Below are 114305 nucleotides of genomic sequence, written 5' to 3'. Positions count from 1 at the left end.
CACTGTCAGCTCGACCTTGCCGTCCCATGGATATTCGGTGCGCATCGCGACATGCACCGGATGGCCGTCCACAGTGGTACGTAGCTCTCCCTGCCCATACAGATGGATCTGCAGTGCACCGGGACTGGCGGTGGCTGCGTAGCCGGAGAGCGAAGCGAGCAACCGGGCGAGGTTCGGCGGGCAGCACGCGCACGAGTACCACGGAAGGCGCTGCGAGGGTGCGTCTTCGTGAGAGCCGTCATGGCCGGTGCGGAGGTGCAACGTGTTGGAGTAGAAGAAGTGCGTGCCGTCGATGGCGGTGGAACCCGCGATTACGTTGTACAGCGCCCGTTCCATTTCGTCGGCGTACTTCGCCGAGCCGGTCGCCAGCAACATGCGCCAGTTCCACTGGAAGCTCGCGATCCCCGCGCACGTTTCACCGTAAGCCCGGTCGGACGGCAGTTCGTACGGGGCACCGAACGCCTCGTCACGATGCCGTGAGCCCTGGGCCCCGGTGACGTACGTCTTGGCACCGAACGCGTCCTCCCACAACCGGTGGGCGGCATCCAGCAGTTCATCGTCGTGCGTCTCCACAGCGACATCGACCACGCCTGCGAGCAGGTACAGCTGACGGACGACGTGCCCGGCCACGGCATCGGCCTGCCGGACGGGAACATGGTCCTGCAGGTACGCCGAACCGAACCGGTCGCCGTTGAGCAGCCCATGCCCGCGCAGGTCGATGAACCGCCTGGCCTGGTCGAGATACGGCCGGTGCCCGGTCACCCGGTACAGCTCCACCAATGCCGTCTCGATCTCCGGATGCCCGTCGACGTCGTCGACACTGCCGAAGCGCGAGACAATCAGATCGGCGAACCGCCGCGCCACCGTGACAAGCTCGGCACCCACCCCGGCGCGCGCGGCGGCGACCGCGGCCTGGATGAGGTGGCCCGCGCAGTACAGTTCATGGCTCCAGTGCAGGTCCTGCCACTTCTTCTCCGGTTCGACGACCATGCGGTGCGAGTTGAGGTATCCGTCCTCGTCCTGGGCCTTGGCCAGCAACGCTCCCGCACTGTCGACGAAGGCTCGCAGTTCGGCGTTCTCCGGAGCCCGGCCGAGCTGCCAGGCCGCGGCCTCCAGGGTCTTGTAGACGTCACTGTCGGCGAACCACATGTTCTGGTAGTCCCCGTCCGCCTCCCCGGTGACGCGGCGCAGGTTGTCCAGCGCGCCCGAGGCGTCGAGCTGGCTGATGCAGTACGGCAGGGACCGGTCGGCGTTGCGCTGCTGCCAGCCGCCGAGGAAGCCGCCGGGCGCGAACGTCATGTCGGTCATGGGAAGTGGCCGCAGCGCCGCAGTCGCGTGGGACGTGGGGTGGACGGGACCGGGAGTCTGGTCGGTCATCGAGGATGTCCCTTTCGCCTTCAGCCCTTGAGGGCTCCTGAGGTGAAACCGCGTACGTAGTACCGCTGCAGTACCAGGAAAACCGCGACACACGGCAGGGCGGAAACGACCACGCCCGCCTGCAGCGCGCCGAAGTCGACCGAACCGAGGCTGCCGGACTGCAGGTTGAACAGCGCGACCGGCAGCGTGAACTTCTCGCCGTCGGTGAGGAAGATCAGCGGCGCGACGAACTCGTTCCACGCCGCCAAAAACGAGAACAACGCGACAGTGACGATCCCGGGGAGCACGCCTCGCAGCAGCACGCGGCGCAACGCTCCGCCGACCGTGCAGCCGTCGATCAACGCTGCCTCTTCCAGTTCGACTGGGAGCGCCTCGAACGAGTTGCGCATCATGAACAGGCCGAACGGCAGTTGGAGCACCGCGAGCACGAGCCCGAGGCCGACCAGCGAGTTCTGCAGGCCCAGCCAGCCGAGCAGGATGTAGAGCGGCACCAGGATCGTGCTGTACGGAACCATCAGGATGGCCAGCGTCACCAAGAAGAGCAGGTTGCGCCCCGGAAACGCCAGCCGGGCCATGGCGTACCCGCCCAGCGTGGTCGTCACCACGGTCACCGAGACCGCAACAAGGGAGACCACTGCTGTGTTGATCAGGTATGTGTCCAATCCGCTGCCGTAGTCAGCGAGTCGCTGGTAGTTGGCGAAACCCCAGCCTTCAGCGCCGTCGGACGCCTGCCGTCCGCTGACCGAGGACGAAAGCGTCCACAGTAGAGGGAGCAGGAACAGTACGGCCAAGGCGCCGCCCGTGACGTAGAAACCCGTCCGCCGCAGCAACGTCGTCACCGCCCTTCCCGGCGGATCAGCCGCATCTGCGCGACGTTCACGACGATCAGCACGACCAGGATCGCCACGGAAACGGCGGCCGCCCGGCCCAGATCCTGCGAGAGGAAGGCCTCGCGGTAGATGCCGATGACCACGGTGGCGGTGTCGTGCCTGCCGCCGGTGAGGATGAAGAACTGGTCGAACGCCAGCAGCGAACCGGTCAGCGACAGCACCATGGTCAGCGCGAGCGTCGGCCGCAGCAACGGCAGTGTCACCCGCCACAGGATCTGCCACCGGTTCGCGCCGTCGATCCGCGCGGCCTCGTACAGCACCGGGTCGATGCTGTGCAGACCGGTCATCAGGATGAGCATGTAGAACCCGGCGAACCGCCACGTGATCATGCCGACGGTGGAGCCGAGCGCGTTGTCGTGGGAGCCCAGCCAGTCCACCCGGCCCAGACCCAGGAACTCCACGAGCCCGTTGAGGGCGGACGCGTCGGTGGTGAACAGCCCGTAGAACAGCAGGCTGGTCGAGGCGAGCCCGACGGCACTGGGCAGGAAGAAGATCGTCCGGAACGCGCCGACACGCGGCCGGTCCCGCTGCATCAGCATCGCCAGTCCAAAGGCGACGAGGCCGAGCACGACCGTGGTGACCGCGGTGTACTTCAGCGTGAACCAGACCGCTCGCAGGAACAGCGGGTCCCGCAGGGCCTGGTAGTTCTGCACCCCGTTGGGCGCGGACGCTCCGATCAACGGCCAGTGGTTGACCGACATCCAGAGCATCAGCCCGAGCGGGATGACGAACAGTACCGCGACCAGCACGGCCATCGGGGTGACGTACAGCAAGCCCAGTCGGCGCCGGTGCCGGGCGATCGACCTGCGGCCGCGCGGTGACGGCGGCGAAGGCGCCGGCGCTGACAGCTTGGGCGGTGACAGCGACACCATCGTCAGCCGCCGCTGGACAAGGACGTGGTGATGGCGGCATTGCGGTTGCTCAGCACCGACGCCACGTCCGCCGAGCCGAACACCGCTTCGATCACGGTGGCCGTCCACGGGCCGTTGGCGTCGTTGAACGTCTTGCCGAAGTTGACCGAGATCGGTGTCTGGCCCTGGCCCACCAGCTGGTTGAACACGCCCAGCCTCGGGTCCTGTTTGGCGTAGGTGTTGTCCGCCAGGTCGGATCGGACCGTGATGTTCTTGCTCTTGGCCACGACCTCCACCTGAGCCTGGTCGGACAGCGTCCAGGAGATGAAGTCCCACGCCGCGGCCGCGTTCTTGCTGTTGGCGCTGATGCCCAGCACGTCACCGCCGACGAAGGTCGAACTGCCGCCGGTCAGCCCCGGGATCGGCGCGACGCCGATCCGGAGGTCCGGGCCTTCCTTCATGCCCTGCAACGCGGTGGCGCCCATCGGCTGGATGCCGACCTTGCCTTCGCCGAACAACTGGGTCCACGTCGGACCGGACTCGTTCTTGGCCGACGCGGGCACGACGCCGTCGGCGTACATCTGGCGTAACAGCGAGTACACCTTGGCCGCTGTCGGATTGTCGATCGTGGAGGCGGTGCCCTGTTCGTTGAGCACCGTGCCGCCTGAGGCCCAGATCATCGGCCAGCTGGTGAACAGCTGACAGCCGGGGCACGCGCCGCCGAAGAAGTAGCCGCTGACGTCACCGCCCAACGCCTGGATCTTCTTGGCCGCGGCCGCCATCTCGTCCAGAGTGGCCGGTGGTTTCTCCGGGTCGAGGCCGGCGCGCTCGAACAGCACCTTGTTGTAGAAGACCGCGGACAGGTCGATGTCGTGCGGGACGCCGTAGGTCTTTCCGTTGCCGGTGGCCGCCTTCATGTGCGCCGGTGCGAGAGATTCCTTGAACGGCAACTGGTTCACCCGCGAGGTGATGTCGAGGTACACGCCCTTCGAGGCGTAGTTGGGGGCGTAGACGACGTCCGCGGCGAGCACGTCCGGAAGTTGCCCGGCCCCCGCGGCCGTGCCGACCTTCTGCTGGTACGAGTCGGCCGGGAAGACCGTGAGCTGCACCTTGTTCTTGTGCGAGGCGTTGTAGGCGTCGATCAGCGTCTGGCTGAAGGTGGCCGTCGGCGACCTGGTCCACATGGTGATCGTCGTCCCGTCGTCCACCGCGCCGGTGTCCCCGGCCGACGACTCCGACGGGCCGCTCTGACAGGCGGCGATGACCAGCAAACCGGTTAGCAGGACCGCGGTCCGGTACGTGCTCATGGTGTCTCCCGGTGCAGAGCCGCGGGCGGCTGCGGGGCTTCGAAAGGCGACATCCAGGAAAATTAGGAAAACGGTTTCCGTCCTCACCTTGGCCTGCCGGCAGGGCACTGTCAAGACCGTGTTTCATCCGGATGACCCGGTCGGGCGGTACGCTGGGCGGCATGCCCGGAAGGAAAACCGCGGAAACCGCCGGAAACAGGCCGGCCACGATCAGCGACGTGGCCCGGCTCGCCGGTGTCTCGGTCGGCACGGTGTCCAAAGCACTCAACGGCCGCGGATCACTGCGGGCGGAAACGCGGCACCGGGTGTTGTCGGCGGCCGAGCAACTCGGTTTCCAGCCCAACAAGGCCGCCGTCGCGCTGAACTCCGGCCGGACCTACACGGTCGGCATGATCACCACCGACACCATCGGCCGGTTCAGCATCCCGCTGATGATGGGCGCGGAGGACGCGCTGGGCGCGGGCGAGATGTCGGTGTTCCTGTGCGACGCCCGCGACGATCCGATCCGCGAGCAGTACTACCTGCGAACCCTGCTCAGCCGCCGGGTCGACGGCATCATCGTCACCGGCCGCCGGACGCAGGCGCGTCCACCGATCGGCACCGGCCTGCCCATCCCGGTCGTCTACGCGTTCATCAGTTCCACGGACAAGGGGGACTGCTCGGTCGTGCCGGACGAAGCGGGCGGTGCGGCCAAGGCGATCGATCACCTGCTCGCGGTGGGGCGCCGCAGAATCGCCCACATCACCGGACCGGAACACCACCACTCGGCGACCGTGCGGGCGGCGGCGGCCGCCGACCGGCTCGCCGAGGCGGGCCTGGGTCTCGCCGGACCGCCGTTGTTCGGGGAGTGGAGCGAGAACTGGGGCCGTCAGGCGGCGAAGATCGTGCTGAGCGGGGACAACGAGATCGACGCGATCTTCTGCGGCAGTGACCAGATCGCCAGGGGAGTGGCCGACGCGGTGCGCGCGTCCGGCCGCCGGATACCCGAGGACGTGGCGCTGGTCGGCTTCGACAACTGGGACGTGATGGCCCTGGGCAGCCAGCCGCCGTTGACCAGTGTCGACATGGATCTGGAAAAGCTCGGCCGGACCGCGGCGGAACTGCTGCTCGCCGCGATCGGCGGCCGCCCGTCCCCGGGCAGGCACACCAACCCGTGCCGGCTGGTGATCCGCGGCTCCACGGCAAGCTGAGGCCCCAACCCCCTCGTGAGTGTTTATCGGGGTTAGAACACCGATAAACACTCACGAGGAGTGGGTGTTGTTGCTTCCCGTGACTGGCGGCGGGTTCTAGGGTGTGCCGATGCGTGTCACGCTGAATGCCACGAAGACCAGGACCGCGCTGCGCACGTCGGCGCGGATCAGCCTGGACGTGTTGCTGGTCCTGCTGCTGACCTGGGTCGCGCTGTGGATCCTCGGCTGGATGTGGCCGGTGGTCTGGCCGCTGGTGATCGGCCTGCTGCTGACCACCCTCACGTGGCCGATGACCCGTTTCCTGCGCAGGCGCGGATGGCGGCCCGCGCTGGCCGCCACGACCGTGACCGTGCTGTTCCTGCTCGGCGCCGCCGGGACGGTCGCGTTGATCGCGGTGCCGGTGGCGTCCCAGGCGGACGAGTTGACCACAGGCGTGATCAACGGCATCGAGGAACTGCGGGACTGGGCGTCCGGGCCACCGTTGAACATCGGTGACGACCAGGTCAGCCAGGCGCTCGACGAGGCAGTCGCCCGCATCCAGGGCAGCATCGGGAGCATCATCAGCGCGACCGTGACCGGCGTGGGTGCGGTGGCGAACGGCGTGATCACCGCTGTCCTGGCGTTGTTCCTGATGTTCTTCTTCCTCAAGGACGGCCCGCGGTTCCTGCCGTGGCTGACCCGGCAGTTGCCGGGCCGCCTGGCCACCGACGTCCCCACCGTGGCGACGCGTTGCTGGGACACCCTCGGCTCGTTCGTCCGGTCGCAGGCAGCGGTCGGTCTGCTGGATGCCGTGTTCATCGGCCTGGGGCTGTGGATCGTGGGCGTACCACTGGTACTTCCGTTGGCGGTCCTGACATTCATCGCGGCGTTCGTGCCCATCGTCGGTGCGTTGTTCGCCGGTTTCGTGGCCGTGCTGATCGCGCTGGTGTCCAACGGCCCGACCGACGCGCTGATCGTGCTCGGCATCATCATCGTGGTGCAGCAGCTCGAAGGGAACATCTTCCAGCCGATGCTGCAGAGCCGCAGCCTCGGCCTGCACGCGGCGGTGGTGCTGCTGGCCGTCACCTTGGGCGGCAGCCTGGCGGGCATCACGGGCAGTCTGCTCGCCGTGCCGCTCGCCGCCATGATCGCCGTGATCTGGCACTACATCCGAGACCAGCTCAGTGAGCCGGACCCAGAGCCGGAGCCGGAACCCGTACCAGAAGCCGGCCGCCCGCACTGATCCCACCCCGGCCGCACGCCTTCAGCAGGTGGAGTTCGTCTGCGTGAGCAGGCCCAGCCGCCATGGCAGTCGGTCGTACTCGCCTCCCGCGTTCGGATCCAGGCCCTGGTACAGGTAGCGGAGATTGCACGGGCTGACCCGCATGGTCTGGTCGACGCTGGTGCGGATCATCTCGCCGTGGCTGATGTCGCGTGTCCACTGTCCAATGGGGAAGGTGACGTTGTTGGCGCGGGCGAACGGGTTCGACTCCGTGTCGGCCAACGCGGTCCACGGGCCGGTGATGGCGGGCGCGGTCCATGAACGGAACCACCGGTGACCGTCCGACCCGATCGCCTCGTGGATCAACAGGTACTGGTTGCTCGTCGCATCGAAGTTCGCCAACGTGACGTGGACAGGTGAGCGACGGCGAAGACCAATGTAACGGCGTGGCAGAACAGCGTCGACGAAAATATGTAAGCGCTAACATCCTCCGCTCGCGTCTGAGCTGCTGAAACACCACGGTATTCTGGTGACGAATGCGCCGTTCGGCTCAATACCTGTGGCCGGGTTGTGAACGCGAACAGTGGACCTTTCTTGACCGCCTCTGTGGCCGGTGTCATAGTCAGTCGAAGCGCTTCGACGTTCTCGAGCCCTGCACCCGTCCGCGCAAAGACGCTCGGAAGGAACCCGTCCATGCGTACTTCACTACGTTCGTTGGTGTGCGGTGCCGCCGCAGCCCTGGCCGTCACGCTGGTGCCAGGAGGGACCGCGCAGGCGGCGGCCTGGTCCTCGTCGGACCAATGGGGGACCTGGTCGAACGGCGGCTACACGGTCCGCAACAACATCTGGGGCAGTGGCGCCGGCCCGCAGACGATCTGGGCGAACTCGTACGGCAACTACGGAGTCTGGGCCAACCACCCCAACACCGGCGGTGTGAAGTCCTATCCGCACTCAGCCAGGCACATCGGCCGGTCGCTCAGCGGCCTGCGCAGCCTTTCCAGCGACTTCACGGTCACGCGACCGGGCAGCGGCGCCTACGTGACCGCGTACGACATCTGGGCCAACAACAACGCCTACGAAGTCATGCTGTGGATGAACAAGCAAGGCGCGGTCGGGCCGATCGGATCGAGGCAGACCACGGCGACGGTCGGCGGTCACACGTGGGACGTCCATCGCGGCAGCAACGGCCACAACGAGGTGTTCTCCTTCGTGCGGACGTCCAACACGAACTCCGGCACGGTGGACGTGCTCGCGGTGCTGAACTGGATCAGGAACCGCGGCTGGTACGGCGACGTGACACTCGGCGAAGTGCAGTTCGGCTTCGAGATCACCTCGTCGAGCGGCGGACTGGAGTTCACCACCACGCGCTACTCCGTCAGCTCGTCCTGACGTCCGCCGGATCGACAAAACACTGGAGGGATCTGGATGTCCAAGCGGTTACTCGCGGCCGCGATGGTGGCCGTGCTCGCGGTCAGCGGCTGCGGGCCGGGTGACGACGACGGCCCGAGGACGTTGAAACTCTGGCACTACGAAGGACCGGACAGTGCGATGGGGGTGGCGTGGGCCGAGGCGATCAGGCAGTTCGAAGCCACCCATCCCGGGGTGAAGGTCGCCTTCGAGGAGAAGGGTTTCGAACAGATCCAGAAGACCGCGCCGATGGTGCTCAACTCCAGTGACGCGCCGGATGTCATGGAGTACAACAAGGGCAACGCCACCGCGGGGCTGCTTTCCAAGCAGGGCTTGCTGACCGACATCAGCGACGAGGTCACCAAGCGCGGCTGGGACAAGCAGATGAGCGCGGGCATCCAGACCACGGCCCGGTATGACGAGAAAGGCGTGATGGGGTCCGGCAAGTGGTACGGCGTCCCCAACTACGCCGAGTACGTCATGGTCTTCTACAACAAGGACATGTTCGCCCAGCAGGGCATCTCGGTGCCCGGCACGGTCGAGGAGTTGACGGCGGCGATGGACAAGTTCGTCGCCGCCGGTGTCACGCCGCTGGCCGTCGGCGGCGCCGAATACCCGGCGCACCAGATCATGTACCAGCTTGCCCTGTCCAAGGCGAACAAGCAGTGGGTGGACCGGTTCCAGCGCTACACCGGACCGGTGGACTTCCACGACGCGGCCTGGATGCACGGTGCCAGCACGTTCGCCGACTGGGTGGACAAGGGGTACATCAGCAAGGACTCGGCCGGGATGAAGGCCGAGGACATGGGCGTGGCGTTCATGCAGGGCAAGCACCCGATCATGATCAGCGGCAGCTGGTGGTACGGCAGGCTGGCGGCCGGGATCAAGGGCTTCCAGTGGGGCTCGTTCCTGTGGCCGGGGCTGACCGCCGGATCCGCGGGCAACATGTGGGTCGTGCCCGCCGGGTCGAAGAACAAGGACCTGGCGTACGACTTCATCGCCATCACGATGTCCCCGCAGATCCAGGACAAGCTGCGGGATGCCGGCGGCGTGCCGTTGATCGACACCGGGACGCCGTCGACGGCCGCGCCCCAGATCAAGGAAGTCACCGACAACTTCAAGACGCTGTCCACACAGGACAGATTGGCGTTCTACCCGGACTGGCCCGCGCCCGGGTACTACGACGTGCAGGTCTCCGCGGTGCAGAAGCTGATCACCGGCACGGCCAACCCGCACCAGGTGATGGACGAGCTGGCCAGGCCGTACCAGGAGAACCTGGCGAACGTCGGCAGATGAACCGCTTGGACACGCTCGCCGCCCACGCCACGGCGCGACCACCTGACGCCCCCGCGGCGCCACCCAGGCCGCGCCGCGAGGCGTCCTACCTGCTGTTCCTGATTCCCGGCGCGGTGCTGCTGCTCGCGGTGATCGTGGTGCCGTTCGTGATGAACATCGGCATCAGCTTCACCCAGTGGCAGGGCGTCGGTGATCCGAAGTGGACCGGGCTGGACAACTACACGCGGCTGTTCGCCGACGAGACGTTCTGGGCCTCGTTCCGGCACAACCTCGGGCTCGTCGTGGCGATGGCGATCCTGCCGACGATCGTGGGCCTGGTCGTCGCGGCCGCCTTGTTCGACGTGATCGGCAAGCGGTTCGGGCCGAGGGCGGCCAGCGTGCTGCGGGCGTGTATCTACCTGCCGCAGGTGTTGCCGATCGCGGTCGCGGGCATCGTGTGGAGCTGGATTCTGGCCCCGGAGGGCGCGCTCAACGAGTTCCTCGGCATGGTGGGCCTCGGTTCGCTGGGCCACAACTGGCTCGGTGATCCGGATGTCGCGCTGTGGAGCGTGATGGGCGTGCTGCTGTGGATTCAGATCGGGTACCCGGTCGTGATCTTCATGGCCGGGATGCAGCGGGCCGACCCGTCGCTGTACGAGGCGGCCGAACTGGACGGCGCGTCGTGGTGGGGCCGGTTCTGGCACGTGACCGTGCCACAGATCCGGCCGGAGATCTTCGTGGTCCTGCTGACGTGCACGATCGCCGCGCTCAAGGTCTTCGGGCCGATCTACGTGCTGACCCGCGGCGGACCCGGCGGGGCGACGAACGTGCCCTCGTACTTCTCGTTCCAGAACTTCTTCGAGAAGACCCAGGTCGGCTACGGCGCGGCGATCGCGACCGTGCTCACCGTGCTGATCCTGATCCTGACCGCGGTGTTCCTGCGCGTGCAGAACCGGGGTGAACGCGGATGAGAAGGCACGCCGTGCTCTGGTCGGTGATCGTGCTCGCGGTGGTGATGCTGGCGCCGTTCGTGATCGTGGCGATGAACGCGCTGAAATCGCCCACCCAGTACGCGGCCGAAGGACCGCTGGCCCTGCCGGACGGGATCAGCCTGCAGGGCCTGGCCGACTTCTGGGACCGGGTCGACTTCGGCCAGAAACTGCTGAACAGCTTCGTCATCAGCGGATCGGTCGCGGTGCTCGCGGTCGTCGTGTCGGTGCTGAACGCGTACGCGCTGGGCATCGGCCGGATCCGCGGCCGCCTGTGGATTCTGATCGCCTTCCTGGTGGCGAACACGCTGCCGCAGGAAGCGCTGGTCTACCCGTTGTACTTCCTGGCCAAGGAATCCGGGCTGTACGACACGCAGCTCAGCGTGATCATCATCTTCACCATCGTCCAGGCCGCGTTCGGCACCTACCTGCTGTCCTCGACGTTCACCGGGTTCCCGGGCGAACTGCTCGAGGCGGCGCGGATCGACGGCGCGAACAAGTGGCAGGCCCTGGTGCGGATCGTGGTGCCGATCTCCCGGCCGACGCTGGGCGTGCTGTTCGTGTTCTTCTTCATCTGGACCTGGAACGAGTTCTTCCTGCCGCTGGTCCTACTGATCTCCAACGACACCCAGACCGTGCCGGTCGCACTGGGTGTGCTGCAGGGCCAACGGTTGATGGACGCGACGATGACCAGCGCGTCGGCGCTGCTCGGGGTGATCCCGGCGATCGCGTTCTTCCTGATCTTCCAGCACACGTTGACACGGGGCATCACGGCAGGGGCGGTCAAATGAAGTTCAGCAACGGATACTGGCTGCTGCGCGACGGCGTCCAGGCGGCACATCCGGTCGAGGTGTACGACATCACGCCCGCGGACGGGCAGATCGTCGTGCACGCCCCGACCCATCCCATCCGGCACCGCGGTGACCTGCTGAAAGGCCCGGTGGCCACGGTCCGCTTCTCGTCGCCGATGCCGGACGTGATCGGCGTGAGCCTGACGCACTTCGAAGGTGAACGGCCGAAAGAGCCGCGGTTCGGGCTGGCCGGCGCGGACCACGACGTGCGGCTCACCGAGGACACGCTGACCGCGGGCTCGCTGTCGGTCCGGGTCAGCCGGGACTGGCGGATCGACTTCCTGGCCGGCGACCAGGTGCTGACCACCAGCGCTGCCAAGGGGATGGGCTTCATGAGCCTCGACGGCAGGCACTACGTCCGGGAACAGTTGAACCTCGGTGTCGGACAGGTGGTCTACGGACTGGGCGAGCGGTTCGGGCCGTTGGTGCGCAACGGCCAGGTGGTGGACATCTGGAACGCCGACGCGGGCACGAGCAGTGAACAGGCCTACAAGAACGTCCCGTTCTACCTGACGAACGCGGGGTACGGGATCTTCGTCGACCACCCGGGCCGTGTCTCGTTCGAAGTGGCGTCGGAAGCCGTGTCCCGTGTGCAGTTCAGCGTCGAGGGCCAGTCGCTGGCGTACTACATCATCTACGGCCCGAGCCCCAAGGAGATCCTGCACAAGTACACGCTGCTGACCGGCAGGCCGCCCGTGCCGCCGATGTGGTCGTTCGGGTTGTGGTTGTCGACGTCCTTCACCACGTCGTACGACGAGAAGACGGTGTCGGGGTTCATCGACGGCATGATCGAGCGTGACCTGCCGCTGAGCGTGTTCCATTTCGACTGCTTCTGGATGCGCGAGTACAACTGGTGTGACTTCGAGTGGGATCCGCGGACGTTCCCGGACCCGGTCGGCATGCTGGACCGGTTGAAGGCACGTGATCTGCGCATCTCGGTATGGATCAATCCCTATGTGGGGCAACGCTCTCCGCTGTTCGCCGAAGGCGTCGACGGCGGTTACCTGCTGCGCAGGCCGAACGGTGACGTCTGGCAGTGGGATCTGTGGCAACCGGGAATGGCACTGGTGGACTTCACCAATCCGTCCGCGCGTGAATGGTACGCGTCCAAACTGGAGGCTCTGCTGGATCAGGGCGTGGACTGCTTCAAGACCGACTTCGGCGAGCGCATTCCCACCGACGTGGTCTACTTCGACGGCTCCGACCCGGAACGGATGCACAACTACTACACGTACCTCTACAACCAGACCGTCTTCGAGGTGCTGCGCAAACGACGTGGCGACGGGGAGGCGGTGGTGTTCGCCCGTTCGGCGACCGTGGGGTCGCAGCAGTTCCCGGTGCACTGGGGCGGGGACTGTGAATCGACCTACGAATCCATGGCGGAAAGCCTGCGCGGCGGGCTTTCGCTGGGCATGTCCGGCTTCGGGTACTGGAGCCACGACATCGGCGGCTTCGAGGGCACCCCGGACGCGGCGTTGTTCAAACGGTGGATCGCCTTCGGCCTGTTGTCCTCGCACAGCCGGTTGCACGGCAGTTCCTCCTACCGCGTGCCGTGGCTGTTCGACGAGGAAGCGGTCGACGTACTGCGGATCTTCGCGAAGCTCAAGGCGCGGTTGATGCCGTACCTGCACCACGCGGCCTTGCAGGCCAGCACCGAGGGAACGCCGATGATGCGCGCGATGGCGCTGGAGTTCCCGGACGATCCGGCGTGCACGTACCTGGAACGGCAGTACATGCTCGGCGACAGTCTTCTGGTCGCGCCGGTGTTCTCCGACGACGGCAAGGTCTCGTTCTACGTGCCGGACGGTGTCTGGACCGACTTCTTCACCGGCACGGAGATCCACGGCGGCCGCTGGGTGACGATGACCTGCGACTTCCGCACGGTCCCGTTGCTGGTGCGTCCCAACACAGTCCTGCCCCTCGGAGCGGTCGACGCCCGGCCGGACTACGACTATGCCGAGGGCGTGACCCTGCAGGTCTATCAGCTCGCGGACGGGGCCCGGGTGACCACCACGGTCGGTGGTTCCACGTTCCACACGCACCGGAACGGAAACCGGCTGCAGGTCGACGTGGACTCGCCGCCTTCGGAGTGGCAGGTCGCGTTCCCCGACGGCGAGGACCCGATCCCGGGAACCGGCGACGCGTGCACGATCGAGGACGTCCAATGAGGATCGTGATGGCGGTGCTGATGCTGGTGGGATTGATCGCCGCGCCCGTCGCCGCCGCCGGCCAGGCGCGCGGCCACACCGTGGCGTACGACAATTACTCGCTCACTGTGGACGGTCGCCGGGTGGTGTTGTGGTCCGGTGAGTTCCACTACTTCCGGCTGCCCAGCCCGGGGCTCTGGCGGGACGTGCTGGAGAAGATCCGGGCAGCCGGGTTCAACGGTGTCTCGCTGTACTTCCACTGGGGATACCATTCGCCCGCACCCGGCGTGTACGACTTCACCGGAATCCGTGACGTGGAACGGCTGCTGCGGCTGACCGAGGAACTCGGACTGTACGTGGTCGCGCGGCCCGGGCCCTACATCAACGCGGAGACCACGGGCGGCGGGTTTCCCGCGTGGCTCAAGACGGTCGACGGGCGGGCCCGGTCCAGCGATCCCGGATACACCGCGGCCTACCGGGAATGGCTCAGCCGGATCAATCCCATCCTGGCGCGCCATCAGGTCACCAGGGGCGGGTCGGTGATCGCCTACAACGTGGAGAACGAATACGCGGTCAACGTCGACCCGCTCTACATGCAGCAGTTACAGGAGAACGCCCGCGCGGACGGGATCGACGTGCCCATCGTGCACAACAACTGCTGCGGCGGGAACCTGGCGAACTGGTCGTCCGGTCAAGGCGCCGTGCAGATCCCCGGTGTCGACGACTACCCGCAGGCCTTCAACTGCCAGGACCCGGGCACGTGGGGAACCTGGGGTGACGGCGTGACACGGCGGCTGCGCGACGACGCCCCGGTGTACGCGGCGGAGTACCAGGCAGGCGCGATCGATCTGAACAACGCCGGGTACGAGAAGTGCCGGGAGTTGACCGGTCCGGACTACATGAAGGTGTACTACAAGTCCAACATCATCGCCAGCGGTGCCACCATGTACGGCTACTACATGCTGCACGGTGGAACCTCATGGGGATGGCTGCCGCAGCCCAACGACGTCTACACCTCGTACGACTACGGCGCGGCGATCACCGAATCTCGTGGGCTGACCGCGAAGTACGACGAGTTCAAGCGCCAGGGTTACCTGATGACCACGATCAAACCCCTGGCCAAGACCGACACCATCGCGCCGCCCGCACCCGCCGATCCGGCCGTGTTCACCCAGGCACGGGCGAACCCGGACACGGCAACGCAGTTCGTGCTCGTCCGGCATGCCGACCGGCGGACGTCGGCCGACGTGTCGACGACGCTGGACTGGTCGACACCAGACGGCTCCTACACAGTTCCGGTACGGGTCAACGGACGCGACGCCAAGATCCTGGTGGCCGGGTACGACCTCGGCGGGCAACGTCTCGTGTGGTCGAACTCCGAGATCCTGACGCACGTGACAGTGCGGGGCCGTGATGTCGCCGTGCTGTACGGACGTGACGGTGAACAAGGTTCCACGGTCCTGCGGTACAGCTCAGCTCCGGACGTGCGAGTCCTCGAAGGCACGGTGCGGAGTTCCTTCGGCGGCAAGGATCTGCGGCTGGACTACACCCATTCCGGTCTGGCCAGGGTCCTGGTCTCCGGCGGCGGCCGGCCGCCGATGCTGCTGATGCTCGGCACCGACCAGACCGCGGCGCAGTTCTGGCGGATGGACACCGCGGCCGGGCCGGTGCTGGTTCGTGGGCCGTCCTTGGTGCGGTCGGCGGCCGTCGCCGGTGACTGGTTGGTGCTGCGAGCCGACATGGACCAGGCCGGGGAGATCGAGACATTCGCCCCCGCCGGCAGGGTGGTCGTGGACGGCAGGCTTGTCACGACGCGGCGAACGCCGAGCGGTTCGTTGAGCGGCAGGCTTTCCGGGCCACGGCCGGTCACGCTGCCCGCGTTGTCCTCATGGCAGTACCGGGCCGAGCCGCCCGCGTTCGGCGACTCGGGGTGGACGGTCGCGGACAAGACCACGACAGCCAGCCCGATCAAACCGAAGACGCTGCCGGTGCTGTACGCGGACGAGTACGGCTACCACTACGGGAACGTGTGGTATCGCGGCACCTTCACCGCGAGCGGGGACGAGAAGACGGTGTCGGTCAACGCGATCACCGGCAGACGCGGGAACTACCTCGTGTGGCTCAACGGTCGTTACCTCGGCTCGGCGGCGGGCGGTACGCAGGCCGACTCCGAACCACCGGTCAACCAGGACCCTGGCCGCGGCGATTTCGCCATCCCGCCGGACCTGTTGGCGACGGGGAGCACGGCCACCTTGTCCGTGCTGGTCACGAACATGGGCCACAACGACGACTGGACGGCTGACGACACCAGGTTCAAGCAGCCGCGAGGTCTTTTCGGTGTCACGGTGGACGACGCGAAGATCTCATGGCAGATCCGGGGCGCGAACGACAACGACGCCGAACGCGGCCCGCTGAACACAGGCGGCCTGTACGGCGAGCGCGCGGGATGGCACCTGCCGGATCGTCACAGCCGTTGGCAGCCCGCACCGGCTACGATGCCGACTGGTGTTTCGTGGTACCGCACCACGTTCCGGCTCGACCTGCCCGCGGACCAGGACGTCCCGATCGCGGTGCGGTTCGGCGACCAGCCGGACCGGAAGTATCGGGCGTTCGTGTTCGTCAACGGCTGGAACATGGGCCAGTACATGCCGGACGCGCCCCAGCGCGACTTCGTGCTCCCCGCAGGGGTGCTGGGCAGGTCCAACACGCTGGTGCTGGCCGTGATCGCCACCGAGCCCGGTGCGCTGGCGCCGGCCGGCCTGGTGGCGCTAGGCAATCACTGGACCGGTGCTGCCGCGGTCGATCAACGTGGGTGACAACAGCCGGACCTCGGGCTGGACGGTCCCGCCGCCGAGCCGGCGCATCGCCATCTCCACGGCGAGGCTGCCCAGTTCCGCCGTCGGCAGAGCGATGGAGGTCAGCGGTATCGCGTGCGCCTCGGCCATGTCCTCCGGGCACACCGCGAGCACCGAGATGTCCCGCGGCACCTGCTTGCCCCGGCGGCCCAGCTCCGAGAGCAGAGGTCCCAGTATCGCCTCGTTGTGCACGACCAGGCCGGTGACGCCGGGATGACGCGTGAACACTTCGTCGAGACGCTCGCGCAGCCCGTCGTACGACGGCGGGCACGGGAAGGACGCGGCGCGCACCTTCCGTTCGCCGGCGGTTCGCTGGAATCCGTGCAGGAAACGGCCCGAGTAGCTGGTGCCGCGTTTGTAGACCTCGGGGGACGGGCCGATCAACGCGATCTCCCGGTGCCCGAGGTCGGCCAGGTGGGTCACGCAGGCCGAACCGGCCGCCGTGAAATCGAGGTCGACGCACGTCAGGTCACCTGGCTGGTCCGGCACGCCGATCAGCACGACCGGCCGGTCCAGCGCCCGCAGCACGGGCAGCCGCGGCTCGGCGGCCTCCACGTCCATCACGATCAACGCGTCGGCGATGGACGACGCGGCCACTCTGCGCAGGCCTTCCGGCCCTTCGTCCTTGGTCAGCAACAGGACGTCGTGGTCATGGGTCCGCGCCTCGGTCACGGCGGCCGCGACGAACTGCATGACCACCGGCACGTTCAGGTCGGTCCGCAACGGGATCACCACGGCCAGGACGTTGCTGCGGCTGCTGGCCAACGCCCGCGCACCGGCATTCGGGTGATAGCCCAGTTGCCGGATGCTGCGCTGGACCCGGCGGCGGGTCTCTTCGGAGATCGACCGCTTGCCCGAGAGCACATAGGACACCGTGCTCGGCGAAACCCCGGCCGCGCGGGCGACATCTGCGATGGTGACCACTTGGTGATGATAGTCGCGACGACGCGGCGATGTCATGTCCGTCCTCATCGGACAGAAAGGCGAGACCATGCGGAACTTCCGGGTTCTCGTGATCGTTCTGGCTCTGCTGGCGGGTCTGGCCGGACCGGCGATCGCCCAGCCCGCCGGCCATCCGTTCCGCGATCCGGCGCTGCCGCTCGACGCCCGGGTCGCGGATCTGCTCAACCGGTTGACACTGGCCGAGAAGATCTCGCTGTTACACCAGTTCCAGCCGGCCATCCCGCGGCTGGGCATCGGCGAGTTCAAGACCGGCACGGAGGCGCTGCACGGATTGGCGTGGACCACCGAACGGACCAACGGTAACGTCGTCACCGCCAACGCCACCGTGTTCCCGCAGGCGATCGGGCTGGCGTCGACGTGGAATCCGGCACTGATTCGCCAGGTCGGCTCGGTGGTCGGCGACGAGGCACGCGGCTACCACTCGCAGGACCCGGGGTTCTGGGGACTGCAACTGTGGGCCCCGGTGGTGAACCTGCTGCGTGACCCGCGATGGGGGCGTAACGAGGAGGGCTACTCCGAGGACCCGATGCTGACGGGTGCCATTTCGACGGCCTACGGCAAAGGGCTGACCGGCGACCACCCGACACACCTGAAAACCGCGCCCGTGCTCAAGCACTATCTCGCCAACAACAACGAGATCCGGCGGGACACCGCCTCGTCCAACCTGCGGCCCCGGGTACTGCGCGAGTACGACGAAATGGCGTTCAAGCCGGCCATCTCGGCGGACGCGGCGACCGGTGTGATGTCCTCGTACAACCTCGTCAACGGGCGACCGGCCACCGTCAACCCGGACGTCGACGACGTCGTGCGGACATGGACGGACAAAACGCTGTACAACGTCAGCGACGCTTCGGCACCGTACAACCTGACGGGCTCGCAGAAGTACTTCGCCACCAACGAGGAGGGCTTCGCCGCCACCCTCAAGGCGGGGATGGACAGCTTCACCGTCGACAACCAGCGGTCCGGCCCGACCGTCGAGATCGTCACCTCCGCGCTGGCCAAAGGCCTGCTGACGGAGAAGGACATCGACACCGCGGTGCGGCACGTGCTGAGCATCCGGTTCCGGCTCGGCGAGTTCGACCCGGACGGCGGCCCGTACGCCAGGATCGGCAAGGACGTGGTGAACAGTCCCGCTCACCGGGAACTGGCCCGCAGGACCGCGGCCGAGGCGATGGTGTTGTTGAAGAACGACAACAACGCCCTGCCGCTGGATCCGAAGCGCAGTGTCGCGGTGATCGGGCCGCTCGAGCGGACCCTCTACACGGATTGGTATTCCGGTGGCCTGCCCTACCGGGTGACCCCACTGGACGGCATCAAAGCCAGGCAGGCCAACGCGGTCGACACCGAGGCCGTCGACCGGATCGCTTTGCGCGAGGCGAGCACGGGCCGGTACGTCACCGCCGGGTCCGATGAGGACGGTGAGATCCTGAAGGTCGCCGGATCGACCTCCGGCGCGACCGAGCAGTTCGACGCCTTCGACTGGGGCGATGGCGTACTCACCTTGCGCAGCGCCGCGAACGGCAGGTACGTCGAGCGCCAGAACATCGGCGACCCCACGAGCCCGTTCCTCAACCAGGCGCCGCAGCCGCGGGACTGGTTCGTCCACCAGCAGTTCAAGCTGGAGGACGCCGGTGACGGCACGGTCGTGATCAGGTACGCCGGGTACGAGACGCCGAACACCTGGGACGGCCCGAACAACTACCTCACGGTCGCCGAGGACGGAAGGCTGATCCTGGGCTCGCCGGACGCTGCCGGTGCGACGAAGTTCCGGAAGGATCTGGTCAGCTCGGGCATCGACAGCGCTGTGCGGGTCGCACGGTCGGTGGACACCGCTGTCGTCGTTGTCGGCAGCATGCCGTTCATCAACGGCAGGGAGGACCACGACCGCACGTCTCTCGCGCTCGCGGCCAGTCAGTCCGCGCTCATCAAGGCTGTCCGGCAAGCGAACCCGAACACGATCGTCGTGGTGGAGAACAGCTATCCGACCACGCTGAACTGGGAGCAGGAGAACGTTCCGGCGATTGTCTGGACCTCGCACGCGGGCCAGGAAACGGGCAACGCGTTGGCGGACGTGCTGTACGGGACGGCGAATCCAGCGGGCCGGCTGACGCAGACGTGGTACCGCGCCGACTCCGACGTTCCGGACATCCTGGACTACGACATCATCAAGCGGGACCGTACATACCAGTACTTCAACGGCACACCGCTGTACTCGTTCGGTCACGGGTTGTCATACACGACGTTCCGGCACAGCGACCTCAGGATCACGCCGCCCGGCCGGAACGGCAGCTTCACGGCGACAGTCCAGGTGACCAACACCGGTCAGCGTGCCGGCGACGAGGTGGTGCAGCTCTACACGCACCAGCAGACATCTCGGGACAAACAACCGAACCAGCAGTTGCGTGCCTTCCAGCGGGTGAGCCTCCAGCCCGGTGAGACCCGGACAGTGCGGCTCACGGTGCCCGACCTGCGGCACTGGGACGTGACCCGGGGCAAGTGGGTCCTGGAGTCGTCGATCCATGACGTGCTTGTCGGCTCGTCCGCTTCGGACATCCGGCAACGCTCGGCCGTGCGGGTACACGGCGAACAGATCCCGCCACGGAACCTCGGCCGGGAGACCCGGGCGATCGACTTCGACGACTACTCCGGTGTGGACCTGGTCGACGAAAGCAAACAACGGGGTGAAGCGGTCGAGGTGTCCGCGGGCGGCTGGCTGCGCTTCAGCGACGCCGAGCTCAGGGCCCGCACCTTCACCGCCAGGACCGCGGGCGCCGGGACGTCCACTGTGGAGATCCGGCTGGACGATCCGGTGCACGGCAGGGTGATCGGCACGGCCGAGATAAACGCCACATCGGACAGGTACACCTACTCGACCACGACGACCTCGCTGTCCGGCGCGACCGGCCGGCACGACGTCTACCTGGTGTTCACCGGAAACGCGAGGATCAGCACCTTCACTCTGCGTTAGCGTGGCTGCCTTCCGGAAGCCGGACCTGTCCTTAGAATGAACGGCAGGTGAACGGACGAGGGAAGGGGACCTGTGGACGGTCGTGGCACACCGCATGGGGTCGCCGGACTCGCTGCCGATCCGTCCTGGCAGGTCACGGTCCTGTCCGGCGGCCGATGGAACGTCGCGGAGCGTACGTTGCGGCACGGCGGGCGCAGCTGGGTGGTCGGCCTGACCCCGGCGCGCTCGTCCGTGGCCCTCATCGTGTGGTGTGACGGAGAGGTGATCGCGCACGCCCGAGGCAGCGAGGCGGCGATGTGCACGGCCGCACGCGAATGGGTGACGAAGATCCAGGAACAGCCGGAAGGCGTCAGGAGGATCGCGACCCCGGCCGAAGACGCGAGCCCACAGAAGCGAGCAACTCGTACGACCGCCGCCGATCCGAGTGGTAGTACAGCGGAGTGGTCACCATGAGCTCGTCGGCGCCGGTGTCGTCGAGCACGCCTTGCAAGTGCTTGGTCACGGTCTCCGGGCTGCCGACCACGACGCTGCCAGAGCGGCCGGCGATCTCGGCGCGGTCCTCGTCGGTGTACGGGTAAGCCGCCGCATCCTCCGGGCTCGGCAACTGGATTCGCGTCCCGCGAACCCGGCTGAGCACCTTCAGCCGGGTGGACCCGGCGAGCCACTCGGCACGTTCGTCGTCCTCGGCCACGATCACCGACAGGCTGACCAACATCGTGGGTGACGCGGCGCGCTCCCGGTAGACCCGGGTGGCCTCCACCGCCTTGTCCGGGTTGAGGTGGTGGGCGAAGGCGTAACTCAACCCGAGCTCCGCGGCCAGCGCCGCGCTGTCCGGGGACGACCCGAGCAACCACACCGGCGGGACGTTCCCACCCACAACCGGAATCGCCTTGATCCGGGCGTCCGCGGGAGGATCGAGGAACGCCAGCAGCTCGCCGAGCTGCTCACGGAAGGACTTGGCAGTCCGTTCCCGCTCCGGACGGACAGCCTCCACAGCCGACTTGGAGCCGCCCGGCGCGCGGCCGATGCCGAGGTCGATCCGTCCAGGATGGAGTGCGGCCAGCGTGCCGAACTGTTCTGCCACCACGATGGGGGCATGGTTGGGCAATAGCACTCCGCCCGCGCCGACGCGGAGGTCGCGCGTGACGTTCGCGAGGTGGCCGACAAGGACAGCGGGAGCGGAACTGGCGACACCGCGCATGGAGTGGTGCTCGGGCACCCAATAGCGGTGATAGCCCAACGTGTCCGCGAGCAGCGCGAGATCAACGGTGTCGCGAAGAGCCTGCCGTGGCGTGGACCCCTGGACGATCGGTGAGGTGTCCAGCACGGACAGGCGCACGTCAGCCTGCCGACGCCCGTTCATGCGCGTCCTTCCCGATCACCCCTCGGGTCCGGAGTTCGCCGGCCACGGCAACCATCCACTCGGCTCGGCTGCGCCAGTCCGGGAAATCCGGTTCGAGACGGGGATACGGCGGCTCGGGAGGGGACACGTCACCGGCCCACTGCGCCTGCCGTTGGCCGGCACGCCGGGTCAACCCCGCGGCGATGGCCTCGGCGGCCACGCGAGGATCGCGGATGTCGCCGTTCGGCTCCGGACAGTCCCGCGCCAGCTCGCTCAGCCCGTCGGTGATCTCGGTCGTGACACGTTGGAAGTCGTTGACACCCTCAAGCGCGACGTAGGGGAACTCAGCGGTCAACGCCTGCCAAAGCGGCAGCATCCGCCGGTTGTAGCGAGCGCGCTGCCAGCGTTCGTAGCGGGCCCTGAGCTTCACGACGATGGTGGCCAGCGGGACCAGAGCCAGGCCCAGGGCCAGCACGAACTGGCCGCCCAGCTGTCCGGTGGAGTACAGCGCGGTCAGGAAGTCGGGGTCGAAGCTCGTGTCGAACTGCCGTCCGGCCTGGCGGACGAGCACTACGGCGTCCACGCCGATCGTCATGGCGGCCGATCCGGCGATGACGATCCAGAACGCCGCGCGTGCCCAGGTGTGGCTCAGTTTCCGGCGCAGCACCATCGCGCGGCGGACACCCACGAAGTACACGGTCAACGCGTAGCCCGAGACGGCGAGGTACCACGCGCTGCGTTCCCAGTCGTGGTACCGCTCCGGGCTGGCGGCGGGCCGCCGGATGCCGTCGACCGCGATCTGCTTGACCACCACCATGACGACAAGAGCGAGCACGAGGAAGCCGAACTCGATCAGCGCCTGGCGTTTGCGCTGGGACTCCGGCTTGTCGGTGTTGGCCAGCAGGAAGAACGTGGCCCAGCAGTACGCCATGGCCATCCAGCAGCCGTTCAGGATGTGACCCCACACGGTGGGACCGAAGAAGTCCTTGATCGGCTCCAGGACGGGGGTCTTGATGCCGAACGTCGCGGCGATCGCGAGCAGCACCAGCCCGGCCGTCAGGACGCGCAGGGCGAGATCGTCCCGCCGACGGGTCAGCTGGACGATCTCCCAGATGGCCACCGCGCAGATGACCACACCTTTGGTCCAGCGGATGGCCAGCTCAACGTCCATGCGTGAATCCGAACGCCGCGGCGATGCTCTGCTCGGCGGACCCGGCTGCCGGCGGGAGACGGTTCGGCCGCGGTCGTTCCTGCGCCAGCCGCGCCAGCTCCCGTGCCCCGACCTCCGCCTCCCACTCCCGCCAGTCGCCGTACGCGCTGGTCACGAGGTCCTCGGCGGAACCGACACCGCAGCTGAACGTGTCGCCGATCTGGAGGTGATCCCGGACGATGTGCATCACCTCGTGGAAGATGACCAGCGTCTGTTGCGGTGCGGGCGAGTTCTTCTCGACGAAGATCCGGTCCATGTCCCGGGTGGGCGCCAGGTGACCGACGCCGGAGGTGGCGCCGAGGTCCGTCGCCCGGACCTTGATGCGTCTGCCCCGGTGCGCCGCGAGCCGTTCGCACAGCTCATGGGGACCAAAGGGCGCGTTCAGCCCCAGGTCTTCGACCAGGTTTCGGCACAGCGTGTGAAGCTGCGCCATGCTCATGGGCGTCGCTGTCATCCCTGTCGTCCCGCTGTCGTGACCTGGCTCCTCGACCCGTTGGTCATCATGCCACGTCTCCGGGGCGCGCATGGCGGCACGCTCGCGTGACAGCGCGTGCCGTAACTGCTCACGTTGGGTGGCGATGGGTACCGACATGCGACAGATCAGGTACGACAGTACGCCACAGGCACGTAACGCACTGACAAGGAGCTCGTCGCGGATCTGGTCCACAACGGCCGGGTCGTCACCAAAAAAGGCGATGTCGACCTCGAAGAAGGCGGCGAGCGCGGCCAGCTGGCCGGGGTCCGGGGAGGCGCCGGCGCGCAGCCGCTCCAACGTCGTCGGCCCTGGGAGCACCCGCTGCACCTCGGCGTCGGTGTAGCGCCGCCACGTCCCGGTCTCCGGGTCCCGCGCGACGACCACGTCGAACAGCCAGTCCAACCGGTCCGCGAGGGATTCCGCCGAGGCGGTCACTCCTCGTCGTCGTCTTCGACCAAGGCGCGCGCCAGTGCGCGCATCATCGACGCCTGTTCACGGGCTGTCCGGGCGTCTCCGGCCGCGTCCCGACGCGCTGTCTTCGTCACTCCGGAGGCACGCAGCGCCTCCTGCAACTCGCGCGCGGCGTTGCGCAGTTCGTCCTGTGCTTCCCGGCTTTCGGCGAGTTGCCGGCGTAGCCGCTGCTCACGGTCCGCGAGGTCACGCTCGACCTGGGCGGTGACGGCGGGGTCGGTGAAGTAGCCGACCGGGACGTCGAAGAACCAGGCGACCGCCTTGAGGGTGCGCAGCGTGGGGTTCTGCTTGACCCCGCGGCGCAGTTCACTCAGATGCGATTCGGACAGCTCCCAGCCTTCGGCGCGGCAGGCCGTGACGACCTCGCGGTTGGTGTAGGTCCGCTCCGGCGAATGCGCCGGTCGCAGCACCTCGAACAGGCGGTTGAGCTGCTCGCTCAAGCTGCCAGGTTGTGGCTCGCTGTCGTGTGTCATCGCATGTCTCCCCAGTATGAGTAGCACTGCTTCGGGGTGAGGACAACTTGCTTCGGTCTAGCGTCCCTGCTCGAGCGGCACTACTGCATGTCGTCACGCTCCAGCGTAGCGCGATAGTCGAACAGTGTTGTAGAGTTTCGCTGAAGCGGCCTGGGGGTACGCTTCACCGGGGGTTCCGGTTCGCTACGCGAGCCGGGTCAGCTGGGGGACACCAGCCGGTGGCGCCGTTCGAGGCGCCACCGGCACATTCATGCCCCTGCACCATCGTGAGTGGTTATCGGTGTTCTAACCCTGATAAACGCTCACGAGGAGGATCAGCGGCCCTGCCGACGGTATGGTTCTCAGTGTGTTCGTGAAGGTATGCGGGCTGCGCACGCAGGAAGACGTCAAGGCGGCGGTGGCCGCCGGGGCCGACGCGGTCGGCTTCGTCTTCACCAAGAGCGCCCGGAAGGTCGACCCCGCCGCGGTCCGGCCGCTGCTCGCCGACGTGCCGGACAACGTGCTCACGGTCGGTGTCTTCGCGGGCATCCCGGCGGCCGACGCGGCCCGGATCGCGCACGAAGCGGAGGTCCAGGCCGTGCAGTTGCACGGTGACTACCCCCGCGGCGCGTTCGAGGAGTTCGACGGCCTGCCGTTCCGGCTGCTCCGGGCGACCACGCTCACCGAGGACACGGACGTCACCGTGGGCGCGTACGGCGAGGAAATGTTGCTTCTGGACTCTCCGGTCGCCGGTTCCGGGGAACGCTGGGACCTGTCGGTGCTCGCGCGGTCCGCGCCGGCCGGGAAGTGGTTGCTGGCCGGCGGGTTGAGCCCGGCGAACGTGGCGGCCGCGATCGAGACGGCCAAGCCGTGGGGAGTGGACGTCTCCAGTGGCGTCGAGTCGGCCCGTGGAGTGAAGGACCACGAGCTGATCCGTCAGTTCGTCTCGGCCGCCAAAGCCGTCTGATCACGAGAGTAACGAGACCAGCCGGTCACGCGGCAGGCAAGGTGTGCGGTGGCCGTCGCGGCCGGTCATGCTTTCGTTGGCGGTCAGGGCATTGAGCACGGCCTCCTCGACCGCGTGCACCACCGCTTCGTAGAACGGGTCCATCTGTCCCCATGGGACGAACTGGAGATTCTCGAACCGGGCCGGTCCGTTCGGGAAGCCACTGGTCAGGGCGCCTTCATTGGCGGTGGAGAAAGCCAGGAACAGATCGCCGGAGAAGTGCGAACCCGTCGTACCGGTGCGGGCGATGCCGAGGGTGGCCCGGCGGGCCATCGCGGTGCACTGGCCGGGAAGCAGCGGGGCGTCGGTCGCGAGCACGACGACCACGGAACCGGCACCCGGCTTCCCCTCGATCCACTCTTCCAGCGGGTTGTCGTCGGCCAGCAGGGCGCCTACCGGCGTGCCCGCCACCGTGAGTTCACGGCGGGAACCGAAGTTCGCCTGGACGAACGCTCCGACGGTGAACTCGTCCCGGCCGTAGGACACCACCCGGGAAGCCGTGCCGCTGCCTGCTTTGAAGCCGTAGCAGTTCATTCCGGTACCGCCGCCGACGGAACCCTCCTCGACCGGTCCGGACACGGCGGCTTTGACGGCGGCCATCGCGTGGGCCGGCTGCACTGCCGGTGCGTAGATGTCGTTGAGGTAGCCGTCCCAGGTCTCCGCCACGACAGGCAACAGCCACTCGTGCGCGCCGCCGGGCCGTTCCTCCGCGACCCAGTCGATCACCCCGCGATGGCACATCCCGACCGCGTGCGTGTTGGTGATCAGCACCGGCAGACTCAGCGCGCCGGTTTCGGTGAGCCAGGCCGTGCCGGTCATTTCCCCGTTGCCGTTCAACGAATGCCAGCCTGCCGCACACGGGTGCGCGACGGTCGCGTGCCGGCGAGGCAGGATCGCGGTCACGCCGGTCCGCACGGATTCGCCTGACACGAGCGTGGTGTAGCCGACCGCGACCCCAGGTACGTCGGTGATCGCGTTGTACGGTCCGGGTTTTCCTGGCAGGTCCACCACACCGAGCGCACGGAAGCGGGGTTTGCCGGACGGCGTCTGCATCAGAGTCACGTGAGATCACATCCTGTGGCGATGGCGGCGTACGCGATGATCTGCCGTTCGGCGTCGGTGGGGTGGAAGGTGGGCACGGCCATGGTCATATGCAGGCCGTAGCCGTCTTCCAGGATCACCAGGTTGCGGGCGATGCCCAGGGCGTCCCCGGCGAGCCGGAACACCCCGGCCGCCGCACCCGCTTCGAGGATGCCCACGTAGATGGCTACCTGGCGGTGGTAGAGATCGATGTACCGGGCGGCGTACGCGGGGTCCTTGCGGGCGAACGCGCCCAGCTCGTACAGCAGGTACGCCAGCTCGTCGCCGGGGCCTTCCGGCAGGCCGCTCCTGATCATCGCGAGCAGGCGCCTGCGCGGGTCCGGTTCGTCGCGCACGGCCTGCTCCCGCGCGGTGCAGAAGCGGCCGATCGCCTCCCGCTGCACCTCCTGAAGCAGGTCGGGCAGCGTGGGGAAGTAGTAGAGCACCGAACCGGGGGACAACCCGGCCTGCCTGGCCACGTCGCCCAGCCGCAGCTCCGCCAGGCCGCGTTCGACCACGGCGCGCCGGGCCGCCTCCATCAGCTGCGTGCGGCGGGCCTCCTGCCGCTTGGGACGTGCCATGGAAGCGATTTTGTCGAACGATCGTCAAAAAACCAAGTAGGCCCTTGACTGCGGTCTCGTCGAGTTCTTTGATGCTCTTTCAAGAAACTCCGGCAGTGGAGGTGGGTCATGAGCGAGTCCACGACTGCGGCACCGCCCCGCCTGCGCCGTGGCCTGAAGGTCCTCGGCGCGCTGCTCATCACGTTGTCCGCGATCACGCCCGCGTCCTCGGTCTTCATCATCGCGCCCGGGGTGATCGGACAGGCCGGTACGGGCGCGATCTGGAGCTTCCTCGCCGCCGGTGTGGTCGGCGTGTTCATGGCGTTCGTGTACGCCGAGCTGGCGTCCGCCTATCCCCTCACCGGCGGCGAGTACGCGATCGTCGGCCGCACGCTCGGGCGGCTGCCCGGTTTCCTGGTGATGGGCCTGATCATGGTCACCCAGGTGATCATCATCGCGGTGATCGCCCTCGGCGTCGGCATCTACCTGTCCGCGGTGTTCCCCGCGCTGAACGGACCGGTGGTCGCCGCGGTGACCGTGGTGGCCGCGGCGGTGTTCGGCGTGCTGGACATCCGGGTCAACGCGTGGGTCACCGGCATCTTCCTGGCCATCGAGATCATGGCGCTGGTGATCGTGTCCGCGCTCGGCCTGCTGAACGTGGAACGGCCACTGTTCGCCGAGCCGGTCGCGGGCAGCCCGCCTGCCGCGGTGACCATCGGCGTGATCGGCGCGGCCACCGCGGTCGCGATCTTCGCCTACAACGGATACGGCTCCGCTGTGATGCTCGGCGAGGAGACCACCGACGCCTCGCGCGGAATCGCGCGGGCGATCCTGTGGGCGTTGGTGATCACGGTGATCGCCGAGATCGTTCCGGTGACGGCGGTCCTGCTCGGAGCTCCCGCACTGGACGGCCTGTTCGGCGCGGGCAACATGATGGAGTACTTCATCACCTCGCGCGCGGGATCGGGCTGGAACACGGCGATCAGCCTGGCGATCGCGGTGGCGATCATCAACGCCGTGCTGGCGATCCTGCTGCTCACCGCCCGGCTGTTCTTCAGCAGTGCCAGGGACTCCGTCTGGCCAGGGCGGGTGAACCGTGGACTGGGCGCGATCCACCCGCGGTTCCACACGCCGTGGGTCGCCACACTCGCGGTGGGCGTCCTGTCGGCCGCGGTGTGCTTTGTGGACCTGGACGTGCTGTTGGTGGTGACGGGCTCATCGTTGATCGTCGTCTACGCCGCGTTGTGCCTCGCTGTTCTTGCCGGTCGCCGCAACGGGACCACCGCGCATGCGCGGTACCGGATGCGATGGTTCCCCGTGCCGCCCGTCCTGGCTCTGGCGGCACTCGGTTACGTGACGTACCAGACCGCGCGGGACCCCGTGATCGGCCGGCCGAGCCTGCTGGTGACCCTCGGCATCCTGGTGGTGTCCGCGGTCTGCTACCTCCTCCGCCGCAAACACTGGGTCCTGCGCGATCCGGCTGACGATCAGGCGGACTGACCCTCAGGGGCGCGTGATCGGCGACCGCAGGCTGTTGGCGCACCGCAACACCCGGGGCCCGGCCAACGCGTCCGGGTCCAGCGGACTGTCCGTCCGGACCAGGAAACTCCGGACCTCGCCGGCCAGCATCGGGACCAGCATGTCGTCCACGGTCGCGTCAGCGGCGACCCGGTCGGCGAGAACGGCCACGTCCCGGGCGAACGACCGGGCCAGGACGTCCACCCGGTAACCGCCGAAGACCTTCTCGACCCGCGCGGTGAACGGCTCGGGGTCGTACGGCAGGTCGATGTCCTCCTTGAACAGGTGGATCGCCCGAATGTCCGGGGTGCGCGCCACCAGGACGTCATCGCCGGGCTCGGTCAGGGCAGCCGCCACCTCGATCGTGGCGGCGGACCGTGCCGGAACCGAGAGCGGCACACGGGCTGTGGACACGGTGATGCCCGTGAAAGTCTGTCGTTCCAGAACGAGTTCCTGCTCCCACGGGGAGCCGTGGTCGTTGACCGCGACCAGGACGAGGCTTCCCGAGCGCGGCTGGAACGTCAGCAGACGCGGGGCGAACGCCTGGCGAAGCGCGAACCACAGCGGCTTGGCCCGTTCGCCACTGTCCACAGCGGACCAGGAGGTCACCGGCCAGCAGTCGTTGAGCTGCCACACGACCGCGCCGGCGGTACGCGGCCACCAGGACCTGAAGTGCTCGATGCCGAACGTCACGGCCCGGGCCTGGTTGAGCTGGGTGGCCCAGTGCCAGTCGGCGAAGGCGAGCGGAACGGCCAGGTGCCCGGCCATGCCACGCAGGAGCTTGCCGTTGCCGTCCTCGGCCTTCTGGTGCGCCAGGAAACCCGGTGACGTCGGGCTGAGCGGCTCGTCGTGCACCGCCTCGGTGAGCGTCGTCCACGTCGGCGGCCCCTGGAACCCGAACTCCGCACAGAACCGGGGTATGTGATCCCGGTAGGCGGTGTAGTCCAGGCGGTTCCACACCTCCCAGTCGTGCCGGGTGCCGTGGTTCTCGTCATTGGGGTGGTGCGGCGCAGGGCTGTACGGGCTGCCGGGGGAGTAGAACCTGGTCGGGTCGAGTTCCGCGACGATCCGCGGGAACAGGTCCGTGTAGTACCAGAGCCCCCAGGTGCGGCCCGCCAACTGCTCCGGCCAGCCCCAGTCCGCGTAACCCCAGAGGTTCTCGTTGTTGCCGTTCCACAGGGCGAGTGACGGATGGGAGGTCAGCCGGGCGACGTTCTCCCGAGCCTCGGCCGCCACCTCGCCGCGCAGTGGTTCCTCCTCGGGATAGGCCGCGCAGGCGAAGGGGAAGTCCTGCCAGACGAGCATCCCCCGCTCGTCGCAGACGTCGTAGAAGTCCTCCGTCTCGTAGATGCCGCCGCCCCACACCCGCAGCAGGTTCATGTTGGCACCGGCTGCCTGATCGACCCGGCGGGCCAGCCGATCACGGGTGATCCGGGTGAGGAAGTGGTCGTCGGGGATCCAGTTCGCGCCTTTCACGAAGATCGGCCGGTCATTGACCACGACGGTGAACGGAGTGCCCAGATCGTCCGGTTCGGTGTCCACTGTGATCGTGCGGAAACCGATCCTCCTGCTGACACCGTCGATTTCGTTGCCGTTCACCGTCAGGCTGATGTCGAGCGAGTACAGCGGTTGCTCACCGTGGCCCGCGGGCCACCACAACCGGGCATCGGGAACGAGGATCGTGACCTCCGCCGAAGCCTGCTGGCCGGACACGTGAACCTGTTCGGTTCGTCCGTCCACTATGGCTACCAGGGCGACGTCGTCCGCGGCGTCCGCCCATTCCAAGTCCACATGTACAGTGACATGACCGGTGCCGTCCGGTTGGACTGTCACGAGTGGACGGACGCCGGCCAGCCGGGCGACCCGCCAGCGCTCCAGGCGAACAGGCTTCCAGATCCCCGCGGTCTGCAGGTCAGGTCCCCAGTCCCAGCCGAAGCCGCAGGCCATCTTGCGGACCATGTTGAACGGGTGCGGGTAGGCGCGGTCACGCCAGCCCAGTTCCCGCTCGACCTGCTCGGCATGGGCGAGGGCGGAGTGGAAGTCCACGGTCAGGTCGTTGTCGCCGTCCCGGAGGATCTCGCGGACGTCGAACCGGAACGCACGGTGCATGTTCGCGGTCTTCCCGACCACGACCCCGTTCAGGCCAATGGTGCTCACCGTGTCCAGGCCGTCGAAGACCAGGTCGACTCGTTCGCCGGGCGCGGGCGGATCGACGGCGAAGGACGTCGAGTAGCGCCAGTCCGCCCGGTGCATCCACCGCAGCTCTTCCTCGTTGCGGTCGAGGAACGGATCGGGAATCAGACCGGCCGCCAGCAAATCCAGGTGGGTCGAACCGGGGACGGTGGCGGGCACGGTCCGGCCGGCCACCGCACTCGGTATCTCACCCCCGGTAGCGGTCAGCTGCCATCCGTCATGCAGGTGCTGCCGGATCATTCATCGCTCCTCAGCGGTCAACGAGAGGCCTGGTAGTGGTCGTAGGTCTCGGTGGTGTCGAACGACTCGGGCACGTCCAGATCGAGGGAACGGCCGCGGGCGTCCGGGTTCGGCGCGGCGGCGGCCAGCAACCTGGTGTACGGGTGCCGGGGCCGCAGGATCACGTCGTCGGCCGGTCCCCGCTCCACCACACGGCCCCGGTACATCACCAGGATCTCGTCGGAGAAGTGCCGGGCCGTGGCGAGGTCGTGGGTGATGTAGAGGACGGCCAGGGTCTCCTCCCGCTGCAGTTCGGCGAGCAGGGAGAGGATGTCTAGCCGGATGGACACGTCCAACATGGACACCGGCTCGTCGGCGACCACCACCCGGGCGCCCGGCGCCAGGGCGCGCGCGATCGCCACGCGTTGACGTTGGCCGCCGGACAGCTCGTGCGGACGGCGTGCCGCGAAGTCCTCGGCCGGCTTCAGGTTGACCCGCTCCAGCAGGTGCCGGACCGCGGGCCACGAGGCATCCCGGTGGTGCAGCCGGAGCGGCCGGACCAGGTGGTGCTGCACGGTGTGGAACGGATTCAGCGAGGCGAACGGGTCCTGGAAGATCATTTGGACGTGGTCGCGGTACGTCCTGTCGTCCACCCGCCGACCGTCCGGTGTGGTCACGGTGATCCGGCCGGAAGTCGGTTCCTCCAGCCTGGCGATCATCCGGGCGACCGTCGACTTCCCCGATCCGGATTCACCGACAAGGGCCACGGTGCGCCCGGGACGCAACTCGAACGAGACGCCGTCCACCGCACGCAATGTCGCCCTGCGCAGCCCTGACCTGATCACGTAGTCCTTGACCAGGCCGGTCACCTCCAGTGTCGTCATGACGTCTCCCGTTCCGGAGTGGACATGGCGAACAACCCGCGCTCACCGGTGAGGCTGGGGAACGAACGGAGCAACTGCCGGGTGTACGGGTGTCGAGGCCTGCGATGGATCTCGTCCGCCGTCGCGTACTCGACGACCTCACCGGAGCGCATCACGGCGATCCGGTCGCTGATCTCCAGCAACAGCGGCAGATCGTGGGTGATGAAGATGACCGCGAACGCCATCTCGTCCCGCAGCCGCAGGATCTCCCGGAGGATGCCGCGCTGGACGACCACGTCGAGCGCGGTCGTCGGCTCGTCCATGATCATCACCTGCGGTTCGAGCAGCATCGCCATGGCGATCATGACACGCTGCCGCATGCCACCCGACAGTTCGTGCGCGTAGGAGTCCAATCGGGACGGATCGACGCCGACCCGCCGGAACACCTCCGCGCACCGCGACCGGCGCTCCTGTTTGGACATGTCCGGCCGGTGAGTGGTCAGCACGTCCTCGAGTTGCGCACGGACCGGTGTGACCGGGTTGAGCGCGTTCATCGCGCCCTGGAAGACCATGGACAGCTTGGACCACCGGAACGTCCGGAGTCGCTCGGCATCCAGCGCGAGCACGTCGATGTCCTGGCCGTCGCGGTCATGCAGGACGACCGAGCCCGCGGTGACCTGGGCGGGCGGCCGGTGCAAGCGGTTGATCGCGTACGCCAGCGTGGTCTTCCCGCACCCGGACTCCCCGGCCAGGCCGAGGATTTCGCCCCGGCCCAGTGTCAGTGACACGTCCCTGACCGCATGGACCGGTGGATCAGCCCGGTAGACGACGTCCAGTCCGGTGACGGTGAGCACCGCGGACCGATTCCCGCTGGAAGGCTTGGCAGCAGTGACATCGGAGTCGTTCTGCCTGGCGTGGCCGGTCCGCAGCTGAGGGTTGATGATCTCGTCGATGCTGAAGTTGATCAGCGCGAGCCCGCAGCCGAACAACGCGATGATCAGCCCCGGCGGCACGAACCACCACCATGCGTCCAGTTGCAGCGCGAAGCCGTTCTGGGCGTAGTACAGCATCGTGCCCAGTGTCGAGGAGTTGGACGCGCCGAGGCCCAGGAACGACAGCCCGGCCTCGTTGAGGATGGCCAGAATGACCGCGAACACGAACTGGGACGCCAGGATCGGCAACAGGTTGGGCAGGATCTCGACACAGATCACCCGCCACGTCTTCTCCCCGGACACACGGGCCGCCGCCACGTAGTCGCGGTTGCGCAGCGACAGCGTCTGCGCCCGCAGGACCCGGGCGGCCGCCGCCCAGCCGGTCAGCGCGAGCACGACCGCGATCGTCCACGACCCGCGTTGGTCGGCCGGGACGAACCCGGCGATCACGATCACCAGCGGCAGGCCGGGGATCACCAGGGCCACGTTGGAGAACAACGAGAACACTTCGTCCAGGGCGCCACCGGCGTAGCTGCCGATGATGCCGAAGATGGCCGAGAGCACGGTCGCCAGTACGCCCACCAACAGGCCGATCTGGAGCGAACCGCGCGTCGCGTGCGTCAGCTGGGCCAGGACGTCCTGGCCGGTCTGGGTGGTGCCGAGCAGGTGATCACCACTCGGCGACGTCAGACCGATGTCGCGCACGGCACTCGGGTCGCCGGTGAACAACGGCCCCAGCAGGCCGAACAGGGCGATGAGCACGACAAGGCCGAGGCCGATGCCCAGTTTCGGCGACCAGGCAGGCAGCACCGCACGCCACCTGCCGCCCGCTCGCTTGTCCACAATGGTCTTGGTGACCGGTCCGGGATTGGTCATGGCGAGCCCCTCAGACCCGGGCGCGGGTGCGCGCGTCGATGAGGCCGTACAGCAGATCCACGGCCAGGTTGGCGGCCAGCACGGCGACGGTGATCACCAGGAAGATCCCCTGCATCAGCGCGTAGTCGTTGTTCTGCACGGCCTGTAACAGCTTCGAGCCGATACCCGGGTACGAGAACACCTGCTCGGTGATGATCGACCCGGACACCACGAACCCGAGCGAGATGGCGAAGCCGGCCACCGAGGGCAGGACCGCGTTGCGGGCCGCGTACCGGATCATGATCCTGCTGTCGCGCAGCCCTTTCGCCCGCGCGGTCAGAACGTAGTCCTCGGACGCGGCGGACACGGTCATGTTGCGCATCCCGAGCAACCAGCCGCCGACCGACGAGACCACGATCGTCAGGGCGGGCAGGATGCCGTGGTACACGGCTGATCCGATGAACTCGGCGTTCCAGCCGGGCGTGAGCGTGACGTCATATCCGCCGGAGAGCGGGAACCAGCCCAGCGTCGTGGCGAACACCGCGGCCAGGATGAGCGCGAGCCAGAAGTACGGCACCGCCGCGAGCACAGTCGTGGCAGGCACCAGGGTGTCCAGCCAGGTGCCGCGCTTCCAGCCGACGATCGCGCCCAGCGCGATCCCCAGCAGGAACGACAGCAGCGTCGCCAGCCCGACGAGCACGATCGTCCACGGCAGGGAGGACGCGATGACCTCGCTGACCTCCGCCGGGAACACGCTCACCGACACGCCGAAGTCCCCGGTGAGCATGTTGCCCAGATAGGCGAAGTACTGGCTCAGCAACGACTCGTCGCCGCCGGTGCCCAACAGCAGTTCGTACGCCCGGCGGGCGGCCGGGTCGACCGAACCGCCCCGGACCTGCAACTTGGCCATCAGGATGTCCACCGGGTTGCCCGGCATCAGCCGGGGGATCAGGAAGTTCAGCGTGACCGCCGTCCACAGCGCGACCACGTAGAACAGCAGCTTGCGGACGTAGTAGTTCATCACGCGCCCGCGGGCTTGAGCCGCTTGAACACCTGGGCCTGGTCGGGGCGCTGCCAGACAGCCGGGAAGGCGTACATGTCCTCCTTGCTCGGCCAGCCGGTGAACTCCTTGGCGTTGTACACGTTGACGGTTCCGTTGGTCAGCACAGGGATGCACGGCATCGCCGACTCGAGGGCGGTCTGGATGGTCTCGTAGTGCGGCTGTCGTGCGGCCTGGTTCGACGGGGCGATCTTCTTCAACTCGGCCAGGGCGTTGTCCACGGCCGGATCGCTGAACCGGGAGAAGTTGGGGTTCGCCGTCTGGCCGACCGGGGCGGTGGTCGCCGTGCTGAAGAAGTAACTGAAGACGTAGAAGGGATCGGGTGCCGGACCGGGCGTGAGGGAGTCGATCAGCAGCTCGTACTGGCCGCGGCCACGCGCGTCGGCCCATTCGTTGTAGGAGACCTGTTGCGGCGTCAGCTTGATCCCGGCTTGCTGCAACTGCTGCGCCATGGTGTCCACCGCGGTGATGTAGTCGGTCCAGCCCGCGACGACCTTCACGGTCAGTGCCAGCGGTTTCCCGTCCTTGGCGTAGATCCCGTCGGCGCCCTTGGCGTATCCGGCGCCGGTGAGCAGCTGGCCGGACTTGCCGACTTCGGGATTCGCCGGTGCGATGCGTTCCCGCAACCGGCCGGAGACGATGTCACGGTCGCGGTCCGGCAGGGCGAGCCCGGGGGAGATGTCACCGGCGGTGCCCTGGAAGGCCAGTGCGTTGAGCTGACCGCGGTTGATCGCGTAGTAGATCGCCTTGCGCACCGCGGGATCGGTCTGCGGGCCCTGGCAGCCGAGTTGCGTGTTCGAGCAGCTGAACAGGGTGATCTGGTTGATGTTGGAGACGAGCGCCCGGTAGCCGGGGTAGATCCTCTCGGTGTTCTTGACGTCCGGCACGGGACTGGTCTGCCAGTCGATCGTGCCTGCCTGCAGCGCGTCGGCCCCGGCCTGGTTGCCCGACAACGACAGGTACCGGACCTTCTTGACCGCGGGCTCACCACCCCAGTACGACGGATTGGCCTTGAGGGTGAAGGCCTGCGGTTTGAAGTCCTCGAGCACGTACGGCCCGGTGCCCACCGGTTTGGCGATGACGTCGTTGGCCGGGCTGGGAATGGACTTCCAGAGATGTTCCGGGACGATGAACAGCTTGCCCAGCACCTGGGGCTCCTCCATGTACGCCGGAGCCGGGAACCTCACCGTCACGGTCCTGTCGTCGACCGCCGTCGTCTCACCCTGGAAGCCGGTGTTGTTCATGGACGGGTTCCCGCGGACCATGTCGAACGTGAACACCACGTCCTTGGCGGTGAACGGCTGACCGTCGGACCATTTCACGTTGTCCCGCAAGGTGATCGACAGTTCGGTGCCGTCGCCGTTCCATGCGTACCGCGTGCCCAGCAACGGCACGGGCGGCGCGTCTCTGCTGGTGAGGTTGAAGAAGAAGAGCGGTTCGAAGATCGTGCCGGGTCCCTCGTTGACCGAGGGCGAGTACGGGTTCAGGTTCTGCTGGTAGTCGCCGGACTGGCCGCTGTACACGACCAGCGTGTCGGTCACCGGCCCGCCCGCGGGCGGGGACTGGGAGCAGGCGGTCGCGGCCAGTGTGATCGCGGTCAGTCCGATCACCGCCACCGTGAGCCTTCTGCGCAGGAACATCGTTGATCCCTCCGTGTCGATTCCCCGGCTGTGGTGGCGAAGATTCTTCAATCACTGAAGAAAGAAAGTCAAGGATTGATCGGCGTCCGGTTCACCTTGTCCGCTCAGGGGCTCCGACCGGACAACTCCACGAGATCGGCTGCGTGGTCGCCAGTTCTGGCGAAAGGTGGTGGATTCTTACGTTAGTCGCTAAAGTAAGTCGCTGGCCGGTCTTGCACGTCAGCCGATGACTGGAGGATCCATGGCCGGATCGGCCCGCGGGCTGGGCGTTCTGGAGGGTTCTCGCGGCTCTGGTCGTCGCCTTGGTGGTGCTCGAAGACCACCGGCCGCTGGCCGATCGGGAAGGGGAGCCGTACTACGGGATCGCCGGCTTGTCGCGTGTGGACAGCGACGGCGGCGCGGTGGTCTCCCGGGCGATGTACCGAGCGGGCGGGGACCACCGTTGCGCGACGGCGACACCGTCGATCCGTTCCAGGACCGACTCGGCGACCGTGATGCCGAACTGATGAACGTCCACACTCATCACACTCAGCGGCGGCGACGCCACCCGGCACAGGGTGGAGTCGTCCCAGGCGATCAGGCTGAGTTGATCGGGAACCCGCACACCCATGTCGGCGGCGACAGCGAGCCCGGCCACAGCCATCACGTCGTTGTCGTACAGGATCGCGGTCGGCGGTTCGGCCCGGCTGAGCAGTTCCGCGGTGTGCTTGGCGCCGCTCTCCTCCGAATAGTCGCCTTCGACCACGATCGGCTTGATCCCGGCCGAGCGGCATCCGTCGAGCTGGGCGGCGGTCCGGGCCCGGGTGTGCAGCAGTGTGCTCGGGCCGGTCACCCTGGCGATCCGGCGGTGACCGAGTTTGACCAGCCGGCGCAAGGCTTCCAGCACCGGGCCCGCGTCGTCGGTGCGCACCGCGGGCAACCCGGCCTCGTCGGCGGCGCCGACCAGGACCGCGGGCAGGCCCAGTTCGGTGAGCACCGCGGGTCGTTTGTCGTCCACGCTCCGGTTGACCACGATCGTGGCGTCGACCAGGCCACGCTGGGCCCAGCGCCGGTAGGCGGCGATCTCGGCCTCCTGCGTGGCGACCACGTGCAGCAGCACGGAGAGTTCGCGGTCGGCGAGCCGCTCCTCGATCCCGGCGATGAACTCCATGAAGAACGGCTCGACGCCGAGCAGCCGGGCGGGCCGGGCGAGCACCAGTCCGATGGCACCGGTGGATTCGTGGTGTGCCGCCATCACTCGCAGTGCCTCCATGTCGGACTCGCCTCGGGGCGAGTCTAACCGTCCGGCCGACTTAAGCCAGTTATTAAAGTAAGGTGCGACACGTGAGCGGATCACCACGGGCCACGGTCCACGCCAGCAGCAAGGCCGCCGTGCTCGACCTGATCAGAGCCGCCGGGACGATCAGCCGGGTCGGGCTGATCAACGCGACGGGCCTGACCGGCGGCACGATCTCCACAGTCGTGCGCAACCTGATCGACGAGGGCCTGGTCGTGGAGATCGGCCTGGCCGAGTCGACCGGCGGCAAGCGCAGAGTCCTGCTCCAGCTGGAGCACTCGGCGCGCTACGCGGTCGGCGTGCACCTCGACCACACCAACGTCACCTACGTGCTGGTCAACCTCGGTGGCTCGGTGGTGGCGCGGATATCCCGCTCGTCCGCCGGGATCGAAGATCCTTCCCTTGTGGTGTCCAGGATCACCCGTGCGGCCGACAGCCTGATCGAGAGCGTCGGCGTCGACCGCGACCGGGTGCTCGGCCTCGGGCTGGTCTCGCCCGGGCCGCTCGCGCCGACGGCGGACATGCGGCTGACCCCGCCCGCGATGCGGCGGTGGGAGGACTTCGCCTTCGACCGGGCGCTGGAGAAGTCGACCGGACTGCCCGTGATACTGGACAACGACGCGACCGCGGCCGCACTGGGAGAGCACTGGTCGGGCAGCGTGGGAGCGACGTCGACGGTCGCGGCCCTCTACATGGGAACAGGCATAGGCGCGGGCATTCTGCTCAACGGCATCCCGTACCGCGGGCCGAGCGGGAACGCCGGGGAGATCGGCCACACCTGCCTGGCCATCGACGGCCCGGACTGCTGGTGCGGAGCCAAAGGCTGCCTTGAGGCCGTCGCGGGTCCGGCCGCCGTCGTCGCGCAGGCACGGGCGGATCGTGGCCTGGCTCGTGCGGCGGGACTGACGAGCAAGGCACGGGCGCCGGTCGCGACGGACTTCGCGGCCATCAGTCGTGCGGCTCGGCGTGGGGACGCCCGTGCTTCCGCTTTGCTGGAACGGTCCGCCCGGTACATCGCCGTGGCGGCTCGTGGGCTGGCCAACGTGGTGGACCTCGAGGTACTGGTCCTGACCGGCAACAGTTTCGCGATCGCGGGATCGGCGTACCTGCCGGTGGTGCGCGCGGAGATGGAGCGGGCGTTCTTCGCCCGGAGTGCCCATCCGGTCGAAGTCCGGCTGTCCAACACGGCGGCCACCGCACCGGCCGTCGGCGCCGCGGCGATCGTGCTGCAGTCCGAACTCGCGCCGCTGCGGGAAAGGGTCGCGCTCCCGGAGAATCTCGCTGCCGCCGAGCCGCCGGTGCTCCGTCCGTCGTCCGCGTAACGCTGGTCACTCCGGTCCCGGAACCTGTCACGGATCACCTTCCCGTTTTGTCCTGAGGTCGAGGTGATTACTCATGGACAGGAAGTCGGAGCGGACCATCGCGACGTCCGTGCTGGTGATCGGGACCGGGGGAGGCGGGCTGCGTGCGGCGATCGAACTGACCAACGCCGGAGTCGACGTGCTCGCGGTGGGCAAGCGCCCCAAGGCCGACGCGCACACGTCACTCGCGGCGGGCGGGATCAACGCGGCACTCGGCACGATGGACGCGCAGGACAGTTGGCAGCAGCACGCCGCCGACACGCTCAAGGAAGGCTACTTCCTCGGTGACCCGCGGACGGTCCAGATCGTCACGCAGGGTGCGGCGGAAGGAATCCACGAGCTGGAGAGCTACGGGATGCCGTTCGCGCGTGAGGCGGACGGCCGGATCTCACAACGGTTCTTCGGGGCCCACAAGTACCGGCGAACCGCGTTCGCCGGGGACTACACCGGGCTGGAGATCCAACGAACACTGCTCGCCGAGGCCGCCCGGCTCGGCGTTCCGATCGTGGACAACGTGTACATCACGCGCATCCTCGTGCAGGACAACGTGGTGTTCGGCGCGTACGGGTTCGATCTGGACGACGGCACGCACTATCGGATCTACGCGGACGCGGTGATCCTGGCTGCCGGTGGGCACACCCGGATCTGGCGCCGCACGTCGTCCCGGCGCGACGAGAACACCGGCGACGCCTTCCGGCTGGCCGTGGAGGCGGGAGCCAGGTTGCGGGACCCGGAACTGGTGCAGTTCCACCCGTCCGGCATCGTCGAGCCGGAGAACGCGGCAGGTACCCTGGTCAGCGAGGCGGCTCGGGGTGAGGGCGGCATCCTGCGCAACGCACTCGGCGAGCGGTTCATGGCGAAGTACGACCCTCGGCGGATGGAACTGTCCACACGGGACAGAGTGGCCCTGGCCTGTTACACCGAGATCCTCGAAGGACGCGGCACGCCGAACGGCGGGGTGTGGCTGGACGTCTCGCACCTGCCCCGCGAGACGATCATGACCCGGCTGCCGCGGGTCTACCACATGCTGCTGGACGTGCAGATGCTCGACATCACCGCCGCGCCGATCGAGATCGCGCCGACGGCGCACTACTCGATGGGCGGCGTGTGGGTGCGCCCGGAGGACCACAGCACCGAAGTGGACGGTCTGTACGTGATCGGCGAGGCCGCGAGCGGACTGCACGGCGCCAACCGGCTCGGCGGGAACTCGTTGACGGAACTGCTGGTGTACGGCCGGATCACCGGCCGGGCGGCCGCGAAGTACTCCGCGGACCTGGCCGTGCACCGGCGCTCCGCCGACGCGATCGCGTCCGCCCGTGCCGAGATCGACGAGCTCCTTGCGGCCGACGGCCACGAGAACGTCCGCGTCCTGCAACGCGCAGTCCGTGACACGATGACGCGCCGCGCGGGCGTGGTCCGTGACGAGGAAGGTCTGACCGCCGGACTGTCCGAACTGGACACGATCGAAAAGCGGATGGCCGACGTCGGCGTGCACCCGGACATCGCCGGGTTCCAGGACCTGGCGCAGGCCTTCGACCTCAAGTCCTCGTTGCTGGCGGCGCGGGCGACGATGGAGGCGGCACGGGAACGCCGGGAGACCAGGGGATGCCACAACCGGTCCGACTACCCGGACGTGGACCCCGCGCTCCGGGTGAATCTCGTGTGGTCGCCCGCCACCGGCGTCACCCGTGAGCCGATCCCCGAGGCACCTCAGGAGATCACCGACCTGGTGGAAGAGGTGTCGCAGCACGGGAAGCTGGTTGAGTAAGCCGCTTCGCGACGTCAAGACCGCTGAGCGGCGCGATCGCCTGGAGGGCTACCGGCAGGCCGCCGAGGACAGAGGCGTCGCTTGGCGGGATGTGGTCGTCGCCGTGTGCGCACGAACGACGCCGCGGAGGCCGAGCACATGGCGGCGACGCTGCTGACGTCCGCCGAGCCGCGCCGCCCGTGCCGCTGGTCGCGTTATCCCAGACGATCTGGCGGTCACGGGTTGGGATGACGCTGCCGTGGCAGCGCATCTGGATCTGACGACAGTCGCACAGTTGCTGCGTGACAGGGCGCGGCATGTGCGCGGGCCGCGCTCGGCCAGGAGCCTGACTCGCACGCTGCCCCATGGTCCGTTGTTCACAGAGGCAGCACGCGCACGCCGTGACTCTCGTCGGGGGAGAGGAACTTCGCCACTTCCTCGCCTTCCTCGGCGACGGCGGTCCGGTCGGTTCGCGAGAAGCGACGCAGCGGGGTGACGACCACCGTGCCTGCGTCGACAGTCCACGTCGCGGCGACGCGGCCGTCAACCAGTACAACGCGCTCACCGGCCACGGACACGCCGCGGTGTACGTCGTCGACGATGCGGGTGCGGTCGTCGTAGCCGAGGATCGCGTTGTCGAACGCCGGGAGGAATCGCACCGGAGCGGGTGTGTCCGGGTCGGGGCGTGGTGCGTCAGGCAGGTCGAGCAGCACACGGCCACGCTCGTCGCGGAAGGACACCAGTTCGTCGCGTATCGCGGCCACTGCGGGGGGCAATCCGGCCAGGCCGCTCCAGGCCCGTAGGTCGGCTGTGGCCGCGGGGCCGAACGCGGCGAGATAACGCTTGATCAGTACCTCGTCTGAGCTCGGCGGCCCGATCTCGCGACCCAGCCAGGAAGCCAGCGGCACGTTCCGAACACCGCCCTTGGCACGCCACAGGCCACGCGGCGGCAACTGCACCATCGGGATGAGCGCGGCGACCAGCATTTCGCCGAGTGCCCGCGGTGACGTTGCCGGCCAACGCCCGGCGAGCGCCCGTACGAGCTCGGTCATCGAACGTGGCTCGCCGTCGGCCATCACCTTCCGGCCCGCCTCCGCCAGCTCGTCGAGGTCCACGCCATCAAGGTCACGGCGGTAAACCCCGAGAACACGCTGGCGCAGCATCGTGTCGTAACGAGCCCGCCAAGCCAGCGTGTCGTCGGCGGTCAGCAGGTGGACGGTCCGGCGCATGAGATGCGTCCGCACCACCCGCCGGTCGAGCAACAGGTTCGACGGGACAGCCGGGTCGAAGGCGCGCAACCTCGACCAGAGCCCGACGAACGGCTCCTGTGGTTCCTGTGCTTGCAGTCCGCACAGATGCGCGACCGCGTCGAGCACGGGGAGGTCGGCGCGGTCGAGCAGCAACTGCCGGGCGAGCGTCGCGCGGTTGAGCGCCCGAGCGTCGAGGACGGTGTCTGACACGAGACCAACACTCGCAGGAAAAGCGGCCAGGGTGTGTCCTCTTTCCACGGCACTATGGAAGTCATGCCGAAGACCTCAGGGCGACTGCTGTCGATGCTCTCGCTGCTGCAAGCGCGTCGTGACTGGCCAGGGGCGCTGCTGGCGGAACGGTTGCAGGTCAGTCAGCGAACCGTCCGCCGGGACGTGGATCGCCTGCGTGAGCTCGGCTATCCGATTGCGGCCATCAAGGGTCCTGACGGCGGCTACCGGCTGGACGCGGGCACGGACCTGCCGCCGTTGCTGTTCGACGACGAGCAGGCGGTCGCTCTGGCCGTCGCCCTCCAGATCACGTCCGGTGTCATCGGCGAGGCGGCTGCGCGCGCCTTGAACACCGTGCGCCAAGTCATGCCCGCACGATTGCGCCGCCGCATCGACACCCTGCGGGTGAGCGCGGTGGAACGGCCGAATCCGCCGGTCGACAGCGGTGTGCTGATGGCACTCAGCGCCGCCGTCCACGCCCGTGAAGTGCTGCGCTTCGACTACGCGACCACGGATGGACCGCCACGTCAGGTGCAGCCCCACCACCTCGTCACGTGGGGCGGGCGCTGGTATCTCGTCGCCTGGGACCTCGACCGCGACGACTGGCGCACCTTCCGCGTCGACCGGATCACTCCTCGCGTTCCCACCGGGCCTCGCTTCACGCCACGTGAGCTGCCCGGTGGGGACGTGGCCGCTTTCGTGGCCAACCGGTTCCAAGGCTCTGACAGTGGATGGCCCTGCCGCGGCGAGGTCATCCTCGACCTGCCCGCGGACGTCGTGTCCACCTACACCCGTGACGCGGTCGTGGAGGAACTCGGCCCCGACCGTTGCCGCCTGCTGGCGGGCGCGTGGTCGTGGCCTGCACTGGCCGCCATGATCGGCCGGTTCGACGCGGACATCGAGGTCGTCGGGCCACCCGAGCTCAAAGCCGCGTTCGCGCGTCTGGCCCGGCGCTACGCCAAGGCAGCGACCTCCTGAAACCCCTCGTGAGCGTTTATCCGGGTTAGAACACGGATAAACGCTCACGAGGGGTGCGGCTGGGTGAAGATCCCCGCAGTCGCCATCTTGACCCGTTTGCGTGCGGCCGTCTCGTCGTCGTGGAAACGGTCGACGGCCCACGACAGGGCGAGCACCAGTTCATACACCTCACTGGCGGTGACCGGGCCGGCCAGATCACCGGCAGCCTTCGCCGAGTCGAGGAGCCTGCCCGTCCGCTCGAGCAGCGGGTCATAGGCCGGCTTGACCGGCGACTCGGTGTCCTGCAGGGCGGTGGCCAGGCAGTAGGGCAGGTCGTGCCAGATGCGCAACCGCCAGGTCAGCAGCACCAGCCACTCGGCGAGCGCCTCGCGCGGCGAGAGGGTACGGGACAGCTCGTCGGCCTCACTCAGCGCCTCGGTGATGCTGGTCGCGATGACGGCGGCGAGCAGGTCGTCGCGGGTCGGGAAGTTGCGGTAGAGCGTGGCGTTGCCGACTCCGGCGCGCAGGGCGATGCCGTCGAGCGAGGCCAGCACGCCCTCGGCCTCGAAGGTCTCGCGGGCCGCGGTGAGGATCGCCTCGCGGTTGCGCTGGGCGTCGGCGCGCAGCTTGCGGACAGTGGCCATCGACACTCCTCCTTGAAAAGTGGGGAGGCTCCCCGCATAGTGGATCTGGGGATGTTCCCCACTTGACAAGGAGTTTAGATGAGTCAGTCACTCGACGGCCGGACGGTGTTCGTGACCGGCGCCAACGGCGGTCTCGGCGAGCAGTTCGTCCGGCAGGCACTGGGGCGGGGCGCGGCAAAGGTCTACGCCACCGCGCGCACCCCGAAGCACTGGGACGACGCCCGTGTCCAGTCGCTGGCCCTCGACCTCACCGACCCGGACAGCGTCGCGCGCGCCGCCGCGGCCGCGACGGACGTCGATCTGCTGATCAACAACGCGGCCGTCGCGCCCGCCGGCGACTCCATCTCCGGGCCGGAGGACGAGCTCCGCCGGATCTTCGAGACCAACTTCTTCGGCAACCTGCGGGTCGCCAACGCCTTCATCCCGGTGCTCGCGGCCAACGGCGGCGGCACGCTGCTGAACATCCTGTCCGCCGCGGCCTGGGTCAACGTGCCGACCGGCTACGCGGCGTCGAAGGCGGCGATGTGGTCGGCCACCAACGCGCTGCGCGCCCAGCTCCGCCCGCGTGGCACGCAGGTCATCGGCCTGCTCGTCGGCATGGTCGACACTCCGATGTCGGCCCGCTGGGACGTGCCGAAGGTCAGTGCCGAAAGTGTTGTCGCTCAGGCCTACGACGCTGTCGCGGACGGTTCGATCGAGGTGCTGGCCGACGAGACCACGCGGGATCTGAAGTCCCGGCTCAGCACCAAGGCCGAGGAGCTCTACCCGTGGCTCGACGAGCAGCTCGCCTCGTTCGTGCCCTGATCCGCAGGACCGGCGCCTACGGCCTGCCGGCCGTAGGCGTCCAAGCTCTTCTGCTCGCCCCCGTTGTGAACGGCCCACTGTCCCGACCCGGTGCGCGCACAAGGTGGTCAGGTCACCGGGCTGGTGATCGCGGCAGGGGTGATCGCCGGTCTAGCGGCCCCAGAGCCGCCAGGTCTGGTTGAGCTGGCTGGCTTGGCTGACCGGTTTGCACGCCCATTGGATGACCACCGCTTGCGCGGCGGTGGAGACTCCGTTGACGTCGACGCATTTTCCGCTGTGCCGGGCGACGAGCTGGTAGTCGTGCGGGTCGTTACCGGCGTAGGTGACCTTGCGCAGCGCGAACTGCTGGTTGGTCGCGCTGTTGCAGGTCCATTGCTGGACGGCTGCGCCGTCGGCGGTGGAGGCGCCGTCGACCTGAAGGCACTTGCCTGATTGCTGGTTGACCACCCTGTAGGTGTCGGCGACTCCCGGGACTGGCCGGAAGTCCCACTGCTGCTGGTTACTGCCCTGGCAATGGTACTGCTGCTGTTGGGTGCCGTCGGCGGTGCTCATGTTCGTGTTGTCCAGGCACTGCTGCGAGTGCTGGGCGACGGCGACGGACTGGAAGCCGGAGTCCGAAGGGGACAGAAGCGTGAGGGTGAAGGTGTCGTCGGCGTTGGCATGCGGCAGGTTGATGGTGGTGGCGTTGCCGGACAAGGTCACCACGGAGTTCTGGACGGTGATCGGGCCTTGGACCGCGCCGCCGCCATTGTGCGGGATGCGCTGGGCGACCACCCGTACCTGATTGTTCTGCACCAGGCCGGTCACGGTGTCCAGGCGTCGCAGGCTGACAGCGATGTTGCCGGTGGTGCCTCCACCGCCCACCAGAACCTTGGCACTCCCGGTCGCTTTGGTCGCGAACGCGTCATAGGACGGGCTGGGGGTGACGGAGGCGATCTGGCCTGTCTGTGAACCGTAGAAGCGGTAGACCCACCACTCGCCTTTCGGCTGGTGCTGCCCTGCCTGGTTACGGACGAGCAGGTTGGCGAGGTCGTTGTGCAGGTTCCCGCCGCTTGCCCAGTTCGCGCGCAGGCCGTCAGCTCCTGCTCGCTCCAGCCGCGCGATGTACCAGGAGCCGTCGCCGGGGTTCTGTTCGTCGGGTAACCCGTATTCGTTGATCTGGTACGGGCGTGGGTGCGGGATGCCGCGGGAGTCCAATGAGGAATTGGCGGCCGCCACGTTCGCCACCGGATCGCCCGGCAGGGAGTGCCAGCTGACGATGTCGGGGATGACGTTGTTGGCGCGGACGAAGTCCAGGTACTGGGTCCACCAACTGCCTGACGTGCTCGGAACGCCGGCAATGCTCGGGCCGACGATCAGGTGCGTCGGGAACGCGGCCCGGACGCGTTGGTACGTCCGTCGCCACAGTTCGAAGTACTGGGCTTGCGGGCGGTTCCAGAACAGTGTGGTGTTCGGTTCGTTCCACAGGTCCCACTGCACCGGGGCACCGGTCGCTCGTACGTCGGCGATCAGGCGGGTGAGGAAGTTGTCGTAGTCGGTCCAGTTCCCGTTGTCGCCGGGGAAGCGCGAGATCGGATAGCCGTCCGCGCCCCACAGGTCATGGGGCAGCAGGATGAACTCCCCGCCCAGCGAACGGGTGCGCAGCAACTGCGCCCGGGTGGAGTTCCACCGTCGGTCGTACCGGCCCGACACCCACCCACCAGGACTGTCGAGCTGGGCGCCACCCGCGCGCATGTACCGGAACTTGATGTCGCGGAAGAAGTGGTCGGCAGGTCCCGACGCGTTCTCGGTCATGCCGTAGATCCATCCGGACGCCCGATAGGTCGGGGAGCCTGCGGCAACTGAGAAATCCACGCTGAGCGATTCGTCCGCCGCCTGGGCGGACGCGCCGAGCACCATCACCGATGCGGTGACGAGCGCGCCGACGGTGAGCAGACTGGCGCCAACGCGACGGATTCGGCGCCAGTTGCGAGGTCTGGCGTTCATGTGACTCCTTCGGCAGCAGGGATGGAGAGCACGAGATCACCGAGCGAACCGGGCTTTGCCCCTGCGCGCGGGAGACAGAGTCGCGCAGGGGATTCAGATGTCTGGGCAGGGCGGGACATTCGGCGGGACCGGCCAGGTGGGCAGCCGGTGCCGAGGTGTGAACCATGACGACTTCCGGAGGAGGTCGAACCGGTTCGACAGCTGACGACCGTACGCGACCCGCCGCGCAGATCGCAATGCCCGGTCCTGTCAGCCGAGCGGGTTCGGTCTCATCGGGCCGGCCTTGCTCCGGTGCTCGACCGCAGTGAGATGACCGGGTCCAGCAAGGCGTGCCGAGGGTCGGCGGCCGGGTCGGCGATCCGTTCCACCAGCAGATCCACGGCGAGCCGGGCCATCTCCTCGGCCGGTACGTCCGCGGCCGTCAGTGGTGGGTGGAAGTCCTCGGCCAACCGGTCGGCGATGACGCCGGTGATCGAGAAATCCCGCGGCACGACCAGGCCGGCGCGGTGCAAGGCTCGTTGCAGACCCGGCAGCGCCGCCTCGTTGATGGTGACCACCGCCGTGACCTCCGGCCGGCGGGCGCGGATCTGCTCGAAACACGCCAGACCGGCCGCGGGCTCGTCGGCGCAGCAGACCACATGAGCGGACAGTCCTCGTTGCTCGGCCGCTTCCTGGAAACCGGCCGTGGAGCGCACAGCGGGACCATACCCGGCGGCCACCAGCTCGGCGGACCGGTTGATCAGGACCACGTGCCGATGTGCCAGATCGGCAAGGTGGTGCACGCAACGCCGGACCAGGGCCGCGTAGTCGACATCCACCCACCACGACCCGCCGGGATGCTCCACGTGCCCGATCGTCACGAACGGCAGCTCGTTCTGCCGTAGCCGGGTCACCCGTGGGTCGTCCAGCAGGATCTCCATCATGATCACGCCGTCCACCCGGCGGCCGGTGACGATCCGCTCGAACGACCGGTCATGGTCCCCGCCGCTCGGCGACAACAGCACGTCGAGGTCGTGCGCGGCGGCCGCCTCGACCACGGTGGCGACGAAATCGAGCTGCACATTCGTCAGCCGCCTGCTGGCAGGCGGTATCACCAGGGCCAGCGTGCGCGTGCGGCCCTCCGCGAGCGCCCGCGCGCTGGCGTTGGGCCGATAGCCCAGTTCGGCGATGACCTCGTTGATCCGCCGGGCGGTCGCCGCGGCAACCGGCCGCTTTCCGCTCAGCGCGTAGGACACCGTGCTGCGCGAAACGCCGGCCCGCCGGGCGATCTCGCCAATGTTCATGCGACCCATCCAACCGGTTCGATAGCAACTGGATGATACGACATCGGGAGTATTGCGTGACATGGATCACCTGGTTATGGTGGCGCAACTCCCGTTGTCGAACCGGTTCGATGATGGTGTGGGGAAGGAGCCTCGATGAAGAGCTCGCCGAACACCCGGCGTCTGACCGCGGCACTCGTCGCGACAGGGCTTGCCCTGTCCGCTTGTTCCTCACGACCGGGTGGTGACAGCGGCACGAGCGGTACCGGAACCTTCTCCGTCTGGGACCCGTATCCCCAGTTCGACGGGACATCGGAGTGGGTGAAGGTCATCCGGAAGTGCGGCGCCCAGGCGGGTGTCGACGTCGAACGCCAGGCCTTCGACACCACTGATCTGACGAACAAGGTGCTGCTCGCCGCGCAACAGGGGACGGCCCCGAACGTGCTGGTCGTGGACAACCCGGTGGTCTCCACCCTCGCCGAGGGCGGTGTGTTGAAGTCCAATCAGGACACAGGACTCGACGCGTCCGGGGCCGCGCCGAACCTGGTGGCCGCCGGGCAGACTGGCGGGCAGACCTACGGTGTGCCGATCGGCGCGAACACCCTGGCGTTGTACTACAACCGGGCGGTGCTGAGCACGGCGGGTGTCGACCCGGCCGCCATCAAGGACTGGGTTTCGCTGGACGCGGCGCTGGCCAGGGTCACGGCGGCCGGCAAGAAGGGCATCACCTTCTCCGCCATCGGCACCGAGGAGGGAACCTTCCAGTTCCTGCCGTGGTTCTGGGGCGCCGGCGCGCAGCTGACCGATCTGTCGTCGGCCGAGGCCGTGTCGGCGCTGGAATTGTGGAAGTCGTGGCTGGACAGGAAGTACGCGCCGAACTCGGTCATCGGCAACACGCAGACCACGAGCTGGCAGGAGTTCGCCACCGGCGAGTACGCCTTCGCCGTGAACGGCACCTGGCAGCTGGGAAACGCCAAGAAGGCGGGTTTCGAGTACGGCGTCATCCCGATCCCGTCCCGAACCGGAGGCGTGGCGCCCGCTCCGGCCGGCGGCGAGTTCGTCACCGTTCCCGCGCAGAGCGGCAAGGACGAGGAAGCCACCGCGGCCAGGATCGCCAACTGCCTCACCAGTCCGGAGACCGTGCTGGCCACGGACACAGCGCTGACCTACGTCTCCGCCGTGGCTTCGGTCCAGCAACAACAGGTTGCCGCCCAGCCGGACTTCGCAGTGTGGGTGGACGCGGTGAAATCGGCCAAGGGGCGCACCGGTGACGGCCTCGGCACGCGCTATCCGCGGATCTCCCAGCCGTTGTGGACCGCCGTGCAGGCGGCACTGACCGGCTCGAAGTCGCCGAAGGACGCGTTGCAGGCCGCCGCGGCCTCAGCGAAGTGACGCCGTGCCGCGCAGACAAGCCGTCGGCTGGGCGTTCCTGCTTCCGCTCGTGGCCTACTTGCTGCTGTGTTACGTGTACCCATTGCTGACGAACATCGACCTGAGCATCCGCGACCACACCGTCCGCTCCTTTGTGCACGGCGGCGCACCGCTGATCGGCTGGGACAACTACGCCAAGGTGTTCGCCGATCCGGCCTTCGGTCCGGCACTGCGCAACACGGTGGTGTTCACCGTGGTGTCCCTGGTGTTCCAGTATGTCATCGGGTTGGCGCTGGCGGTGTTCTTCGCCCGTGGCTTCCGGCTTTCCGTGACGCTGCGGGCACTGTTGCTCGTGCCGTGGCTGCTGCCGCTGATCGTGTCCGCCTCCACGTGGGCGTGGATGTTCAACAGTGAGGCCGGTGTTGTCAACGCGGCCCTGACGTTCCTCGGGTTCGGCACCGTCGACTGGCTGACCTCGCCGGACTGGTCGCTGGTGGCGGTGACGATCGCGAACATCTGGATCGGAATCCCGTTCAACCTCGTCGTGCTCTACAGCGGCCTGCGCAACATCCCGGCGGAACTGCCTGAGGCGTCCTCTTTGGACGGCGCGAGCCGGTGGCAGGCGTTCTGGTACGTCACTTTCCCGCTGCTGCGGCCGATCTCCGGCATCACGCTGCTCCTCGGGCTGGTCTACACGCTCAAGGTGTTCGACATCATCTGGATCATGACCCGCGGCGGCCCCAGCGGCTCGTCCACCACACTGGCCACCTGGTCCTACGAGCTGGGCTTCGGCACCATGCTGCCCCGGTTCGGGCCGAGCGCCGCGGTGGGCAACATCCTGATCGTGCTCGCCGTGGCCGCCGGGCTGCTCTACGTCCGCCTTCAGCGCCACCAGGAGACGGCATGACAAGGCGGTCCTGGCGCACTGTCGTGGGCGTGCTGCTCACCGCTGTGATGCTCTTCCCGGTCTACTGGATGATCAACGTCTCCCTGACTCCCGCGGACAGGATGCGCAAGTCGCCTCCGGACTTCCTGCCGACGGCACCGACCTTCGAGGGGTACGCCCGGGTGTTGAACGAGCAGTTGCCCTACTTCGCGACCAGCCTGGTGGTCGCGTCCGGCACGGTTGTGCTGACCCTCGTGCTGTCCGCACCTGCGGCGTACTCGTTGGCGAAGCTGCGCCCACGCGGCCGCCGGCCGCTGCTGTTCGCGTTGCTCGTCGCCCAAATGATCCCCGGGATCATCATGGCGTTGGGATTCTACGGCGTCTACGTGAGCCTTGGTATCACCAACACGCTGTGGGGATTGATCTTCGCGGACTCCACCATCGCGGTTCCGTTCGCCGTGTTGATCCTCACCGCCTTCATGGCCGCCGTACCCGACGACCTGGTTCAAGCGGCACGGATCGACGGAGCCGGTGCGCTGCGCACCTTCTGGTCGATCGTGCTCCCCGTTAGCCGCAACGGGATCGTCACCGCGGCGTTGTTCGCGTTCTTGTGGGCGTGGTCGGATTTCGTGTTCGCCGCGACGCTCGACAGCGGAGGCTCGCTGAAGCCGTTGACGCTCGGCATCTACCGCTATATCGGCAACAACAACCAGGAGTGGAACGCGATCATGGCGACCGCCGTCGTCGCTTCCGTGCCCGCGACCATCCTGCTCGTGCTGGCCCAGCGTTTCGTGGCCTCGGGCATCACCGCGGGTGCTGTCAGGGACTGACCGGAAAGGAGGGTTAGGTGGACGACTTCTCGGTGCGGGAGATACCGTTCAGCTATCGGGGATCCTGGGTGAGCGTTTCCCCGGTGGTCGCGCCGGCCACGTACGCCGAGGACCTCCACCTCGTCTCGCACCGCAACGGTATGCACGCGGTACTCCGCCTGGTGCCGGCGCTCAGTGGCGCGCGCGTGCCGACCGAGGTGACGGCGAATCCAGCGGTGCTGACCTGGTCCGCGGGGCGGGGACGAGCGGATGCGGCGTTCGAGTCGCCTTCGTCGCTGAGGTTTTCCGGACGCGGCCTGGGGTTGCGCATCGCCGCGGCCGACGCCACGCTGACGCCCTTCACCGGGACCTACTTCTTCCACGACCCGGTGACCTCCTCCTACGTCTTCACCTCCTACGAGACAGGCCACCGCTACCGGCTGACCCGTCTGTCCGGTTCGGTCCGCGGGCTCGGAGCAGGCGCACTGGGCGTGGCCGAGCGGGCGGTCGTCATCGGTGATGACGGTGACGAGTGGGAACTCGTGCTGGAGGAACTGACCACCGCGCGGGAACGTTTCTCAGGCCACTCGCGGTTTCCGGAGGTCGTGGCGGCATCGCGGCGATCCTTCGCGGAGTTCGCCGACGCGGTCGCGCCGTGGCGCGACGATCGGACTCCGGCGGCCGAACTCGCCTGCTACGTCCTGTGGTCGGCCATAGTGGAACCGGCCGGGTTCGTCCACCGGCCCGCGGTGCTGATGTCCAAACACTGGATGGACAAGATCTGGAGCTGGGACCACTGCTTCAACGCTCTGGCACTGGCTCGCGCGGCGCCCGGGCTGGCCTGGGACCAACTCCAGGTCGTGTTCGACCACCAGACCGAAACCGGGGCCTTGCCCGACTCGATCACCCACGCCGAGATCCTGCACAACTTCGTCAAACCGCCCATCCATGGCTGGGCGGTGAACAGACTGCGCGAGCGCCTTCCCCGTGGGCTACCGGCCGCCAAGCTGCCCCGTCTCTACCGGCAACTGGCGGCATGGACGAACTTCTGGCTCGACCACCGCCGGGCGCTCGGTCAACCGTTCCCGCACTACGAGCACGGCAACGACAGCGGCTGGGACAACGCCACCGTCTTCGCCGAACAGCGTTTGGTGCAGTCCGCCGACCTCACGGCGTTCCTGGTGGTGCAGATGCGGGAACTGGCACGACTGGCGAAGGAGCTCGGTGACTCGACGGCCGCGACACGCTGGGCGCATGAAGCTGACACCATGCTCGCGGCGATGCTCGAGCAGTTATGGGACGGCTCCCGATTCACCAGCCGCGCGACCGACGGCACGTCACACACCACAGCAAGTCTGCTCGACCTCATGCCGGTTGTTCTCGGCGCTGAACTCCCTGCCGACGTGCACGCCACGCTCACCACGAGCGTGGCCGAACACCTGACACCGGCCGGACTCGCCACCGAACTGCCGAGCTCTCCGCACTACGAAGCCGATGGGTACTGGCGAGGTCCTGTCTGGGCACCTGCGACGATCCTGATCGAGGACGGCTTGCGCCGGGGCGGAGCCGTCGACCTCGCCGACCGGGTGAGCGCCCGGTTTCGCGCGCTGTGCGAGAAGTCCGGCTTCGCCGAGAACTTCGACGCCCTGACCGGACAAGGCTTGCGCGACCGTGCCTACACGTGGACAGCCAGCGCGTACCTGATTCTGGCCGCGGATTCCCAGAGCAGAAGAACCCGCTGACATCGATGCGCGCCGGTCTTTGCCTCGCCGGATTCGTCCGGGCCCACGCGCCCGATATCCGCTCGCGACCAGCGGGCCGACCGGTGGCGTTTGATCCGGAAGTCTGCACGCAGCGGCACGCGGTGGAGTGCTGCGTCAACCGGCTCAAACGCAACCGTGCGGTGGCTACCTGCTGCCGTGCGCTTCGAAGCTGTCCTGGTCATCGCCTCGATCAACGCTCATGAAACACGCGCTACTCGGCCAGGGCGCGGCGCAGGGCGGCTGCGACTTCGGTGAGCTGCCGTTGTGAGACGTCGGCGGACAGGACGGCGAGCGACCCGTGGAACGTGCCGGGCCATTGGTGCAGTTCGACCGACACCCCGGCCTGCAACAGCCGTAGCGCGTACGCGATGTCCTCGTCGCGGTTCGGGCACAACTCGGCGGTGGCGATGTAGGCGGGCGGCAGGCCGGACAGGTCGTCAGCCCGTGCCGGGGCGGCGTACGGCGTGGCGGGCGCGGAGCCGAGGTAGTGCCGCCACGCCGCGCGGACTCTGTCGCGGTTGGACCATGGCGTGTCGGTGAAGGTGCGCTGTGACCACGTTTCCTGCCGGTCGTCGAGCGCCGGTTCGTTGAGCAGTTGGAAGCAGATCCGGGGCCCTTGCTCGTCGCGTGCACGCAATGACACCGCGGCCGCGAGGTTTCCCCCCGCGCTGTGCCCGGCGACCGCGATGCGCTCCGGGTCGATGCCCAGTTCGGTCGCGTTCTCAGCCGTCCACGTCAGCACCGCGTACACGTCGTCCAAGGCCGCGGGGAACGGGTTCTCCGGTGCCTGGCGGTAGCCCACCGAGATCACCACGGCACCTGAAGCCGTCGCGATCCGTGCGGCTCCGGGGTGCTCGGTGTCCAGGTCGCCCATGACCCAGCCGCCGCCGTGCATCCAGACGATCGCGCCCTGCGCCTGGTGCGGGCGGTAGATCCGCACCGGGACCTCCACTCCGGCGGGCACAACGCGGTCCTCGATCAGCAGCCCTGTGGTGTCCGGCGCGGGGACCGCGGCGGCGAGCTTGGCGTAGTTCTCCCGGTCGGCGACCGGGTCGATCAGGTCGGTCTCGGGGAACAGCGGGACGAAGGCTTCGAGTTCGGGATCCATGCCGTCATCCTCCGCCAACCGCGGTGCCGGGTCGTCCGCCGGCTGTCGGGCATTCCGCCGTGATCACGCACCGATCGGCGCTAACCTGCAGCCATGGAGGCACTGGCGCAACGGCTGTCGCACCTGGACACGCACGTCGAAGGCGCGCTGCGGGTGGTGATGTTCTACGACACCCTGATGCGCAGGCGGGTGGACCTGCCGGCACTCGCCCGAGCCTCCGCGGCGCTGGCCGAATGCGTCGCCGGAATCCGGCTGCACAGCACGGGCCGGGCGATCCGCGTGTCGCCGGACGGCAAACAAGCGTCCACTCCACCGGCCCCCGCGTCGACATCCTTGCCGATCACGCTCGACGACGAGGAGATCGGCACGGTCTGGCTGGAACGTCCCGGCACCCCCAATCCGCTCGACGACGTGGTGCTGGACCGGCTCGCCATCGCCGCCGCGGCGGTCGTCGAACGCTACGGCCCGGCTCGCACCACCATGGCCGACCCGGCCCTCGTCGAGCTGGTGATCAGCTGCGAAAGCGAGGAGGCGGCCAGAGCCCGTGCGTTGCGGCTCCTGGGTTTCGACGCCGACCTGCCCATCCGCGTCGCCGCTGTCCGCTCGCGGCTTCCGCTCGACCAGATCGGCAGCCTGCTCTGCCCGGCCCGTCCGGTGAAAGCCGCACCACTGGGCGACGTCGGTGTCATCCTGGCCACCACCGTGGACACTTCCCGGCTGCCCGAGGGCGTCCGTGTGGGCGTCGGCAACGCCGAAAGCCCTGACCAGTCCTGGCGCCAGGCCCGCACCGCCCTGCGGTTCACCGGTCCGCGGGAGCCCGTCGTCCACCACGACGACCTGGGCGCGCTGGCGCTGCTGGCCGAGATACCTCAGGACGTCTCACGCGGCAACGCCGACGTGGCCGCGATCGCCCGGATGGCCGACAGCCCAGCGGACATGGAAACGCTGGACGCCTACTGTGCCACGGGGTCCCTGCGCCAAGCCGCGGATCTGCTGCACCTGCACCACAGCAGCGTCTCCCGCCGGCTTGAACAGATCGGCAGGACGCTCGGCATCGAACTGACCGAGCCCGCCGGGCTGACCCGGGTCAGGCTCGCCCTCGTGGCCTGGCGGCTGCTCAACGACTGAACATTCCCGGCAGGGCCCGCCGGGAGACCTTCCCGTTCGCCGACGTGGGCAGTTCGTCCACCAGGTGGTAGTCCTTCGGCCGCTTCGCCGGGGCCAGGCCGGCCTTGGCGTACTCGGCGAGGTCCGCGGTGGTGACATCGCCGACCACGGCGGCGCACACCCGTTGGCCCCAGTGCTCGTCGGCGACGCCGAACACCGCACTTTCCCGCACGCCAGGGCACGCGTTCAGCACGCGCTCGATCTCCAGCGGGTACACGTTGACGCCCCCGGTGATGATCAAGTCGTCCCGGCGGCCGTCCAGGTAGAGGTAACCGTCGTCGTCCAGCCTGCCGGTATCCCGCACCGTGAGCCGCGCGCCGCGCCAGGCCGCCGCCGTCTTGTCCGGAGCACGCCAGTAGCTGAACCTGGCGTGCTCCGGCACTTCGCACCAGATGACGCCTTCGGCGTCCACAGTCAACCGGCGCCCGGGACGCGCGCGCCCGACTGTGCCCGGCCGGGAAAGCCATTCGCTGGTACGGCAAACGGTGAACTGCGCCTCGGTCGAGCCGTAGAACTCCACCACGCTGTCGGCTGGGAACGTGTCGATGACACGTCGCTTCAGATCGTCGGGGCACGCCTCACCGGCGTGGGCGAGCAGCCGGAACGAGCCGGTCGACGGGCTGCCCGCGGCGAAGATCCGCTTGAGGTGGGTCGGTGCGCAGAACGCGGTGGTCGGCCGGAACTCGGCCATCGCCGCGATCGCCGCCGCGGGATCGAAGCGGTCAGGCAGGAGCACGGACCCGCCGGAAAGCAGTGTGTGCGTGGCGAACCGTAGCGGCGCGGAGTGGTACAACGGCCCGAGCACCAGGTGCCGGTCGGCCGCGTCGAACTGCCACAGTTCGACTTCCTCGGTGAACAGTGCGCGCGCGGCTGTCTCGTCCAGCACGCCACTCCACACGCCTTTGCGTCGGCCGGATGTGCCCGAGGTGTAGTGCATCGGACGCGCCAAGGGCACGTCGGCCAACTCGGTTGCCGGGCCCTGCACAACCTTCCGCAACGTATCCTGATCGTTGACGACGAGTGCGGCCTCCGCGTCGGCGACGAGTTCGGCGTGCTCCGTGGCCGTGAGCGCGGGATCGAGCATGACGGGCACGACTCCGCTGCGCAGGGCGCCGAGCGCGACAGCGAGCAGAACGCCTGACGTCGGCAGGGACAGCACCACCCGGTCACCGACGTCCAGCCCGGCGGCCCGGAGCCCGCCCGCTGCCCGTCGCTGCACCTCTTCACTGCCGGCTGCCGTGATCTTCGCGTACGCCATGCGCCGAAGTTACGCGCAACAGACCGGTTTCACCGGTCCGCCCATGACCACGCTCACACGCCCGGGTTCGTTCACCGTGTGGCCTTGGTACGGATCGCGCGCCAGTGTTCGGCGGCCCGGACGGAGTCCTCGTAGACCCGTTCGAGGAACTCGCCGACGTCTCGCAGCCGCTGTCCCGCGGGTGTCGTGGCGCCGAGGATCTCCGCGCCCTGCCGGGCCTTTTCGGCCATGGTGGCGTTGATCCGGGCGCTGGCGAGCATCGCCCGGTACCAGACGTCGTCGTCGATCACGTACCGGTCGCGTCGTTGGCCTGGGTCGCGGACCCGGGTGATCAGTTCCTGCTCCTCGAGGGACTTCACCGCCGCCGAGATCGACGCCGGGCTCACCCGGAGCCGGTGGACCAGTTCGGCGGCGGTGATGCTGCCGCTGTCCGTCGTGTACAGGCAGCCGAGCACCTTGGCCGTCATCCGGGGGAGTCCCATCTTGACGGCCAGATCGATGAACTCCTCGCTGAAAGCGTCGACGGCCTGCGGATCGCGCCCGTGTGCGCACAGGTCCGGCCGCGGTGTCGCCGCACGGCGTGATTTGCCGCGCCGGGCACGTTCCGCTGTGGCCCGTTGTGCCTGCCGTGCGCGGTATCGGTGTCCTCCGCCGTTGCGCGCGACCTCACGGGAGATCGTGGACGTCGGGCGGCCGAGCCGGTGGGCGATCTCGGCGTAGCTGAGCCCGTCGGCCAGCCCGGCGGCGATGTCCTGGCGGTCCTCCTGGGTCAGTCTTCCTCCGGGCATCGGTTTCTCCTGCGGCTCGACGAGGCCGCCAGTATGCGTTCAGGCGCACACCATTGCAATGACCTCCGCCACTGTTGTTGCGTTCAGCGGCAGACTCATTGCAACTCAGTAGCCTTCTGGCCTGCTCAAAGGGAAGTTTCTGGAGATCTCTGATTGACCATTCGCTGAACGAAACCTAGCGTTCGCCGCGCACTGAAGGGCAACAGAAACGAAAAACCATGACCTCCAACCACTTCGCCAGCGCGCTGACCGTGACCGGGCTGCGCAAGGCGTACGGCGATCATGTCGTGCTCGACGGGATCGACCTCGACATCCCCGCGGGATCGATCTTCGCGCTGCTCGGTGCGAACGGCGCGGGCAAGACCACGATGGTGCGGATCATGTCCACGCTGATCCGCGCCGACTCGGGCGAGCTGCGGGTCGGTGGTCACGACGTGGCCCGCGACCCGGACGCCGTCCGCGCCCTGATCGGCGTCACCGGTCAGTTCTCCGCGGTGGACCACCTGCTCACCGGTGACGAGAACCTGCTGCTGATGGCCGACCTGCACCGGTTGTCCCGCCGTGACCGCAGGCAGCGCGTCGCCGAACTGCTCACGCGGTTCGATCTTGTCGACGCCGCGAAGAGAACGACGGCCACCTACTCCGGCGGGATGCGGCGTCGCCTCGACCTCGCCATGACGCTCGTCGGACGCCCCAAGGTGATCTTCCTGGACGAGCCGACGACCGGCTTGGACCCGCGCAGCAGGCGAACCATGTGGGACAGCATCCGCAGACTGGTGGCCGAGGACGGCGTGACGATCTTCCTCAGCACCCAGTACCTGGCGGAGGCCGACCTGCTCGCCGACCGGATCGCGGTGCTGGACAAGGGAAAGCTGGTCGCGCACGGCACCGCGGACGAACTCAAGCGGCTCGTCGGCGGTGGGCACGTGACGCTGCGGTTCGCCGACACCGGCAGCTACGATCGCGCGGCGCGGGCACTGGAGGTGTTGTCCCGCAACGACGACACCCTGACCTTGCGGATTTCCAGCCAGGGTGACGTGAAATCGGTGCGGTCACTGCTGGACTGGCTCGACCGCGACCAGTCGGACGTGGACGACCTGCGGATCCACCGGCCCGACCTCGACGACGTCTTCTTCGCGCTGACCGGCAACCCGGTCGTGGACCAGGAGCCCGCCCGATGAGTACTGTTTCCGCCGCCTTGACCGACTCGGCGACCATGCTGCGCCGCCAGGTGCGGCACATGCTCCGCTACCCGTCGCTCATCCTGATGTTCGCCGGAATACCGGTGATCTTCCTGCTGCTGTTCGTCTACGTGTTCGGCGCCATGCTCGGCGCCGGTCTCGGCGGACCGGTGGGCGGCCGTGCCGACTACGCGAACTACGTGGCACCGGGCATCCTCCTGATGACCGTCGCCTCCGCGGCACAAGGCACGACCATCTCGGTCGTCACCGACATGACCACGGGCATCGTGGCCCGGTTCCGGACCATGGCCATCGCCCGGGTGTCCGTCCTCACCGGACACGTGCTTGGCAGCCTGGTCCAGGCGATGGCCAGCGTGGCGATCGTCCTGGTCGCGGCGCTGCTCGTGGGATTCGAGCCCACAGCCGGTTTCGGTGACTGGATCGCCGCGGCGGGCCTGCTCGTGATGATCTCGTTCGCGCTGACGTGGCTGTGCGTCGCACTGGGCATGGTGAGTGACAACCCCGCCACCGCGAGCAACCTCCCGCTGCCGTTGATGATCCTGCCGATGATGGGCAGCGGGTTCGTGCCGACTGACTCGATGCCCGCCGGGCTGCGGTGGTTCGCCGAGTACCAGCCCTTCACCCCGTTCATCGACACGGTGCGCGGCCTGCTGATGGGCACACCGATCGGCAACAGCGCGATGTACGCGGCCGGATGGTGCGTGCTGATCGCGTTGGCCGGTTATCTGTGGGCGAAGAAGCTCTACAACCGCGAGCCGAAGGCGTGAGGACCGTCAAGGAGCGGGCGCACGGCCGATACCGAGCGAGATCTGCACGGCGATCAGCACGATCCAGGCGACCAGCAGCGGAACGACCCAGAGCACGGTACGCCCGGACCCCAGCCAGCGATTGCGTTTCAGTGCCCGGTACACGACCATGCACACCAGCAGGATGACGCCCAGCATGATGGGATAGCCGTAGGTCCAGCGCAACTCCGGCATGAAGTCGAAGTTCATGCCGTACACGCCGACCGCCATGGTCGGCACCGCGATGACCGCGGCCCACGAGGTGATCTTGCGCATGTCGTTGTTCTGCTGCAACGAGATCTTCGCCAGCGTCGCGTCCACAAGGGTGTTCAGCAGGTCGTCCGCGCGGGCCACACGCTCGGTGACCATCGTCAGGTGGTCGTCCACGTCCCGGAAGTACGACCGCACTTCCGGCGACACCAACGGGTTGTCCGCCTCGACCAGCCGGCGCAACGGTGCCGTCAGCGGTGCGGCCGCCCGTCGCAGTTCCAGCAGTTCCCGTTTCAACAGGTACATCTGCTCGGCACCGATCGGGCTGTCCGGCGCGAACACCATGGATTCGCTTTCCTCGATGTCCTGTTCGAAGGAGTCACTGACCGCCAGGTAGTTGTCCACCACGCTGTCGGCGATGGCGTGCAGCACGGCGGCGGGGCCGGACTGCAGCCGTTCCGGCCGGGCTTCGAGCTCCTTTCTCAGGCCGTGCAGGCGGGAGTGGTCGCCGTGGCGGACGTTGACGATGAAGTCCCGGCCGAGAAAGGCCATGATCTCGCCTGTCTCGACGATCTCGTTCGCGGTGTCCGGCGCCTCGTGCGCAACGTAGTGCACGGTCTTGAGCACCATGAACAGCATGCCGTCGTAGTGCTCGAGTTTCGGGCGCTGATGTGCGTGCACGGCGTCTTCCACCGCGAGTTCGTGCAACCCGTACATCTCGGCGACGCCTTCGATCTCGTCGGCAGTCGGCTCGTGCAGTCCAATCCAGACGAATCCGGTGCCGCGCTCACGCACCTCGGCGATCGCTTCGGCGTGTGACCAACGGCCGGGCAGCCGCTTGCCGTCCACGTACACGGCGCAGTCCACGACGTAGGCACCGTCGGGCATACACACTCCTTCGCGTAGAACATCTGCTTACGATCACACCATCGAATGACTTTCCGTGCAGACTGGAGATGGACATGACAGCGATGGGAGTCGTCGGTGTGGGGAGGATCGGCGCTGCTCTGCTGACTCGCCTGGCAGCCGCGGGCCATCACGTGATCGCGACGGACATCCGTCCGGAACGCCGTGGCGTGGTGGAGAAATCCGGCGCCGAATGGGCGCGGGACGCTGTTACGGTCGCGGGCGGTAGCCAGTTGCTGTTCACGGTACTGCCGGGCATTCCCGAACTCCGGGAGTTCGCGCTGGGCCCGGCGCTGTCCGCGTTGGGGGATGACGCGGTCTGGATCGACATGACCAGTGCGTCCGTCGAACTGGGCGAGGAATGCGCCCGCAGGCATGGCTCCAGGTACCTCGACGCGCCGATCGGCGGTGGGGTGCAGGCGATGCGTGCGGGCACGGTGACGCTGTACGTGGGCGGTGATCCTGACGTGCTCCGTGCGAGCACTCCGGTTCTGCGGTCGTTCGCCGGGAAGATCCATCACGTCGGCGGGTCCGGTAAGGGGTACCTGACCAAGCTGTTGATCAACCTGCTGTGGTTCGGGCACGCGACTTTGACGACCGAAGTCCTGCTGCTGGCACAACGCCACGGGCAACGCCCGGACCGCATGCGTGAACTGCTCCTCGGCAGTGCGGGCGACAGTGCCTATGTCGGCCAACACCTTCCCGCGTTGCTCGACGGCGACTACCTGCGTGACTTCGGGCTGGACCGGTGCGTCGAGGAGCTCGACTCGGTCGAGCGAAGCGCCGACCGGGCTGGTGTTCCGCATCCGCTCACCTCGGCTGTCGCCGAGCTGCATCGGACTGCGCTGCGCCACTTCGGTCCGGTCGACGGTGAGCTCATGGCCACGGCGTGGCTTGAAGAACAGGCCGGCATCGAACTGCGTGGCGAAGGCTAAGGACGCAACAGGTACTCGCCGGCCAGGGAGACGGCTTCGCGTTTGGTGTACCCGGGGTGGTCCGCCGCCATGAAGTGGCGGCCGATCGCGAGGGTGAACGCCAGAACACTGCGGGCTTCCACCTCGGCGGGATCGGTGACGAACGTACCGAACATCTTGCGCAGGAACTCCATGCGCTCGTTGTCCATCCGTCGCAGGCGCTTCGCCACCGCCTCGTCGTGCCGGGCCCATGCCCGGACCGCCAGGTCGATCCGGTGGAAGTCCGGCGAGAAGGTCAGCTGACCGGCGCGCCGGATCCGCTCGGCCGGGTCGCCGCCTCCGGCCTCGACCTGGGCCAGGATTTCCTTGGTGCAGCGGCGTTCCCACTCGTCGAGCAGCTCGGCCAGCAATGCCGGACGGCCGTCGAAGTACCCGTAGAAGCCCCCCTTCGTCACCCCGAGATCAGCGGCGAGCGTCTCCACCCGGACCGCGTCGGGCCCGCCACGGGCGAGGGCTTCGAGCCCCGCCTCGATCCAGCGGCTTCGTGGGGTGCGTGCCACGGCAGGAATCTCGCCACCTCCGTTGATCGCCTCGCCGGGTATACGTTAGCGTACAAATGAACCATACGGCACCGTATAGATGGGGTGAGATCATGCCGAGAAGGCCCGAAGACGTCGCGCAGTCGTGGTGCACACGATGAGCGCCGTCAGACTGCGGTGGGCAAGCGGGATCATGGTCGTGCTCGGGGCGGGGCACCTCTCGTTGCTGACGTTCTTCACGTGGGACGACATGACCCGCTGGGGATGGGCGGCCGTTCCGCTCCGGTTCGCCGGTGACCAGGCCGCCCTGCAGAACGCGGTCGCGTTCTGGGCGGGCGTGGGGTCCTTCGGCGTGCCGCTGATCCTGCTGGGCTGCCTGATCTGGCACCTGGCCGGACGCGAAGTGGCTGTGCCCGCCTGGATCGGCTGGGGCGTGGCGGCGTGGTGCCTGGTGGGCGGCGTCCTGCTCGTGCCGTCGCCGTTCTTCGCAGGCTGCGTCGCGGGCGCCCTCATCGTCGCCCGCAAACCCACCTCGTGAGTGTTTATCCGTGTTCTAACCCTGATAAACACTCACGAGGTGGTGTTGGTGTCGGTGTCGGCGCGGCGGGGGAGTTTCATGGCGATCGCGACTGTCGCCAACCCGAGAACCGCTGTGATGAGGAACGCCAGCCGCATGCCGCTCAACTGCGCGGACGCCGTGTCGACGCCGTCGGCGACCAGGCTGCTGGCCCGGGCGGACAGCACGGTGACCGCGAGCGCCGTGCCGAACGCCGCCGCGACCTGCTGCAGCGTGCCGAGCATCGAGCTGCCGTGTGAGTACAGCGACCGCGGCAACGCACCCATGCCGAGGGTGAACACCGGCGTGAACGACGCCGCCAGGCTGACCATCAGCAGCGTGTGCAGCCCGAGGATCTGCCAGTACGGCATCGTCGCCGAGACCTGGGTGAGCCCGGCGAGGGCCAGCACCATGCCGATCGTGCCGGGCAGCACCAGCGGCCTGCTGCCGACCCGGTCGAACACCCTGCCGACCAACGGCCCCAGCAGACCCATCGCCAGCCCGCCCGGCATCACCAGCAGGCCTGTCTGCAGCGGGCTCAGTCCGCGGAGGTTCTGCAGGTAGAGCGGCAACAGGATCATCGACCCGAGCATGGTCAGGAACGCGATGGACATGAGCGCCAACGACAGCGTGTAGGTGCCGTGCCGAAGGATGCGCAGGTCCAGCAGCGGTTTGCCCTTGCGCTGCAGGCTGAGCTGCCGGAGCACGAACACCGCGATGGTCGCGCCGCCGGCGGCGACGAAGCCGATGCCGAGGCCGATGTGCCCGGCGCCCTCACCGAACAGGCTCAGGCCGTACACCAGGCCACCGAAGCCGAGCGCCGCCACCATGACACTGAGCCAGTCGATGGTGCTGACCTCCGGCTCGCCGATGTTCTCCAGCTTCCGCAGGCCGAACACGGCGATCAGCGCGGTGATCGGCAGCACCACCACGAACAGCAGCCGCCAGGAACCGAGCTGCAGGATCAGCCCGGACACGGCGGGCCCGAGCGCGGGTGCCACCGAGATCGCCATGGTGACGTTGCCCATCACGCGGCCGCGGTCTTCCTCGGGCACCACCATCATCAACGTGGTCATCAGCAGCGGCATCATCACGGCCGTGCCCGCCGCCTGCACGATCCGGCCGAGCAGCAGCACCTCGAACGTAGGCGCGACGGCCGACAGGACGGTGCCACCCAGGAACACGCTCATCGCGATCACGTACGCCTGGCGCGTGGTCACTCGTTGCAGGAACCAGCCGGTCATCGGGATCACGGCGGCCATGGTCAGCATGAACGCGGTGGACACCCACTGCGCGGACTGCTCAGTGACCTGCAACGACTCCATCAGCCGGGGAATGGCGTTGATCATGATGGTCTCGTTGAGGATCACCACGAACGTGGCCGCCACCAGCAGCCGCACCACCGTCGGGGTGCGGCCCGCCGTCGTAGGCGGTCGTTCCAAGCTCGCAGTGGACATCAAAATACCCCCGTTGGTGGTTCGTGTGCTGTCGCCGATACAGACCGGCGCCCCTGGCGGAATTCATCGGCTGTTGCTAGTCTTCCGTACCTCGCGGTCGCGTTTCACCCGAATTTCCGGTTGCTTCCGTTGTACGGATCTTGTACGCGTCAGGCCGACACTGGCCCTGGTTCGCGCAGGTCGACTAGGGAATCGGTGAGGTTTCGATGGTACGGATGTGCCTGCCTGTCGTGGTTGTCGCGTTAGCCGCAGTGACGACTGCCACAGCTCACGCCGCGGCTGCGACCGTGACGGTCGACTTCGGCACGGTCGTGCGCGCGGTTCCCGCGGACACCTTCAGCGCCGCCATCACCGGCTACGGGTACGGCAGTTACCTCACCAACGATCCGCAGCACCAAGCGATGCTCACCGGCAGGTACGGCTCGATGCGGATGCACCTGACGTACGCCCGGCCCGGCGATCCGACCAGCGCCATCGTCGCAGGCGGAGCGGGTGCGGACACGACCGTCTCCGGTGACGCGTGGGTCACGTCGATCAAAAAGGCTGGGGCCCAGCCGGTGCTGATCGTGCCGGAGGACCCGGTCGACGCCGCCAACCTGGTGCGGCACTTCAACCAGGGCGGAAACCCGGTCGGCAGGTGGATCGTCGGCAACGAGCCGGACACCAAGGGCGACAAGCTGGCGTCGTCGTACGCGGCGAGGTTCAACGCCACCTACGACGCGATGAAGGCCGTCGACCCGGCCATCAGCGTGGGTGGGCCTGCCGTGTCACACCCGCGGATGGACTACCTCGCCGAATTCCTTTCGCTCAGCGGCAGCCGTACGGACTTCGTCGACTTCCACAAGTACGGCGCGGGCGAACACGCGGTATGTGACGTCAAGTTGCTCGCCGACACGGCGCAGTGGACGTCGGACGTGTCGGCGGTCCGCGCGTTGATCGCCGAGACGGTGCCCGCGCGAGCGGACCGGATCGGCATCCAGATCGGGGAGACCAACTCCGACTGGGGAATCCACCCCGATCCGCCGGGCTGCGACAACATCGGCACCGAACCGGTCCAGTACCGCAACGCCGCGATCTGGTGGGGCGCCAGCGTCTTCGGCAGGCTCGCGGAGGCGGGCGCCCGCGGCTACGTGTACGGCGACAAGAACGGCGCGCTGGGCCTGCTGTACGACCGGCCGCACGAGAACGGTGCCGGGGTGAACGAGCGGATGCCGGTCTACCAGGGCGTCGGCTTCTTCACCGGGCAGCAGGGCACCGGGCTGGCCCACTTCGGGACCAGCCTGGTGAAGTCGGCCACCACGTTGCCGGACGTCGAGGTCTACGCGTCGGACAACCCCAAGGTCGTCGTGCTGGTGAACAAGGGCATGTCGGCGCGCAACGCCGTGATCTCGGTCGGGCCGGGCGTCAGCAGGGGAGCGGTGTACCAGAAGGACGGAAACACCGTGAGCTACGCCAAGCCTGCCGACCTCGGCACCGTCACGGTTTCCGGTGGCCAGGTGACCGTCTCGCTGCCGGGTCCTTCGGTCACGCAACTTGTGCTGACCTGAAAGGCGTCAGCCTCGTCCGAGCGACGCCATGAAGCCGGTGAGGTAGTCGCGCGTGGCGTCGGAACCCCAGATCTCGATCACGGTGGGATCGTCGACGGCCCGCAGCTCGTCGATGCGCTGCACGGCGGGCCGTCGCAACTGCGTCTTGCTCAACGCGTACACAGCCGACGGGACCCCGGCGAGCTTGTCCGCGCGGGTGGTCGCGACCGCGATCAGCTCGTCGGGCGTGACCACCTCGTCGACCAGCCCGATCGCCACGGCCTCATTCGGGCCCATCGTCTTGGCAGTCAGGACGAGCGAGGTGACCGCGGCGCAGGCGTGCCGCATGATCTCGAGCGGCACGGTCGGGAACGGCACTCCGGCGGCCAGCTCGGTGAGGCCGATCGTGCCACCCGACATCAGGGTGACGTCGGCGGCTGCGGCGAGTACGCAGCCGCCGGCCAAGGCGTGCCCGTTGACCGCGGCGACGGTCGGCTTCGGATGGGTGAACCAGGCGTACGCGGCCCGGCCCAGCGCCGGGATGAACTCCTGAACGTAGCCGGGGCCGCCGTCGATGATCCGCTTCAGGTCCACACCCGCCGAGAAACACCGGCCCGCACCGGTCAGCACCACCGCGCGGGCGTCGGCGACGCGGGCCAGTGCGTCCGGCAGTTCGGTCAGGATCTCCAGATCCAGCGCGTTCACCGGGCCGTGGTCCAGTCGCAGGATCGCGACGCCGTCCTGCTCAGTCACCTCGATCATGGACACATCTTGGCCCAGCCGCGGCCCGGGGAATGTGAGCTGCGCACGCGGTGTCCCCAACGCCGGTCCTCGCCGGTGGGCCGGAAGCTCCGTCAGGACGGCCGGGCAGCCGGCTCCGGCGCCTGCTCGATCACCGGTGGTTTGAGGTAGCTGGTGGCCCAGGCGAGCATGACGCCGACCACGGCGATGGCCGCCCCTGTGATCATCGGAGCCGAAGGGCCGAAATCGCTGATCGCGACCCCGCCGGCGGCCGAGCCTGCCGCGATTCCCACGTTGACCGCGGAGGCGGGCAGCGAGGACGCCAACCGGCCGCCGGGACCGGCCAGAGTCACCACACGGAGCTGGAGCGACGGGGCCATGCTCATCGCGAGCGTCCCCCACGCCGGCAGCACAAGCGCCACGAGGATCGGGATGGAGCCGACGAAATACAGCGCCAGCAGGGCGGCCGCCGTGCCCGTGGTCGCGCCAGGAACACGGGGGCAGGCCAGCCTCGACAGAAAAGTACGCGGCCACTTGATCGGCGGCGGCCGCCGGGTCCCGCCGATCCGGGTTTCTACCCGCCGAGCTCGGCGATCTCCATGTCGAGCTGGGCGGCCACCTCTTTGAGCTCGTGCTCGCCCAGCGGGCCGTGCCGCTTGGCGATGTCCTCCCGCGAAGCCACCCGCAACGCACCCCGGTACTGCGGCGAATCCAGGTCCGCCGCGGCGACCACCTGGACGCGTCCTTCCAGCAACACCATCACCGCATTGTCGACTTCGGCGTCCAACAGGCGTTGCACGTCTTCTTCGCGGACGGTCATGCCTTCACCCCTTGCGGCGTTCGTGGTCACCACCCGCGTACCCATTCCCGGGGGTGTCATGCTCGGCGGAGGGCGGGAGCCACTCGGTTCCCGCCCTCGGAGAGATCAGGCCGTGAGCTGTCGTGCGGTGGTGAACAGGAAGGCGCTGTCCTCCAACGCCTCCACGCGATGCCGGCGATCCGGCATGGTCAACAGGTCGCCGGGACCGCCGACCCACGAGTCGGGTCCGGCCACCAGGCGGACACGTCCGTGCAGAACCTGCACAGTGACTTCGCCAGGGTGTTCTTGCTCGTGCATGTGCTCGCCCTGCCGTAACGCCATCACGGTCTGCCGCAAGGACCGCTCATGTCCACCATGGACGGTGGTGGCGCTGCGGCCGCTGTTCGCCGAGCGGGCGAGGTCGAGCTGATCACGGACGAGCGCCGTCAGGGACGTCCTGGTCATCGCGGTGCACGCCGATCCCGCCGCGCCTCCAGTTCCTCCGCGCTCACCACCGTCAGCATCGGCTGGCCAGGCGCGCAGAACATGGTCACCACGAAGGCGGATTCCTCGTCGGTGAGGTGGTTGCCGTCCTGGTAGTGGATCACGTCGCCGCCCGGCTCCCAGAAGGCCTCGCCCGCCTTGACGACACGCTCGGGCTCGCCTTCGAGCTCGAAGACGATCTCCCCCTTGATCACGTACCCGTACGCGGGGCCGGAGTGCCGGTGCGGGGGCGCGCCGGGGCTGCCGGGCGGCAGGGTGACCAGAATGGTCATCGCCTCCGCGCCCTCGGGCGCCGGCGGCGCGCCCGGCACGGTCGCGACCACCTCGAGTCTGGGTGGCGGAGCGGTCGAATCGGGATAATCGATGTGGTGCCCGTGGTCGGTGCTCATCGTGGTCCTTCGTGAGTCGTGGCCGGGGTGATCCGGCCGTGCACGAGCGAAGACAAGATGGCGGACCGAACTGTGACAGTGGTGATCCCTGTCAGGACGGCGATCCCGAGGGGCGGACGGGCGATGACGGACGAGGAGCTAATCGTCGAGTTCGCCCTGACCCGCCTGGACAACCCCGGCCTGGAGCTGGAGGAGATCGCCGCGCTGGTGGTCCGGCGGATGGGCGCGGACCGCATGCTGGAGTTCGCGTCCCAGAACCTGGCCACCCGCGGCGAACTGCGTGGCGCGGTCTTCCCGTCCGCCGTCGAGCACGTCCTTCGGGTGGTGCTGACCGTGCGCGGCGATTAGAGCCTGTTCAGCTCTGCCAGGTCACGGCCTTGGCGGGGTCACGGTCGTACGGTTTCTCGCCGTACCGCAGCGACGTGATCGGGTCGGACGCCAGGCCGAAGTAGAGCCGGCACGTCGGGAACTTCGCGCCTTTCGTGGTGAAGGTGTCCGGCGCGAACAACGCCTCGGCGCACCCGGTGACGGAGATCTTCGAGGTGCCGAGCAGCGTGCCGGGGAAGCCGCCGCTCTTCGTGCTGGCGGTGAAGATCGGCGCCTGGAAGCCGGTGAAGTTCACGCCGTCGAGGTTCTCCAGTTCCGCACGGACGTAGAAGAAGTTCTTGCCGCGCAGCTTGGCCTTGTCCTCCTCCTTCAGCGGCAGCTTGTCGATGTCCGCGTCCGGCGCCTTGACGCTCTCCACGGTGACCGTGACACCGAGGTTTCCCTTGGCGTACCGGCTGAACGCGGGCACGACGCCCTGCGTGCCGAACTTCAGCTTCGTGCCCGGCTTGGTGGCGGCCTCGTTGATCTCCAGCACCGGGGTCTCGGTCAGGTACGGCTGCGGCGTCGACGTGGCGGTCGGCTTGCGGGACGTCGTGGACTTCGTCGAGGTCGTCCCGACGTCACCGGCCGGGACCGGCGTCGCGGTCACAGTCGTCGTACACCCGGCGGCCGCCGCACAGACAGCGAGCGCGGCAATGATCCGGCGCATGGTGGTTCCCCAGTTCTCGAACGTGCCGGCTGAGACTACAGCACCTGTTTCGCCGTCAGTCGAATCACGGCCTCGGTGATCAGGGTGTCGCGTTCCTCGTCGGTGAAGATGTCCGGCAGGGTCAGCTGTTCCAGGATCAGCCAGCTGAACGCCAGCTGGAGCAGTCGCACGGAGACCGCGTCGCCCGGCAGCCCGGACTCCAGGTGCCGGGCCACGTTGTCGTCCATGTCGGCGCGCACCCGCTCGGTGAGCACCTTGCGCAGTTCCGGCCGCCGGGTCGCCTCCAGCCGCAGCTCCAGCAGCGCGAGGTAACCGGTTCGGAAACCGGACACACGACCGATCGTCTCGCGCATCAGCCGGAGGAAGCCCTCGGTGCCCTCCGCTGTCGACATCTGCTCCTCGATGGTGACGTCCTGGGGGATCAGCCGCTCGTACACCCGGGCGCCTGCCTGGGTGAGCAGCGTGTCCCGGCTGTCGAAGTAGTTGGACGCGGTGCCGATCGGCACACCGGCCTCCTTGTCGACCGCGCGCAGCGTGAGCCCACGCGACCCGTCCCGTGCCAGCACCTCGATGGCCGCGTCCAGCAAGGCGGCGCGCCGAGCGGGGTTCTGCCGCATTTCAGCCTCCTGTTGACACCACTTCAGATGAAGTACTATGGTCAAACCACTTCAGTCAGAGTACTCCAAAGGGGGCGTTATGCGAAAGCTCGTCTACTACGTCGGCATCTCGCTGGACGGGTACATCGCCGGGCCCGGTGGCGAGATCGACTTCTATCCCGTGTCCGACGAGTACATGGCCTGGATGGCCGAGCACTACCCGGAGACACTGCCGACGCACGTCCGAAAGCACCTGGGGTTCGACGACGCGCCGAACAAGGCGTTCGACACGCTGGTGATGGGCCTCGGCACCTACCAGCCCGCGCTGGACATCGACATCACCAGCCCGTATGCCCACGTCAAGCAGTACGTCGTGTCGACAACGTTCGAGAAGATCGACGATCCGGCGGTGACGCTGGTACGTGATCCGCTGCCGCTGGTCAAAGAGCTCAAACAGGCGGACGGGCTGGACATCTGGCTGGCCGGCGGCGGGAAGCTGGCCGGTTCGTTGCTGCCGGAGATCGACCAGCTCGTGATCAAGAGCTATCCGGTCATCGCGGGCACGGGCGTGCTCGCGGTCAACGGGGCGTTCCAGCCGACGCGGTTCACGCCGACCAAGCAGGTGTCCTTCGACAGCGGCGTGTACGTGACCTGGTTCGACCGGAAGTGAAGGAGAACGTCATGCGAAAGCTTGTCTACTACGCCGCCGTCTCGCTGGACGGGTACATCGCGGGCCCGGGCGGGGAATATGACTTCTACCCGGGGAACGACGCCTACACGGCATGGATGGCCGAGAGATTCCCGGACACGATACCGACCCAGTTCCGCGATCAGATCGGCCTGGGGGACGTGCCGAACAAGAACTTCGACGCGGTCCTCATGGGCCTGAGCACGTACCTGGCCGGTCCCGCCAATCCCTTCGCGCACCTGGAGCAGTACGTCGTGTCGACCACGCTGGAGAAGTCCCACCATCCGGCGGTGACGGTGGTGCGTGATCCGGTGCCGCTGGTCAAGGAGTTGAAGCAGCGGGACGGGCTGGACATCTGGGTGTGTGGCGGCGGAAAGCTGGCGGGGTGCCTGCTGCCGGAGATCGACCGGCTGGTCATCAAGAGCTACCCGGTGATCGCCGGGGCCGGCGTGTCCCTGGTCAGCGGGAACTTCCAGCCCACGCAGTTCACGCCGGTCGAGCACATCTCCTTCGACACCGGCACGTACGTGACGTGGTTCGACCGGAAGTAGTTCCCCGGCACTAGTGAAGTCGCTACTCGAGCCGTATGTGCCGGCGGTGACACGTTCCTACGCTCGGAATCGTGCTCATCCGTTTGGTGCTTGGAGTCTCAGTAGTGCTGATGGCGGCCGCGGTGCCCGCGTCGGCGCACGTGGTCAGCGCGGACGCGGACCTCCAGTTGGCCCAGACGATCGCGGGCTCCGAGCTGACCGTCGTGATCAGACGCACGCCCGCGGTCCCTGGCCCGTTGTACGTCGATCTCGTCGCGTACCAACCGGTTCGTGAGCAGACGGTCGGCATCGCGGTGAATGACAGTGCCGGGACGGTTCAGCTGCGACGCGACCGTCCCGGCACTTACCCCCTCGTGCTGCACGTCCGGGACGTCGGGCCGCACGAACTCCGCCTGACAGCGGCAAGCGAAGTCTCGGTCCTGCCGTTCACCGTGCGAGTGCCCCGGCCCGCGCCGTGGGAAATGGTGGTGTACGGCGGTTTCGGCGCCGCCGGAGTGATGCTCGCGGCAGCGATGGTCGCCGGTGCGAGATCCCGGCGGGGGACCGCGTTGTCGCTGGGCGGCGTCGGTGTCATCGCCATGGTCGTCGCGGCTACGGTCGCCGTGGTTTCCCCTCAGCTCGTGACCGAGGTGCGTGACACAGGTCGTCCCAACGCGCAGGCGTTTCTGACGGTCTCCCCGGCGAGACCGGCCGCGGGGGAGGAGTTCACGGTTCGGTTCGACCTGGCCGACGGATCGACCGGACAACCCGTCGACGACCTCGCGGTGCACCACGCCGCACTCGTCCACCTGGTGATCACGAGCCAGGACGGCGAGTTCTTCCAGCATCTCCATCCACTGAGGACCGATTCCGGCCGCGTCGAGGCCCGGCTCACCGCCGACCGGGCGGGACGGTATCTGGCGCATGCGGAGTTCGAGCGAACCGACGCGGGCGGTCAGCTCGTGTCCGGGGCCTTCGAGGTCTCCGGGCCCGCGCGGCAGGTGCCGGAACGCGCTGCTTCCTGGACCTTTCCGGCCGGCCGTCCGGTGACCATCGAGGTGCACACCGGCACCACGGGCCTGCAGTCGTGGCTGGAGATGGCCGGGCACCTGATCGTCCGTGACCAGGACGGGACCTACCTCGGGCACGGGCACGAACAGATGTCGTCCACATCGGACGGAACCGTCGCCACGCACGGCCCGGGACTGCGCTTCACGGTCAGCTTTCCCCGGCCTGGCCGCTACTTCGCCTGGGTCCAGTACGTCAGGGACTTCCAGATCACCACGGCCCCGCACCTGATCGAGGTGACGTCGTGAAGCGTCCGATCGTCCTCGTGCTCGCGCTGGCCGTCGTCGCCGCCGTGGTCGTGCTGGTGACCGCGTTGACCGGAGCGGAACCCGTCCGCCTCAGCAGGGAAGGAATCACCGTGCAGGTGGACAGACCCGGCACGGGAACCGTCACCGCGCAGGTTGAAGTCCCGCCGGAAGTGAAGGCCGTGGCGATGCACGCCACGATGCCGCAGATGGGTCACCTGACGCCGGAAGTGGTTGCCACCCGGGAAAAGCCGGGTGTCTTCCGGGCGACCGGCGAACTGTTCGCGATGACGGGCCGGTGGGAGCTGACCGTCCGCGCCGACGAGACCGTCGTGAAGTTCGAGATAACCGTGAAATAGGAGATGGCAATGGTACCGAGGCGGCAAGTGATCGGCGCGTGGCTGCTGCTGGCCGGGTTCTGCTCGCTGTGGCTGGGGGTGGCGTGGGACGGGCAATGGCACGTCGACGTCGGACCCGACACGTTCTTCACCGCACCACATCTGATGTTCTACTTCGGCACCGCGTTGATCGGCCTGACGAGCCTCGTTGTGGTGTTGACCAGTCGTGAGCCCGCCGGATCCAGCGTGCGAGTGCTGGGTTTCCACGCCCCGATGGCGTTCCTGGTCGGCGGTCTGGGCGCCGCGGGACATCTGACCTACGGGATGGTGGACCTGTGGTGGCACACCATCTACGGGTTCGACCTGCTGGAGAGCACACCGTCGCACCTGAGCCTGCAGATCGCCATGCAGGTCCAGGCGATCGCGGTGATCATGGCGTTCGCCGCGCTGCGGGAGACCAGGTCCGGCCTGTGGGGCCTGGCCGCCGCCGGAGCGTTCAGCGTCGCCTCCAGTTCGATCCTGCTCGACGGATCGGTCATGGGCGTCCGGCTGAACCTGCTCGGCGCGGGCGCTCTGGCGGCGTGGACGTTGTGCGTCATCGCGGGAATCACGCGAAGTGCCTGGTGGGTCGGCGCGCTCGGCCTGGTGTACATCGCGGTGCACGCCGCCACGTACTTCTTCCCGCCCGTCGCGACCTCGTTGTACGCGGAGGGCATCGGCCAGCCGATCCGGGACAACGCCCTGGGCATCCCCATGGTCGCCCTCGCGATGCCACTGCTCTTCCCGGTCCTCGCGTTCCTCGCCGCGGGAGTCGTGCGGATCGCCCGGCGACGTGACGTCTCGCCGGTCGTCACGATGGCCGTGGTGGGTGCCGCGGTGGGGTTCGTCGCGGCCTTGTCCGTGTTCATCATCGAGGGTTCCGAAGGCGGTTTCCTGGTGAACACGGTCCTCGCGACGGTCCTCGGGGCGGTCGCGGGCCGGTTCGGCTGGCAGAGTGCCGCGCTGATGAGGCACTCGGCACGGCAGGCGGTGACGGCATGAAAAGGCTGCGCCTCGCGATCTGTGTCGCGATCCTGGTGGTCCTGACGGCGCCGGCCGCCTCCGCGCAGCCCGAGCCGCTCACGATCGTGCACAGTGAGCGGATACCGCTGGGAACCGGGACGTTGACCGCCTCCTTCACCGACTGGCCGGTCAAAGCAGGGCGATCGCTAGACTTCACGTTCGAGCCCACCGGGGGGATCGAGGGGCGGACGGGCACCATCCGCGCGATCACGCCGTCGGGCGAAGCGCGGGCTCTGGGCATCGTCGGCCTGGACGGCGACCCCGACATGCGGTTGCAGCGGCATCCGCGAGCGCGGCACGCGTGGGGACTGGACGTCGTCGCCTTACCCGAGGAGGGCCTGTGGCACTTCGAATTCGCGGTGAACGGCCCGGACGGGACGGCGCGGGCCACGTTGCCGATCACGGCGGGGCCGATGCCGGGACCACCGGCGGGCCTGAGCTGGGCGGTCGGCATGACACCGTGGGCGGTGGCGCTGGTGGTGCTGGGCCGTGGCTGGCTCCGGGTCCGGCGCAAGGCCGTCCTGGGCTGGAACGACTGAGCGACGCCCTGCCCGCCATGCTGCCGTTGATGGCCGCATGGCTGTCCATCCTGGACGGACCCAACCGCGGTCCGGTGTGGACCGTCCTGGCCGTGGCGACCGGGCAGACCTTCGCGATCGTGTGGTGCCGCCGGTTCCCGTTGACGGTGCTGATCGTCGTGATGGCGCTGGAGACCGTGCTGATCGTGGCCGACGCGGAGATCTTCGTCGCGTTCCTCGTCGCGGCCTCCGCGTTGGGCACGTGGGGCAAACCGCTGCAGCAGCGCATCGGGCTCACCATCGGCTTGTCGCTGCTGGCGGGCGGCATGGTGCTGAGCATCGGCGGCGGCTCGCCGACGGTGTTCGCCATGGTGGGCATCACGTCGGTGGCGCTGATGTTCGTCGGGTTCTGGATGAGCGGACGGCTCGGTGCCCGTCAACGCACCCGGATCCGGGAACTGGAGGCGGCACGAGCGGAGATCGAACGGCGTGCCGCCGAGCGTGAACGTGCTCTGCTGGCACGGGAACTGCACGACATCCTGAACCATTCAGTGACCACGATGGTGCTCGACGCGACCGCGGCCGCGGAGACCGGATCGGCCGACGAGACCCGCAGGACGCTGGAACGAGTCGCGCGGACGGGCCGCAACTCCCTCGCGGAATTGCGGCGCCTGCTCGGCGTGCTGCGCAGGAGCGCGTCCGCCGCCGACCACGACCCGCTGATCGTTCCGCCGGGGCTCGACCAGATCGAGGCGTTGGTCTCGGCGGTCCCCGGTCCGCCGATCACCGTGATACGGGAAGGAAACGAGGGACCGGTCGACGCCAGCATCTCGCACGCCGCCTACCGCGTGATCCAGGAGTCGCTGACGAACGTGATCAAACACGCCGGACCGGTGGCCACCACCGTGTCGCTCTCGTTCACCGCGGACCACTTGTCGGTGAGCGTCACCAACGCCCGGTCCACGCGGACACCCGGTCCGGGGACGGGCATGGGCTTGATCGGCATGCGGGAGCGTGTCTCGCTCGTCGGCGGCTCACTCACCGCGGGCCCGCGGCCCGACGGCGGGTTCGAGGTACGCGCCGTCCTGCCCACGAGGAGTGCCGAGTGCTCCGCGTAGTGGTCTGCGACGACGAACAGCTCCTCCGGGAAGCCCTGGTGAAGATCATCGACGCGGCGCCCGACTTGTCCGTGGTCGGCGTCGCGGCCAACGGCGCGCAGGCCGTGACCGCGGTGGACCAGCACGCGCCCGACGTGGTGCTGATGGACATCCGGATGCCCGTGCTGGACGGGATCGAGGCCACCCGCCGGATCGCCGGTCGCGCCCGGGTGCTCATCCTGACGACGTACGACCTGGACAGTTACGTCTACGCCGCGCTGCAGGCCGGGGCCAGCGGCTTCCTGCTGAAGGACGCGCCCAGCGAACGGCTGCGGGACGGCATCCGGATCGTCGCCGCGGGTCAGGCAGTGCTCGCCCCGGAGGCCACGGCCCGGATGATCGCCGCCTTCCGCCCCGCCATGCCCACCCCGGAGGACCAGGCGCTGGTGCGGGCCATCCGCGGCCTGTCGGTCCGGGAACGTGAGGTCTGCGAGCTGATCGCCGAGGGCATGGCCAACGACGCGATCGCCGAGCGGCTGCATATCAGCAGGTACACGGTGAAAGTGCACGTCTCGAACATCCTCGGCAAGCTGGGCGTTCCTGACCGGGTGCACGTGGTGCTGGCCTGGTCGCGGCTGCGCGGGCACGTCTGAACCGTTGACTTAACCGGCGAGCATCTGAAAACTTTGACGCTGACCCTGCAAGAACTCGTCCAACATGTGCAAACCTTCGGCAGGCGTGTCCTCGATGTCTGCCGATCACCCCTGCCCTTCGCCACACCAGAACAGAGGACACCATGGAACGTAAGCAGCGTCGCTTGCGGCTCATCAGCGGCATCCTCGCGGCGGGTCTGATCGCCGCGGGGATCGTGCCGAGCCCGGCCTCGGCGGCCGGCGGCCCCAACTTGTCCCTCGGCAAGACCGTCACCGCGAGCGGGACCCAGGGCGGGTTCCCGGCGGGCAACGTCAATGACGGCAATGCCCAGTCGTACTGGGAAAGCGCCAACAACGCGCTCCCGCAATGGGTGCAGATCGATCTCGGCGGTTCCGTCAGCGTCGACCAGGTCGTGCTGAAACTGCCCGGCTCGTGGGGCGCCCGCACGCAGACCCTCAGCGTGCAGGGCAGCACTGACGGCTCCACGTTCTCCGCGTTGTCACCGTCCGCGAACCGCGTGTTCTCGCCGTCGTCGGCCAACGCGGTGACCATCGATTTCAGTGCCACGAGCGCGCGATACGTACGCGTGCACATCACCGCGAACACCGGATGGCCTGCCGCGCAGGTGTCGGAGTTCGAGATCTACGGCACCGAAGAGGACCCGCCTCCTGGCGGGGGAGCGGTCAACCTGGCCGTGGGCAAGCCGATCGAGGCGAACTCGCACGTCCACAGTTTCGTCGCGGCCAACGCCAACGACAACAACGTCGGCACCTACTGGGAATCCGCCGGGTACGACGGCGTGCTGACCGTGAAGCTCGGCTCGAACGCCGACGTCAGTTCGGTCGTGGTCAAGCTCAACCCCGACCCGGTCTGGGGACCGCGAACCCAGACGCTCGAGGTGCTCGGCCGCGATCAGTCCGGCACGTCGTTCACGTCGCTGAAAGCCTTGGCGCCGTATGGATTCGACCCGGCGTCAGGCAACACGGTGACCATCCCGGTGACGGCACGCGTGGCCGACCTGCGGCTGCGGTTCACCGGCAACACCGGTGCTCCCGGCGGCCAGGTCGGCGAGTTGCAGGTGATGGGCACGGCCGCGCCGAACCCGGACCTGACCGTCTCGGCGTTGGCGTGGACACCTGCGTCGCCCACGGAGACCGACGCGATCACGGTCCGTGCGACCGTCCAGAACATTGGTCCCGCGGCCGCGGGCGCGACCACGGTCAACGTCAGTCTTGGCGGCGTTGTCGCAGGTAGTGCGCCTGTCGATGGATTGGCCGCCGGTGCGTCGACCACGGTCTCGGTGGACGTGGGGCGACGTGCGATGGGCAGCTACAACGTCACGTCGGTTGTTGATCCCAACAACGCAATTACCGAACAGAACGACGACAACAACAGCCTGACGGCGTCTTCGCAGCTCGTCGTGGGTCAAGCGCCTGGCCCTGACCTCCAGATCACCAGCATCACCTCCAACCCGCCGAACCCGGCGGTCGGTGCGACGGTCACGTTCAGCGTGTCCGTGAACAACCGCGGCACCACGGCGTCCGGTGCGACCACCGTGACGCGTCTGACGGTCGGCGGCACCACGTTGAACACGAACACGTCGTCGGTCGCCGCTGGGGCGACCGTCACCGTGCCTGTCAGCGGGAGCTGGACTGCCACGAACGGCGGTGCCACGATCACCGCGACCGCCGACGCGACGAACGTTGTCGCTGAGACCAACGAGACGAACAACTCGCTGGCCAAGTCGATCGTCGTCGGGCGCGGCGCGGCCCTGCCGTACGTCGAGTACGAGGCGGAAGCCGCCAACTACCAAGGAACTCTGCTGCAGACGGACCCGTTGCGGACGTTCGGGCACACCAACTTCGCCACGGAGTCGTCCGGCAGGCAGTCCGTGCGGCTGAACAACACCGGTCAGTTCGTCGAGTTCACGTCGACCAACGCGGCGAACTCCATCGTGGTCCGCAATTCCATTCCGGACGCGCCGAACGGCGGCGGCATCGACGCGACGATCAGCCTGTACATCAACGGGACCTTCGCCCAGAAGCTGACGCTGTCGTCCAAGCACAGCTGGCTGTACGGAACCACCGACGACCCCGAGGGCCTGACGAACACGCCACAGGCCAATGCGCGCAGGCTCTTCGACGAGTCGCACGCGCTGCTGTCCACTTCGTACCCGCCAGGCACGAAGTTCAAGCTCCAGCGCGACGCCGGTGACACCGCGGCGTTCTACATCATCGACCTGATCGACCTGGAGCAGGTCGCCCCGGCGGCGCCCCAGCCGGCCGGGTGCACCTCGATCACGTCGTACGGCGCGGTGCCCAACGACGGCATCGACGACACCGCGGCGATCCAGCGCGCGGTGACCGACGACCAGAACGGCGTGATCGGCTGCGTCTGGATTCCGGCCGGACAGTGGCGGCAGGAACAGAAGATCCTCACCGACGACCCGCTCAACCGCGGGCAGTACAACCAGGTCGGGATCAGCAACGTGACCATCCGCGGTGCGGGCATGTGGCACTCGCAGCTGTACACGTTGACGGAACCGCAGAACGCGGGCGGCATCAACCACCCGCACGAGGGCAACTTCGGCTTCGACATCGACAAGAACGTGCGGATCTCGGACATCGCGATCTTCGGCTCGGGCCGGATTCGCGGCGGTGGCGGCGCCGAGGGCGGCGTGGGGCTCAACGGCCGTTTCGGCACCGGTACGAAGATCAGCAACGTCTGGATCGAGCACGCGAACGTGGGTGTCTGGGTCGGCCGGGACTTCGACAACATCCCCGAGTTGTGGGGACCGGCCGACGGCCTGGAGTTCACCGGGATGCGAATCCGCAACACCTACGCCGACGGGATCAACTTCACCAACGGCACGCGCAACTCCCGCGTGTTCGACTCGTCGTTCCGCACGACGGGGGACGACTCGCTGGCGATCTGGGCCAACAGGTACGTCAAGGACCCGAACGTCGACATCGCGCACGACAACAGCTTCGTCAACAACACGATCCAGTTGCCGTGGCGTGCCAACGGTGCCGCGATCTACGGCGGCTACAACAACAAGATCGAGAACAACCTCATCTACGACACGATGAACTACCCCGGCATCATGCTGGCGACGGACCACGACCCGCTGCCGTTCAGCGGGCAGACGCTGATCGCCAACAACGGTCTGTACCGGGCGGGCGGCGTGTTCTGGGGTGAGCAGCAGAAGTTCGGCGCGATCACGTTGTTCGCCCAGAACCGTGACATCACCGGCGTGACCATCAGGGACACCGACATCGTCGACTCGACGTATGACGGCATCCAGTTCAAGGGCGGCGGTGGCACCATGCCGAACGTGGCCATCACCGGAGTCCGGATCGACAAGTCCAACAACGGCGCGGGCATCCTGGCCCAGGGCAGCGCCCGGGGAAGCGCGACCCTGTCCGGCGTGACCATCACCAACTCGGCCACCGGCGACATCGTGGTCGAGCCCGGCTCCCCCTTCACCATCACCCGCGACTAAACCCCTGAACCCCTCGTGAGTGTTTATCCGTGTTCTAACACTGATAAACACTCACGAGGGGTTAATCGATCGCCAGATCCCACCGGGCCGGGCAAGATGGGTGTTTCCGGCGGTGGGAAGGGGAAGGATGGCAGCTGAGAGGTCGACTCGTCGTCAATCGCTCACGTTGGCACTGCGGTACTACTGGCTGGAACTGGTCCGTCTCAAGCGATTCTCCGTACCCGCGATGGTTTTTCCCGCGCTGGGCAACACTTGTCTGTACTACGTCACGCCGCTCGTCGTAGCGCAGCTGGCCGGTCACCTCGCCGGCGGGGGCCGGGACGTGCTGTCCTACCTGGTGGGTTTCGCCGGGCTGTTGTTGCTCGCCGAGGTGTTCTGGCGGATCGGCGTGCACTGCCTCAACCGGGTGGACGGGCTGGGCAGCGAGCACCTCGGCGTCGTCGGCATGCAGGCGCTGCTGGCCAAGGACGCGGCCTTCTTCCACGACAACTTCGCGGGTTCGCTGACCAAGCGGTCGCTGAGCTTCGCCAGCCGGTTCACCGACATCGTCGACACGCTGGCGTTCTCGGTGGTCGCGAACTTCGTCCCGTTGGGTTTCGCGTCCGTCGTGTTGTGGACCTACGACCCCGTTCTCGTCCTGGTACTCGTCGGCATGATCGCGTTGACCGGCCTGGTCATCGCGCCCCTGATCCGGCGGCGTCAGATCCTTGTGGACAATCGGGAGGCCGCGATCGCCCGGGTGTCCGGGCATGTCGCGGACAGCCTGACGAACATGGAGACCGTACGGGCCTTCGCCGCGGAGGACCGGGAAGCGGCCGAGCACCGTTCGCGGGTCGCCGAGCACCGGCGGCTGGCGATGCGGTCGTGGGACTACGCGAACCTGCGGATCGACATGGTCGTCGGGCCGCTTTCGGTGCTGACCAACGCTTTGGGCCTGTTCCTCGCGATCACCCTCGGCAACGTCGGTGTCGAGGCGGTCGTGGTGACGTTCGCGTACTTCACGAACGCGACCCGGATCATGTTCGAGTTCAACCAGATCTACCGGCGGATGGAGAGCTCGCTGACCGAGGCCGCGCAGTTCACCGAACTGCTGCTCGACCCGCCGACCGTGGTCGACCCGGCCAGGCCGGAACAGCTGCGGCCGCAGGCCGCCGATGTCCGGTTCGACAACGTCGTCTTCGCGCACGCCGGCGCGCCGGACCTGTTCACCGGTCTCACGCTGACCGTGCCCAGCGGGACGAAGGTCGGGCTGGTCGGCCGGTCCGGCGGCGGCAAGAGCACGCTGACCAAGCTGCTGCTGCGGATGATGGACATCGACGGCGGCCGGATCACGATCGGCGGGCAGGACATCAGCAAGCTCAAACAAGCCGACCTGCGCAGCCTGATCGCGTACGTCCCGCAGGACCCGGCGATGTTCCACCGGACGCTGAAGGAGAACATCGCGTTCGCCCGGCCGGACGCGTCGGACGAGGAGATCCTGCGCGCGGCGGAAGCGGCGCACGTCACGGAGTTCGCGTCCGGGCTGCCGGACGGGTTCGACACCCTGGTCGGCGAGCGCGGGGTGAAGCTCTCCGGCGGGCAACGGCAACGTGTCGCCCTCGCCAGGGCGATCCTGCGCGACGCCCCGATCCTGCTGCTCGACGAGGCGACGAGCGCGCTCGACTCGGAGAGCGAAATCCTTGTCCAGGAAGCACTCTGGCGGCTGATGGAAGGACGGACCGCGCTCGTGGTGGCGCACCGGCTGAGCACGGTGGCGCGGATGGACCAGCTGGTCGTGCTCGACCGCGGCCGGATCATCGAGCAGGGCACGCACGCCGACCTGCTCGAGCTCGACGGCACCTACGCCCGGCTCTGGCAACACCAGTCCGGCGGCTTCCTCGAAGACGAAACCGAAGAGGACACCGCGCACGAGCCGAGCCGCGTCAGTCGGTGAACACGTCCAACCGGGCCAGCCCGTTGAGCAGCAGCGCCGGGTTGCGCGGCGCGTCCTCCTCGGGCCTGGCCAGGCGTAACGACGGAAACCTGGCCAGCACGTCGGTGAGTGCGATCCGCGCTTCCAGACGTGCCAACGGCGCGCCAAGGCAGTGGTGGATGCCGTGCCCGAACGCCATGTGCGGGTTGTCGGTCCGGGTGATGTCGAGCGAATCGGGGGCGGAGAACCGGCTCGGGTCGCGGTCCGCGGTGGCCAGTGTCGGCAGGACGACCTGGTTCGCCGGGATGGTGACGTCACCGATCCGCACGGGCGCCTTGGTGTGGGCCGGAACGGTGACCATCGCCGGACCGTCGTAGCGCAGCAGTTCCTCGATGGCGGACGGCATGAGCGTCCGGTCCGCGCGCAGCCTCTCGAGCTGGTCGGGATGCTTGAGCAGGTTGTAGATGCCTGTGCTGATGAGGTTGACGGTGGTTTCGTGACCGGCGACCAGCAGTACGAAGACCATCGAGGTGAGCTCGTCGTCGGACAGCTTGTCGCCGCCGTCGCGGACGGCGATCAGGTCCGACATCAGGTCGTCACCCGGATCGGAGCGTTTCTCCGCGATCAGGTCGCGGATCAGGTCGACCATCTCGGTGACCGCGGCGACGTACTCCTCGGCGGAGTGCGCGTATCCGGTGGTGACGATCGACGAGAGCCGCCGGAAGACGTCCTGGCGCAACGAGGGCACGCCGATCAGCTCGGAGATCACCGTGATCGGCAGGGGATAGGCGTACGCACTGACCAGGTCGACCGGTGACGCCGACAGCGAATCCAGCAGTGACGCGCTGATCTGCCTGATCCGCGGCTCCAGCGCGTCGATCCGGCGCCGGGTGAACGCGGCCGAGACAAGCCTGCGCAGCCGGGTGTGGTCGGGCGGGTTGGCGGACAACAGATGGGTGTTCATCGCGGCGATCAGGTCCGGCGGGAGGTGGTCGCGGTGCGGCACCTCCGTGATCGACTTGACGATGTCCGGGTTGGTCAGCGCCTGCCGCACCTCGGCGTGCCCGGTGATCAGCCAGACGGGCACGCCGGTGAACAGCGTGACCTGCTGGACCGGTCCGTTCTCGGCCAGGGCGGCGAATCCAGCGTACCGGGCCGTCCCGGTGGTCTCGGTGAAGGGTGAGGCTTCGGTCACCACACCACACTAGTCGCGGTCAGGCGGCCGTCGCACGAAGATCGCCACGCATGGATCCGGCCAGGATGCGCCGGGTCAGCCGGGTCGGTTCGACGTCCAGTTCCGCTCGCAGCCGCCGGGCGCAGAGCTGGTACCAGCTGTGCACGCGGCCCAGCTCGCCCAGCCGGGCATGCATGATCATCAGGGTCTGGTACGCGCCCTCGGCGCACGGGTCGATCTCCAGTATCCGCTTGCTCGCCTCGATCGCGTGCAGATAGTCGTTCTCCCGCAACGCGTCCGCGCTGATCTGACGCAACGAGTGCAGCACGAGCGCCTTGCACCACTCGCGGTGTTCGACGACCCAGTCGGCGTGCTCGCCCGCGAGGAACTCGCCCGAGTACAGCTCGACCACCCGCCGGTGGTGCGGCACGGCGGCGTCCCCGGCCTGGCGGGCCGCGCTGGCGCAGCGGGCCAGGTCCTCGAAGTCGATCCGGACGTCCCGCGTGGTCAGCCGGTAGTAGCCGTTGTCGTGCTCGATGGTGATCTCGTCGTGCGGGGCCAACATCTTGCGGACCGCGTGCATGGCGACCTTCAGCGAACTGGACTGCGGTGAGACGTCGCGCTCCGGCCACAGCACCTCGCGCAGCCGGTGCGCCGAGACCAGCCGGCCACGGTTGACCAGCAGGTACTGGAACAGGCTGCGGGCCTTGCCCGCTCGCCAGTGCAGCACCGGCCTGCCGTCGATCTCCACGGAGAAGTCCCCGAGGCACCGGATCTGCATGGTCGCTCCCCTCTCCAGGATGGATCCGGCTTCGACCCTGCCGCTCCAGGCGTCACGCGGCCGTCACTCGCTCGGCGAACTGCGTCCGGTGCAGCCGCGCGTACCTGCCGTTCTTCGCAAGCAGCGACTCGTGCGTGCCGCGTTCGGCGATCCGTCCGCCTTCCACGACGAGGATCTGGTCGGCGGCCCGGACGGTCGACAGCCGGTGGGCGATGACGATCGCGGTCCGGCCCGTCAGGGCGTCCGCCAACGCCTCCTGGACAGCCGCTTCGGAGGCCGAATCCAGGTGCGCGGTGGCCTCGTCGAGGATGACGACGCGTGGTTGGGCGAGCAGGAGCCGCGCGATGGTGAGCCGTTGCCGTTCCCCGCCGGACAACCGGTAGCCGCGCTCGCCGACCACGGTTTCCAGTCCGTCGGGCATGCGGCGGACCAGGTCGGCCAGTCGGGCACGGCGCAGTGCGTCCCAGAGTTCCGGTTCGGTCGCGCCGAGCCGGGCGTACGTCAGATTGGCCCGGATCGTGTCGTGGAACAGGTGCCCGTCCTGCGTCACCACACCGACTGCCGACCGCAGCGACCGGAACCGGATGTCCCGGACGTCCACACCGGACAGGCGGACCGCCCCGCTGTCCACGTCGTACAGACGGGGGACCAGCCCGGCGATGGTCGACTTCCCCGCTCCCGATGAGCCGACCAAGGCGACCATCTCGCCAGGCCTGGCACGGAAGGTGATGCCGTGCAGGACCTCTTCGCCGCCGTGCTGGTCGAACGACGTGACTTCCTCCAGCGACGCCAGCGAAACGTCGCTCGCGGCGGGATACGAGAAGCGCACGTCGTCGAACTCGACCGAGACGTCGCCCTCGGGAACCGCAACCGCGCCGGGCTTCTCGGTGATCATCGGTGGCAGGTCGAGCACCTCGAAGACCCGCTCGAACGACACCAGCGCGGTCATCACGTCCACCCGTACGCTGGCCAGCTGGGTCAACGGGGTGTAGAGCCTGGTCAGCAGCAGAGCGAGCGTGACGATCGTGCCCGCGGCCAGTTCGCCGGACAGGGCGAGGTAGCCGCCCACCCCGTACACCAGAGCCTGGGCCAGCGCGGAGACCAGCGTCAGACTGGTCAGGAACCAGCGGGTCAGCATCGCGGTCCGCACGCCGATGTCACGGACGCGGCCCGCACGCCTGCCGAACTCGTCGGCCTCCACCGCGGGCCTGCCGAACAGTTTCACCAGTGTCGCGCCAGGAGCCGAGAACCGTTCGGTCATCTGGGTGGTCATCGTCGCGTTGTGGTCGGCCGCTTCCCGTTGCAGGGCGGCCATCCGGCGGCCGAGTTTGCGCGTGGGCACGATGAAGATCGGCAGCAGGACCAGCGACAGCGCGGTGACCTGCCACGAGAGCGTCATCATCACGGCAAGCGTGAGCACCAGCTGGATGATGTTGGTGACCACACTGGACAGTGTGGACGTGAATGCCTTCTGCGCGCCGATGACGTCCGTGTTGAGCCTGCTGACCAGCGCGCCGGTTCTCGTGCGGGAGAAGAACGCCACCGGCATGCGCTGGACGTGTTCGTACACGGCCCGGCGCAGGTCGTAGATCAGCGCCTCGCCGATGTTGGCCGACTGCCAGCGCTCCGCGAGACCGATCACAGCACTGGCGACCGCGACGACGGCGATCGTGACGGCGAGCCAAATGACCACCGTCGCGTTCCCGTTGCCGACGATCGTGTCCACGATGTGTCCGGCGAGCAGTGGTGTGATCAGCAACAACACCGCGGCGACCACGGTGAGCAGCAGGAACACCATGAGCCTGCGGCGCAGCGGCCGGGCGAACTCGAAAACCCGGCGCACTGTGCCCTTGCGCAGGCCCTTGGGTGTGCTCGCGGCGTTGATCGCGCCCCGCATGATCCTGTCGGTGCCGTTCATCCCGCGAAGGTATGCACGCACGGTTAGAAATCAGTTAGGCCGGGCGGATAACCGAGGGTTAACTGATCAAAGCCTTGCGGTGGTTACCGTGCTGAATCAGCCGGGCACCGCGGGGAGGCCTCCGTGACCACAATGGACACCCGAGCACCAGGGACATCGGCCGGATCACCCGGACGGCAAGCTGTTGTGGAAGGGACGATCATGCGCGTCGAGGTGGGCCGGTTCACCGGTGCGGACTGGGAAGGCCCGGTCACATGGGCGCAGCACGCCCAATGGGACTCGATACACCGGCAGGACACCTCGGGCTGGTACCGCGACTGCGTGGCCGTCCTGCCGGTCGATGACACCCTGCCCGAGGTGCTCGCGCGGATCTCCCGGGCGGTCGGGCGTTACGAAGGCATGCGGACCCAGATCCTGCCCGGTCCGGTCCAGCGCCTGTGCGGCACGGGGGAGTACCCGGTCGAGATCGTGGAAGCCGGTGCCCGGCACGACTTCGTGGTCGATGAGGTGAGTCACCAGTTGCGGGCGGCCGACCGTTTCGAACGTGGTAGACAGCCGTTCGACTTCGCGGTGGTCACGCGGAACGGCACGCCGCGCAGCGTGGTGATGTGCGTGTCGAACCTGGCCATGGACGCTTCGGCGATCGGCCTGCTGGTGCAGACCGGCCTGGCCCCGCAAACCGACATCAATCCCCGTGACGTGCTCGCGTTGCAGGACGGTTATCGCTGGCGCAGCGACGAAGCGGTTGCTTTCTGGACTGCCGAGTTGGCCAAAGTAGACGCTCCCTTCACCGGTTACCGGGGTGGCGGCGGGACGCTCGCGGCCGGGCTGACGTCGTCGGCCAACGCCGCGCGGCTGGCGCGCCTGGCGAAGAGATCCACATCCCGGGCCGTCATGCTCGCTGTGGTCGCGATCGCGTTGCAGGCGGTGCACCGGGGAAGCCTGTGCCTGCGGCTGGAGGTGTCCAACCGGCACATGCCGCGCCTCGCCGAACACGTGGGAATCCTGGCGCAGAACACACCGCTTGTCGTCGACGTGGACCGTACGCGGACTTTCGGCCATCTGGTGGACGAGATGTGGCACGGCCGGATGAGATCCGCCCGCCACGCCATGTGGTCGCCTGTGGACCTGTCGGCGGCGCTGGACGCGGCCGGCCTGTCGCAGGAGACGTTCAGCGTCAACGATCTGCGGGAATGCGGGCTTCGAGCCGAGCCGCGCGCTCCCGACCCGGGCCGGGACTACGCGCTGCACGACCTGCCAGGGTGGCCGTACCAGCTGGGCCGTTGTTCGATCGCTTTCGCCGGGGACGCGACGCTTCTCACTCTGGCTGTGCGTGTCGACACGGCCTACGTGCCGCCTGGGCACGTAGGCCGGATCCTGCGCGCGATGGATTCCGTGCTGCGCAACGCCGCGCCGGACATCCGGGTCGCGGAGTTGGTCGATGCCATCGAACCAGCCGCGGCGTGATCGCCATGGATATCACCGTCCAGAAGTACGGCGGCAGCTCCCTGGCCACTGACGAGCAGGTTCTCGCCGTCGCTCGCCAGGTGGCTCGGGCCCACGGGACCGGCGCTGTGATCGTCGTGGTCTCGGCTCGCGGTGACGCCACGGATCGGCTGGTCGCGGCGGCCAGTTCGATCAGCGCCGCGCCGGACCTGGCCGAGGTCGACAAGCTGCTGGCGACAGGGGAGAACGCCGCCGCGGCTCTGCTGACCATCGCTTTGCGTTCGGTGGGCGTGCCCGCGGTGTCGATGACCGGGCCGCAGGCGGGGCTGCACGCGACCGGCCGGCCTGGCTCCGGTGTGGTGGATCGGGTGGACGTGACCCCGGTACGGGACTGGCTGGTGCGTGACCACGTCGTGGTGGTCGCGGGATTCCAGGCCGCCGGCCCGGACGGCGCGATCATCACGCTCGGCCGTGGCGGCTCGGACACGTCGGCGATCGCGTTGGCCATCGCGCACGGTGCTCGCTGCGAGATCTACACCGATGTGGACGGCATCCGGCAAGCCGACCCCAGGGTGATCCCGGCGCCGCCTCTGCTGCCTTCCCTCGACGCTCACACCATGGCCGAGATGGCGTACTCCGGCGCCCGGGTGATGCATTCGCGAGCGGTGGAACTCGCCGCGGCCCACGGCATCGACTTCACGGTCCGGCATTCGTCCGGCAGAGGCGACGGGACGACGATCACCGGCGACCTGGAGGCCCGCGTGGGTGTCACGGCGATCACGCATGTCTCGGACGTCGCCCAGCTTGTCGTCCGTGCCGGTGGATCGTTCCTGGAGATCGCCGCGGACGTGCTGGACGTCCTTGCCGAGTCGGCGATCCCGGTCGATTCGGTGACCTGGCGGGACGGCCTGTCGTGCTGTATCCCCGAATCGTCCGCAGTGGACGCTTTGGCCGCGTTGCCCGGCGCGTGGCTGCGGAGGTCCGTGGCGACCGTGTCCCTGGTCGGCGCCGGCCTGCTGAGCCGTCCCGGCCTGACCGCCCTGGCGTTGCGGGCCTTCCTGGACACCGGGATCGACGCGGAATGCGTGTCCTGCACCCAGGTCCGGACGACGTTCCTCGTCGACCGCGCCACGCTGCCCGACGCGGTGGCGGCCCTGTACAAGCAGTTCGGCCTCGACGGGGACCTGTCGGCGCTGGCGACCGCATAAGTCCCGGCGTGGAACCGTTCCGCCGGGCAGCTCAGCCGAGGTCTTCGGCCTGGCCGGTGAGCACCCGGGTGACGTTGCCCTGGAACGCGGCGGAGTCGTTCGACTGCGGGAACGGCATGTCCGGCACGCCGGCTCCGAGGAAGGAGCAGAGCGGCTCCCACCCCTGCCCGACCTCGTAGACCAGCAGGCGGGACGGCTCGACGCTCGCCAGCACAGCCTCGTTGTGCCGGGTGAACGCGGCGATGGTGGCGGCCTCGTCGAGGTCGCGGCGGAAACCTCGCCGCGCCATCGCCTCGGAGAACGGCGTCAGCAGCGCGGCGAGTTTCTCGTCGATGTTCTCGTTGCGGATCGGGTTCAGGATCGTGGCGCGGGCGCTGTCGTACCACTGTTTCGGGTCACGCACGCTGAGCAGGACCTTCGCCGACGGGTAGAGGTCCATCAGCTCGCGCCACAGCAGGCAGCCGGGGAAGTCCAGTGTGGCCCGGTAGCCGCTCAGCAGATCGGGCAGCACACTGGGGTCGCCGTCGAGCGCCGCGGTCCACGCGATCGTGGTCCTCGGTTGCTTGAGCACTTCGCTCATGTGGTGACAGGGTTCGAAACCGAGTGTCTCCAACGCCCGCTTCAACGAGGCCGTGCCGGTGCGGCCGAAGCCGGCCCCGATGATCTCGACCATGCGCACCCGTCCTCTCAGACCGCCACCACGGAGAGATCTTGACGGTACCTGGCGGCCACCGTGGAGATCCACAACATAGCCGCGATCGCTCCGGCGGCCAGCGTCAGAGAGCCGACTGGACCGCCGCTCATCGCCCAGAGGTCGCCGGCGAGCAGTGCCGTGCCCGCCGCCCACGAGACCCAGCCGAAGTGCTTGCCGAGCACGTAGCAGGCCGCGATCAGGCAGGCGAAGGAGATCGTGCCCGCCGCCATGTGGGCGTACGGCTGACTGTCCATGGTGAAGATCCCTGCCGCGACCATGCCGACGCCGTTGATCAGCACCAGCCGCGGCGCCCAGGTGCGGCCGAGCACCCGCCGCAGGCCGATCGCGCCGAGCACGAACAGCACGCCCGCGACGACGAAGTTCACGACCTGGATCCAGCCCGCCGGGCCGACGGCCAGCATGCTGAGCGGTTCACGGGCCAGCGAGTAACCGGGGCGGACGGCGGCCTGCGCGAGCGAGACGACGGTCCACAGCGGCGCGGCGACGATCCCGCAGGTGAGAAGCGTACGAGTGGTCATCTTTCCGGTCCTTTCGATCGGTGGTGCCTGCCTCGACGTCGGATCGACGATGTGACAGGGAACGGGTACATTCCCTGTCGCATGCGCGGTTCGACGTGAGGGCGAAACCTCACTCAGAAAGGCCCGAAACGATGCGTTACATGATGATGACCATGCGGGACGAGAACGAAGCCGCGCCGGACGAGAAGCTGTTCGTCGAGATGGGCAAGTTCGTCGAGGAACTGTCCGCGGCCGGAATCCTCGTCGCCACCGGCGGCCTCGACCCCGACGGCATGCTGATGACGGTGAAGGACGGCGAGCTCACCGTGACCGACGGCCCGTACGCCGAGGCCAAGGAGACGGTCGGCGGGTTCGCGTTGGTCGACGTGCGCTCCAAGGACGAGTTGGAGGAGATCGCCCGCCGGTTCTTCGCCATCACCGGCGGCGGCGTCAGCCGGGTGCACCAGGTCTTCGGGTGACCGACGCCCATCGAGCGATCGACGCGGTCTGGAAACTCGAGGCCGCGAAGATCATCGGCGGGCTGACCCGGATGGTGCACGACGTCGGACTGGCCGAGGAACTGGCCCAGGACGCGCTCGTCGCCGCGCTGGAACAGTGGCCCGAGTCGGGCGTCCCGGACAACCCGGGCGCCTGGCTCATGGCCATCGCCAAACGCCGGGCCGTCGACCACATCCGGCGCGCCAGGCTGGCGGAGAGCAAGCAGGCGCAACTCGTCCAGGACCAGCAGGACGACGACAGCGCCGACAGTGGCGACGATGACGTCCTGCGGCTGATGTTCATCACCTGCAGCCCGGTCCTCGCGCCGAAGGACCGTGCCGCGCTCACCCTGCGGCTGCTGGGCGGCCTGAGCGCGGCGGAGATCGCCAGGGCGTTCCTGACCACCGAACTGAACATCACCCAGCGGATCGCCGCGGCGAAACGCACGCTGGCCGAACACGAGCGGTCGCGGACCGCCGACATCCCCGCGATCCTCGAAGTCATCTACCTGATCTTCAACGAAGGCTATTCCGCCACGTCCGGCGATGACCTGATGCGGCCCGGCCTGTGCCTGGAAGCGTTACGGCTCGGCCGGATGCTGGCCACGCTCGCACCTCAGGAGGCCGAGGTGCACGGCCTGGTCGCGTTGATGGAGATCCAGGCGTCCCGGCAGGCCGCCCGGACCGGGCCGTCGGGCGAGCCGATCCAGCTGCACGAGCAGGACCGTGGCCGCTGGGACCCGGTGCTGATCCGCCGGGGCTTCACCGCGATGCTGCGGGCCCGTGACATCGGCGGCACACCCGGCCCGTACGTCCTGCAGGCCGCGATCGCCGTATGCCACGCACAGGCCCGAACCGCGCAGGACACCGACTGGATCCAGATCTCCAACCTGTACACGGCGTTGGTCCGGCTCCTGCCCACTCCGGTCGTCCAGCTCAACCGGGCGGTGGCGATGGGCAGGGCGTACGGCCCGGAAGCCGGACTGGCGCTGGCCGACCGCCTGGTGGACGATCCGGCTCTGCGGGACTACCACCTGCTGCCCAGCGTCCGGGGTGACCTGCTGGAGCAGGTCGGACGGCACGAGGAAGCGCGGCTGGAGTACCAACGGGCCGCCGCGCTGACGAAGAACGCCGCCGAGCGGGCCTTCCTGGCGCGGCGGGCGGCGTCGATTGTTCCGGCGTCGACCGGCCCCACCCTGGGGGACGCCACCCGTGATTTCCTCGCCCGTCCTGATCTGAACGCGGCCACGGTCCATTCCTACGGCCAGACACTGCGGCGGCTGAGCCGGGCGTTGGGGGAGCAGTTGCCGTTGCGCTCGCTGAAGTCCGAGCACGTGGCCCGGGTTTTCGCGACAGCGTGGCAGGACGCGGCCCCCAGGACGTGGAACCGGCATCGGTCGGCCATCAGATCCTTCGCGGTGTGGGCGGAGCTGGCGGGTCTCGACGCGGACCTGGACTGGCGCACCGAGTCGTCAAGTGGGACACCGGCGCTCGACCCCGTGCGGCTGGAAGCTGTCTGGGCACTGGACGTTCCGGTCCGGGAACGGGTGTTGTGGCGGTTGCTGCACGAGTCCGGCGCGGCGGTGACAACGGTGTTGTCGGTGAACGTCGAGGACATCGACTTCGACGACCGCAGGGCCAGGACCGGTCGTTCGTGGGTGAGCTGGCGTTCTGCGACAGCCGGCCTGTTGCCGCGGCTGACAGCCGGGCGGACACGGGGCCCGCTGTTCCTGGCCGACCGGCGGCCGGTCCCCGCGCGGATGCCCGCGCCCGGTGATCTCTGTCCGGAGACCGGCCGGGGCCGCCTGTCGTACCCGCGTGCGGAGTATCTGTTCAAACAGGCGACAAGGCGGATCGACCCCGCAGGCCGGGGGTACACCCTGAAACAACTCAGGGCGGGCAACCGTACCCGGTCCGATACGTCCCCCTGACAGAGATCCACCCGGGGAGGCACCATGGGCAGTCGCTACCTGTTTCTGACCAGGCACGGGGAGACACTGCCGGACGGGACGGCGTTGACGGAGACCGGCAGCCGCCAGGCGCGGCTGCTCGGGCGCCGGCTGGCGAACACCTCCTTCGACGTGATCCACCACGGGCCGCTGGCCCGCGCGGAGCAGACCGCGAAGCTGATCGCCGACCAGGTGGGCGGCGACGTGCCTCTGCACGCCGTGGAGGCCGCGGGCGACTACATCCCGTACATGCCGCAGCGTGCGGAACTGCCGGCGGAGTCGGCGGATCTGCTGCTCAGCTTCCTGAGCCAGTTCACGATCCTGGAACGCCAGCGCGGCGCCAAACTGGTCAAGGAGGCCGTCGCGCGGTTCACCGGACCGGTGGAGGGCGACGAGGACCGCTACGAACTGCTCGTCACCCACAACTACCTGGCCGGATGGCTGATCCGGGAGGCACAGGAGTCGCCCAGGTGGCGGTGGCTGGCGCTCAACCATGCCAACGCGGCGCTGACCGTCATCCAGTACGCGCCCGGGCGCGCGCCGGAGTTGCTCGTCTTCAACGACATGGGTCACCTGCCCGTCGACCTGCGGTGGACCGGCTTCCCGAGGGAATTCCGAACGCTGAGCTGAAAGTGCTCAGTTGATGAGCACTTTGGTGGACAGGATGGCGGCATCGGCTCATCGAGGGAAGGAAAGAGCGATGCTGCGAGGACTGGCCACCGTGAACATCTTCGCCGAGGACGTCCCGGCCGCCGTGGCGTGGTACAGCGAGGTGCTGGGGATCGAGCCGTACTTCGTCCGCGAGGCCGACGGCAAACCGGCGTACGTCGAGTTCCGCATCGGCGACTACCAGCACGAACTGGGCATCGTCGACGCCCGCTTCGCGCCGGACGACCGGGACCGGCCGGGCGGCGCGATCATGTACTGGCACGTGGACGACGTGCGGGCCGCCGTCGAGCGCCTCGTCGAGCTCGGTGCGAAGCCGCACATGCCGGTGATCGAACGCGGGCCGGGTTTCGTGCCCGCGTCGGTGATCGACCCGTTCGGCAACGTCCTCGGCGTCATGTACAACAAGCACTACCTGGAGATCCTCGGATGAGCACGTTCTACGCCCGCGACACGGCGGAGTGGCGTGCGTGGCTGGCCGGGAACTGCGACTCGGCCAAGGAGGTCTGGCTGGTCCTGCACCACAAGGACAGCCCGAACCCGAGTCCCCGCTACCACGAGGCGATCGAACAGGCACTGTGCTTCGGCTGGATCGACAGTCACCACCGCAAACGGGACGCGACCAGCTCGCGGCTCCGGTTCAGCCCGAGGAATCCGCGCAGCTCGTGGAGCGGGCTCAACCGGGAACGGGCCGCGCGGATGATCGAGCAGGGCCTGATGACGCCACGCGGCCAGGCCCTGATCGACCTCGCCAAGGCGACTGGAACGTGGCAGGCCCCGACGGTGCCCGCGGACCTGAAGGAGCTGCTGGACGGCAACGAGCCGGCGGCGGCGAACTTCGCCCGTTTCCCGCCGTCGTCGAAACGGCTGATCCTGGAGTGGATCTCGGCGGCGAAGCGGCCGGAGACCCGGCAACGCCGCCTCGTCCAGACCGTCGAGTCAGCCGCCCGCAACATCCGGGCGAACCACCCGCGCTGAACGGCCCGCGTGAAGAGCAGGGGGTCAGCCCTCTTCGACGCGCATGGCCTGCTGTTCCGGACCGGCCGGGTAGTCGTCACCGGCGCCCTCGGCGATCTCGGTCGGTTCCTCGTCGGCCGGGGCGCCACCGCCGTCCGGCGTCGCCAGTTGCGGCGCCTCGGTGCCGGTGCCGGTCTCCGGCCTGACGGCGTCCGGGTCGTTCTCGAGCCAGGTCTCCGGATCGTCGCGGGTCTCCGGTTCGTCCCGCAGCTCCAGGTTCTCCTGCTGCTCGGACTGTGGTCGCTGTTCGGTCATGAGGCATGCCTACCCGTGGGCCACGGGCGCAAACGATGTTTGGCGTCCGGCACGCGCGTTCACTCTTCGACAGAGGGCGTTCTGCCGACGGGGAAGGAGCCGCGCCGTTGACCGGACAGCATCCGTGGTGGCGAGAAGCGGTCGTCTACCAGGTCTATCCCCGTTCGTTCGCCGACGCGGCCGGTGACGGTGTCGGTGACCTCGCCGGTATCCGCCAGCACCTGGACCATGTGCGTGACCTGGGCGCGGACGCGATCTGGCTGTCGCCGGTCTACCGGTCGCCGATGGCGGACGCGGGCTACGACATCAGCGACCACACCGACATCGACCCGGCGTTCGGCGACCTGGCGGACATGGACGCGCTGCTGGCCGAGGCGCACCGGCTGGGCCTGCGGGTGCTGATGGACTTCGTTCCCAACCACACGTCCGACCAGCATCCGTGGTTCCGTGAGTCGCGGTCCTCACGCGACAACCCGAAGCGGGACTGGTACATCTGGCGGGACGAGCCGAACAACTGGCGGGCCGCGCTGGGCGCGGGCAGCGCGTGGACGTGGGACGAGCAGTCCGGCCAGTACTACCTGCACCTGTTCCTGCCCGAACAACCGGACCTCAACTGGCGCAATCCGGACGTGGTCGCGGCCATGCACGACGTGCTGCGGTTCTGGCTCGACCGGGGCGTCGACGGGTTCCGCATCGACGTGGCGCACTGCGTCGGCAAGGACCCGCAGTTCGCCGACGACCCGCGGTGCGCGGCGGGACAGCCGTTGTCGGACTTCAACGACCAGCCGTACAGCCACGAAGTGCTGCGCGGTCTGCGCGGGCTGATCGACTCCTATCCCGGTGACCGCGTGCTGGTCGGCGAGGTCAACATCCGCTCCACCCGGCAGGTGGCCGAATACTACGGCGCGGACGACGAACTGCACATGTCGTTCAACTTCCCGCCACTCGACGCGCCTTGGGACCCGGTGGTGTTCCGGATGTGCGTGCGTGAGGTGGAACGCGAACTCGGTGCCGCGGCGGCATGGCCGACCTGGGTGTTGTCCAACCACGACAACGAACGGCACCGCACTCGTTACGGTGGCTCGCTGCGCAGGACCCGGGCCGCGGCCGTCATGCTGCTGAGCCTGCGTGGAACGCCGTTTCTGTTCCAGGGCGAGGAACTGGGGCTGGAGAACGCGGTGATCACGCCCGAGAACCGGGTCGATCCGGGTGGCCGCGACGGGTCGCGTGCGCCGATCCCTTGGCTGGCACGGCATCCGCACGGCTGGTCCGGAAAGGACCCGTGGCTGCCGTTCCCGCCGGACGCCGGGGAGTTGTCCGCCCAGTCGTCCGCCGGCGATCCCGGCTCGGTCCTTCGGCTCTACCGGCGACTGATCGCCGAACGCAGGCGCAGCCCGGCGTTGCGGGCCGGTGACTGGACCGAGTTGCCCTCGCCGCCCGAAGTGCTCGCGTACGCCCGGCGAGCCGATGCCGACACCCGGATCACCGTGATCAACTTCGCCGATCACCCGCGGCGGTTCGATGTACGGGGTGACTGGCAGATCCGCGTGTCCAGCGATGGCGACGGCCAAGGTGAAGCCTTCACCGGCCGGCTGCTCGGTGAACAAGCGCTGCTGCTGGAGCCACGACAGGAAAATCCTGCGGCAGCGAGATCGCCTGTGTAACGGAGGAGGCAACGGGTAACACTCGCGAGTGGGTGAAACAACAGTTGTGATCGCCACGCGTGACCGCGTGGACGAGCTGGTGCGCACCTTGGCACATCTGAAGGACCTGTCGGTGCCCGTCATCGTGGTGGACAACGGTTCGTCCGACGGCACGGTGGCCCGCGTGTCCCAGGAGTTCCCCTGGGTGGAGACGGTGGCGCTGGGGCGCAACGTCGGTGCGTCGGCGCGCAACCATGGTGTGCGGCTGGCCCGTACGTCCTATGTGGCCTTCTGTGACGACGACTCGTGGTGGGCACCGGAAGCCTTGCGCAGAGCGGAGGAGCTGTTCGAACGGCACCCCAGGCTGGGCCTTGTCGCGGCCCGCGTCGTGGTCGAACCCGGCGGTGTCGTCGACCCGGTCTGTGCGGAGATGAAGTCGTCCGCGCTGGGCCGGGCCGACGACCTGCCCGGACCGTCCGTGCTGGGCTTCGTCTGCTGTGGGTCGATCGTCCGCAGGGAAGCGTTCCTGGCTGTGGGCGGCTTCAACCCGGTGCTGTTCTTCCCGGGTGAGGAACGCCTGTTCTCGTGGGACATGGCCGCGTCCGGCTGGGCCTGCTGCTATGTCGACGACGTGGTGGCCCACCATCAGCCGTCCAGTGTCCGTGGCCCGTCGGCGACCCGGCGGCGAGCGGAGCTGCGCAACGATCTGCTCACCACCTGGCTGCGCCGTCCACTGACCGTCGCACTGGCCGAAACCACAGCGCTGGCCAGGCGAGGTCTGGGCGACCGCGACGCGAGGGCGGCGCTGGGCGCGGCCCTGCTCCGGCTTCCCGCGATCGCCAGGCAACGACACCTGTTGCCCGAGACCGTGGAGCGACAGGTCGTCCTGGTCAGCTAGAAAATGCTGCGGTACAGGGAACAACCTCGGCAGACCTCAGGCGGGTCCTGGCTGCGCAGTCCCGCCCGAAAACGTTGGTAGCGCTCGCCTTTCCAGATCTCGGTGAACGGCTGTTCGTCGAGCCGGCCGAGAGTGGCCCGATCGCTGCCCATCACCATGCAGCACGGTTGCACCTCGCCTCGGTGGGTCACGTAAGCGGACTCCCACGGCCACGTGCATCCGACGGCATCGTCCCGTACCTGTTGCTCCGTCAACTCCGGTAGCCGGAGATCCAGGCCACGCCTGGCCGCCTTCGCGGCCGCCGCGGCGAAGGCACGCCGTGAGGTCTCCTGGTCTTCAGCCGCCACAAGGCTTTCCTCGGCGGTGTACGCCCGGATCGCGGAATAGTGTCCGGCCGGGTCGGTGTCGCTGAAGGTGTGGCTCAGGTTCTGCACCCACAGTTCGTCCACACCGACATCCGCGGCCAGGTCGACCAGGGCGGGCAGTTCGGCGACATTGCGCCGCATGGCCACGAACACCAGCTTGATGACCGGCTTGGTCGCGCCTGCCGCGGCCCGCTCGGCCACGAGCGTGCGCAGGTTCGCCACCACCTGGTCGAACTGTCCGGGCCGGGGCTTGAACGTGGTGGAATGCCGGACATCCTCGTAGGTGGACGCCGTGGCGCCGTCCAGGGAGATATGCACCCAACTGGTGCCCGCCGCCACCAGATCCCGGGCCCATTGGCGGTTCAACAGCACACCGTTGCTGTTGAAGCCGACCTGGACACGACGTTCGGTGGCGTAACGGATCATGTCCAGCAGGTGCGGCGCCAGCAACGGCTCACCCAGCCCCTGCAGCGTCAGCTTGGTCAGCTCGGGAAGCGTGTCGACCAGGTCGCGGAACGCCGGATACGACAACGCGCCTTCCGAGCGCCCCACTGGCGGGGCGTAGCGCACCAAGCACATCCGGCACCGGAGATTGCATGCGCCGGTCACCTCGACCTGCAGTTCCTTCGGCAGGTCCGGAACCAGTGAAAACTTGCCCGAAGTGCTCATCCCCACGGCGTTCCCGCTTCAGGCGCGGTTACACCACACGGATTGACGAGGCATGGTGGGTATTGTCGCGTGGTGACGACCTTGAAGGCGCGCTCCATCAGGTTGGTGAAGCCAGTGGTGCGATGGGGGCTGGCCCACGCCGTGCCCCGCGCCGCGCTCCGGGTGGCCGCTCGACGCGGGGACCTGCAGGCCCGTCTGGTCGACGAGGCCGAGAAGGCGCCGACCGCCGCGCTGGACGGCCTGTTCACCGAGATCCGTGACCTGGGTCCCTTGGTCAGGACGAGGTTCGCCTTCGTCACCGCCACCCACTCGACGGTGAAGGAAGTGCTGACGAGCAACGACTTCCGGTCCGGGGTAGGGCCGAGCGGCGACGGGCTGCTGCCCCGGCTGAGCCGGTGGTCGGCGCCCGACGTGCTGCATCCGGTGGCGCCGCCGTCCCTGCTGGCGACCGAACCGCCGGAGCACACCCGTTATCGCAAGCTCGTCACCCGGGTTTTCACCGTCCGCGCGGTGGAGAACCTGCGTGAGCGCACCGAGCAGATCGCCAACGACCTTCTCGACACTCTCGATCCGTCGCGGCCTGTCGACCTCGTCAAGACGTACTGCAGCCTGCTGCCCGTGACCGTGATCGCCGAGATCCTCGGCGTCCCCGAGGAGCAACGGCAACGGGTGCTGGAACTCGGCGGGGCGGCCGCGCCCAGCCTCGACATGGGCTTGTCGTGGCGGGAGTTCCGCAACGTGGAGGCGGCGCTGGCGGCGTTCGACTCCTGGCTCGCCGATCACCTCGACCACCTGCGGTCACACCCCGGCGACAACCTGATGAGCCGGATCATCGCCGCACGCGAGGACGGCGTCAGCCTGACCGACGCGGAGCTCAGGGCCACCGCCGGGCTCGTGCTCGCCGCGGGCTTCGAGACGACCGTCAACCTGCTCGGCAACGGGATCGCCCTGCTCTGCCGGAATCCCGCCCAGCTCGGAGCGCTCCGCGACGACCCCGGCTTATGGCCGAACGCCGTCGAGGAGACACTCCGCGTCGATCCCCCGGTGTTGCTGACCGGACGGACTTGCCTGCGGGACACCGAGATCGCGGGCGTACGCGTCCCGGAAGGCGCCATCGCGCTCACCGTGCTGGCGGGCGCGAACCGTGATCCGGCCCTCTTCAGCGACCCGGCGACCTTCGACGTCACCCGCGAGAACGCCCGGGAACACGTGTCGTTCTCCGCCGGCCGCCACTACTGCCTCGGCGCCTCGCTGGCGCGGATGGAAGGCGAGGTCGGCCTCCGCGTCCTGTTCGACCGCTTCCCGGACCTGCGCCTGCGCCCCGGTGCCACCCGGCGCGGCACCCGCGTGCTGCGCGGATACGAGCACCTGCCCGCCCTCCTGCGCTGACCGCATGATCCGTCGTGAGTGTTTATCAGGGTTCTAACGCCGACAAACACTCACGAGGGGGGCGTGGCCATGGCCGTGGTGCAATCGCGGTTACCGATAAGGTCCCCTTCATCACTCACAGCATCGGAAGGGGGACGACCGTTGATCGGGCACCCCGATGAACGCGAGATGGAGCGGTGGCGGTCCAGCGACGCGGCCGTCATGCGGGCCGACCTCGATCGCGCTCTCGGCCTGGACACGGGGAGTCTGCCTGCCGGCACTGAAGACGCGGCACCGCGCAGGCCGGCTGACCGCCCGGCGTCGCGTCCACCACGTGCCCGGCCCACCGCGAGCGTCCGGCCTGCTGACCGGGAACCGGACGTCACTCGATGGGGTGACACTGCGAAGGAGGCTCCGCGCCAGCCCTCGGACGCGGAGCTGATCGAGGCCGTGCGCGGCGGAACGATCCAGGCTTACGCACAGCTGTATACGCGTCACGTGCATGCCGCTCAGAACCTTGCGCGCCAGGTGGCCCGGTCACCGGTCGAGGCCGAGGACTTGGTGTCGGACGCCTTCGCCAAAGTCCTCGCGTCGTTGCTGGCGGGCGGCGGTCCCGACTCGGCCTTCCGTCCGTATCTGCTGACCGCCTTGCGCCACACGGCCTACGACAAGACACGGCGGGATCGGAAGGTTGAGCTGGCCGACGACGTGGAGGCCGTGACGGGCGTAGAACGTGTTACCAGCCTGCCGTTCCACGACACGGCCGTGACCCAGCTGGACCGGTCGCTGGTAGTCCGGGCGTTCGCGAGCCTGCCTGAGCGTTGGCAGACGGTGTTGTGGCACACCGAGATCGAGGGCCAGGCACCCGCTGAGATCGCGCCACTGCTCGGCCTGACCCCCAACAGCGTCTCCGCGACGGCCTACCGGGCCCGTGAGGGCTTGCGGAAGGCGTACCTCCAGGCGCACGTGACGCACAATCCGCCCGAGCGCTGCCGCGCTGCCGCCGCCAAGCTGGGCTCGTGGACCCGCAGTGGCCTGTCCAGGCGGGAAACCGCGCAGGTGGAGGCGCACCTGGACGGCTGTGTCGAGTGCCGGGCACTGGCGGCGGAGTTGGCCGACGTCAACGGAGCGCTGCGCGGCGTCGTGGCGCCTCTGGTCCTCGGCGTCGGTACCGCCGGTTACCTGGCCGCCGGGACGGGCAAGGCGGCCGCGGCGGTGTCACTCGCCGCGAGCAGTTCCACCTCGGTGCTGCCTTGGCTTGGTGCGGCGACTTCGACGGCGGTGCTCGTCATCGCCATCACGTCGGGAGCGGACGCGCCGAACCAGTCGATCGGCCCCACCACGGTCGCTGAACCGCCGCCTGTGTCGAGTACCAGCGGCCCCACGACGGCCGCGGCGACTGGGCCTGCCGTCTCGGCCACCCTCACGCCGAAGGCCACCCCACCGCCACCGCCGGTCACGGCGGCACCTGCGGCGGGCCAGCCGAGCGCCGCCTCGCCGAGGAACACGCCAGGCGCGGGCACGGCCACGCCCGCCCTGACGCTGACCGTCCCCAGCGGTTTCACCACGTCCACCGGAGGACCGCCCACCACGCTGCCGATCACCATCCGCAACTCCGGTACGGCCCCCGCGCCGCCCCCGACGTTGACGTTGTCCCTGCCCGACGACGTCAAGGTGGTCGGACCGGGCAACAACCTGCTCGGCAAGCCCTTGCTGCAGATGGACGGCGCCGCGCAGCAGACCGTCTCCTGCCCGGCGGGCAAGGACACGGTGGTCTGTGCGGCGGACCAGCAAGTGGCGCCAGGCGACTCGGTGACGTTCGTCTTCCGTCTGCTCGCGGGGCCCAAGGCGGTGAGCGGCACCATCACCGCCACCACGGACTCCGCGGTCCCGCTGCGGACGGAGGTTCCTGTCACCATCACGCCGAAGAAGTAGCACCGGGCCGGCACGCTGGTCTTCCCGGCATCCCGCTCGCCGCGGGCTACCTGACCCGCCGGTTCGGTGAGAAGCCGTGGCCGTGCGTGGTACGAAGGCAGGTTGCTGCCGCGCGTCGGCCCTACGGGACCGTGATCGAAGTCCCGGCCCTCGTCGCCCTGGTCTACGCCGCCGCTGGACCGCGCGTCATGCCGCTGCCCGGCGCAACAGCCGGTGGACGCGCCGGACGGCCGCCCGGCGCTCGTCGACGTTGATGTCGAGAGCGCGGACCACCGGGTCCTCGGGTCCCCGCCGCCGCCGGATCTCCGCCAGCCGGTTGTCCAGGGTCGTCGGATGCCCGTCGGGGCCCGTGGTCATGTCGCAGTACCACAGCGCGTCCCTGAGGCGTCCACGGTCGTCGTCGAACTCCGCGAGCCCGTCAGCCAGACCGAGCAGGTGGGCCACGGCGGCCGCGCCCGAGTGGTGTGCCACCAGGCCGCACACGCGCGGGGAGACGCCGGCTCGACGCAGGTACCGCGCGCCGTCGAGCGAGTGCCATCCGGTGTCGACCAGTTCGGCGGCGTAACCGATGTCGTGCAACCACGCCGCGGCGACCAGAAGGTCCTGTTCCCCGGGCGGCAGCAGATGCGCCACCTGCTCCGCCCGGCGGGCCACACCTTCCGTGTGCGCCCATCGGCGGGGCAGCTCCTTGGCGAGTAATCGCCTCGCGGTGTTCCGGGCCCAGTTGGACAGGTACGTTCCCGACAACCCGGACGAATCGACAGGGAACTCACGCGCGGAAGTCCGCACCGCACGTTCCACGAGCAGCGGCACGAAGTCCTGCACCGGCGCGCCGCCCAGCCGGGCCCGTGCCCGCTCGATCCACTCGTGCACCAGGCTTGGCGGCACTTTGTCGTGCTCCCGTACCAGGCGGGATTCCAGGCGCCGGATCTGTTCGTCCACGTGACGCCGCCGCACTGCCGCCGACATGGTCGTCAGCACGTCACCACCTTCCACGACACTCACCGCATCACCGTAAGCCTTCGCGGCGCCGCTGTTCAGGTCTGCCCGGTGGTGAGTCGTTTACCCGCTGGATCGCCGGGCAACCACTTCGGTAGGCCGACTGAGAGGAGTAGCTGTGGTCGCGATGCTCGACGGGCACCTCGTCCGCGATCCGCACGACCTGCACGCCAAGGTCGAGGCGCAACTCGACCAGGCCGCCGAGGAGGTCTCCCGGCGCTGCGCGAACCAGGTGGACTACCAGTCCATCCGCCAGGCCGTCGCCGCCGCGTACCGCAGGCTGTCCGACAAGGCCAAGTTTCAGAGTTTCCTGCCGATCCTCGCCGCCCGGGCCGCGCACCGGGACCTGTGCCAACGCTGAGCCGTCACCGCCGTCGTGGGCTGAGTGTCTTCTCGCGCGTACGGAGGAATGCCGTCAGTCTGGCTCGTAGCGCCGCTATGTGGCGGATGTCGATGGTGAACGTCGACGTCGGCGCGTAACCAGGCAAAGGGCGGGGCAAGTGGCAGGGACCGGTGATGTACACGAACGATTCGTCCTGGTCGTAGCGCGGCTGTGACCAGGACGGCCGGGTTTCCCCGGTGCGGTCGTCCTGGGACGGAATCACGTTCTCGGAGCCCGGAACCTGGGCCAGCGCCCGGGTGAACGCGGGCAGGTCGGCCTCGGTGACGCCCAGGCCCCGGCCGTTCCAGACCCGGGGAAACGAGTGCCGCCTGCCGTCAGCGGCGTAGGTGAAGGTGAGCACGTCACCGGCCGCCGTGATCGTCCAAGGCAGTACACGGGTGACGGTGGCCATCGACAAACTACTCCTTCGCGTCGCGGCCCCCAGATCTCACCCAGAGTAGTGGATCACTGACATGAACGGAATGGTTGACCGCCCTTGGGTTGTCCGCCGTTCGGGTCCGTCCTCACCCTCCGGCGCCCGCTTCCAGCGGTTGCTCGGTCTCGTCGACGACCGGCGGCTTGAGGAAACTGGTCGCCCAGGCGCCAGCGCGTAGGCGGTCACCAGCGTGCCTGCCGCCGGAATGGACACGTTCAGGTCGGCGGCGATCAGGTTCAGCACGCCGACCACGAGCAGTTCGGCGCTGCCCAGGACGAACATGCCCAGGAACAGCGTGGCCAGTGCCAGGTTCGCCTTGGCGGAGCTCAGCTCCACCTGTGGTGTGCTCATGTACAGCTTCCTTGTTCGCGGTTTCGTCTCAAGTGGAATGTCTTAGTCACCAATGAAGACCAACCGCCGGAGGAAAACCCGTCGCCGCAGGCGATTCAGCAAGACATGACGTGCGCCACACTCGTCGATCTGTCAGACGGTGATGACGACCTTCGCCCTGGCGTGTTCCTCCTCGAGGTAACGGATCGCGTCCGGCGTCCTGTGCAACGGGTAGGTCCGGTCGATGGCCGGGGTGACCTCCCCGGCCTCGATGAGCCGCCGCAGCGCGGTCAGCGGCTCTTTGCCGGGCGTCACGGTCAGCACCACCATCCGGTGGCGCACGAAGCGGGACATGATCTTGCCTCTGATGATCAGGCCCATCGGGCCGAACATGCTGCCGCCCCGGGACACGCCTCCGCCGGAGAGCACAAGCGTTCCGGTGGGCTCCAGCATGCCGCGCAACCGGGCCAGCGAATGATTGCCCACGAGGTCGAAAACGACGTCGTAGTGCCGGCCGGCACTGGTGACGTCTTCCTGGGTGTAGTCGATGACGTGGTCAGCGCCGAGCGACTCGACGAGGTCGATGTTCCTCTTGCCGCACACGGCGGTCACGTCCGCGCCGAGCGACTTCGCGATCTGCACGGCGAACGTCCCCACTCCACCTGAGGCGCCGTTGATCAGAACGTGGTGCCCGGCTTGGACTTCTCGCAGTCCCGCCAAGGCCGTGCCGCCCGCCAGCGGTACCGCCGCCGCTTGTTCGAACGTCAGGTTCGCCGGTTTCAGGTCCACGAGGCCGGCGGGGACGCTGACGTGTTCGGCGAAGGCCCCGTTGGCGTCACCGAGATCCCCGTACACCTCGTCCCCGGGCCGCCACTGGGTCACCGCCTTGCCCACGGCCTCGACACGGCCGGCGAAGTCCCGGCCTCTGATCCTCCTCTTCGGACCGGTCAGGCCGAACCAAGCGGGTGACATCACGCGCATCAGGTACGGATCGCCTCGCATGACGTGCCAGTCGTACGCGTTGACCGCCGCCGCATGCACCCGCACCAACACCTCGTTGTCCGCGGCCGTGGGTTTCGGCACGTCCATGAGCTTCAGGACGTCGGGTGAGCCGTACCGGTCCTGAACGATCGCTTTCATCGAGTCTCCTTGACACGTAACGGTTTACGGATGATCCATTCGGCGACGGCCAGGTTGATCACCCAGCCGGCGGTGGCCAGCAACGCCCTGCTGAGCTCGTCGGGTGTCTCGGTGACGACGCTCAACGGCAGCAGAGTCAGCACCTGGGTGCCCGCGCCCAGCCCGATGGCGTACCCCCGGGTCATCCACGCCCTGTGCCGGATGACGTCCCGCCGCCGGATGGCGACGACTCCGAGGACCAAGCACACCGCCATGGCCGAGCCGAACACGAGCCGGGCGGCGGCGAGCACGACGCTGTCCGGGATCTGGTAGGACAACGTCATCCACAGTCCCGAAAGAGCGGCGACCAGTCCACAAGGGACAAGCCAGCGACCGGCGGCACGGTGCCAGCCGCGGCCCCGCAGCCGCGGCGCGAACTGCAAGGCGCCCAGCACACAGAACGCGCTGGCGCCGACGATGTGCAGCACCAACGGCAACGGAGCCGCGAAGAACCGGGCGTTCCGCGCGGTGACCGGTCCACCGCCGCCCAGTTCGGTCAGCCGGGCCGCGCCGGCGATCACCGGCACCGCGCTCAGCGCGATCAGCCCGGCAGGTGCGAGCCATCTCGGTCTGGCGCGGGGAGTTTCCGTCGACATGCCCGAAAGCGTGCCGTCACCAGGCCCGGCACCTCATCGGAAGATGGGCCTGAGTCGAACCGGCCGATGGTACGGGGCCGAAGCCGTACTATCGGCGGGATCCGTTCCGCACGCGGTTGGTCTCGTACGCCCACATGGCGATCTCGACCCGGTTACGGGCGGACAGCTTGGCCATCAGGCTGGCGATGTGGGTTTTGACCGTGCTGAGCGTGATGTGGAATTCGGCCGCGATCTCGCTGTTGGTCCGGCCGGAGGCGACGGCGACGAGGATCTGCTCCTCGCGGTCGGTGAGCACGTCGATCGGTTGTGCCGGTGCTGACGCGGGCCCGGTGCTGGCGAACGCGCCGAGCAGCCGGGCGGTGATGCTCGGGGCGATCAGGGCGTCGCCGTTGGCCGCGGCGCGAACGGCCTGGGTGAGCATGGCACGGCCGGAGTCCTTGAGCAGGAAACCCCTGGCACCGGCCCGAAGCGCGGCGTAGACGTAGTCGTCGAGGTCGAACGTGGTGATGACGACGACGGCGAGCGGATCGCCGACCGCCGGTCCGGCGAGCGCGCGGGTGGCTTCGATGCCGTCGAGCTCAGGCATCCGGATGTCGAACAGGCACACGTCAGGGCGCAGCCGTCGGGCGAGCTCGACCGCTCGCCGCCCGTCGGCTGCCTCACCGACGACCTCGATGTCCGGCTGCGCGTTGAGGATCATCGTCAACCCGGTCCGGGCGATCTCCTGATCGTCGGCGACGACCACGCGGATGCTCATCTCGCTGCCCCCGGTACCGGAATCCGGGGCAGCACAGCCGTGACGGTCCAGCCACGCTCGGGATCGGGACCGGCTTGGCACGTGCCACCGAGCAGGTCGGCCCGCTCGATCATGCCGATGAGCCCGTGACCGGGCGTCACGGCCGGACTGGGTTCTCCGTCGTCGCTCACACGCAGGGACACCGACGTGTCGTCAGCGGTGATCCGGACTTCGACGCGGGTCGCGTGGCGCGCGTGTCGTCTCGCGTTGGTGACCGATTCCTGTGCGAGACGGTAGATCGCCGTCTCCACTGAGGACGGCAGGTCGCCGACGGCACCGGTGATCTCCACCTCGACATCCGGTCCGGGCCCGGCTCGGGTCGCCAGCCGCGTGACGTCGCCGATGCGCGGGTTCGGCGCGATGTCCGCCGGTTCGTTCTGGCGCAGGACACGAACCATGGTGCGCATCTCGGCGAGCGCCAGCGACGCCTCCGACTCGATCACGGTGAGTGCCTCGGTCGCCGCGTTCGGTTCCGTCTCCGATGCCGCGAGACCGGCCCCGGCCCGCAGCGCCATCGCCGAGACGTGATGGGCGACCGTGTCGTGTAAGTCGCGCGCCAGCCGTTCCCGTTCGAGCAGCTTGACCTGGTCGAGTTCACGCATCCGCGCCTTGGCCCGGTAACGCATTGCCGAGCCCAGTGCGCCCACCGAGAACAGCACGACGAGTCCGGCGAGCGTGTCCGGGAGGCTGATGTAGCCGAGGAGCAGTGACAGGCAGAGCTTCACGAGGATGATCGCCGTGCCGAGCACGACCTCGCGTCCCGACCCCCACCGGACCAGCGAGTACACCAGAAGCAGCACGAACACCATCGTGTTGGACTGTGGCTCAGCGCCGATCAGCACGGTAACCACGGCACTGGCGCCGAACGCGATCGCGACCATCAGCAACGGCCTGGTCCGGCGCCACAAGAGCGTGGGCGCCAATCCCACGGTCATGACGGTCGAGACCACCCGCCACGGCAGGTCCTGACGCAGGACCCCCTCGGCCACCGCGACCGACACGATCACGCCGACCAGCGCCCAGTCCCACCACGCCCGGGAGTTCGGACGGGACGGGCTCGGCTCGTCATACAAGGACCGGAGAAGGCCGTACACCAACTCATGGTACGAGAGCCGGTGCGCCCGCAGATCAGCCCAAAGTACGAGTCGGCCCCGCCGTCAGGCCGTCGGGTTGCTGTAGACGCGTAGGGGTGTGAGGAGAACGGCGGCACGTCGCTCTTCGGCCATCGCCCGGTCGTAGGCGCCCCAGTCCTCGTGCGTGCCGCCCGCGGCGCGGAAGATGGTCTGCAGCAACAGCCGCAAGGCTTCGCCGTCGACATCCGGATGCGGATCGTCAGGGCCGACGATCTCGGCACTACCCTCGACGGTCGCCCACCGCCACCCGGCCCGGGCGACGATCGTGGCTCGCGGTTCGGCGCGCAGGTTGTGCAGTTTGCGTGAGCCGCCCATGGCCACGAGCCCGACCACGCGTCCCGCCCGTAGCGGGTGCTCCAGTACCCCGGCGTTGACCACAGAGGACTGGATGCCGCGGTCGGGGCGAACCGTGTTGAACACGCACAGGCCGTGGTCCATCGGGATCAGCTCGGCAAAGGCTGAAAGGTCGGTCATGCTGCGAAGCCTTTCTCGCCGGGTCCGTCCGCCGCGGACTCGCTGTCACGTCGTGGTCTTGGTGCTGGTGCTGAGCACCACCGAGGTCTGGGGGTCGTAGCTGCGGACGATGTCGCACGGACCACTTGGAAAGCGCCGTAGGCCACGGTGTTGGCCTCGGCGGGATCGGCGGCTGCCGCGGAGACCCCGGTCAGCAGGCTGGTGACGACCGCGAGCAGGGCGCTCAACCGTGACATTCGGTCACTTCCTCACAGGCCAGGCCGGGGCGACGGCATCCTTTCACCGATCCGTGAACACAGTGTGGCGCGAAGTTGATATCGAGTCACCGGTCTTGCCGGACCGGCAACTTTTCGTGCGCGCCGCGGCGGTCGGCGCGAGGCTGGTGCGCAGGCGATCCCGTGGGGAGACAATGCGAACTCAACGTCAAGCGAAGCGGAAACGCGACACCGGGCCGCCGACGGCCGGACCGGGGGAGCGGGACGTGCTCGTCGGTTTCCTCGACTACCTGCGCGCCGCCGTCGCCGCCAAGGCCGAGGAAGCGCCGGAACCCCAGGCCCGTGTGGCCGGTGTGCCGTCGGGAACGAACCTGCTCGGGCTGGTCAAGCACCTCACCTATGTGGAAAGGCACTGGCTACTGGGCCACGGCGTGACGAACTGGCAGGCCACGTTCCACCTCGATCCCACGGAGACGGCCGAGACGATCCTGGCCGGCTACCGGGAAACGACGGCCGAGGCGAACCGCGAGATCGTTTCCTGGGACGACCTCACCGAGGCGGCTCCCCGCCCGGCCAAGCGCGGCGGACCGGCGCCGTCCCGGCGTTGGACGCTGACTCACCTGATCGAGGAAACCGCGCGGCACGCCGGGCACGCCGACATCCTGCGGGAGTTGATCGACGGCTCCACCGGACGCTGAAGCAGCGGCGGTACGTCGACGGTGTGACGCCGTTGGTGGTCAGGCGTGCGCCTGTTCGGCGTGCGCCCGCCTGAACAGCTCCATCAGCTTCTCTTCCTCACGGATGCGGGCGCGGTACTTCTCCGGCAGCTGCTTGAGCTGGGCCTCCTCGGCACGCAGTTTGGCGTAGATCTCCGCGCGCAGCGCCGGATCGTCCTCGATCTCGCACAGTTGGACCGCGTGCCGCCGGGCCTGGGCGATGACGTTCTGGGCCCGGCCCCACCTGCTGGTCAACGAGGCGACGACGGTGACGAACAGGACGCTGAAGATGACGGCCAACGACAAGCCGGTGCTGATCTCGGCGACGTTGACGGGCTGGCCGTTGTTGATGAAGGGCACGTTGTTCTCGTGCAGGGCGTGCAGGATCAGCTTGACGCCGATGAACGCCAGGATGGTCGCCAGCCCGTAGGCCAGGTAGACCAGCCGGTCGAGCAGGCCGTCGATGAGGAAGTAGAGCTGGCGCAGGCCGAGCAGGGAGAACGCGGTCGCGGTGAAGACCAGGTAGACGTTCTGGGTCAGGCCGAAGATGGCGGGGATGGAGTCCAGCGCGAACAGCAGGTCCGTTCCGCCGATCGCCACCATGACCAGCAGCATCGGCGTCATGACCCGCTTGCCGTTCTCGACGGTGAACAGCTTGTCGCCGTCGTAGCGATCCGAGGTGTGGAACAGTTTCCTGGCCACGCGGACCATGAAGTTGTCCGGGGTGCGTTCCTCGCTGCCACTCGGTTTGATCAGGTTTCCCGCGGTGACCAGCAGGATGATCCCGAACAGGTAGAACACCCACGCGAACAGGTTGATCAGGGCGGCGCCCAGCGCGATGAAACCGGTCCGGGCGATCAGCGAGAACACGATCCCGATCAGCAGCACCTTCTGCTGGTCCGCCCTGGGCACCTTGAAGCTCGCCATGATCACCAGGAAGACGAACAGGTTGTCGACCGACAGGGCCTTCTCGGTGACGTAGCCGGCGAAGTACTCCGAGCCCATGGTCACGCCGCCGAACAGCAGCACACCGATTCCGAACAGGACGGCTATCCCGACGTAGACGGACGACCAGAACGCGGCTTCCCGGATGGTGGGCACGTGTGCCTTGCGGATGTGCGCGAAGTAGTCGAACAGGAGCAGGCCGATGATCCCGATGATCGTCAGCCACCAGATGGCGTCTGGTACGTCCACTTGCTGCTCCTGATCCACTGTCGGGCGCGGCGTCTCCGCGCACTACATGAGCACGGACAGCCGCGGATCGCAAGCGGGCGGCCGGTGGCGCGAGGCTTGACTGATCACTGATCGCGGTGGTGCGGCGCGAATGTGGTCGCGTACGCGTGTGTGCACCGTCGCGTGTGGCCACATCACGATGTCCGGCGTCGGACTTGGGCGTGGGGTCGCCCGGCGTCGAGCGGATCACATCGGGAAGCCACTTGCTTCGAACTCGAAGCGATGTACACTCGGGCTGTGCTTCGAATTCGAAGCAAATATCCGAGAGGTGATGACTGTGAAGGCGATTCGGTTCCACCAGTACGGCGACGCGGCGGTCCTGCGTGCCGAGGAGATCGACCAGCCGCTTCCGGGCACCGGTGAGGTACTGCTGCGCGTGGCGGGCACGTCGTTCAACCCGATCGACGCCACCATTCGCGCCGGCTACGTGCAGGAGGTCTTCCCGGTGCGGCTGCCGCACACGCCCGGCATCGACGTCGCGGGCACCGTGCAGGCGTTGGGCGAGGGCGTTACCCGGTTCCGGGTCGGTGACGAGGTCGTCGGCTTCTTGCCGATGACGGCAGACGGCGCGGCCGCCGAGTACGTCATCGCGCCGGTCGACGTCTTGGCGTCGGCGCCGACCGCGATTCCGCTCGCTGACGCCGCCGCGCTGCCTTCGGGTGGCCTGACCGCGTGGCAGGCGCTGTTCGAACACGCTGATGTTCAAGCGGGACAGCGAATTCTCGTGCATGGAGCGGGTGGCGCGGTCGGCGGCTACGCCGTCCAGCTGGCCGTGCGGGCAGGCGTGAAGGTTGTGGCTACAGCAGGTCCGCGCAATGCCGACCGGGTGCGCGGCTACGGCGCCGACGTGGTCGGTCGTGGCACCGACGGCGTCACTGGCGAATTCGACACAGTGCTGAACTTCGCGCCGGTCTCGCCCGCCGACATGGTTACCTTGGCAGGTTTTGCCCGTGCGAAAGGCGTTCTGGTCACCACGACGACACCCGGGCCAGAGGCCGACCCACGTGGGGTGCGCTCGACCAGCGTCTTCGTGCGCAGTGACGCCGAGCAGCTCGCCAGGCTCGTCAGCCAGGTGAACGCTGGGACGCTGCATGTCCACGTCGCCGAGCGGGTCGCTTTGGCCGACCTGCCTGAGGTGCACGCCCGGCACGACGCTGGCACGTTGCCCGGCAAGACAATTGCCGTCCCGCGTTAGTCCCTTCCCGGCGTGCTCAGCCGGATGAGACTCGTCCACACCGCGCGAAGCGCCGAGACCAAAGGCATTCCGCGGAGGTCATCGGCTTTCGGTCCGGCAAGCTCCCTGGCGAGCCGCACGGCGCCGGGCATCACCGGCCAGTGACTGTCTATTGTGGACTGTATGTCGCGTTCCACTGCTGAGACGAGGTGGAGGACCGCCGCGAAGGTCTGCAGCGGTCCGCCGGCCGGACCTTCGCGCAACGGCCAGCGCCGGGCGATGTTGTGGTTGAGCCGCGGGAGCTGGTCGATGCCGTGCCAGGCCGGATCCGGGGCGGCGAACCGGACGGTTCCGACGTGGCTGTGCCGAAGTGCGGCGGTGCACAGGAAACAGGGCTCCAGCGTGGTGTACAGGACATGATCGGAATAGTCGCCCGGTGACAGCCGGGCGAGCGCGTTGACCTCGGCGTGGGCGAGGTTGCTGCCCGCGAGTTGGCCCTGTGGACCGCTGTTCTCGTTCCAGCGGTTTCGGCCGCGAGCCACGATCGTTCCATCGGCGTCGGCGAGTGCGGCGCCCACCGGGATGCTCCTTGCCTGGAAGGACTGCCAGGCAAGGAGAAAACACTCCTGCCAGGCCGGATTGACGGACGTCCAGAAGTTGATCGCTTTGTGTGGCGCCATGTCCAGGCCGGCCTTCTCCTCGCATGTCCGCGAATTCGCCACTATATCGGCAGGTCAGCGTGGTTCAACCAGTTCGTCACCCGATCACCGACCGCGGCCGTTACGATGAGAGAAGTAATGATCACCTGACGTAGTAGGGGTGGCAGTGGTGCTGACCGCGGGTGCGGTGGTCATGCTGGTCGCGACTTTGCTGAGCGCGCCGGCGCCGGAACGTCGTGTGCTGTACGACGGCGGAAGCTTTTATCCACGGGTGATCCGTTTGGAGCACAGTGGTCCGGCGAACGGGACAATCCTGGCCGCGATCACCACGAACTTCGGCTCGCAGGGCGCCGGAGTGATCAGCGCGAGCACGGACGGCGGCGAGACCTTCCAGCAGATCGCCGCGATCGAGGACCCCGCGGCGGCCAACGGCGCCGGGATCTGTTGCTCGTTCCTGTACGAGTTACCTTCGCCCATCGGGGCCATGCCCGCGGGAACGGTGTTATGGGCCGTGACGGTCGGATACCAGGCGCCGGAAGGGCAACGCCAGACCCGCCAGCGGTTATGGGCCAGCTCCGACGTCGGCCGGAACTGGCGGCACGTCTCGGACATCGCGGTTTCGCCCAACCAGTACAACACCTGGGAACCCAGCCTCGCGGTCGCGGCCGACGGCACACTGGTCGCGTTCTACTCCGACGAGACCGACAAGGCCAACCACGACCAGAAACTCGTCCAGGTCAGATCCGCGGACGGCATCACCTGGACCGACTACCGGCACACCGTGGTCAACACCGACTGGTACGTCCGGCCCGGGATGATCAACGCGATCCGCTTACCCGACGGCTCGTACTTCATGACCTACGAAGTGTGCAACAACGACCTGGTTCACCTCTGCAGTGCGTATTTCCGCCGTTCCGCCGACGGATGGGACTTCGGTGACCCGTACGACCTCGGCACCGTGATCCGTACCGCGGACGGCAAGTACGGCAGGCATACCCCGACCGTCGCGTGGAGCGCGGGACCCGGCAGTGCCGGAACAGTCCTGGTGATCACCGAAATGCTGGTGGAGGACGACGGCAGCATCTCGCCGGGCAACGGCAAGACCATCCTCGCCAACGATCACGTCGGCGCCGGGCCGTGGTACGAGATCCCCGCGCCGATCCCTGTCGAGGGCGTCAACAACGAGGGATGCCGCAACTTCAGCCCTTACCTGCTGCCCACCCCGGACGGGAAAGCCGTGCTCGAAGTGACCACCGACTATGACGGTCCCGTGTGCAAGACCTATTACGCCACAGGGCCTTTGACGCCGGCACGCAGGTGACCTGACCGCGCGGGCCAGGGAAGCCTGATCGGCCGAGCCGCGCGGTTGTGGCAAGCCGGGAAGTCTGCTTATGTCTCGGCATGAACCGCGTGATCATCGTCCTGGTGACGCTCGCGTTCCTCGGCGTGCCGTCGGCGGCGAAGATCACCGGCACCACGATCACTGTGCTGCAGTTGAACATCTGCCACGGCGGGATGGCCGGCTGTTACCGAGGCGACGCGGTCATGGCCAAGGCCGCCGAGGTGATCAGGTCGAGCAAGCCGCAGGTGCTGTCGGTGAACGAGGCATGTTCCGGTGACGTCGACCGGCTGCGGCCGGCTATGGGGCCCGCGCGGGCGCTGTTCGTCGCGGCACGCGACCTCGACGGCACGCCCGTGCTGTGCCGCGGCAGCGACCAGCACTACGGCAACATCGTCATGGTTGCCACCGCCTTTGCGGGTCTCGCCGAGGAGTCCGGTATCTACGCCGCTCAGTACACGGCTGCGGACGGGCACCGTGAGCTACGCGCTTGGGCGTGTCTTGCTGCGGCGCATTTGAGCGTATGTACCACGCACTTGTCCGCGGACAACGCGCCGACCGCACTCGCACAGTGCCGCGACTTGATGGCTCGGGTGGCAGGATATCCGCGGCCTGCTGTCGTCGCCGGTGACTTCAATCTGCGGGACCACGGTTCGCCGAGCATGCGGGACTGCGATCCCGGCGGGTTCTCCCGCCGGGGCGACGGCAACGTCCAGCACGTGTACGCCAGCGATGATCTGTCGTTCGGCCGAACCACGAAGATCGACATGATGGGCAGCACCGACCACCCCGGCTGGCTGGTCACGCTGACAGCGCCGTCACCCGGATGACGGAGTACCGATCGACTGGCTCTTCGCTACAGTGAAGTCTGGGAGCGCTCCCAGAAACAAACCCCAGGTCAGCCCTCGTGAGTGTTTATCAGGGTTAGAACACTGATAAACACTCACGAGGGTGCGTCGCTCAAGGTCGTGAGGTATCCCATGTGGACGATGATGTCTCGGGTTCTGCCGGCAGTCCTGGTGCTGGGCGCGGCTGTCGTGCCCGCCACGGCGAGCGTCGCGCCCGCCGCCACCTTCAACTACGGCGAGGCGTTGCAGAAGTCGGTGTGGTTCTACGACGCCCAGCGCTCCGGCCGGTTGCCCGCCGACAACAGGGTTTCCTGGCGCGGCGACTCGGCGCTGACCGACGGGCAGGACGTCGGACTGGATCTCTCCGGCGGTTTCTACGACGCCGGTGACCACGTGAAGTTCGGGCTGCCGTTCCAGTTCAGCATGACCATGCTCGCCTGGGGCGCGGTGGAGAACGCGGCCGCGTACCAGAGCTCTGGTCAACTGCCGTACCTCAAGGCCAATCTGAAGTGGGGCAACGACTGGTTGCTCAAGGCCCATCCGCAGCCGAACGTGTTGTACGGCCAGGTCGGCAAGGGCGACGACGACCACAGGTGGTGGGGTCCGGCCGAGACGATGACGATGGCGCGCCCGTCGTACAAGATCGACGCCTCCTGCCCCGGTTCCGATCTCGCGGGTGAGGCGGCGGCTCAGTTCGCGGCGAGCTACCTGGTGTTCAAGGACAGCGATCCTGCGTATGCCGCAACGCTGTTGTCGCATGCCAAGCAGCTCTACACGTTCGCGGACACGTACCGGGGCAAGTACTCGGACTGCATCACTGACGCCCAGAACTTCTACCGGTCCTGGAGTGGCTACCAGGATGAGCTGGTCTGGGGCGCGATCTGGCTCTACCGGGCCACAGGGGACAGCGCATACCTGGCGAAAGCGGAGGCGGAGTACCCCAAGCTGCCCACCGAGCCGCAAAGTACGACCCGCTCGTACAAGTGGACGATCGCGTGGGACGACAAGTCCTATGGCGCCTACGTGTTGCTGGCCCGGCTGACCGGCAAACAACAGTACATCGCCGACGCGAACCGTTGGCTGGATTACTGGACTGTCGGCGTGAACGGGCAACGGGTACCGTACTCACCGGGCGGACAGGCTGTGCTCGACACGTGGGGTTCGTTGCGTTACGCCGCCAACACCGCGTTCGTCGCGTTGCTCTACAGTGACTGGCTCAAGGCCCAAGATCCCACCCGCGCCACTACCTATCATGACTTCGGCGTGCGGCAGATCAACTACGCACTGGGCGACAACCCACGGAAGTCCAGTTTTGTCGTCGGGTTCGGCGCCAATCCGCCGCGCAATCCTCATCACCGGACCGCGCACGGCTCATGGGGCGACAGCATCACGGACCCGGCGACCAACCGGCATGTCCTTTATGGCGCGCTGGTCGGCGGACCGACATCGCCCAACGACGCGTACACCGACGATCGCTCGAACTACACGATGAACGAGGTCGCGTTGGACTACAACGCGGGATTCACCGGCGCACTCGCGCGTCTCTACGCGGAGTACGGCGGCGCTCCGCTGGCCACGTTCCCGACCGCCGAAACCCCGGACGGCCCCGAGCTCTTCGCCCAGGGCGCGCTGAACCAACCGGACGGCACCACCTTCACCGAGTTCAAGGCATACGTGATTAACAAGTCGGCGTGGCCGGCGCGTACCTTCACCGGCGCACTGCGCTACTACTTCACGCTCGACGGAACCACGACGGCCAGCCAGATCTCGGTGACGTCACCGTACAACCAGTGCGATCCACCCGCGGTGAAGCAGTTCTCCGGCAACGTGCACTACGTCGAGATCACCTGCCAGTCGGGCGTCGCGCCCGGCGGGCAGTCCCGGCACCGCAAGGAGATCCAGGTCCGGATCACCAGTTCGGGCAGCTGGGACCCCAGCAACGACTGGTCGCGCCAGGGCCTGGCCCCCAGCGGCTCGGCCCCGGTCGCCGTACCGAACCTCAACCTGGTCCAGGGCTCGACAGTGGTGTGGGGAAACCCGCCCGCCTAGGTCGTGTTTCGAATGTCCCGGTCGATGAGAGTCTGCCCCGGCCGGAGGCCGGAATCGGCTCGGTGGGGCGGTTCCTGGCGTCGCCGCGGGATCGCCGCGAATACTGGTTGTCTTTGGGCGGTCCCGCGGTGGCGTCAGGGGCCGCATCCGGCCCGGCTAT

Annotated in this window: 105 protein-coding genes (1 of these 105 running past the window's edge); 53 read left to right on the top strand and 52 right to left on the bottom strand. The window is 68.1% G+C overall.

Annotation, left to right across the window (positions count from 1 at the left end; translation table 11 throughout):
• The 4 genes in view from GC106_RS22210 to GC106_RS22195 are tightly spaced (at most 20 nt apart) and all read right to left on the bottom strand, a layout consistent with a single transcriptional unit that may run on beyond the window.
• Positions 1-1377: the 5' portion of a glycoside hydrolase family 127 protein gene (locus GC106_RS22210; protein ID WP_173133906.1), read on the bottom strand. It extends 495 nt beyond the left edge of the window; the window shows 1377 of its 1872 coding nt (coding positions 1-1377); it begins with the start codon at positions 1375-1377; its stop codon lies beyond the left edge, outside the window.
• A 20-nt stretch (positions 1378-1397) separates the two neighbouring features.
• Positions 1398-2216 (bottom strand): carbohydrate ABC transporter permease, encoded by an 819-nt coding sequence (locus GC106_RS22205; protein ID WP_173133903.1) that lies wholly within the window; start codon positions 2214-2216, stop codon positions 1398-1400.
• A complete protein-coding gene (locus GC106_RS22200) occupies positions 2213-3139 on the bottom strand; it encodes a carbohydrate ABC transporter permease (protein ID WP_173133900.1) in 927 nt (308 codons plus the stop codon). Before GC106_RS22200 ends, GC106_RS22205 begins: the two co-directional genes overlap by 4 nt.
• A gap of 2 nt (positions 3140-3141) precedes the next feature.
• A complete protein-coding gene (locus tag GC106_RS22195) occupies positions 3142-4425 on the bottom strand; it encodes an ABC transporter substrate-binding protein (RefSeq protein WP_173133897.1) in 1284 nt (427 codons plus the stop codon).
• 161 nt (positions 4426-4586) lie between these two features.
• Between GC106_RS22195 and GC106_RS22190 the strand changes: the two genes are divergently transcribed.
• Both GC106_RS22190 and GC106_RS22185 read left to right on the top strand, forming a co-directional pair.
• On the top strand, positions 4587-5615 hold the full coding sequence (locus GC106_RS22190) for a LacI family DNA-binding transcriptional regulator (RefSeq protein WP_173133894.1): 1029 nt from the start codon (positions 4587-4589) through the stop codon (positions 5613-5615).
• A gap of 109 nt (positions 5616-5724) precedes the next feature.
• Positions 5725-6837, top strand: coding sequence for an AI-2E family transporter (locus tag GC106_RS22185; RefSeq protein ID WP_173133891.1), 1113 nt, complete (start codon positions 5725-5727; stop codon positions 6835-6837).
• A gap of 21 nt (positions 6838-6858) precedes the next feature.
• On the opposite strand, the gene GC106_RS22180 is transcribed toward GC106_RS22185, so the two are convergent.
• Positions 6859-7218, bottom strand: a complete 360-nt coding sequence (locus tag GC106_RS22180) for a non-reducing end alpha-L-arabinofuranosidase family hydrolase (protein ID WP_246366553.1) — start codon at positions 7216-7218, stop codon at positions 6859-6861.
• Between the two features lie 291 nt (positions 7219-7509).
• On the opposite strand from GC106_RS22180, the gene GC106_RS22175 reads away from it, so the two are divergent.
• Genes GC106_RS22175 through GC106_RS22150 form a run of 6 tightly spaced genes read left to right on the top strand, consistent with a single transcriptional unit; the run spans position 7510 to position 16301 of the window.
• Positions 7510-8205 (top strand): glycoside hydrolase family 12 protein, encoded by a 696-nt coding sequence (locus GC106_RS22175; protein WP_173133888.1) that lies wholly within the window; start codon positions 7510-7512, stop codon positions 8203-8205.
• Positions 8206-8241: 36 nt separating this feature from the next.
• The gene (locus GC106_RS22170) at positions 8242-9519 is read left to right on the top strand and encodes an ABC transporter substrate-binding protein (RefSeq protein ID WP_173133885.1); all 1278 of its coding nucleotides are present in this window, start codon (positions 8242-8244) and stop codon (positions 9517-9519) included.
• Positions 9516-10469, top strand: coding sequence for a carbohydrate ABC transporter permease (locus tag GC106_RS22165; protein WP_173133882.1), 954 nt, complete (start codon positions 9516-9518; stop codon positions 10467-10469). The genes GC106_RS22170 and GC106_RS22165 overlap by 4 nt, the downstream gene beginning before the upstream one ends.
• Positions 10466-11278: a carbohydrate ABC transporter permease gene (locus tag GC106_RS22160; protein WP_173133879.1), complete on the top strand. Its 813-nt coding sequence runs from the start codon at positions 10466-10468 to the stop codon at positions 11276-11278. The genes GC106_RS22165 and GC106_RS22160 overlap by 4 nt, the downstream gene beginning before the upstream one ends.
• Positions 11275-13506, top strand: coding sequence for an alpha-xylosidase (yicI, locus tag GC106_RS22155; RefSeq protein WP_173133876.1), 2232 nt, complete (start codon positions 11275-11277; stop codon positions 13504-13506). Before GC106_RS22160 ends, yicI begins: the two co-directional genes overlap by 4 nt.
• A complete protein-coding gene (locus tag GC106_RS22150) occupies positions 13503-16301 on the top strand; it encodes a beta-galactosidase (RefSeq protein WP_173133873.1) in 2799 nt (932 codons plus the stop codon). Before yicI ends, GC106_RS22150 begins: the two co-directional genes overlap by 4 nt.
• Here GC106_RS22150 and GC106_RS22145 read toward each other — a convergent pair.
• Positions 16254-17264: a LacI family DNA-binding transcriptional regulator gene (locus GC106_RS22145; RefSeq protein ID WP_173133870.1), complete on the bottom strand. Its 1011-nt coding sequence runs from the start codon at positions 17262-17264 to the stop codon at positions 16254-16256. The two genes, GC106_RS22150 and GC106_RS22145, sit on opposite strands and share 48 nt — an antisense overlap.
• A 34-nt stretch (positions 17265-17298) precedes the next feature.
• Between GC106_RS22145 and GC106_RS22140 the strand changes: the two genes are divergently transcribed.
• Positions 17299-20271, top strand: coding sequence for a glycoside hydrolase family 3 protein (locus GC106_RS22140; protein ID WP_246366551.1), 2973 nt, complete (start codon positions 17299-17301; stop codon positions 20269-20271).
• A gap of 349 nt (positions 20272-20620) precedes the next feature.
• On the opposite strand, the gene GC106_RS22135 is transcribed toward GC106_RS22140, so the two are convergent.
• Genes GC106_RS22135 through GC106_RS22120 form a run of 4 tightly spaced genes read right to left on the bottom strand, consistent with a single transcriptional unit; the run spans position 20621 to position 24242 of the window.
• Entirely contained in the window at positions 20621-21634 is a 1014-nt protein-coding gene (locus GC106_RS22135; protein WP_173133867.1) for an LLM class flavin-dependent oxidoreductase, read from the bottom strand.
• A complete protein-coding gene (locus tag GC106_RS22130; protein WP_173133864.1) occupies positions 21612-22784 on the bottom strand; it encodes an MAB_1171c family putative transporter in 1173 nt (390 codons plus the stop codon). The genes GC106_RS22135 and GC106_RS22130 overlap by 23 nt, the downstream gene beginning before the upstream one ends.
• Entirely contained in the window at positions 22774-23733 is a 960-nt protein-coding gene (locus tag GC106_RS49380) for an ImmA/IrrE family metallo-endopeptidase (RefSeq protein WP_173133861.1), read from the bottom strand. The genes GC106_RS22130 and GC106_RS49380 overlap by 11 nt, the downstream gene beginning before the upstream one ends.
• Positions 23730-24242, bottom strand: coding sequence for an XRE family transcriptional regulator (locus GC106_RS22120; protein ID WP_173133859.1), 513 nt, complete (start codon positions 24240-24242; stop codon positions 23730-23732). The genes GC106_RS49380 and GC106_RS22120 overlap by 4 nt, the downstream gene beginning before the upstream one ends.
• 346 nt (positions 24243-24588) lie before the next feature.
• Between GC106_RS22120 and GC106_RS22115 the strand changes: the two genes are divergently transcribed.
• The gene (locus GC106_RS22115; RefSeq protein WP_173133857.1) at positions 24589-25188 is read left to right on the top strand and encodes a phosphoribosylanthranilate isomerase; all 600 of its coding nucleotides are present in this window, start codon (positions 24589-24591) and stop codon (positions 25186-25188) included.
• Here GC106_RS22115 and GC106_RS22110 read toward each other — a convergent pair whose 3' ends face one another.
• Together GC106_RS22110 and GC106_RS22105 are read right to left on the bottom strand one after the other, a co-directional pair.
• Entirely contained in the window at positions 25189-26280 is a 1092-nt protein-coding gene (locus GC106_RS22110; protein ID WP_173134240.1) for a DmpA family aminopeptidase, read from the bottom strand.
• A gap of 5 nt (positions 26281-26285) precedes the next feature.
• The gene (locus tag GC106_RS22105; protein WP_173133855.1) at positions 26286-26888 is read right to left on the bottom strand and encodes a TetR/AcrR family transcriptional regulator; all 603 of its coding nucleotides are present in this window, start codon (positions 26886-26888) and stop codon (positions 26286-26288) included.
• Positions 26889-26996: 108 nt separating this feature from the next.
• On the opposite strand from GC106_RS22105, the gene GC106_RS22100 reads away from it, so the two are divergent.
• Positions 26997-28367 (top strand): APC family permease, encoded by a 1371-nt coding sequence (locus GC106_RS22100; RefSeq protein ID WP_173133853.1) that lies wholly within the window; start codon positions 26997-26999, stop codon positions 28365-28367.
• Between the two features lie 3 nt (positions 28368-28370).
• Here the strand turns inward: GC106_RS22100 and GC106_RS22095 are convergent, their stop codons facing one another.
• From GC106_RS22095 to GC106_RS22070, 6 genes are all read right to left on the bottom strand, one after another.
• A complete protein-coding gene (locus GC106_RS22095) occupies positions 28371-30818 on the bottom strand; it encodes a glycoside hydrolase family 2 protein (protein ID WP_173133851.1) in 2448 nt (815 codons plus the stop codon).
• 17 nt (positions 30819-30835) lie between these two features.
• Entirely contained in the window at positions 30836-31681 is an 846-nt protein-coding gene (locus GC106_RS22090; protein WP_173133849.1) for an ABC transporter ATP-binding protein, read from the bottom strand.
• Positions 31678-33468 (bottom strand): dipeptide/oligopeptide/nickel ABC transporter permease/ATP-binding protein, encoded by a 1791-nt coding sequence (locus GC106_RS22085; protein WP_173133847.1) that lies wholly within the window; start codon positions 33466-33468, stop codon positions 31678-31680. Before GC106_RS22085 ends, GC106_RS22090 begins: the two co-directional genes overlap by 4 nt.
• 10 nt (positions 33469-33478) lie before the next feature.
• Positions 33479-34468, bottom strand: a complete 990-nt coding sequence (locus tag GC106_RS22080) for an ABC transporter permease (RefSeq protein ID WP_173133845.1) — start codon at positions 34466-34468, stop codon at positions 33479-33481.
• Entirely contained in the window at positions 34468-36147 is a 1680-nt protein-coding gene (locus tag GC106_RS22075; protein ID WP_173133843.1) for an ABC transporter substrate-binding protein, read from the bottom strand. The genes GC106_RS22080 and GC106_RS22075 overlap by 1 nt, the downstream gene beginning before the upstream one ends.
• 355 nt (positions 36148-36502) lie before the next feature.
• Entirely contained in the window at positions 36503-37399 is an 897-nt protein-coding gene (locus GC106_RS22070) for a LacI family DNA-binding transcriptional regulator (protein ID WP_246366543.1), read from the bottom strand.
• A gap of 71 nt (positions 37400-37470) precedes the next feature.
• On the opposite strand from GC106_RS22070, the gene GC106_RS22065 reads away from it, so the two are divergent.
• Both GC106_RS22065 and GC106_RS22060 read left to right on the top strand, forming a co-directional pair.
• Positions 37471-38745: an ROK family protein gene (locus tag GC106_RS22065; protein WP_173133841.1), complete on the top strand. Its 1275-nt coding sequence runs from the start codon at positions 37471-37473 to the stop codon at positions 38743-38745.
• 73 nt (positions 38746-38818) lie between these two features.
• Positions 38819-40552, top strand: coding sequence for an FAD-binding protein (locus GC106_RS22060; protein WP_173133839.1), 1734 nt, complete (start codon positions 38819-38821; stop codon positions 40550-40552).
• Positions 40553-40908: 356 nt separating this feature from the next.
• Here the strand turns inward: GC106_RS22060 and GC106_RS22055 are convergent, their stop codons facing one another.
• Complete coding sequence (locus GC106_RS22055; protein WP_173133837.1) at positions 40909-41991, bottom strand: winged helix DNA-binding domain-containing protein; 1083 nt, start codon at positions 41989-41991, stop codon at positions 40909-40911.
• A 63-nt stretch (positions 41992-42054) separates the two neighbouring features.
• Here GC106_RS22055 and GC106_RS22050 point away from each other — a divergent pair, with 63 nt between their 5' ends.
• Positions 42055-42987, top strand: a complete 933-nt coding sequence (locus GC106_RS22050) for a helix-turn-helix transcriptional regulator (RefSeq protein WP_173133835.1) — start codon at positions 42055-42057, stop codon at positions 42985-42987.
• A 44-nt stretch (positions 42988-43031) separates the two neighbouring features.
• On the opposite strand, the gene GC106_RS22045 is transcribed toward GC106_RS22050, so the two are convergent.
• Positions 43032-43610: a TetR/AcrR family transcriptional regulator gene (locus tag GC106_RS22045; RefSeq protein WP_173133832.1), complete on the bottom strand. Its 579-nt coding sequence runs from the start codon at positions 43608-43610 to the stop codon at positions 43032-43034.
• Positions 43611-43688: 78 nt separating this feature from the next.
• Here GC106_RS22045 and GC106_RS22040 point away from each other — a divergent pair, with 78 nt between their 5' ends.
• Entirely contained in the window at positions 43689-44414 is a 726-nt protein-coding gene (locus GC106_RS22040; RefSeq protein WP_173133829.1) for an SDR family oxidoreductase, read from the top strand.
• Between the two features lie 150 nt (positions 44415-44564).
• Here GC106_RS22040 and GC106_RS22035 read toward each other — a convergent pair whose 3' ends face one another.
• A complete protein-coding gene (locus GC106_RS22035; protein WP_173133826.1) occupies positions 44565-46400 on the bottom strand; it encodes an RICIN domain-containing protein in 1836 nt (611 codons plus the stop codon).
• Positions 46401-46669: 269 nt separating this feature from the next.
• On the bottom strand, positions 46670-47683 hold the full coding sequence (locus GC106_RS22030) for a LacI family DNA-binding transcriptional regulator (protein ID WP_173133824.1): 1014 nt from the start codon (positions 47681-47683) through the stop codon (positions 46670-46672).
• A gap of 135 nt (positions 47684-47818) precedes the next feature.
• Here GC106_RS22030 and GC106_RS22025 point away from each other — a divergent pair, with 135 nt between their 5' ends.
• The 4 genes from GC106_RS22025 to GC106_RS22010 are packed head-to-tail and all read left to right on the top strand — an operon-like array spanning position 47819 to position 52470.
• A complete protein-coding gene (locus tag GC106_RS22025) occupies positions 47819-49054 on the top strand; it encodes a sugar ABC transporter substrate-binding protein (RefSeq protein ID WP_173133822.1) in 1236 nt (411 codons plus the stop codon).
• A 4-nt stretch (positions 49055-49058) separates the two neighbouring features.
• Positions 49059-49940 carry a carbohydrate ABC transporter permease gene (locus GC106_RS22020; RefSeq protein WP_173133820.1) on the top strand — a complete coding sequence of 294 codons (882 nt, stop codon included), beginning with the start codon at positions 49059-49061 and terminating at the stop codon, positions 49938-49940.
• Complete coding sequence (locus GC106_RS22015) at positions 49937-50749, top strand: carbohydrate ABC transporter permease (protein ID WP_173133819.1); 813 nt, start codon at positions 49937-49939, stop codon at positions 50747-50749. The genes GC106_RS22020 and GC106_RS22015 overlap by 4 nt, the downstream gene beginning before the upstream one ends.
• 17 nt (positions 50750-50766) lie before the next feature.
• Positions 50767-52470, top strand: coding sequence for an amylo-alpha-1,6-glucosidase (locus GC106_RS22010; protein WP_173133818.1), 1704 nt, complete (start codon positions 50767-50769; stop codon positions 52468-52470).
• A 232-nt stretch (positions 52471-52702) separates the two neighbouring features.
• On the opposite strand, the gene GC106_RS22005 is transcribed toward GC106_RS22010, so the two are convergent.
• Positions 52703-53599: an alpha/beta hydrolase gene (locus tag GC106_RS22005; RefSeq protein ID WP_173133816.1), complete on the bottom strand. Its 897-nt coding sequence runs from the start codon at positions 53597-53599 to the stop codon at positions 52703-52705.
• A gap of 93 nt (positions 53600-53692) precedes the next feature.
• Here GC106_RS22005 and GC106_RS22000 point away from each other — a divergent pair, with 93 nt between their 5' ends.
• On the top strand, positions 53693-54727 hold the full coding sequence (locus tag GC106_RS22000; protein ID WP_173133814.1) for a PucR family transcriptional regulator: 1035 nt from the start codon (positions 53693-53695) through the stop codon (positions 54725-54727).
• Here GC106_RS22000 and GC106_RS21995 read toward each other — a convergent pair.
• Positions 54717-56024, bottom strand: a complete 1308-nt coding sequence (locus GC106_RS21995) for a class I adenylate-forming enzyme family protein (RefSeq protein ID WP_173133812.1) — start codon at positions 56022-56024, stop codon at positions 54717-54719. The genes GC106_RS22000 and GC106_RS21995 overlap by 11 nt on opposite strands.
• A gap of 71 nt (positions 56025-56095) precedes the next feature.
• Positions 56096-56812, bottom strand: coding sequence for a helix-turn-helix domain-containing protein (locus tag GC106_RS21990; RefSeq protein ID WP_173133810.1), 717 nt, complete (start codon positions 56810-56812; stop codon positions 56096-56098).
• A gap of 218 nt (positions 56813-57030) precedes the next feature.
• Here GC106_RS21990 and GC106_RS21985 point away from each other — a divergent pair, with 218 nt between their 5' ends.
• Positions 57031-57993 (top strand): ATP-binding cassette domain-containing protein, encoded by a 963-nt coding sequence (locus GC106_RS21985; RefSeq protein ID WP_173133805.1) that lies wholly within the window; start codon positions 57031-57033, stop codon positions 57991-57993.
• Positions 57990-58781, top strand: coding sequence for an ABC transporter permease (locus GC106_RS21980; RefSeq protein ID WP_173133802.1), 792 nt, complete (start codon positions 57990-57992; stop codon positions 58779-58781). Before GC106_RS21985 ends, GC106_RS21980 begins: the two co-directional genes overlap by 4 nt.
• 6 nt (positions 58782-58787) lie before the next feature.
• On the opposite strand, the gene GC106_RS21975 is transcribed toward GC106_RS21980, so the two are convergent.
• Positions 58788-59897, bottom strand: a complete 1110-nt coding sequence (locus GC106_RS21975) for a magnesium and cobalt transport protein CorA (RefSeq protein ID WP_173133800.1) — start codon at positions 59895-59897, stop codon at positions 58788-58790.
• Between the two features lie 74 nt (positions 59898-59971).
• On the opposite strand from GC106_RS21975, the gene GC106_RS21970 reads away from it, so the two are divergent.
• On the top strand, positions 59972-60850 hold the full coding sequence (locus tag GC106_RS21970; RefSeq protein WP_173133797.1) for an NAD(P)-dependent oxidoreductase: 879 nt from the start codon (positions 59972-59974) through the stop codon (positions 60848-60850).
• Here GC106_RS21970 and GC106_RS21965 read toward each other — a convergent pair.
• Positions 60847-61389: a TetR/AcrR family transcriptional regulator gene (locus tag GC106_RS21965; protein ID WP_312872783.1), complete on the bottom strand. Its 543-nt coding sequence runs from the start codon at positions 61387-61389 to the stop codon at positions 60847-60849. The genes GC106_RS21970 and GC106_RS21965 overlap by 4 nt on opposite strands.
• A gap of 136 nt (positions 61390-61525) precedes the next feature.
• On the opposite strand from GC106_RS21965, the gene GC106_RS21960 reads away from it, so the two are divergent.
• Positions 61526-61906 (top strand): DUF6463 family protein, encoded by a 381-nt coding sequence (locus GC106_RS21960; protein WP_173133794.1) that lies wholly within the window; start codon positions 61526-61528, stop codon positions 61904-61906.
• 32 nt (positions 61907-61938) lie between these two features.
• Here GC106_RS21960 and GC106_RS21955 read toward each other — a convergent pair whose 3' ends face one another.
• The gene (locus GC106_RS21955) at positions 61939-63381 is read right to left on the bottom strand and encodes an MDR family MFS transporter (protein ID WP_173133792.1); all 1443 of its coding nucleotides are present in this window, start codon (positions 63379-63381) and stop codon (positions 61939-61941) included.
• A 287-nt stretch (positions 63382-63668) separates the two neighbouring features.
• On the opposite strand from GC106_RS21955, the gene GC106_RS21950 reads away from it, so the two are divergent.
• The gene (locus GC106_RS21950) at positions 63669-64928 is read left to right on the top strand and encodes a GH39 family glycosyl hydrolase (RefSeq protein ID WP_173133790.1); all 1260 of its coding nucleotides are present in this window, start codon (positions 63669-63671) and stop codon (positions 64926-64928) included.
• Between the two features lie 6 nt (positions 64929-64934).
• Here GC106_RS21950 and GC106_RS21945 read toward each other — a convergent pair whose 3' ends face one another.
• The 5 genes from GC106_RS21945 to GC106_RS21925 all read right to left on the bottom strand — a co-directional run bounded on the left by GC106_RS21945 (position 64935) and on the right by GC106_RS21925 (position 67340).
• Positions 64935-65669, bottom strand: a complete 735-nt coding sequence (locus GC106_RS21945) for an enoyl-CoA hydratase/isomerase family protein (RefSeq protein WP_173133788.1) — start codon at positions 65667-65669, stop codon at positions 64935-64937.
• A 92-nt stretch (positions 65670-65761) separates the two neighbouring features.
• Positions 65762-66070: a hypothetical protein gene (locus tag GC106_RS21940; RefSeq protein ID WP_173133786.1), complete on the bottom strand. Its 309-nt coding sequence runs from the start codon at positions 66068-66070 to the stop codon at positions 65762-65764.
• 152 nt (positions 66071-66222) lie between these two features.
• Entirely contained in the window at positions 66223-66468 is a 246-nt protein-coding gene (locus tag GC106_RS21935) for a hypothetical protein (RefSeq protein WP_173133784.1), read from the bottom strand.
• Between the two features lie 105 nt (positions 66469-66573).
• Positions 66574-66912, bottom strand: a complete 339-nt coding sequence (locus tag GC106_RS21930; protein ID WP_173133782.1) for a cupin domain-containing protein — start codon at positions 66910-66912, stop codon at positions 66574-66576.
• Positions 66909-67340, bottom strand: a complete 432-nt coding sequence (locus GC106_RS21925) for a cupin domain-containing protein (RefSeq protein ID WP_173133779.1) — start codon at positions 67338-67340, stop codon at positions 66909-66911. The genes GC106_RS21930 and GC106_RS21925 overlap by 4 nt, the downstream gene beginning before the upstream one ends.
• A 123-nt stretch (positions 67341-67463) precedes the next feature.
• On the opposite strand from GC106_RS21925, the gene GC106_RS21920 reads away from it, so the two are divergent.
• The gene (locus tag GC106_RS21920) at positions 67464-67688 is read left to right on the top strand and encodes a hypothetical protein (RefSeq protein ID WP_173133776.1); all 225 of its coding nucleotides are present in this window, start codon (positions 67464-67466) and stop codon (positions 67686-67688) included.
• Between the two features lie 7 nt (positions 67689-67695).
• Here the strand turns inward: GC106_RS21920 and GC106_RS21915 are convergent, their stop codons facing one another.
• Both GC106_RS21915 and GC106_RS21910 read right to left on the bottom strand, forming a co-directional pair.
• Complete coding sequence (locus GC106_RS21915) at positions 67696-68376, bottom strand: hypothetical protein (RefSeq protein ID WP_246366541.1); 681 nt, start codon at positions 68374-68376, stop codon at positions 67696-67698.
• Between the two features lie 35 nt (positions 68377-68411).
• Positions 68412-68993: a TetR/AcrR family transcriptional regulator gene (locus tag GC106_RS21910; protein WP_173133773.1), complete on the bottom strand. Its 582-nt coding sequence runs from the start codon at positions 68991-68993 to the stop codon at positions 68412-68414.
• A 79-nt stretch (positions 68994-69072) separates the two neighbouring features.
• Here GC106_RS21910 and GC106_RS21905 point away from each other — a divergent pair, with 79 nt between their 5' ends.
• From GC106_RS21905 to GC106_RS21860, 10 genes are all read left to right on the top strand, one after another.
• Positions 69073-69642, top strand: coding sequence for a dihydrofolate reductase family protein (locus tag GC106_RS21905; RefSeq protein WP_173133770.1), 570 nt, complete (start codon positions 69073-69075; stop codon positions 69640-69642).
• 11 nt (positions 69643-69653) lie between these two features.
• Positions 69654-70211: a dihydrofolate reductase family protein gene (locus tag GC106_RS21900; protein WP_173133767.1), complete on the top strand. Its 558-nt coding sequence runs from the start codon at positions 69654-69656 to the stop codon at positions 70209-70211.
• Between the two features lie 71 nt (positions 70212-70282).
• Positions 70283-71506, top strand: a complete 1224-nt coding sequence (locus tag GC106_RS21895) for a DUF8832 domain-containing protein (RefSeq protein WP_173133764.1) — start codon at positions 70283-70285, stop codon at positions 71504-71506.
• The gene (locus tag GC106_RS21890; protein ID WP_173133761.1) at positions 71503-71862 is read left to right on the top strand and encodes a FixH family protein; all 360 of its coding nucleotides are present in this window, start codon (positions 71503-71505) and stop codon (positions 71860-71862) included. The genes GC106_RS21895 and GC106_RS21890 overlap by 4 nt, the downstream gene beginning before the upstream one ends.
• 3 nt (positions 71863-71865) lie before the next feature.
• A complete protein-coding gene (locus tag GC106_RS21885; RefSeq protein ID WP_173133758.1) occupies positions 71866-72882 on the top strand; it encodes a hypothetical protein in 1017 nt (338 codons plus the stop codon).
• Positions 72879-73442 (top strand): hypothetical protein, encoded by a 564-nt coding sequence (locus GC106_RS21880; RefSeq protein ID WP_173133755.1) that lies wholly within the window; start codon positions 72879-72881, stop codon positions 73440-73442. Before GC106_RS21885 ends, GC106_RS21880 begins: the two co-directional genes overlap by 4 nt.
• Positions 73443-73471: 29 nt before the next feature.
• Entirely contained in the window at positions 73472-74539 is a 1068-nt protein-coding gene (locus GC106_RS21875) for a sensor histidine kinase (protein WP_173133752.1), read from the top strand.
• Positions 74527-75171 carry a response regulator gene (locus GC106_RS21870; RefSeq protein WP_173133749.1) on the top strand — a complete coding sequence of 215 codons (645 nt, stop codon included), beginning with the start codon at positions 74527-74529 and terminating at the stop codon, positions 75169-75171. The genes GC106_RS21875 and GC106_RS21870 overlap by 13 nt, the downstream gene beginning before the upstream one ends.
• Positions 75172-75314: 143 nt before the next feature.
• Positions 75315-78674, top strand: coding sequence for a CARDB domain-containing protein (locus tag GC106_RS21865; RefSeq protein ID WP_173133746.1), 3360 nt, complete (start codon positions 75315-75317; stop codon positions 78672-78674).
• A gap of 127 nt (positions 78675-78801) precedes the next feature.
• On the top strand, positions 78802-80607 hold the full coding sequence (locus tag GC106_RS21860; protein ID WP_173133743.1) for an ABC transporter ATP-binding protein: 1806 nt from the start codon (positions 78802-78804) through the stop codon (positions 80605-80607).
• On the opposite strand, the gene GC106_RS47975 is transcribed toward GC106_RS21860, so the two are convergent.
• Genes GC106_RS47975 through GC106_RS21845 form a run of 3 tightly spaced genes read right to left on the bottom strand, consistent with a single transcriptional unit; the run spans position 80597 to position 84459 of the window.
• Positions 80597-81781: a cytochrome P450 family protein gene (locus GC106_RS47975; RefSeq protein ID WP_217280822.1), complete on the bottom strand. Its 1185-nt coding sequence runs from the start codon at positions 81779-81781 to the stop codon at positions 80597-80599. The two genes, GC106_RS21860 and GC106_RS47975, sit on opposite strands and share 11 nt — an antisense overlap.
• 19 nt (positions 81782-81800) lie before the next feature.
• The gene (locus tag GC106_RS21850) at positions 81801-82541 is read right to left on the bottom strand and encodes an AfsR/SARP family transcriptional regulator (protein ID WP_173133737.1); all 741 of its coding nucleotides are present in this window, start codon (positions 82539-82541) and stop codon (positions 81801-81803) included.
• 52 nt (positions 82542-82593) lie between these two features.
• A complete protein-coding gene (locus GC106_RS21845; protein WP_173133734.1) occupies positions 82594-84459 on the bottom strand; it encodes an ABC transporter ATP-binding protein in 1866 nt (621 codons plus the stop codon).
• A gap of 201 nt (positions 84460-84660) precedes the next feature.
• On the opposite strand from GC106_RS21845, the gene GC106_RS21840 reads away from it, so the two are divergent.
• Positions 84661-85926, top strand: a complete 1266-nt coding sequence (locus tag GC106_RS21840; protein ID WP_173133731.1) for a hypothetical protein — start codon at positions 84661-84663, stop codon at positions 85924-85926.
• A gap of 5 nt (positions 85927-85931) precedes the next feature.
• On the top strand, positions 85932-87113 hold the full coding sequence (locus GC106_RS21835) for an aspartate kinase (RefSeq protein WP_217280821.1): 1182 nt from the start codon (positions 85932-85934) through the stop codon (positions 87111-87113).
• Between the two features lie 31 nt (positions 87114-87144).
• Here GC106_RS21835 and GC106_RS21830 read toward each other — a convergent pair whose 3' ends face one another.
• Complete coding sequence (locus GC106_RS21830; protein WP_173133728.1) at positions 87145-87786, bottom strand: sulfotransferase family protein; 642 nt, start codon at positions 87784-87786, stop codon at positions 87145-87147.
• A 14-nt stretch (positions 87787-87800) separates the two neighbouring features.
• Complete coding sequence (locus tag GC106_RS21825) at positions 87801-88346, bottom strand: DUF998 domain-containing protein (RefSeq protein WP_173133725.1); 546 nt, start codon at positions 88344-88346, stop codon at positions 87801-87803.
• A 131-nt stretch (positions 88347-88477) separates the two neighbouring features.
• Here GC106_RS21825 and GC106_RS21820 point away from each other — a divergent pair, with 131 nt between their 5' ends.
• The 5 genes from GC106_RS21820 (at position 88478) to GC106_RS21800 (ending at position 92415) form a co-directional block, all read left to right on the top strand.
• A complete protein-coding gene (locus tag GC106_RS21820) occupies positions 88478-88804 on the top strand; it encodes a YciI family protein (protein WP_173133722.1) in 327 nt (108 codons plus the stop codon).
• Positions 88801-90753 (top strand): DUF6596 domain-containing protein, encoded by a 1953-nt coding sequence (locus GC106_RS49375; RefSeq protein WP_312872782.1) that lies wholly within the window; start codon positions 88801-88803, stop codon positions 90751-90753. The genes GC106_RS21820 and GC106_RS49375 overlap by 4 nt, the downstream gene beginning before the upstream one ends.
• Before the next feature lie 24 nt (positions 90754-90777).
• Positions 90778-91401, top strand: a complete 624-nt coding sequence (locus tag GC106_RS21810) for a histidine phosphatase family protein (protein WP_173133719.1) — start codon at positions 90778-90780, stop codon at positions 91399-91401.
• 70 nt (positions 91402-91471) lie between these two features.
• Complete coding sequence (locus GC106_RS21805) at positions 91472-91870, top strand: VOC family protein (protein ID WP_173133716.1); 399 nt, start codon at positions 91472-91474, stop codon at positions 91868-91870.
• Positions 91867-92415, top strand: a complete 549-nt coding sequence (locus GC106_RS21800; RefSeq protein ID WP_173133713.1) for a YdeI/OmpD-associated family protein — start codon at positions 91867-91869, stop codon at positions 92413-92415. The genes GC106_RS21805 and GC106_RS21800 overlap by 4 nt, the downstream gene beginning before the upstream one ends.
• Before the next feature lie 24 nt (positions 92416-92439).
• Here GC106_RS21800 and GC106_RS21795 read toward each other — a convergent pair whose 3' ends face one another.
• Positions 92440-92709, bottom strand: coding sequence for a hypothetical protein (locus GC106_RS21795; protein ID WP_173133711.1), 270 nt, complete (start codon positions 92707-92709; stop codon positions 92440-92442).
• A 107-nt stretch (positions 92710-92816) separates the two neighbouring features.
• Between GC106_RS21795 and GC106_RS21790 the strand changes: the two genes are divergently transcribed.
• Both GC106_RS21790 and GC106_RS21785 read left to right on the top strand, forming a co-directional pair.
• Positions 92817-94373: an alpha-amylase family glycosyl hydrolase gene (locus tag GC106_RS21790; RefSeq protein ID WP_217280820.1), complete on the top strand. Its 1557-nt coding sequence runs from the start codon at positions 92817-92819 to the stop codon at positions 94371-94373.
• A gap of 28 nt (positions 94374-94401) precedes the next feature.
• A complete protein-coding gene (locus GC106_RS21785; RefSeq protein ID WP_173133705.1) occupies positions 94402-95250 on the top strand; it encodes a glycosyltransferase family 2 protein in 849 nt (282 codons plus the stop codon).
• Here GC106_RS21785 and GC106_RS21780 read toward each other — a convergent pair.
• Positions 95247-96284: an SPASM domain-containing protein gene (locus tag GC106_RS21780; protein WP_173133702.1), complete on the bottom strand. Its 1038-nt coding sequence runs from the start codon at positions 96282-96284 to the stop codon at positions 95247-95249. The genes GC106_RS21785 and GC106_RS21780 overlap by 4 nt on opposite strands.
• A gap of 72 nt (positions 96285-96356) precedes the next feature.
• Here GC106_RS21780 and GC106_RS21775 point away from each other — a divergent pair, with 72 nt between their 5' ends.
• Positions 96357-97673 (top strand): cytochrome P450, encoded by a 1317-nt coding sequence (locus GC106_RS21775; protein WP_312872781.1) that lies wholly within the window; start codon positions 96357-96359, stop codon positions 97671-97673.
• 168 nt (positions 97674-97841) lie between these two features.
• Positions 97842-99587 carry a sigma-70 family RNA polymerase sigma factor gene (locus GC106_RS47080; RefSeq protein ID WP_246366538.1) on the top strand — a complete coding sequence of 582 codons (1746 nt, stop codon included), beginning with the start codon at positions 97842-97844 and terminating at the stop codon, positions 99585-99587.
• A 186-nt stretch (positions 99588-99773) separates the two neighbouring features.
• Here the strand turns inward: GC106_RS47080 and GC106_RS21765 are convergent, their stop codons facing one another.
• A complete protein-coding gene (locus tag GC106_RS21765; protein ID WP_312872780.1) occupies positions 99774-100592 on the bottom strand; it encodes a three-helix bundle dimerization domain-containing protein in 819 nt (272 codons plus the stop codon).
• 121 nt (positions 100593-100713) lie between these two features.
• Between GC106_RS21765 and GC106_RS21760 the strand changes: the two genes are divergently transcribed.
• Complete coding sequence (locus GC106_RS21760; protein ID WP_376777761.1) at positions 100714-100947, top strand: three-helix bundle dimerization domain-containing protein; 234 nt, start codon at positions 100714-100716, stop codon at positions 100945-100947.
• A 4-nt stretch (positions 100948-100951) separates the two neighbouring features.
• Here GC106_RS21760 and GC106_RS21755 read toward each other — a convergent pair whose 3' ends face one another.
• The 7 genes from GC106_RS21755 to GC106_RS21725 form a co-directional block, all read right to left on the bottom strand.
• Positions 100952-101380: a hypothetical protein gene (locus GC106_RS21755; protein WP_173133693.1), complete on the bottom strand. Its 429-nt coding sequence runs from the start codon at positions 101378-101380 to the stop codon at positions 100952-100954.
• A 36-nt stretch (positions 101381-101416) separates the two neighbouring features.
• Positions 101417-101755: an MFS transporter gene (locus GC106_RS21750; RefSeq protein WP_173133690.1), complete on the bottom strand. Its 339-nt coding sequence runs from the start codon at positions 101753-101755 to the stop codon at positions 101417-101419.
• 132 nt (positions 101756-101887) lie between these two features.
• Entirely contained in the window at positions 101888-102874 is a 987-nt protein-coding gene (locus tag GC106_RS21745) for an NAD(P)-dependent alcohol dehydrogenase (RefSeq protein ID WP_173133687.1), read from the bottom strand.
• The gene (locus tag GC106_RS21740; protein WP_173133684.1) at positions 102871-103509 is read right to left on the bottom strand and encodes a DUF2306 domain-containing protein; all 639 of its coding nucleotides are present in this window, start codon (positions 103507-103509) and stop codon (positions 102871-102873) included. The genes GC106_RS21745 and GC106_RS21740 overlap by 4 nt, the downstream gene beginning before the upstream one ends.
• A gap of 88 nt (positions 103510-103597) precedes the next feature.
• Positions 103598-104266 (bottom strand): response regulator, encoded by a 669-nt coding sequence (locus tag GC106_RS21735; protein ID WP_173133681.1) that lies wholly within the window; start codon positions 104264-104266, stop codon positions 103598-103600.
• Positions 104263-105399, bottom strand: coding sequence for a sensor histidine kinase (locus GC106_RS21730; RefSeq protein WP_173133678.1), 1137 nt, complete (start codon positions 105397-105399; stop codon positions 104263-104265). Before GC106_RS21730 ends, GC106_RS21735 begins: the two co-directional genes overlap by 4 nt.
• Positions 105400-105462: 63 nt before the next feature.
• On the bottom strand, positions 105463-105912 hold the full coding sequence (locus GC106_RS21725; protein ID WP_173133675.1) for a pyridoxamine 5'-phosphate oxidase family protein: 450 nt from the start codon (positions 105910-105912) through the stop codon (positions 105463-105465).
• A gap of 409 nt (positions 105913-106321) precedes the next feature.
• On the opposite strand from GC106_RS21725, the gene GC106_RS21720 reads away from it, so the two are divergent.
• Positions 106322-106825, top strand: coding sequence for a DinB family protein (locus tag GC106_RS21720; protein ID WP_173133672.1), 504 nt, complete (start codon positions 106322-106324; stop codon positions 106823-106825).
• Between the two features lie 39 nt (positions 106826-106864).
• Here the strand turns inward: GC106_RS21720 and GC106_RS21715 are convergent, their stop codons facing one another.
• A complete protein-coding gene (locus tag GC106_RS21715; RefSeq protein WP_173133669.1) occupies positions 106865-108037 on the bottom strand; it encodes a TerC/Alx family metal homeostasis membrane protein in 1173 nt (390 codons plus the stop codon).
• 316 nt (positions 108038-108353) lie between these two features.
• On the opposite strand from GC106_RS21715, the gene GC106_RS21710 reads away from it, so the two are divergent.
• Positions 108354-109271 carry an NADP-dependent oxidoreductase gene (locus tag GC106_RS21710; protein WP_173133667.1) on the top strand — a complete coding sequence of 306 codons (918 nt, stop codon included), beginning with the start codon at positions 108354-108356 and terminating at the stop codon, positions 109269-109271.
• Here GC106_RS21710 and GC106_RS21705 read toward each other — a convergent pair.
• Positions 109268-109930, bottom strand: coding sequence for a nucleoside deaminase (locus GC106_RS21705; protein WP_173133665.1), 663 nt, complete (start codon positions 109928-109930; stop codon positions 109268-109270). The two genes, GC106_RS21710 and GC106_RS21705, sit on opposite strands and share 4 nt — an antisense overlap.
• 139 nt (positions 109931-110069) lie before the next feature.
• Between GC106_RS21705 and GC106_RS21700 the strand changes: the two genes are divergently transcribed.
• The 3 genes from GC106_RS21700 to GC106_RS21690 all read left to right on the top strand — a co-directional run bounded on the left by GC106_RS21700 (position 110070) and on the right by GC106_RS21690 (position 114145).
• Positions 110070-111230, top strand: coding sequence for a sialidase family protein (locus GC106_RS21700; protein WP_173133663.1), 1161 nt, complete (start codon positions 110070-110072; stop codon positions 111228-111230).
• A gap of 80 nt (positions 111231-111310) precedes the next feature.
• A complete protein-coding gene (locus GC106_RS21695; RefSeq protein ID WP_173133661.1) occupies positions 111311-112078 on the top strand; it encodes an endonuclease/exonuclease/phosphatase family protein in 768 nt (255 codons plus the stop codon).
• A gap of 162 nt (positions 112079-112240) precedes the next feature.
• Complete coding sequence (locus GC106_RS21690; RefSeq protein WP_173133659.1) at positions 112241-114145, top strand: glycoside hydrolase family 9 protein; 1905 nt, start codon at positions 112241-112243, stop codon at positions 114143-114145.
• Positions 114146-114305: the final 160 nt, after the last annotated feature.

Origin of the sequence: Kibdelosporangium persicum, assembly GCF_013280595.1 — a bacterium.
Lineage (GTDB): Bacteria > Actinomycetota > Actinomycetes > Mycobacteriales > Pseudonocardiaceae > Kibdelosporangium > Kibdelosporangium persicum.
Note: the sequence above shows the minus strand (reverse complement) of the source record. Positions and strands in the feature narration are given on the sequence as shown.

Excerpts from the sequence above, each read along its gene's own strand:
- GC106_RS22040 (WP_173133829.1), top strand. The coding sequence starts at position 43,689 with ATGAGTCAGTCACTCGACGGCCGGACGGTGTTCGTGACCGGCGCCAAC.
- GC106_RS21735 (WP_173133681.1), bottom strand. The coding sequence starts at position 104,266 with ATGAGCATCCGCGTGGTCGTCGCCGACGATCAGGAGATCGCCCGGACC.
- GC106_RS22200 (WP_173133900.1), bottom strand. The coding sequence starts at position 3,139 with ATGGTGTCGCTGTCACCGCCCAAGCTGTCAGCGCCGGCGCCTTCGCCG.
- GC106_RS21705 (WP_173133665.1), bottom strand. The coding sequence starts at position 109,930 with ATGGCGCCACACAAAGCGATCAACTTCTGGACGTCCGTCAATCCGGCC.
- GC106_RS22105 (WP_173133855.1), bottom strand. The coding sequence starts at position 26,888 with ATGGCACGTCCCAAGCGGCAGGAGGCCCGCCGCACGCAGCTGATGGAG.
- GC106_RS22175 (WP_173133888.1), top strand. The coding sequence starts at position 7,510 with ATGCGTACTTCACTACGTTCGTTGGTGTGCGGTGCCGCCGCAGCCCTG.
- GC106_RS21845 (WP_173133734.1), bottom strand. The coding sequence starts at position 84,459 with ATGAACGGCACCGACAGGATCATGCGGGGCGCGATCAACGCCGCGAGC.
- GC106_RS22160 (WP_173133879.1), top strand. The coding sequence starts at position 10,466 with ATGAGAAGGCACGCCGTGCTCTGGTCGGTGATCGTGCTCGCGGTGGTG.
- GC106_RS21760 (WP_376777761.1), top strand. The coding sequence starts at position 100,714 with ATGCTCGACGGGCACCTCGTCCGCGATCCGCACGACCTGCACGCCAAG.
- GC106_RS21910 (WP_173133773.1), bottom strand. The coding sequence starts at position 68,993 with ATGCGGCAGAACCCCGCTCGGCGCGCCGCCTTGCTGGACGCGGCCATC.
- GC106_RS47080 (WP_246366538.1), top strand. The coding sequence starts at position 97,842 with ATGGAGCGGTGGCGGTCCAGCGACGCGGCCGTCATGCGGGCCGACCTC.
- GC106_RS21985 (WP_173133805.1), top strand. The coding sequence starts at position 57,031 with ATGACCTCCAACCACTTCGCCAGCGCGCTGACCGTGACCGGGCTGCGC.
- GC106_RS21835 (WP_217280821.1), top strand. The coding sequence starts at position 85,932 with ATGGATATCACCGTCCAGAAGTACGGCGGCAGCTCCCTGGCCACTGAC.
- GC106_RS21865 (WP_173133746.1), top strand. The coding sequence starts at position 75,315 with ATGGAACGTAAGCAGCGTCGCTTGCGGCTCATCAGCGGCATCCTCGCG.
- GC106_RS21830 (WP_173133728.1), bottom strand. The coding sequence starts at position 87,786 with ATGGTCGAGATCATCGGGGCCGGCTTCGGCCGCACCGGCACGGCCTCG.
- GC106_RS22035 (WP_173133826.1), bottom strand. The coding sequence starts at position 46,400 with ATGAACGCCAGACCTCGCAACTGGCGCCGAATCCGTCGCGTTGGCGCC.
- GC106_RS21850 (WP_173133737.1), bottom strand. The coding sequence starts at position 82,541 with ATGCAGATCCGGTGCCTCGGGGACTTCTCCGTGGAGATCGACGGCAGG.
- GC106_RS22195 (WP_173133897.1), bottom strand. The coding sequence starts at position 4,425 with ATGAGCACGTACCGGACCGCGGTCCTGCTAACCGGTTTGCTGGTCATC.
- GC106_RS22140 (WP_246366551.1), top strand. The coding sequence starts at position 17,299 with ATGTCCGTCCTCATCGGACAGAAAGGCGAGACCATGCGGAACTTCCGG.
- GC106_RS21980 (WP_173133802.1), top strand. The coding sequence starts at position 57,990 with ATGAGTACTGTTTCCGCCGCCTTGACCGACTCGGCGACCATGCTGCGC.
- GC106_RS21970 (WP_173133797.1), top strand. The coding sequence starts at position 59,972 with ATGACAGCGATGGGAGTCGTCGGTGTGGGGAGGATCGGCGCTGCTCTG.
- GC106_RS21800 (WP_173133713.1), top strand. The coding sequence starts at position 91,867 with ATGAGCACGTTCTACGCCCGCGACACGGCGGAGTGGCGTGCGTGGCTG.
- GC106_RS21720 (WP_173133672.1), top strand. The coding sequence starts at position 106,322 with ATGCGAACTCAACGTCAAGCGAAGCGGAAACGCGACACCGGGCCGCCG.
- GC106_RS22075 (WP_173133843.1), bottom strand. The coding sequence starts at position 36,147 with ATGTTCCTGCGCAGAAGGCTCACGGTGGCGGTGATCGGACTGACCGCG.
- GC106_RS21885 (WP_173133758.1), top strand. The coding sequence starts at position 71,866 with ATGGCAATGGTACCGAGGCGGCAAGTGATCGGCGCGTGGCTGCTGCTG.
- GC106_RS22000 (WP_173133814.1), top strand. The coding sequence starts at position 53,693 with ATGGAGGCACTGGCGCAACGGCTGTCGCACCTGGACACGCACGTCGAA.
- GC106_RS22170 (WP_173133885.1), top strand. The coding sequence starts at position 8,242 with ATGTCCAAGCGGTTACTCGCGGCCGCGATGGTGGCCGTGCTCGCGGTC.
- GC106_RS21750 (WP_173133690.1), bottom strand. The coding sequence starts at position 101,755 with ATGAGCACACCACAGGTGGAGCTGAGCTCCGCCAAGGCGAACCTGGCA.
- GC106_RS21900 (WP_173133767.1), top strand. The coding sequence starts at position 69,654 with ATGCGAAAGCTTGTCTACTACGCCGCCGTCTCGCTGGACGGGTACATC.
- GC106_RS21920 (WP_173133776.1), top strand. The coding sequence starts at position 67,464 with ATGACGGACGAGGAGCTAATCGTCGAGTTCGCCCTGACCCGCCTGGAC.
- GC106_RS21905 (WP_173133770.1), top strand. The coding sequence starts at position 69,073 with ATGCGAAAGCTCGTCTACTACGTCGGCATCTCGCTGGACGGGTACATC.
- GC106_RS21955 (WP_173133792.1), bottom strand. The coding sequence starts at position 63,381 with ATGTCCACTGCGAGCTTGGAACGACCGCCTACGACGGCGGGCCGCACC.
- GC106_RS22030 (WP_173133824.1), bottom strand. The coding sequence starts at position 47,683 with ATGAACATTGGCGAGATCGCCCGGCGGGCCGGCGTTTCGCGCAGCACG.
- GC106_RS21925 (WP_173133779.1), bottom strand. The coding sequence starts at position 67,340 with ATGAGCACCGACCACGGGCACCACATCGATTATCCCGATTCGACCGCT.
- GC106_RS22190 (WP_173133894.1), top strand. The coding sequence starts at position 4,587 with ATGCCCGGAAGGAAAACCGCGGAAACCGCCGGAAACAGGCCGGCCACG.
- GC106_RS21695 (WP_173133661.1), top strand. The coding sequence starts at position 111,311 with ATGAACCGCGTGATCATCGTCCTGGTGACGCTCGCGTTCCTCGGCGTG.
- GC106_RS22100 (WP_173133853.1), top strand. The coding sequence starts at position 26,997 with ATGAGCGAGTCCACGACTGCGGCACCGCCCCGCCTGCGCCGTGGCCTG.
- GC106_RS21915 (WP_246366541.1), bottom strand. The coding sequence starts at position 68,376 with ATGCGCCGGATCATTGCCGCGCTCGCTGTCTGTGCGGCGGCCGCCGGG.
- GC106_RS22060 (WP_173133839.1), top strand. The coding sequence starts at position 38,819 with ATGGACAGGAAGTCGGAGCGGACCATCGCGACGTCCGTGCTGGTGATC.
- GC106_RS21840 (WP_173133731.1), top strand. The coding sequence starts at position 84,661 with ATGCGCGTCGAGGTGGGCCGGTTCACCGGTGCGGACTGGGAAGGCCCG.
- GC106_RS21795 (WP_173133711.1), bottom strand. The coding sequence starts at position 92,709 with ATGACCGAACAGCGACCACAGTCCGAGCAGCAGGAGAACCTGGAGCTG.
- GC106_RS22095 (WP_173133851.1), bottom strand. The coding sequence starts at position 30,818 with ATGATCCGGCAGCACCTGCATGACGGATGGCAGCTGACCGCTACCGGG.
- GC106_RS21745 (WP_173133687.1), bottom strand. The coding sequence starts at position 102,874 with ATGAAAGCGATCGTTCAGGACCGGTACGGCTCACCCGACGTCCTGAAG.
- GC106_RS22150 (WP_173133873.1), top strand. The coding sequence starts at position 13,503 with ATGAGGATCGTGATGGCGGTGCTGATGCTGGTGGGATTGATCGCCGCG.
- GC106_RS22080 (WP_173133845.1), bottom strand. The coding sequence starts at position 34,468 with ATGAACTACTACGTCCGCAAGCTGCTGTTCTACGTGGTCGCGCTGTGG.
- GC106_RS21995 (WP_173133812.1), bottom strand. The coding sequence starts at position 56,024 with ATGGCGTACGCGAAGATCACGGCAGCCGGCAGTGAAGAGGTGCAGCGA.
- yicI (WP_173133876.1), top strand. The coding sequence starts at position 11,275 with ATGAAGTTCAGCAACGGATACTGGCTGCTGCGCGACGGCGTCCAGGCG.
- GC106_RS22120 (WP_173133859.1), bottom strand. The coding sequence starts at position 24,242 with ATGACACACGACAGCGAGCCACAACCTGGCAGCTTGAGCGAGCAGCTC.
- GC106_RS22165 (WP_173133882.1), top strand. The coding sequence starts at position 9,516 with ATGAACCGCTTGGACACGCTCGCCGCCCACGCCACGGCGCGACCACCT.
- GC106_RS21725 (WP_173133675.1), bottom strand. The coding sequence starts at position 105,912 with ATGACCGACCTTTCAGCCTTTGCCGAGCTGATCCCGATGGACCACGGC.
- GC106_RS21740 (WP_173133684.1), bottom strand. The coding sequence starts at position 103,509 with ATGTCGACGGAAACTCCCCGCGCCAGACCGAGATGGCTCGCACCTGCC.
- GC106_RS21755 (WP_173133693.1), bottom strand. The coding sequence starts at position 101,380 with ATGGCCACCGTCACCCGTGTACTGCCTTGGACGATCACGGCGGCCGGT.
- GC106_RS21875 (WP_173133752.1), top strand. The coding sequence starts at position 73,472 with ATGGCCGCATGGCTGTCCATCCTGGACGGACCCAACCGCGGTCCGGTG.
- GC106_RS21860 (WP_173133743.1), top strand. The coding sequence starts at position 78,802 with ATGGCAGCTGAGAGGTCGACTCGTCGTCAATCGCTCACGTTGGCACTG.
- GC106_RS21780 (WP_173133702.1), bottom strand. The coding sequence starts at position 96,284 with ATGAGCACTTCGGGCAAGTTTTCACTGGTTCCGGACCTGCCGAAGGAA.
- GC106_RS21880 (WP_173133755.1), top strand. The coding sequence starts at position 72,879 with ATGAAAAGGCTGCGCCTCGCGATCTGTGTCGCGATCCTGGTGGTCCTG.
- GC106_RS22050 (WP_173133835.1), top strand. The coding sequence starts at position 42,055 with ATGCCGAAGACCTCAGGGCGACTGCTGTCGATGCTCTCGCTGCTGCAA.
- GC106_RS22085 (WP_173133847.1), bottom strand. The coding sequence starts at position 33,468 with ATGACCAATCCCGGACCGGTCACCAAGACCATTGTGGACAAGCGAGCG.
- GC106_RS21820 (WP_173133722.1), top strand. The coding sequence starts at position 88,478 with ATGCGTTACATGATGATGACCATGCGGGACGAGAACGAAGCCGCGCCG.
- GC106_RS21930 (WP_173133782.1), bottom strand. The coding sequence starts at position 66,912 with ATGACCAGGACGTCCCTGACGGCGCTCGTCCGTGATCAGCTCGACCTC.
- GC106_RS22135 (WP_173133867.1), bottom strand. The coding sequence starts at position 21,634 with ATGAACGGGCGTCGGCAGGCTGACGTGCGCCTGTCCGTGCTGGACACC.
- GC106_RS21990 (WP_173133810.1), bottom strand. The coding sequence starts at position 56,812 with ATGCCCGGAGGAAGACTGACCCAGGAGGACCGCCAGGACATCGCCGCC.
- GC106_RS21825 (WP_173133725.1), bottom strand. The coding sequence starts at position 88,346 with ATGACCACTCGTACGCTTCTCACCTGCGGGATCGTCGCCGCGCCGCTG.
- GC106_RS22025 (WP_173133822.1), top strand. The coding sequence starts at position 47,819 with ATGAAGAGCTCGCCGAACACCCGGCGTCTGACCGCGGCACTCGTCGCG.
- GC106_RS22005 (WP_173133816.1), bottom strand. The coding sequence starts at position 53,599 with ATGGATCCCGAACTCGAAGCCTTCGTCCCGCTGTTCCCCGAGACCGAC.
- GC106_RS22110 (WP_173134240.1), bottom strand. The coding sequence starts at position 26,280 with ATGCAGACGCCGTCCGGCAAACCCCGCTTCCGTGCGCTCGGTGTGGTG.
- GC106_RS22185 (WP_173133891.1), top strand. The coding sequence starts at position 5,725 with ATGCGTGTCACGCTGAATGCCACGAAGACCAGGACCGCGCTGCGCACG.
- GC106_RS22070 (WP_246366543.1), bottom strand. The coding sequence starts at position 37,399 with ATGGAGGCACTGCGAGTGATGGCGGCACACCACGAATCCACCGGTGCC.
- GC106_RS22015 (WP_173133819.1), top strand. The coding sequence starts at position 49,937 with ATGACAAGGCGGTCCTGGCGCACTGTCGTGGGCGTGCTGCTCACCGCT.
- GC106_RS21690 (WP_173133659.1), top strand. The coding sequence starts at position 112,241 with ATGTCTCGGGTTCTGCCGGCAGTCCTGGTGCTGGGCGCGGCTGTCGTG.
- GC106_RS21960 (WP_173133794.1), top strand. The coding sequence starts at position 61,526 with ATGAGCGCCGTCAGACTGCGGTGGGCAAGCGGGATCATGGTCGTGCTC.
- GC106_RS22130 (WP_173133864.1), bottom strand. The coding sequence starts at position 22,784 with ATGGACGTTGAGCTGGCCATCCGCTGGACCAAAGGTGTGGTCATCTGC.
- GC106_RS22045 (WP_173133832.1), bottom strand. The coding sequence starts at position 43,610 with ATGGCCACTGTCCGCAAGCTGCGCGCCGACGCCCAGCGCAACCGCGAG.
- GC106_RS21975 (WP_173133800.1), bottom strand. The coding sequence starts at position 59,897 with ATGCCCGACGGTGCCTACGTCGTGGACTGCGCCGTGTACGTGGACGGC.
- GC106_RS21810 (WP_173133719.1), top strand. The coding sequence starts at position 90,778 with ATGGGCAGTCGCTACCTGTTTCTGACCAGGCACGGGGAGACACTGCCG.
- GC106_RS21935 (WP_173133784.1), bottom strand. The coding sequence starts at position 66,468 with ATGACCGTCCGCGAAGAAGACGTGCAACGCCTGTTGGACGCCGAAGTC.
- GC106_RS22090 (WP_173133849.1), bottom strand. The coding sequence starts at position 31,681 with ATGACGACACTGGAGGTGACCGGCCTGGTCAAGGACTACGTGATCAGG.
- GC106_RS21805 (WP_173133716.1), top strand. The coding sequence starts at position 91,472 with ATGCTGCGAGGACTGGCCACCGTGAACATCTTCGCCGAGGACGTCCCG.
- GC106_RS21945 (WP_173133788.1), bottom strand. The coding sequence starts at position 65,669 with ATGATCGAGGTGACTGAGCAGGACGGCGTCGCGATCCTGCGACTGGAC.